107 protein-coding genes (2 of these 107 only partly in view) are annotated in these 115343 nt (G+C 69.2%); 60 read left to right on the top strand and 47 right to left on the bottom strand.

All coding sequences use genetic code 11. The annotated features are described in order from the left end of the window. The 7 genes from sufB to ACL03I_RS10050 all read left to right on the top strand — a co-directional run. Positions 1–15 carry the 3' portion of a Fe-S cluster assembly protein SufB gene (gene sufB, locus ACL03I_RS10080; RefSeq protein WP_355070830.1) on the top strand. It extends 1422 nt beyond the left edge of the window, so the window shows 15 of its 1437 coding nt (coding positions 1423–1437); the start codon falls outside the window, past its left edge; its stop codon occupies positions 13–15. Further along, positions 15–1193 (top strand): Fe-S cluster assembly protein SufD, encoded by a 1179-nt coding sequence (gene sufD / locus ACL03I_RS10075; RefSeq protein WP_412805725.1) that lies wholly within the window; start codon positions 15–17, stop codon positions 1191–1193. Before sufB ends, sufD begins: the two co-directional genes overlap by 1 nt. Positions 1194–1230: 37 nt before the next feature. After that, a complete protein-coding gene (sufC, locus tag ACL03I_RS10070; RefSeq protein ID WP_412805724.1) occupies positions 1231–2007 on the top strand; it encodes a Fe-S cluster assembly ATPase SufC in 777 nt (258 codons plus the stop codon). A 1-nt stretch (position 2008) separates the two neighbouring features. After that, positions 2009–3262: a cysteine desulfurase gene (locus ACL03I_RS10065; RefSeq protein WP_412805723.1), complete on the top strand. Its 1254-nt coding sequence runs from the start codon at positions 2009–2011 to the stop codon at positions 3260–3262. A 3-nt stretch (positions 3263–3265) separates the two neighbouring features. Then, complete coding sequence (gene sufU, locus ACL03I_RS10060; protein ID WP_356961839.1) at positions 3266–3733, top strand: Fe-S cluster assembly sulfur transfer protein SufU; 468 nt, start codon at positions 3266–3268, stop codon at positions 3731–3733. Between the two features lie 82 nt (positions 3734–3815). After that, positions 3816–4154, top strand: coding sequence for a metal-sulfur cluster assembly factor (locus tag ACL03I_RS10055; RefSeq protein ID WP_355071057.1), 339 nt, complete (start codon positions 3816–3818; stop codon positions 4152–4154). Between the two features lie 306 nt (positions 4155–4460). Then, on the top strand, positions 4461–4889 hold the full coding sequence (locus ACL03I_RS10050; protein ID WP_355070838.1) for a DUF4189 domain-containing protein: 429 nt from the start codon (positions 4461–4463) through the stop codon (positions 4887–4889). A gap of 1 nt (position 4890) precedes the next feature. Here ACL03I_RS10050 and ACL03I_RS10045 read toward each other — a convergent pair whose 3' ends face one another. Genes ACL03I_RS10045 through ACL03I_RS10035 form a run of 3 tightly spaced genes read right to left on the bottom strand, consistent with a single transcriptional unit; the run spans position 4891 to position 7450 of the window. Then, entirely contained in the window at positions 4891–5553 is a 663-nt protein-coding gene (locus ACL03I_RS10045; RefSeq protein WP_195042705.1) for a methionine ABC transporter permease, read from the bottom strand. Between the two features lie 11 nt (positions 5554–5564). After that, entirely contained in the window at positions 5565–6581 is a 1017-nt protein-coding gene (locus tag ACL03I_RS10040) for a methionine ABC transporter ATP-binding protein (protein ID WP_364431212.1), read from the bottom strand. After that, positions 6578–7450 carry a MetQ/NlpA family ABC transporter substrate-binding protein gene (locus ACL03I_RS10035; RefSeq protein WP_397281490.1) on the bottom strand — a complete coding sequence of 291 codons (873 nt, stop codon included), beginning with the start codon at positions 7448–7450 and terminating at the stop codon, positions 6578–6580. The genes ACL03I_RS10040 and ACL03I_RS10035 overlap by 4 nt, the downstream gene beginning before the upstream one ends. Before the next feature lie 130 nt (positions 7451–7580). Between ACL03I_RS10035 and ACL03I_RS10030 the strand changes: the two genes are divergently transcribed. The 3 genes from ACL03I_RS10030 (at position 7581) to ACL03I_RS10020 (ending at position 10630) form a co-directional block, all read left to right on the top strand. Beyond that, the gene (locus ACL03I_RS10030; RefSeq protein WP_412805722.1) at positions 7581–8447 is read left to right on the top strand and encodes a MetQ/NlpA family ABC transporter substrate-binding protein; all 867 of its coding nucleotides are present in this window, start codon (positions 7581–7583) and stop codon (positions 8445–8447) included. A 148-nt stretch (positions 8448–8595) separates the two neighbouring features. Next, entirely contained in the window at positions 8596–9927 is a 1332-nt protein-coding gene (locus tag ACL03I_RS10025) for an NAD(P)/FAD-dependent oxidoreductase (protein WP_412805721.1), read from the top strand. 19 nt (positions 9928–9946) lie between these two features. Then, positions 9947–10630, top strand: a complete 684-nt coding sequence (locus tag ACL03I_RS10020) for a hypothetical protein (RefSeq protein WP_355070846.1) — start codon at positions 9947–9949, stop codon at positions 10628–10630. 33 nt (positions 10631–10663) lie between these two features. Here ACL03I_RS10020 and ku read toward each other — a convergent pair whose 3' ends face one another. Both ku and ACL03I_RS10010 read right to left on the bottom strand, forming a co-directional pair. Further along, a complete protein-coding gene (gene ku, locus ACL03I_RS10015; RefSeq protein WP_412805720.1) occupies positions 10664–11647 on the bottom strand; it encodes a non-homologous end joining protein Ku in 984 nt (327 codons plus the stop codon). After that, positions 11644–12756, bottom strand: a complete 1113-nt coding sequence (locus ACL03I_RS10010) for a lycopene cyclase family protein (protein WP_412805719.1) — start codon at positions 12754–12756, stop codon at positions 11644–11646. Before ACL03I_RS10010 ends, ku begins: the two co-directional genes overlap by 4 nt. 457 nt (positions 12757–13213) lie before the next feature. Between ACL03I_RS10010 and ACL03I_RS10005 the strand changes: the two genes are divergently transcribed. Then, on the top strand, positions 13214–15424 hold the full coding sequence (locus ACL03I_RS10005; RefSeq protein WP_412805718.1) for an MMPL family transporter: 2211 nt from the start codon (positions 13214–13216) through the stop codon (positions 15422–15424). 106 nt (positions 15425–15530) lie between these two features. Next, positions 15531–16304, top strand: a complete 774-nt coding sequence (locus ACL03I_RS10000) for a hypothetical protein (protein WP_412805717.1) — start codon at positions 15531–15533, stop codon at positions 16302–16304. Between the two features lie 22 nt (positions 16305–16326). On the opposite strand, the gene ACL03I_RS09995 is transcribed toward ACL03I_RS10000, so the two are convergent. Then, entirely contained in the window at positions 16327–17091 is a 765-nt protein-coding gene (locus ACL03I_RS09995; protein ID WP_412805716.1) for an SDR family oxidoreductase, read from the bottom strand. A 167-nt stretch (positions 17092–17258) separates the two neighbouring features. On the opposite strand from ACL03I_RS09995, the gene ACL03I_RS09990 reads away from it, so the two are divergent. The 3 genes from ACL03I_RS09990 to ACL03I_RS09980 all read left to right on the top strand — a co-directional run bounded on the left by ACL03I_RS09990 (position 17259) and on the right by ACL03I_RS09980 (position 19538). Then, on the top strand, positions 17259–18890 hold the full coding sequence (locus ACL03I_RS09990; RefSeq protein ID WP_355070857.1) for an ABC-F family ATP-binding cassette domain-containing protein: 1632 nt from the start codon (positions 17259–17261) through the stop codon (positions 18888–18890). An 81-nt stretch (positions 18891–18971) separates the two neighbouring features. Next, positions 18972–19202, top strand: a complete 231-nt coding sequence (locus ACL03I_RS09985; protein WP_355070859.1) for a helix-turn-helix domain-containing protein — start codon at positions 18972–18974, stop codon at positions 19200–19202. A 123-nt stretch (positions 19203–19325) separates the two neighbouring features. After that, positions 19326–19538, top strand: a complete 213-nt coding sequence (locus tag ACL03I_RS09980; RefSeq protein WP_412805715.1) for a hypothetical protein — start codon at positions 19326–19328, stop codon at positions 19536–19538. 6 nt (positions 19539–19544) lie between these two features. Here the strand turns inward: ACL03I_RS09980 and ACL03I_RS09975 are convergent, their stop codons facing one another. The 3 genes from ACL03I_RS09975 to ACL03I_RS09965 all read right to left on the bottom strand — a co-directional run bounded on the left by ACL03I_RS09975 (position 19545) and on the right by ACL03I_RS09965 (position 21860). After that, positions 19545–20474, bottom strand: coding sequence for a hypothetical protein (locus ACL03I_RS09975; RefSeq protein ID WP_355070861.1), 930 nt, complete (start codon positions 20472–20474; stop codon positions 19545–19547). 44 nt (positions 20475–20518) lie between these two features. After that, positions 20519–20974 carry a hypothetical protein gene (locus tag ACL03I_RS09970; protein ID WP_355070863.1) on the bottom strand — a complete coding sequence of 152 codons (456 nt, stop codon included), beginning with the start codon at positions 20972–20974 and terminating at the stop codon, positions 20519–20521. Between the two features lie 382 nt (positions 20975–21356). Continuing rightward, the gene (locus ACL03I_RS09965) at positions 21357–21860 is read right to left on the bottom strand and encodes a cupin domain-containing protein (protein WP_412805714.1); all 504 of its coding nucleotides are present in this window, start codon (positions 21858–21860) and stop codon (positions 21357–21359) included. 72 nt (positions 21861–21932) lie between these two features. Here ACL03I_RS09965 and ACL03I_RS09960 point away from each other — a divergent pair, with 72 nt between their 5' ends. After that, complete coding sequence (locus ACL03I_RS09960) at positions 21933–22439, top strand: MarR family winged helix-turn-helix transcriptional regulator (RefSeq protein ID WP_356961859.1); 507 nt, start codon at positions 21933–21935, stop codon at positions 22437–22439. Positions 22440–22599: 160 nt separating this feature from the next. Continuing rightward, complete coding sequence (locus ACL03I_RS09955) at positions 22600–23394, top strand: hypothetical protein (RefSeq protein ID WP_355070869.1); 795 nt, start codon at positions 22600–22602, stop codon at positions 23392–23394. Positions 23395–23400: 6 nt separating this feature from the next. Here ACL03I_RS09955 and ACL03I_RS09950 read toward each other — a convergent pair whose 3' ends face one another. Both ACL03I_RS09950 and ACL03I_RS09945 read right to left on the bottom strand, forming a co-directional pair. Then, positions 23401–23967: a TetR/AcrR family transcriptional regulator gene (locus ACL03I_RS09950; RefSeq protein ID WP_039798681.1), complete on the bottom strand. Its 567-nt coding sequence runs from the start codon at positions 23965–23967 to the stop codon at positions 23401–23403. Between the two features lie 111 nt (positions 23968–24078). Continuing rightward, a complete protein-coding gene (locus tag ACL03I_RS09945; protein ID WP_355070871.1) occupies positions 24079–26898 on the bottom strand; it encodes an aconitate hydratase in 2820 nt (939 codons plus the stop codon). A gap of 286 nt (positions 26899–27184) precedes the next feature. Here ACL03I_RS09945 and ACL03I_RS09940 point away from each other — a divergent pair, with 286 nt between their 5' ends. The 10 genes from ACL03I_RS09940 to ACL03I_RS09895 all read left to right on the top strand — a co-directional run bounded on the left by ACL03I_RS09940 (position 27185) and on the right by ACL03I_RS09895 (position 36863). Further along, complete coding sequence (locus ACL03I_RS09940) at positions 27185–27775, top strand: Rv1476 family membrane protein (protein ID WP_356961861.1); 591 nt, start codon at positions 27185–27187, stop codon at positions 27773–27775. Between the two features lie 462 nt (positions 27776–28237). Next, positions 28238–29656: an NlpC/P60 family protein gene (locus ACL03I_RS09935; protein WP_356961863.1), complete on the top strand. Its 1419-nt coding sequence runs from the start codon at positions 28238–28240 to the stop codon at positions 29654–29656. 134 nt (positions 29657–29790) lie between these two features. Further along, a complete protein-coding gene (locus ACL03I_RS09930; RefSeq protein ID WP_355070877.1) occupies positions 29791–30972 on the top strand; it encodes an AAA family ATPase in 1182 nt (393 codons plus the stop codon). A 26-nt stretch (positions 30973–30998) separates the two neighbouring features. After that, entirely contained in the window at positions 30999–31958 is a 960-nt protein-coding gene (locus ACL03I_RS09925; RefSeq protein ID WP_355070879.1) for a DUF58 domain-containing protein, read from the top strand. After that, a complete protein-coding gene (locus ACL03I_RS09920; RefSeq protein WP_355070881.1) occupies positions 31955–32956 on the top strand; it encodes a VWA domain-containing protein in 1002 nt (333 codons plus the stop codon). The genes ACL03I_RS09925 and ACL03I_RS09920 overlap by 4 nt, the downstream gene beginning before the upstream one ends. Positions 32957–33068: 112 nt before the next feature. Then, positions 33069–33428, top strand: coding sequence for a peptidase inhibitor family I36 protein (locus ACL03I_RS09915; protein WP_355070883.1), 360 nt, complete (start codon positions 33069–33071; stop codon positions 33426–33428). A 225-nt stretch (positions 33429–33653) separates the two neighbouring features. Next, positions 33654–34370: a 3-oxoacyl-ACP reductase FabG1 gene (fabG1, locus tag ACL03I_RS09910; protein ID WP_355070885.1), complete on the top strand. Its 717-nt coding sequence runs from the start codon at positions 33654–33656 to the stop codon at positions 34368–34370. Positions 34371–34450: 80 nt separating this feature from the next. Beyond that, positions 34451–35287: an NADH-dependent enoyl-ACP reductase InhA gene (inhA, locus tag ACL03I_RS09905; protein WP_355070887.1), complete on the top strand. Its 837-nt coding sequence runs from the start codon at positions 34451–34453 to the stop codon at positions 35285–35287. 21 nt (positions 35288–35308) lie between these two features. After that, positions 35309–36370, top strand: coding sequence for a ferrochelatase (locus ACL03I_RS09900; protein ID WP_364431172.1), 1062 nt, complete (start codon positions 35309–35311; stop codon positions 36368–36370). A gap of 70 nt (positions 36371–36440) precedes the next feature. Then, positions 36441–36863: a hypothetical protein gene (locus ACL03I_RS09895; RefSeq protein ID WP_355070891.1), complete on the top strand. Its 423-nt coding sequence runs from the start codon at positions 36441–36443 to the stop codon at positions 36861–36863. Positions 36864–36882: 19 nt separating this feature from the next. Here the strand turns inward: ACL03I_RS09895 and ACL03I_RS09890 are convergent, their stop codons facing one another. From ACL03I_RS09890 to ACL03I_RS09880, 3 genes are all read right to left on the bottom strand, one after another. After that, on the bottom strand, positions 36883–37614 hold the full coding sequence (locus ACL03I_RS09890) for a S1 family peptidase (RefSeq protein WP_356961870.1): 732 nt from the start codon (positions 37612–37614) through the stop codon (positions 36883–36885). A 46-nt stretch (positions 37615–37660) separates the two neighbouring features. Continuing rightward, complete coding sequence (locus tag ACL03I_RS09885) at positions 37661–38476, bottom strand: hypothetical protein (RefSeq protein ID WP_355070895.1); 816 nt, start codon at positions 38474–38476, stop codon at positions 37661–37663. A gap of 157 nt (positions 38477–38633) precedes the next feature. Continuing rightward, on the bottom strand, positions 38634–39458 hold the full coding sequence (locus ACL03I_RS09880) for a DUF3097 domain-containing protein (protein WP_355070896.1): 825 nt from the start codon (positions 39456–39458) through the stop codon (positions 38634–38636). A 130-nt stretch (positions 39459–39588) separates the two neighbouring features. Here ACL03I_RS09880 and ACL03I_RS09875 point away from each other — a divergent pair, with 130 nt between their 5' ends. Both ACL03I_RS09875 and ACL03I_RS09870 read left to right on the top strand, forming a co-directional pair. Further along, a complete protein-coding gene (locus ACL03I_RS09875) occupies positions 39589–40020 on the top strand; it encodes an NfeD family protein (protein ID WP_355070898.1) in 432 nt (143 codons plus the stop codon). Continuing rightward, positions 40020–41285 carry an SPFH domain-containing protein gene (locus ACL03I_RS09870; protein ID WP_355070900.1) on the top strand — a complete coding sequence of 422 codons (1266 nt, stop codon included), beginning with the start codon at positions 40020–40022 and terminating at the stop codon, positions 41283–41285. The genes ACL03I_RS09875 and ACL03I_RS09870 overlap by 1 nt, the downstream gene beginning before the upstream one ends. Positions 41286–41352: 67 nt before the next feature. Here the strand turns inward: ACL03I_RS09870 and ACL03I_RS09865 are convergent, their stop codons facing one another. After that, positions 41353–42195: an SGNH/GDSL hydrolase family protein gene (locus ACL03I_RS09865; protein WP_379251842.1), complete on the bottom strand. Its 843-nt coding sequence runs from the start codon at positions 42193–42195 to the stop codon at positions 41353–41355. Between the two features lie 116 nt (positions 42196–42311). Between ACL03I_RS09865 and ACL03I_RS09860 the strand changes: the two genes are divergently transcribed. Then, on the top strand, positions 42312–42989 hold the full coding sequence (locus ACL03I_RS09860) for an O-methyltransferase (RefSeq protein WP_412805713.1): 678 nt from the start codon (positions 42312–42314) through the stop codon (positions 42987–42989). A gap of 1 nt (position 42990) precedes the next feature. Here the strand turns inward: ACL03I_RS09860 and ACL03I_RS09855 are convergent, their stop codons facing one another. Both ACL03I_RS09855 and ACL03I_RS09850 read right to left on the bottom strand, forming a co-directional pair. After that, positions 42991–43983, bottom strand: coding sequence for a zinc-binding dehydrogenase (locus ACL03I_RS09855; protein WP_412805712.1), 993 nt, complete (start codon positions 43981–43983; stop codon positions 42991–42993). Positions 43984–44029: 46 nt separating this feature from the next. Continuing rightward, positions 44030–44704, bottom strand: a complete 675-nt coding sequence (locus tag ACL03I_RS09850) for a TetR/AcrR family transcriptional regulator (RefSeq protein ID WP_364431151.1) — start codon at positions 44702–44704, stop codon at positions 44030–44032. Between the two features lie 60 nt (positions 44705–44764). Here ACL03I_RS09850 and ACL03I_RS09845 point away from each other — a divergent pair, with 60 nt between their 5' ends. After that, on the top strand, positions 44765–46237 hold the full coding sequence (locus ACL03I_RS09845; RefSeq protein WP_355070910.1) for an MFS transporter: 1473 nt from the start codon (positions 44765–44767) through the stop codon (positions 46235–46237). 15 nt (positions 46238–46252) lie between these two features. On the opposite strand, the gene ACL03I_RS09840 is transcribed toward ACL03I_RS09845, so the two are convergent. After that, complete coding sequence (locus tag ACL03I_RS09840) at positions 46253–46981, bottom strand: hypothetical protein (RefSeq protein ID WP_412805711.1); 729 nt, start codon at positions 46979–46981, stop codon at positions 46253–46255. 181 nt (positions 46982–47162) lie between these two features. On the opposite strand from ACL03I_RS09840, the gene ACL03I_RS09835 reads away from it, so the two are divergent. The 4 genes from ACL03I_RS09835 to ACL03I_RS09820 are packed head-to-tail and all read left to right on the top strand — an operon-like array spanning position 47163 to position 49590. After that, positions 47163–47480: a hypothetical protein gene (locus ACL03I_RS09835; protein ID WP_355070914.1), complete on the top strand. Its 318-nt coding sequence runs from the start codon at positions 47163–47165 to the stop codon at positions 47478–47480. A 9-nt stretch (positions 47481–47489) separates the two neighbouring features. Continuing rightward, positions 47490–48155 carry an urease accessory protein UreF gene (locus tag ACL03I_RS09830; protein WP_364431140.1) on the top strand — a complete coding sequence of 222 codons (666 nt, stop codon included), beginning with the start codon at positions 47490–47492 and terminating at the stop codon, positions 48153–48155. A 25-nt stretch (positions 48156–48180) separates the two neighbouring features. Then, on the top strand, positions 48181–48900 hold the full coding sequence (gene ureG / locus ACL03I_RS09825; protein WP_364431137.1) for an urease accessory protein UreG: 720 nt from the start codon (positions 48181–48183) through the stop codon (positions 48898–48900). A 9-nt stretch (positions 48901–48909) separates the two neighbouring features. Continuing rightward, positions 48910–49590 (top strand): urease accessory protein UreD, encoded by a 681-nt coding sequence (locus ACL03I_RS09820; RefSeq protein ID WP_412805710.1) that lies wholly within the window; start codon positions 48910–48912, stop codon positions 49588–49590. A gap of 119 nt (positions 49591–49709) precedes the next feature. Here ACL03I_RS09820 and ACL03I_RS09815 read toward each other — a convergent pair whose 3' ends face one another. Then, on the bottom strand, positions 49710–50525 hold the full coding sequence (locus ACL03I_RS09815; RefSeq protein ID WP_355070922.1) for a hypothetical protein: 816 nt from the start codon (positions 50523–50525) through the stop codon (positions 49710–49712). Between the two features lie 152 nt (positions 50526–50677). Beyond that, positions 50678–52111, bottom strand: a complete 1434-nt coding sequence (locus tag ACL03I_RS09810; protein ID WP_355070924.1) for an NAD(P)/FAD-dependent oxidoreductase — start codon at positions 52109–52111, stop codon at positions 50678–50680. A 228-nt stretch (positions 52112–52339) separates the two neighbouring features. On the opposite strand from ACL03I_RS09810, the gene ACL03I_RS09805 reads away from it, so the two are divergent. Next, on the top strand, positions 52340–53836 hold the full coding sequence (locus ACL03I_RS09805) for a cytochrome P450 (protein WP_355070926.1): 1497 nt from the start codon (positions 52340–52342) through the stop codon (positions 53834–53836). A gap of 12 nt (positions 53837–53848) precedes the next feature. On the opposite strand, the gene ACL03I_RS09800 is transcribed toward ACL03I_RS09805, so the two are convergent. Then, entirely contained in the window at positions 53849–54694 is an 846-nt protein-coding gene (locus ACL03I_RS09800; protein ID WP_355070927.1) for a serine hydrolase, read from the bottom strand. 164 nt (positions 54695–54858) lie between these two features. Continuing rightward, positions 54859–55056 carry a hypothetical protein gene (locus tag ACL03I_RS09795; RefSeq protein ID WP_355070929.1) on the bottom strand — a complete coding sequence of 66 codons (198 nt, stop codon included), beginning with the start codon at positions 55054–55056 and terminating at the stop codon, positions 54859–54861. Between the two features lie 257 nt (positions 55057–55313). On the opposite strand from ACL03I_RS09795, the gene recC reads away from it, so the two are divergent. The 7 genes from recC (at position 55314) to ACL03I_RS09760 (ending at position 66333) form a co-directional block, all read left to right on the top strand. Further along, entirely contained in the window at positions 55314–58682 is a 3369-nt protein-coding gene (gene recC, locus ACL03I_RS09790) for an exodeoxyribonuclease V subunit gamma (protein ID WP_412805709.1), read from the top strand. Between the two features lie 196 nt (positions 58683–58878). After that, the gene (locus tag ACL03I_RS09785) at positions 58879–62268 is read left to right on the top strand and encodes a UvrD-helicase domain-containing protein (protein WP_412805708.1); all 3390 of its coding nucleotides are present in this window, start codon (positions 58879–58881) and stop codon (positions 62266–62268) included. Further along, a complete protein-coding gene (recD, locus tag ACL03I_RS09780) occupies positions 62265–64154 on the top strand; it encodes an exodeoxyribonuclease V subunit alpha (RefSeq protein WP_356961899.1) in 1890 nt (629 codons plus the stop codon). The genes ACL03I_RS09785 and recD overlap by 4 nt, the downstream gene beginning before the upstream one ends. A gap of 46 nt (positions 64155–64200) precedes the next feature. Further along, positions 64201–64674, top strand: coding sequence for an RNA polymerase sigma factor (locus tag ACL03I_RS09775; RefSeq protein ID WP_412805741.1), 474 nt, complete (start codon positions 64201–64203; stop codon positions 64672–64674). Then, the gene (locus ACL03I_RS09770; RefSeq protein ID WP_412805740.1) at positions 64674–65285 is read left to right on the top strand and encodes a methylated-DNA--[protein]-cysteine S-methyltransferase; all 612 of its coding nucleotides are present in this window, start codon (positions 64674–64676) and stop codon (positions 65283–65285) included. Before ACL03I_RS09775 ends, ACL03I_RS09770 begins: the two co-directional genes overlap by 1 nt. Beyond that, complete coding sequence (locus ACL03I_RS09765) at positions 65282–66079, top strand: 2OG-Fe(II) oxygenase (protein WP_412805707.1); 798 nt, start codon at positions 65282–65284, stop codon at positions 66077–66079. Before ACL03I_RS09770 ends, ACL03I_RS09765 begins: the two co-directional genes overlap by 4 nt. 5 nt (positions 66080–66084) lie before the next feature. Then, positions 66085–66333, top strand: coding sequence for an Ada metal-binding domain-containing protein (locus ACL03I_RS09760; protein WP_355070936.1), 249 nt, complete (start codon positions 66085–66087; stop codon positions 66331–66333). Positions 66334–66439: 106 nt separating this feature from the next. Here ACL03I_RS09760 and ACL03I_RS09755 read toward each other — a convergent pair whose 3' ends face one another. Both ACL03I_RS09755 and ACL03I_RS09750 read right to left on the bottom strand, forming a co-directional pair. Next, positions 66440–67474: a cytochrome d ubiquinol oxidase subunit II gene (locus ACL03I_RS09755; RefSeq protein WP_364431105.1), complete on the bottom strand. Its 1035-nt coding sequence runs from the start codon at positions 67472–67474 to the stop codon at positions 66440–66442. 3 nt (positions 67475–67477) lie between these two features. Then, entirely contained in the window at positions 67478–68896 is a 1419-nt protein-coding gene (locus ACL03I_RS09750; RefSeq protein ID WP_355070939.1) for a cytochrome ubiquinol oxidase subunit I, read from the bottom strand. A 488-nt stretch (positions 68897–69384) separates the two neighbouring features. Between ACL03I_RS09750 and ACL03I_RS09745 the strand changes: the two genes are divergently transcribed. Then, complete coding sequence (locus ACL03I_RS09745; protein ID WP_412805706.1) at positions 69385–69600, top strand: hypothetical protein; 216 nt, start codon at positions 69385–69387, stop codon at positions 69598–69600. Beyond that, the gene (locus ACL03I_RS09740; protein WP_379251825.1) at positions 69572–69943 is read left to right on the top strand and encodes a cold-shock protein; all 372 of its coding nucleotides are present in this window, start codon (positions 69572–69574) and stop codon (positions 69941–69943) included. The genes ACL03I_RS09745 and ACL03I_RS09740 overlap by 29 nt, the downstream gene beginning before the upstream one ends. A gap of 93 nt (positions 69944–70036) precedes the next feature. Here ACL03I_RS09740 and ACL03I_RS09735 read toward each other — a convergent pair whose 3' ends face one another. From ACL03I_RS09735 to ACL03I_RS09720, 4 genes are all read right to left on the bottom strand, one after another. Then, entirely contained in the window at positions 70037–70531 is a 495-nt protein-coding gene (locus ACL03I_RS09735) for a DUF1360 domain-containing protein (RefSeq protein ID WP_412805705.1), read from the bottom strand. Between the two features lie 329 nt (positions 70532–70860). Next, positions 70861–71160, bottom strand: a complete 300-nt coding sequence (locus ACL03I_RS09730) for a hypothetical protein (protein WP_412805704.1) — start codon at positions 71158–71160, stop codon at positions 70861–70863. A 22-nt stretch (positions 71161–71182) separates the two neighbouring features. Further along, complete coding sequence (locus ACL03I_RS09725; RefSeq protein WP_356961911.1) at positions 71183–71602, bottom strand: Hsp20/alpha crystallin family protein; 420 nt, start codon at positions 71600–71602, stop codon at positions 71183–71185. Between the two features lie 379 nt (positions 71603–71981). Beyond that, positions 71982–72608 carry a hypothetical protein gene (locus ACL03I_RS09720; protein ID WP_412805703.1) on the bottom strand — a complete coding sequence of 209 codons (627 nt, stop codon included), beginning with the start codon at positions 72606–72608 and terminating at the stop codon, positions 71982–71984. 292 nt (positions 72609–72900) lie between these two features. Here ACL03I_RS09720 and ACL03I_RS09715 point away from each other — a divergent pair, with 292 nt between their 5' ends. Further along, on the top strand, positions 72901–74004 hold the full coding sequence (locus tag ACL03I_RS09715; RefSeq protein ID WP_356962473.1) for a glutamate--cysteine ligase 2: 1104 nt from the start codon (positions 72901–72903) through the stop codon (positions 74002–74004). 30 nt (positions 74005–74034) lie between these two features. On the opposite strand, the gene ACL03I_RS09710 is transcribed toward ACL03I_RS09715, so the two are convergent. Beyond that, on the bottom strand, positions 74035–75030 hold the full coding sequence (locus ACL03I_RS09710) for an alpha/beta hydrolase (protein ID WP_412805702.1): 996 nt from the start codon (positions 75028–75030) through the stop codon (positions 74035–74037). Positions 75031–75215: 185 nt separating this feature from the next. On the opposite strand from ACL03I_RS09710, the gene ACL03I_RS09705 reads away from it, so the two are divergent. Beyond that, positions 75216–76226, top strand: coding sequence for an alpha/beta hydrolase (locus tag ACL03I_RS09705; protein WP_355070945.1), 1011 nt, complete (start codon positions 75216–75218; stop codon positions 76224–76226). Then, a complete protein-coding gene (locus ACL03I_RS09700) occupies positions 76196–77641 on the top strand; it encodes an MFS transporter (RefSeq protein ID WP_355070947.1) in 1446 nt (481 codons plus the stop codon). The genes ACL03I_RS09705 and ACL03I_RS09700 overlap by 31 nt, the downstream gene beginning before the upstream one ends. Positions 77642–77715: 74 nt before the next feature. On the opposite strand, the gene ACL03I_RS09695 is transcribed toward ACL03I_RS09700, so the two are convergent. Next, positions 77716–79914 carry an MMPL family transporter gene (locus ACL03I_RS09695; protein ID WP_412805701.1) on the bottom strand — a complete coding sequence of 733 codons (2199 nt, stop codon included), beginning with the start codon at positions 79912–79914 and terminating at the stop codon, positions 77716–77718. 265 nt (positions 79915–80179) lie between these two features. On the opposite strand from ACL03I_RS09695, the gene ACL03I_RS09690 reads away from it, so the two are divergent. From ACL03I_RS09690 to ACL03I_RS09680, 3 genes are read left to right on the top strand one after another with little or no spacing between them, the layout of a single operon-like run. Next, positions 80180–86581, top strand: coding sequence for a type I polyketide synthase (locus ACL03I_RS09690; protein ID WP_412805700.1), 6402 nt, complete (start codon positions 80180–80182; stop codon positions 86579–86581). A gap of 28 nt (positions 86582–86609) precedes the next feature. Continuing rightward, positions 86610–88007 (top strand): condensation domain-containing protein, encoded by a 1398-nt coding sequence (locus ACL03I_RS09685; protein WP_355070953.1) that lies wholly within the window; start codon positions 86610–86612, stop codon positions 88005–88007. Between the two features lie 9 nt (positions 88008–88016). Next, positions 88017–88700 (top strand): hypothetical protein, encoded by a 684-nt coding sequence (locus tag ACL03I_RS09680; RefSeq protein WP_412805699.1) that lies wholly within the window; start codon positions 88017–88019, stop codon positions 88698–88700. Positions 88701–88715: 15 nt separating this feature from the next. On the opposite strand, the gene ACL03I_RS09675 is transcribed toward ACL03I_RS09680, so the two are convergent. The 8 genes from ACL03I_RS09675 to folE form a co-directional block, all read right to left on the bottom strand. Beyond that, positions 88716–90824 carry an MMPL family transporter gene (locus ACL03I_RS09675; protein WP_412805698.1) on the bottom strand — a complete coding sequence of 703 codons (2109 nt, stop codon included), beginning with the start codon at positions 90822–90824 and terminating at the stop codon, positions 88716–88718. After that, on the bottom strand, positions 90821–92020 hold the full coding sequence (locus ACL03I_RS09670; protein WP_412805697.1) for a peptide synthetase: 1200 nt from the start codon (positions 92018–92020) through the stop codon (positions 90821–90823). Before ACL03I_RS09670 ends, ACL03I_RS09675 begins: the two co-directional genes overlap by 4 nt. 26 nt (positions 92021–92046) lie before the next feature. Further along, entirely contained in the window at positions 92047–93093 is a 1047-nt protein-coding gene (locus tag ACL03I_RS09665; protein WP_356961925.1) for an NAD-dependent epimerase/dehydratase family protein, read from the bottom strand. After that, positions 93090–93371: a hypothetical protein gene (locus ACL03I_RS09660; protein ID WP_356961926.1), complete on the bottom strand. Its 282-nt coding sequence runs from the start codon at positions 93369–93371 to the stop codon at positions 93090–93092. The genes ACL03I_RS09665 and ACL03I_RS09660 overlap by 4 nt, the downstream gene beginning before the upstream one ends. A gap of 2 nt (positions 93372–93373) precedes the next feature. Continuing rightward, a complete protein-coding gene (locus tag ACL03I_RS09655) occupies positions 93374–95047 on the bottom strand; it encodes a fatty acid CoA ligase family protein (RefSeq protein ID WP_412805696.1) in 1674 nt (557 codons plus the stop codon). Further along, the gene (locus ACL03I_RS09650; RefSeq protein ID WP_412805695.1) at positions 95044–95958 is read right to left on the bottom strand and encodes a hypothetical protein; all 915 of its coding nucleotides are present in this window, start codon (positions 95956–95958) and stop codon (positions 95044–95046) included. The genes ACL03I_RS09655 and ACL03I_RS09650 overlap by 4 nt, the downstream gene beginning before the upstream one ends. Before the next feature lie 8 nt (positions 95959–95966). Then, positions 95967–97019 (bottom strand): 3-oxoacyl-ACP synthase III family protein, encoded by a 1053-nt coding sequence (locus tag ACL03I_RS09645; RefSeq protein WP_412805739.1) that lies wholly within the window; start codon positions 97017–97019, stop codon positions 95967–95969. A gap of 548 nt (positions 97020–97567) precedes the next feature. Next, positions 97568–98164 (bottom strand): GTP cyclohydrolase I FolE, encoded by a 597-nt coding sequence (gene folE, locus ACL03I_RS09640; protein ID WP_355070968.1) that lies wholly within the window; start codon positions 98162–98164, stop codon positions 97568–97570. A 175-nt stretch (positions 98165–98339) separates the two neighbouring features. Here folE and ACL03I_RS09635 point away from each other — a divergent pair, with 175 nt between their 5' ends. Further along, positions 98340–99041: a helix-turn-helix transcriptional regulator gene (locus ACL03I_RS09635; RefSeq protein WP_412805694.1), complete on the top strand. Its 702-nt coding sequence runs from the start codon at positions 98340–98342 to the stop codon at positions 99039–99041. 88 nt (positions 99042–99129) lie between these two features. On the opposite strand, the gene ACL03I_RS09630 is transcribed toward ACL03I_RS09635, so the two are convergent. Further along, on the bottom strand, positions 99130–99792 hold the full coding sequence (locus ACL03I_RS09630; RefSeq protein ID WP_364431047.1) for a TetR/AcrR family transcriptional regulator: 663 nt from the start codon (positions 99790–99792) through the stop codon (positions 99130–99132). Between the two features lie 106 nt (positions 99793–99898). On the opposite strand from ACL03I_RS09630, the gene ACL03I_RS09625 reads away from it, so the two are divergent. The 4 genes from ACL03I_RS09625 to ACL03I_RS09610 are packed head-to-tail and all read left to right on the top strand — an operon-like array spanning position 99899 to position 104263. Continuing rightward, positions 99899–100774 (top strand): metal-dependent hydrolase, encoded by an 876-nt coding sequence (locus ACL03I_RS09625; protein ID WP_412805693.1) that lies wholly within the window; start codon positions 99899–99901, stop codon positions 100772–100774. Continuing rightward, entirely contained in the window at positions 100771–101838 is a 1068-nt protein-coding gene (locus ACL03I_RS09620) for a PDR/VanB family oxidoreductase (protein ID WP_412805692.1), read from the top strand. Before ACL03I_RS09625 ends, ACL03I_RS09620 begins: the two co-directional genes overlap by 4 nt. Positions 101839–101876: 38 nt before the next feature. Then, positions 101877–103349, top strand: a complete 1473-nt coding sequence (locus tag ACL03I_RS09615) for a flavin-containing monooxygenase (protein WP_412805691.1) — start codon at positions 101877–101879, stop codon at positions 103347–103349. Between the two features lie 5 nt (positions 103350–103354). Continuing rightward, complete coding sequence (locus ACL03I_RS09610) at positions 103355–104263, top strand: short-chain dehydrogenase/reductase (RefSeq protein WP_412805690.1); 909 nt, start codon at positions 103355–103357, stop codon at positions 104261–104263. Between the two features lie 13 nt (positions 104264–104276). Here ACL03I_RS09610 and ACL03I_RS09605 read toward each other — a convergent pair whose 3' ends face one another. Next, on the bottom strand, positions 104277–104960 hold the full coding sequence (locus tag ACL03I_RS09605; RefSeq protein ID WP_379251806.1) for a TetR/AcrR family transcriptional regulator: 684 nt from the start codon (positions 104958–104960) through the stop codon (positions 104277–104279). A 144-nt stretch (positions 104961–105104) separates the two neighbouring features. On the opposite strand from ACL03I_RS09605, the gene ACL03I_RS09600 reads away from it, so the two are divergent. Together ACL03I_RS09600 and ACL03I_RS09595 are read left to right on the top strand one after the other, a co-directional pair. Beyond that, positions 105105–106676, top strand: coding sequence for a succinic semialdehyde dehydrogenase (locus ACL03I_RS09600; RefSeq protein ID WP_355077399.1), 1572 nt, complete (start codon positions 105105–105107; stop codon positions 106674–106676). Between the two features lie 33 nt (positions 106677–106709). Beyond that, a complete protein-coding gene (locus tag ACL03I_RS09595; protein ID WP_412805689.1) occupies positions 106710–107540 on the top strand; it encodes an SDR family NAD(P)-dependent oxidoreductase in 831 nt (276 codons plus the stop codon). A 37-nt stretch (positions 107541–107577) separates the two neighbouring features. Here the strand turns inward: ACL03I_RS09595 and ACL03I_RS09590 are convergent, their stop codons facing one another. Together ACL03I_RS09590 and ACL03I_RS09585 are read right to left on the bottom strand one after the other, a co-directional pair. After that, positions 107578–108381 carry a putative protein N(5)-glutamine methyltransferase gene (locus ACL03I_RS09590; protein ID WP_355077403.1) on the bottom strand — a complete coding sequence of 268 codons (804 nt, stop codon included), beginning with the start codon at positions 108379–108381 and terminating at the stop codon, positions 107578–107580. A gap of 96 nt (positions 108382–108477) precedes the next feature. Next, a complete protein-coding gene (locus ACL03I_RS09585; RefSeq protein ID WP_356961944.1) occupies positions 108478–109347 on the bottom strand; it encodes a YdcF family protein in 870 nt (289 codons plus the stop codon). Positions 109348–109808: 461 nt separating this feature from the next. On the opposite strand from ACL03I_RS09585, the gene ACL03I_RS09580 reads away from it, so the two are divergent. Beyond that, a complete protein-coding gene (locus ACL03I_RS09580) occupies positions 109809–110654 on the top strand; it encodes a bifunctional 5,10-methylenetetrahydrofolate dehydrogenase/5,10-methenyltetrahydrofolate cyclohydrolase (protein WP_356961946.1) in 846 nt (281 codons plus the stop codon). Between the two features lie 134 nt (positions 110655–110788). On the opposite strand, the gene ACL03I_RS09575 is transcribed toward ACL03I_RS09580, so the two are convergent. The 4 genes from ACL03I_RS09575 to ACL03I_RS09560 form a co-directional block, all read right to left on the bottom strand. Continuing rightward, positions 110789–111523, bottom strand: a complete 735-nt coding sequence (locus tag ACL03I_RS09575) for a hypothetical protein (RefSeq protein WP_412805688.1) — start codon at positions 111521–111523, stop codon at positions 110789–110791. Positions 111524–111789: 266 nt separating this feature from the next. After that, positions 111790–112437 carry a nucleotidyltransferase domain-containing protein gene (locus ACL03I_RS09570; RefSeq protein WP_412805687.1) on the bottom strand — a complete coding sequence of 216 codons (648 nt, stop codon included), beginning with the start codon at positions 112435–112437 and terminating at the stop codon, positions 111790–111792. A 54-nt stretch (positions 112438–112491) separates the two neighbouring features. After that, complete coding sequence (locus ACL03I_RS09565; RefSeq protein WP_355077411.1) at positions 112492–113244, bottom strand: L,D-transpeptidase; 753 nt, start codon at positions 113242–113244, stop codon at positions 112492–112494. Positions 113245–113431: 187 nt separating this feature from the next. After that, a complete protein-coding gene (locus ACL03I_RS09560; protein WP_412805686.1) occupies positions 113432–113866 on the bottom strand; it encodes a winged helix-turn-helix transcriptional regulator in 435 nt (144 codons plus the stop codon). A gap of 66 nt (positions 113867–113932) precedes the next feature. Here ACL03I_RS09560 and ACL03I_RS09555 point away from each other — a divergent pair, with 66 nt between their 5' ends. Further along, positions 113933–114835, top strand: a complete 903-nt coding sequence (locus ACL03I_RS09555; RefSeq protein WP_355077414.1) for an NADP-dependent oxidoreductase — start codon at positions 113933–113935, stop codon at positions 114833–114835. Positions 114836–114865: 30 nt separating this feature from the next. On the opposite strand, the gene ACL03I_RS09550 is transcribed toward ACL03I_RS09555, so the two are convergent. Continuing rightward, a protein-coding gene (locus tag ACL03I_RS09550; RefSeq protein ID WP_355077416.1) for a cyclodeaminase/cyclohydrolase family protein crosses the window boundary here: on the bottom strand, positions 114866–115343 show its 3' portion. 182 nt of this gene lie beyond the right edge of the window; only the last 478 of its 660 coding nucleotides appear in the window; its start codon lies beyond the right edge, outside the window — the gene reads right to left on this strand; its stop codon occupies positions 114866–114868.

Below are 115343 nucleotides of genomic sequence, written 5' to 3'. Positions count from 1 at the left end.
GGAGCCGTCGGCTGATGGCCGTGGAGAACGTAGCCGAAGCCGCCGAGGCTCGTACCCCTGCGATCAACAAGGGCGAGGTCTTCACGTCGTTCGACGTGAACGCCTTCGAAGTGCCTTCCGCGAAGGACGAGGCGTGGCGGTTCACCCCGCTGCGCCGTCTGCGTGGACTGCAGGACGGCACCGCGGTCGGGGACGGCCGCACGAGCGTCGAGGTCGCGGCGGCCGAGGGCGTCACGGTGGAGACGGTCGAACGCTCCGACGCCCGCCTCGGCGAGGCCGGCGTGCCGTCCGATCGCGTTGCCGCGCAGGCGTACTCGGGCTTCGAGCAGGCCACCGTCGTGACGGTCGGCAAGGAGGTCGAGGTCGCCGAACCGGTGACGGTCACGATCACCGGGCCCGGCGAGGGCAAGACCGCCTACGGGCACCTGCAGATCCGGCTGGAGCACTTCGCCAAGGCCACCGTGGTCATCGACCAGCGCGGCAGCGGAACCTACGCGGAGAACGTGGAATTCGTGCTCGGCGATTCCGCCAAGCTGACCGTGGTGGCCGTGCAGGACTGGGCCGACGACGCGGTGCACGCCACCGCCCACCACGCGAAGCTCGGCCGCGACGCCACGCTGCGGCACACCTCGGTCACCCTGGGCGGTGATCTGGTGCGCCTCACCGGCAACGTCCGCTACGACGGCCCCGGCGGCGACGCCGAACTGCTCGGCCTCTACTTCGCCGACGCGGGCCAGCACTTCGAGCAGCGTCTGCTCGTCGACCACGCCGTGCCGAACTGCAAGTCGAATGTGCTGTACAAGGGCGCGCTGCAAGGCGACCCGCACTCGCCCAAGGGCGACGCCCGCACCGTGTGGGTCGGCGACGTGCTCATCCGCGCCGCCGCCGAGGGCACCGACACCTTCGAGGTGAACCGCAACCTGGTGCTCACCGACGGCGCGCGGGCGGACTCGGTGCCGAACCTGGAGATCGAGACCGGCGAGATCGTCGGCGCCGGACACGCGTCCGCGACCGGCAGGTTCGACGACGAGCAGCTGTTCTACCTGCGCGCCCGCGGCATCCCGGAGGACGCCGCCCGCCGCCTGGTGGTGCGCGGTTTCTTCCACGAGATCATCCAGAAGATCGCGGTGCCCGAGGTCCGGGAGCGGCTGGAGGCGGCCATCGAGGCCGAACTCGCCGCCATCGGCGCCTGATCAACGACCCCATACCTGGCAAAGGAATTCGAATTCGATGACCACCCTGGAAATCAAGGACCTGCATGTCGAGGTCGCGAACCCCGACGAGTCCGGCGAGCCCATCAAGATCCTCAAGGGCGTGCACCTCACGGTGAAGTCCGGTGAGACGCACGCCATCATGGGCCCGAACGGCTCCGGCAAGTCGACGCTGTCCTACGCGATCGCCGGTCACCCGAAGTACACGGTGACCTCCGGCTCGATCACGCTCGACGGCGAGGACGTGCTGGCGATGTCGGTGGACGAGCGCGCCCGTGCGGGCCTGTTCCTCGCCATGCAGTACCCGGTCGAGGTTCCCGGCGTCTCGATGTCGAACTTCCTGCGCACCGCCGCCACCGCCGTGCGCGGCGAGGCCCCCAAGCTGCGGCACTGGGTCAAGGAGGTGAAGGAGTCGATGAGCGAACTGGAGATCGACGCCGCCTTCGCCGAGCGCAGCGTGAACGAGGGCTTCTCCGGCGGCGAGAAGAAGCGCCACGAGATCCTCCAGCTCGGCCTGCTCAAGCCGAAGATCGCGATCCTGGACGAGACCGACTCGGGTCTGGACGTCGACGCGCTGCGCATCGTCTCCGAGGGCGTCAACCGCTACAAAGAGCGCGAGAACGGCGGCATCCTGCTGATCACGCACTACACCCGCATCCTGCGCTACATCCAGCCGGAGTTCGTGCACGTCTTCGTCGGCGGCCGCATCGTCGCCGAGGGCGGCGCCGAGCTCGCCGAGGAACTCGACGCCAACGGCTACGTTCGTTTCACTCAGACCGCCACCGCTGGAGCTTGATATGACCGCTACGGTCCGCACCCTCGACGTCGCCCGTATCCGGGCCGACTTCCCGATCCTGAACCGCACGGTCCGGGACGGGAAACCGTTGGTGTACCTGGACTCCGGCGCGACCGCGCAGCGGCCGATCGAGGTGCTCGAAGCCGAACGCGACTTCCTGATCACCAGCAACTCGGCGGTGCACCGCGGTGCGCACCAGCTGGCCGAGGAGGCGACCGACGCCTACGAGGGCGCGCGGGCCGACATCGCGCGGTTCGTCGGGGTGGACGCGGGCGAGATCGTGTTCACCAAGAACGCCACCGAGTCGCTGAATTTGGTGACCTATGCCTTCGCCGACGACCGGTTCCCGCACCACGTGGGCCCTGGCGACGAGATCGTGATCACCGAGCTGGAACACCACGCGAATCTGGTGCCCTGGCAGGAGCTGGCCCGCCGCACCGGTGCCACGCTGAAGTGGTACGGCGTGACCGACGAAGGCCGGATCGACCTGGATTCGCTGGAACTGTCGCCCGCCACCAAGGTGGTCGCGTTCACCCACCAGTCCAACGTCACCGGCGCGGTCGCTCCGGTCGAGGAGCTGGTCCGCCGGGCGAAGGCGGTGGGCGCGCTGGTCGTGCTCGACGCCTGCCAGTCGGTGCCGCACATGCCGGTCGACTTCCGCGTGCTCGGTGTGGATTTCGCCGCGTTCTCCGGGCACAAGATGCTCGGCCCCTCCGGTGTCGGCGTGCTCTTCGCTCGCCGCTCGCTGCTGGAGGAGATGCCGCCGTTCATCACCGGCGGGTCCATGATCGAGACGGTCTTCATGGACCACAGCACCTACGCGCCGCCGCCGCAGCGCTTCGAGGCGGGCGTGCCGATGACCTCCCAGGTGGTCGGATTGGGCGCGGCCGTGCGGTATCTGGAAGAGATCGGCATGGACGCCGTCGCCGCGCACGAGCACACGCTGGTCGGCGCGGCGCTGGACGGGCTGGCCGGGATCGACGGCGTGCGGATCATCGGGCCTGCCGAGAACATCGATCGTGGCGGCGCGGTGTCGTTCGTGGTGGACGGCATCCACGCCCACGACGTGGGGCAGATCCTGGACGACGAGGGCGTGGCCATCCGGGTGGGCCATCACTGCGCGTGGCCGCTGCACCGGCGTTTCGGCGTCGCCGCGACCGCACGCGCCTCGTTCGCGGTCTACAACACGCTCGCCGAGGTGGACGCGCTGGTCGCCGCGGTGCGGAAGGCCCAGAGCTTCTTCGGGGTTGCATAGATCATGCGCATGGAGCAGATGTACCAGGAAGTGATCCTGGATCACTACAAGCACCCGCACCATCGGGGGCTGCGCGAGCCGTTCGGGGCCGAGGTGCACCACGTGAACCCGACCTGCGGCGACGAGGTGACCCTGCGCGTGCAGCTCGACGACAACGGCGACGTCACCGACGTCTCCTACGACGGCCAGGGTTGCTCGATCAGCCAGGCGGCCACCTCGATCCTCGCCGATCAGGTGATCGGGCTTCCGGTGCAGCAGGCGCTGAAGGTGGTCGACTCCTACAGTGAGATGATCTCCAGCCGCGGCACCATCGAGGGCGACGAGGACGTGATCGGCGACGGCGTCGCCTTGGCAGGCGTCTCGAAATACCCAGCGCGGGTGAAGTGCGCGTTGCTCGGGTGGATGGCGTTCAAGGACGCCGTCCTCAGGATCGGCCCCGAGCAGCCCGCGCCGGCCGCGGAAGAGAACTGAACCGTCCGATGGAAAACGGGGAAGCGTCATGAGTGACACACCGGCCACCGAGCAGACCGAACAGGCCGCGCCGGCCGCCGATTTGCCCGAGCTGTCCGCCGAGGACATCAAGCTGCTCGAGGACATCGAAGAGGCGATGCGTGACGTCGTCGACCCGGAACTCGGCATCAACGTCGTCGACCTCGGCTTGGTCTACGGATTGCGCGTCGAGGAGGACAGCACCGCGGTCCTGGATATGACGCTGACTTCGGCGGCCTGCCCGCTGACCGACGTCATCGAGGACCAGTCCCGCAACGCGCTGGTGCGCAGCGGCCTGGTGGAGGACTTGAAGATCAACTGGGTCTGGATGCCGCCGTGGGGTCCGGACAAGATCACCGAGGACGGCCGCGAACAGTTGCGCGCCCTCGGCTTCACGGTGTAATTCGCCGCAACTGACGCAGCCGCCGGTAGCGCCTGAACAAGGCGCCCGGCGGCTGAGTCGTATCCGCCGCATGCGCCTTCCCGGCGGAGCGCTCGGGGACGATCATCGACGCGTTCCGACCTGAGCGCGCACGGCCGAATCGACCGGCGCTCCGCTCTCGGCGAAGACGGACGCTCGAAAAAGGGGTTCGTCGCGCGGGTCGATCCGGCGCACCCGCCGATGGTGGGAAGTGCCCATTTCGACAAAAGCCCACGGGCCGAATGAAGATTTGAGCTTCGAGTCGTTCGGAACGGGGAGGATCCTCACATGTCGGTGCCGCACAAGGCTGCCCTCGGGCTCGCGGCGGTCTCCGCCGCCACCTGCGCCGTGGTCGGCGCTCCCGCGGGTGCGGCGCATGCGGCGACCTACTATGGCGCGCTGGCGCTTTCGCCCAGCACCGGCGCGGTCACATCGGCGGTGGACTATGCGAGCGCGGCCGCCGCCGATGCCGCGGCACGCGCCCAATGCGGTGTCACCGATTGCCAGACGGTCGTGCAGTTCTGGAACGCCTGCGGGTCTGTCGTGCGCGGCGCCGACGGCAAGCACGGATGGGCGTGGGGACCCACCCGCGCCGAAGCCGAACGCCGGGCCATCGATGTCCTCGGTCCCAGTGCCCCGCCGTTCCCGAGTCTCGGCAGCGCGATTCCCCGGCCCGCGAGCGTGCGCTTGACGGCGTGCACCTCGACCGCCGGGTAGCTCAGCGGCGCAGGACTTTCCGCGCCAGCCAGTTGCCGAAGAACTGGATGCCCTGTACGCCCGCGATGATGATCAGCGTCGCGACGAGCGTGACCTGCCAGTCGAAGCGCTGATAGCCGTAGACGAGGGCGAAATCGCCGAGACCGCCGCCGCCGACGGTGCCCGCCATCGCGGACATGTCCACGATGGCGATCACCACGAAGGTGTAGCCCAGGATGAGCGGCCCGAGCGCCTCGGGGATCAGCAGCGTCAGGATGATGCGCAGCGGTCCCGCGCCCACCGCGCGCGCCGCCTCGATCACGCCGGGATCGACCGTCACCAGGTTCTGTTCCACGATGCGCGCGATGCCGAACGACGCCGCGACGATCATGACGAAGGCCGCCGCCTCGGTGCCGATCGTGGTACCCACCACCTCCAGCGTCACCGGGCCGAGCGCGGCGAGCAGGATGATGAACGGGATCGGGCGCACCACGTTGACGAGCACGTTGAGCAGCAGGTTGATCGGCGCGTTCGCCAGCAAACCGCCCTTGCGGGTGGTGTAGAGCGCGGTGCCGAGCAGCAACCCGATGAAGCCGCCGACCACGAAAGTGAGCGCCACCAGATAGAGCGTGGTGCCGATCGCTTCGTTCAGCACCGGCCGGAGTTTGTCCCAATCGGTATGCATGGCAACTCCTTTCAGGCCGACCGGCGCTCGAGTTCGGCGACCACCTTGTCGACGGCGTCGTCGGGGCCGTGCAGCGCCAGGGTGAGACTGCCGAAGGTCTTCTCCTGCAGGCTGCTCACCCCGCCGTAGACCACCTCGAACCTGACCTCGGCGTGCGCCGCGGCGGCCAGCGCCGCGCCGATGCCGCGCTCGTCGTCCACGTCGACGGTGACCAAACGGCCCCCATGGCGACCGGCGAGGCGGCGCAGTTCCTTCTCGGAGGGGCGGTTGTGCAGGACGGTCTCGACGAAGGAGCGGGTGGGGGCCGCCTGCGGCGTGGCGAACACCTCGAAGGTGTCGGCGAGTTCCACGATGCGTCCTTCGGCGAGCACCGCGACCCGGTCGGCCACCGCGCGGATGACGTCCATCTCGTGGGTGATGACCACGATGGTGACGCCCAGTTCGCGATTGATCTTGCGCAGCAGCCGCAGCACCTCACCGGTCGTCTCCGGGTCCAGTGCCGAGGTGGACTCGTCGGCCAGCAGCAAGGACGGCGACGTGGCCAGCGCTCTGGCGATGCCCACCCGCTGCTTCTGGCCGCCCGACAGCTGATCAGGGTAACTGCGCGCCTTGTCGGACAAGCCGACGAACTCCAGCAGTTCGGCTACCCGCGCCTTGCGTTCGGCGCGCTTCCAGCCCGCCACCTTCAGCGGATATTCGACGTTTCCCGCGGCCGTGCGGGAGCGGAAGAGATTGAATTGCTGGAACACCATTCCGATGTCGCGCCGCAGCCGCCGCACTTGGCGCTCCGGCACGCCGGTGATGGGTGTGCCGGAGATCTCGACCGTGCCGCTCGTCGGCTTCTCCAGCGCGTTGATCAGCCGCACCAGCGTGCTCTTGCCCGCGCCGGAATACCCGATCACGCCGAAGATCTCGCCTTGCTCGATGCGCAGGTCGATGTTGTCGAGCGCTACATTGCGCTGCGCGCCCTTGCCGAAAACCTTGGTGACCGAACGGAACTCGACGGCGGGAACGGCCGTGTCGCTCACTTGCCGTCGCGGATGGTCTGCTGCACCCGCTGCAGGATCTGCTCGAGTTCCTGGCCGCTGCGCCGCACCTCGACGGCGGTGCCCTTGGTCACCTCGTCGTGCGCCTTCTGCACCTCCGGGTCGTGCCACAGCTCGGCGAGCTGCAGATAGACCGGATTGTTCTTGTCCTCGGCGCGGGTGACCAGCGCGTTGATGTACGGCTCCGCGGCGGGATTCTTCGGGTCGTCCTTGTACAGCGCCGAATGCGGATCGATGCCGGAACGTTCCAGGAAGGTGTTGTTGATGATCGATCCGTCGACCGAGGCCAGCGACAGCGCGGTCTGCGCGGCGTCGACGGGGGTGACGCGCACTTTGGACGCGCCCTTGTCGATGTCGGCAGGGGTCGGCGCCTTGGTGTCGGACGACAGTTTCACCAGCCCGGCGGCTTGCAGCACGAACAGCGCCCGTGCCTGATTGGTGGGGTCGTTCGGGATCGCGATCTCCGCGCCCTGCGGAATGTCGGCCGGCGACTTGTGCTTCTTCGAGTAGAGGCCCAGCGGCACGATGTAGGTGGAACCGATCGGCGTCAGGGTGTCGTTGTTCGCGACGTTGTAGGCGCCCAGGAATTGCAGATGCTGGAAGAGATTGATGTCGATCTGTTTCTGCGACAGCGCGAGATTCGGTTGCTTGTAGTCGGAGAAGTTGGTGATCCGCAGCGTGATGCCCTTGTCTTTGGCGCGCTGCTCGAAGACGTCCCAGGAGTGATCCTTGTCGGTGGTGCCGATGCGCACTACCTTGTCCGAGGAAGCGTCGTCACCGCCGCAGCCGGTCAGGGTCAAGGCCGCGGTCGCTACCAGGACCGGGATCGCCAGTACCCGATGGAATTTCACTCGTGCTCCCGATTGCTCGTCGCGATATGACCCGGTAATCCAAGCGACGGGGCGCAGCGGGCGACAACGGTTTCGATTGTGGTGAGCGAAACCCTCCGCATGAACTGAACGAGCGTCTAATTTGCTGATAATGCGCTCGCGTCTCCGGCTGTTGCTGATCCCGCTCGTGTCCGTATTGGCCGTCGCCGCGGTCGGCTGCGGTGGTGAAGACCGATCCGACGCGGTCCACATCGGGGTCAACGATCTGTCGCTGCCGCACTGGGAGGTCTACCGCAAGAAGGCGGCGGAGCAGGGCATCACGGTGGAGTTCACCAATTTCACCGACTACAACCAGCCGAATCCGGCCCTGGCGCAGGGGCGCATCGATCTGAACAAGTTCCAGCACGTGCGGTACCTGGCCAATTACAACGTCCGCAACAACGACACGCTGGTGCCGATCGGCGCGACCGAGATCTTCCCGCTGACGCTGTACTCGCGCAAGCACAAGTCGGTGGCCGACATTCCGAAGGGCGGCGAGATCACCCTGAGCAATAACCCGGCCAACCAGGTGCGGCCCCTGCTCGGCCTCGCCGCGGCCGGGCTCATCGTGCTGAAGGGCGGCGCGAGCTGGGACTCCAAAATCGAGGACGTCGACCCGGTCGCCTCCCGGGTGAAGCTCACGCCCATCGATCCGACCCTGACCGCCCAGTCGCTCGGCAGCGTGGACGCCGCGTTCGTCGACGACACCTTCGCCCGCCCCGCCGGACTGACATCCAACGAGGTGATCTACACCGACGACCCCGAACGTCCGGAACTGAAGCAGTACATCAACGTCTTCGCCGCCCGCGCCGCCGACAAGGACAACCCGACGCTGCTGAAACTCGCGCAGCTCTATCACGACCCAGAGGTCGAGGCCGCGGTCCGTGCGGAAACCGGGTACCAGGGCATCTTCAAAACCAACAGCGCGGCCGATCTCCAGGCGACGCTCGCCGAACTGGAAGCTCGGTTCCGGAGGTAGGGAACCTGCCCCGCGCCCGCTCGGCCTGCCGAACCACGAATCGGTCCTGCCGATGGGCCGGTCGGCGGAGCCACGGGCGACCGGTAGCGCGGTTTCGGATGTGCCTGAGCGGGAATCGCGTCGGGGAGCTGACACCGAGGAGGTCTCCGTGCCGGATGGGAACACTGCGAGCCCGCAGCGGGTCGTGATCGTCGGGAGCGGGTTCGCGGGGTTCACCTGCGCCCAGAAGCTCTGCCGCATCGTGGCCAAGGCGAACCACGACATCGAAATCGTGCTCGTCACGCCCAACGACTACATGCTCTATACGCCGCTGCTGCCGGACGTGGCCGGTGGCCTGATCGACCCTCGGTTCGTCGCCATCTCACTGGCGGATTCGCTGCCGCGGGTCCGGTTGGTGGTGGCGAACGCCAGGTCGGTCGATCTGCGGAACAAGACGCTCACGGTGGAAGACGAGCATCATCCGCCGCGGCAGCTGTCGTGGGATCGGCTGGTGCTCACGCCCGGGTCGGTCACCCGCCTGTTCGACATACCGGGTCTGGCCGAGCACGCGCGCGGGCTCAAGACCGTCGCCGAAGCGCTGTACCTGCGCGAGCAGCTGCTGCGCCAGCTCGAACTCGCCGACGACGAGGAGGACCCCGAGGTGCGGCGGGCGCGCCGCACGGTGGTGGTCGTGGGGGCGTCCTACGCGGGCACCGAGCTCGTGGCGCAGTTGCGCGCCCTCGCCGACGCCTACGCCGCGCGCCGTGGGTTCGACCCCGCCGAAGTGCGTTTCCTTCTGCTCGACACGGCGCCGAGGGTGATGCCCGAGGTCGGCGAGCGGCTCAGTGACAAGGTGCTGAAGGTGCTGCGCAAACGCGGCATCGAGATCCGGCTGGAGACCTCGCTGACGAAACTCGACGAGAACTCGGTCGTGCTCACCGACGGCACGGTGGTGCCCACCCGCACGGTGGCCTGGGTGACGGGTGTGACCGGCGCACCGGTGCTCGGCACGCTCGGCCTGCCGCTGGAGAAGGGCCGCTTGGTCGTCGACGCGACACTGAACGTGCCCGGCCACCCGGACGTCTTCGCGGGCGGCGACGCGGCGGCGGTGCCCGACCTCACCAAGCCGGGCCGGATCACTCCGCCCACCGCGCAGCACGCCACGCGACAGGGCAAGACGCTGGCCAGGAACGTCGCGGCGAGCCTGGGCATCGGCACGGCCGCCGACTACAAGCACCGCGACCTGGGTCTGGTCGTCGACCTCGGGCCGCGCTTCGCGGTCGCCAACCCGATGGGCATCCGCCTGTCCGGCCTGCCCGCCAAGGCGGTGACCCGCGCTTACCACACGTTCGCCGTGCCGCGAGCGGTCAACCGCTGGGCGATCACGGTCTCCTACCTGACCATCGCGGTCACACCCCGCCCCCTCGCCCTGCTGGGGCTGGTCAGTCACGAGGAAGCCAGCTTCGGCGCCAGCGAGGGGATTTCCGCGAAATCAGGGTGAGCTTCGTGACAGCGCGGAGGTGACCGGCCGCTTCCGTGCCGAACCCGTGCGGTGGGGCGGCGGCAGCGGAGATGATTCGGTGGTGGACGAGATGACGTATCGGCGATCGCGCGTCGGGCTGCACGCGGTCGCGGAGTTGCTGATCGCCGGGCCGCAGTACCGAGAATTCGGCACCATTCGGTTGGCAGTCGTGCACCGGGGTTTCGCCGGTGTGCGTTGGCCGGTTTCGGTGGTCGGGGAGGAACTGGTGTGGCCGGAAGGGCGGGTGCGGCTGAAGGGGACGTATCGGGAGGTCGCCGAGGCCGCGGGTTTCGAACCCGGGCCGCCGGAAGGGGTGTATGCGGACACCACCGGCGTGGATACCGATTCGGCGATCGAAGTGGATCCCTCGGCGGCGGGGCTGATCGAGGACTGGTTCGCGCTGGGGGACAAGGCGTTGCGGTGCCTGGCGTCCGGCGTGACACCGGTGCTGTGGCCGGAGCATTTCGATCTGTCGAGCACGGTCGACGAGGTGAACTACGGGGTTTCGCCGGGAGACGACGCTCATCCCGGGCCCTACGCCTACATCGGGCCGTGGACCCCGCGGACCGGCGACTTCTGGAACGCGCCGTTCGGCGCGCTCCGGCCCCGCACCGCGGTGAACACGGTCGCGGCCCTGCTGGAGTTCTTCGAAGAGGGCAGGCAGCGCGCGGCACAAGACTGATTCGGCGGTGGTGGCGGCCCCGCCGTAGGAAGATCAGGCGCCCTTGCGAGCCGGAGCCTTTTTGGCCGCCTTCTTCGCAGGCGTCTTCTTCGCCGCGCTCTTGGACGCGCCGCTCTTGGACGCCGTGCTCTTGGCTGCCGTGCTCTTGGCGCCGCCGCTCTTGCCTTCGGCGCTCTTGGCCGCGGCCTTCTTCGCGGTCTTCTTCGGCTCGGCCCCGTCGCCGCCCGCCGTCCTGCGCCCGCTGGCCTCCAGGCTGCGCTGCAACGCGGCGACCAGATCGACCACCTCGGCGTCCATCCCGCTCGGCGCGAGCTCCGGCTGTTCGGGCACCTTGCCGGTTCCGCTGGCGATCGCCTCGTCGAGCAGGCGTTTGAGCTCGATCTGGTACTCGTCGGTGAACTGCTCCGGATCGAAGTCGTCGGACATGGCCTCGACGAGCGTCTCGGCCATCTTGATCTCCTGCGGCCTGGGCTCGGCGACACCGTCGAGGGATTCGAACTCCACGGAGCGGACCTCGTCGGGCCACAGCAGCGTCTGGACCACCAGAATGCCCTCCCGTACACGCAGCGCGGCAAGCCGGGTCTTCTGCCGCAACGTGAAGTACACCAGGGCGGTGCGTTCGATCTGCTCCAGCGTCCTGGCCAGCAGGACGTAGGCCTTCGGCGTGCTGGAGTCCGGTTCCAGGTAGTAGCTCTTCTCGAACAGGATCGGATCGATCTGGTCCGACGGCACGAACTGCAGCACCGGTATCTCGTGCTTCTCCGCTACCGGCAATTTCGCGAAGTCCTCGTCGCTGAGCACCACCTTGTCGCCGTCCGGCGACTCGTAGGCCTTGTCGATCTCGGTGTACTGGACGGATTGGCCGCACACGCTGCAGACGCGGTCGTATTTGATCCGGCCTCCATCCTTGGCGTGCACCTGATGGAACCGGATGTCGTGGTCCTCGGTGGCGGTGTACACCTTCACCGGAACGTTCACCAGCCCGAATGCGATCGAGCCCTTCCAGATCGATCTCATACCCCCATCATGGCCGAAGCCCACCGACCGCGCGAGGGAACCGGAACTCCGAGTGTCGCGGTCGCGACACGCCGACGCAGCCGTCCCGGGAGCGCGGCGAACAGTGCGCTCATCGCCGCGACCGTGCCGGCGAGGTCGGTGCGGCCGGACAGATACGCGCGTTGCGCGTCCGGGGGAAGCGCGAAGAACGTGTCGAAGAACAGCGGGAGATCATCGGGCGGCAACGCCAGCAGCGCGCGCAGCCCGGCGCCGCGCAACCGGTGGACGACGCGCGCCGCGGCCGGCCATACGTCCCGGCCCGCGGCCACCGCGTCGGCAGCGGACAGCGCGGCGCCGACGCTGTACCCGGTCGCCGGATGCAGGAACCCGCCCGCGGCCCCGAACCTCCTCGACCCGGGACGGCCTCCTTGCACCGGAAAACGGACGTGCTCCACGGGTTCGTCACCGGTGAGCGGGACGTCTCTGGCGCGGAGGCGCTCCCACAAGCGTGTGCGCAGTTGCGCACCGGTCAAGGCCGGGCGGCCGGCCAGGCAAGTTTCCTCGAGCAGCACCCGCTCGTCGTCCAGCGGAACGGCGTAGAGGAACGAACGCGGCGCCTCGGGGGCGGCGCCGTTGTCCGGACGCCAGTCCATGAACAGCGGTTCGAGCCCGGCGCAGCGCCGGGCGTCCACGATGACGCCGTAGGCCGTCTGCTCGGCCCGGGCGGGCGAGCGGGCGAGTCCGCGCGCGTCGACCACCCGGCCGCCGGTGATCGTCGCGCCGGAGGCCAAGGTCACGCGCTCGGGGCCGACATCGATCGCGCGCTCGGAGACCACGCTCGCGTCGGCCAGGTGCAGCGACCTTTGCAGCCGGGCGGTATCGAGCACCACGTACGGGCGGTCCAATCGGTGAGCGCGCGTTCCCCAGGCCATCGGCCGGGGTACCGTCGCCGCGACGACCCGAGGCGACAGCCAATCAGGCAGTTCGTCGGCCCACACCGCGTAGGTGGCCGTCCACCGGCGCTCCGGCGCGGGATCGACCACGGTGACCGTGAGTCCGCGCTCCACTGCCCGGTGCGCGAGGGCGCGTCCGGCCGGGCCGAGCCCGCAGACGACCACGTCCGGCTTCATGCCGGGCTCGTCCGGATCCGCTGGAGCGTGTTGCGATGCATGGGTTCGAGCCTCTCATCTGCTCGCTGGAGCGTCGCGCAGCCACGGCGTCGAACACGTTCCGGCGCGGAGGTCCGGACTCGCGAAGTGAACGTTTCGCGAAAGCTGTCGCGGATTCCGGATCGCCCGCCCCGCGTGCGGAAATGCGTCCGGCCTGGCTCGGTTGCCTTCCCATGCCGGAGCGTGCAGGCAGGTGGCCGGACCGGGCGCACTGACGGAATGTGTTCGGGCTCACCGCAGTTTGTCCCGCGTTGCTAGGATGCCGGGGCGCTGGCGTACGCATCCGGCTCCGGTGCCGAGTGTCAGGTGTCGGCGCACCGGCGTGCCGCGGATGGCACGCCGGGCAGGTTGCCGACCGGCGACCGCTGGAGTCCGAGCGCGAAAGCGGCACGACCGGAACGAGTTAGGGGTAGACGGAGTGTTCGAGCTGACCAGGCGGCGCAGCCGGTGGATCCTGGCCGTGTTCGTGGTGCTCGCACTGGCGATGGGCACGCTGAGCGCGACGCTGTTCGACAAAGTGCAGGGCGGCGGGTACATCGACCCCGACAGCGAATCGAGCCGGGCGACCGCGGTGCTGCGCGACACCTTCGGCGAGGCCACCCCGAATTTCGTGCTGCTGGTGCAGACTCGCCGGTCGGTGGACGACGACGCCGCGGCCACCGCTGCGACGAATCTGGTCACCGAGCTGAAGTCGGAGTCCGGCGTCGCGGGCGTCACGTCGTACTGGACCGACAAATCGCCCACGCTGCGCAGCACCGACGGAACCAAGGGCTTGATCGTGGCCAGCATCCTCGGTGAGGAGGCCGACGTCGACAAGCGGGTGGGCGATCTCGCCGACCGATTCGGCGGCACCCACGGCCCGCTCGAGGTGCGCGTCGGCGGCTACGCCATGCTGCTGCACGAGACGGTGCAGCAGAGCGAGAAAGACGTCGTGCTGGGCGAATCCATCGCATTCCCGGTCACGCTGATCGCCCTGCTGCTGGTGTTCGGCGGCTTGGTCGCGGCCAGCCTGCCGCTGGTGATCGCGATGATCACGGTGATGATCACCATGGGCGCGCTGTGGCTGATCGCGAGCGTCACCGATCTGGCGGCCACCGCGACCAACGTCGCCACCCTGCTCGGCCTCGGCTTGGCGATCGACTACAGCCTGCTGATCATCAGCCGCTACCGCGACGAACTGGTCGCCGGTCAGCAGCCCGCCGCCGCGGTGGCCGCCACCATGCGCTCGGCGGGCCGGACCGTCGCGTTCTCGGCCGTCACCGTCGCCGTCGCGCTGTCGGGCCTGCTGTTCTTCCCGCTGCTGGCCGTGCGGTCGATGGGCTACGCGGGCCTGGCCGTGGCGGTGATCGCCGCGACGGTGTCGCTGACCGTGCTGCCCGCGATCCTGTTCCTGCTCGGCACCAAGATCGACAACGGTCAGTTGTGGTGGTTCCTGCGCGCGGCCCGTCCCGCACCCGGCGAGGGCGCCTGGCACCGCTTGGCGCGGTTCGTGATGATGCGGCCGGTGCCCATCGGCCTCGGGGTCACCGCCCTGCTGCTCGTGCTGGGCGCGCCGTTCCTCGGAGTGAATCTCGGCTTCCCCGACGAACGGTCGCTGCCGGAGTCGATGAACAACCGCCAGGTCACCGAGACCATCCAGCGCGACTTCGCCGCCACCGAGCAGAACGGGCTGTTCGTAGTGCTGCCCGAAAGCGCTTACAGCGCCGCAGGCTTGGACGCCTACGCTCGTGAGCTGTCGGAGATCGAGGACGTCCGCCGGGTCGACACCGTCACCGGCAGTTACAGCCACGGCGGTCTGCTCGTCGCGCCAACCGCGGCCGCCGACCGCTTCCGCGCCGAGAACGCCGCCTATCTGACGGTGGTCCCGGACACCACCGATCCCACGGTGCTGGATCGGATCGCCGCCGACGTGCGCGCGACGCCCGCCGCCTCGCCGGTGCTGGTCGGCGGCGTGGCGGCGGCCAACACGGACGCGATCGGCTCGGTCGTCTCGGCGCTGCCGTACGCGCTGGCCTTCGTCGTGCTGATCATGGTGGTGGTCCTGTTCCTGCTCACCGGAAGCGCCGTGCTGCCGCTGCTGGCCGTCGTGCTCAGCTTCCTGAGCCTCACCGCGACCTTCGGCGCGCTGGTCTGGATCTTCCAGGACGGGCACCTGTCCGGGTTGCTCGGCTTCACCGTCACCGGCGACCTCCCGCCGACCGTCCCGGTGATGCTGTTCGGCGTCGCGTTCGGTCTCGCCATGGACTACCAGGTGTTCCTGTTGGCCCGCATCCGCGAGGAGTACCTGCGCACCAGGTCCAACGCGCTGGCCGTCACGTCCGGGCTGGAGCGGATCGGCCGGATCGTCACGGCCGCCGCCGTCCTGATCTCACTGGTCTTCCTCGGCTTCCTCGCCTCGGACATCACCTTCATGAAGGCATTCGGCATCGGGCTTCCACTCGCCGTGCTGGTGGACGCGACGCTGGTGCGCGGCTTCCTGTTGCCCGCGGCGATGGAGTTGCTCGGCCACTGGAACTGGTACGCGCCCGGCCCGCTGCGCCGACTGCACGAGCGGTTCGGAATGGAGGAGGCTCCTGCCGCTCCGGCGACCGCGGGGCGCGAGGACTGGCTCCAGCCCGTTCGGCTCTGATTTCGGGGCGATCGGGGCAGGCTCGATCGGGTAGGGTCGCTCGGGCGGCTCGGGGAGGCCCACGCGGGGTGGGACGGCTGCCGGGAGATGTGGGAGGGCGACCGCGATGACCTATCCGTCCGGGGAACCGGAGGACGCGCGGTACGCGCCGGACTGGGGAAGCATGTCCCCGCCGAGCGCGTACCCGATGCCGGTGTGGGAAGCGCCGCCCCTGCCGCCGCCGCCCGAGTCCCGAACGGGCGTGATCGTCGCGCTGGTGATCGGCGTCGTCGCCGTGCTGGTCGCGGTCGGCATCGGAGTGGCGCCGGCGCCGCGCGAGGAAGGGCACCCGCAAGCCGCGGTCGCCTCCGCCGAAGCGACCACCCGCGCGGGCGGCGGTACCAGCACGCGGCCGGCGAGCCCGTCGTCGCGCGGTGCGCGCCCTTCGGCGGGCCGGTTGAGTTACACGGAGTTCGCGAAGGACTGGGACTTCCGGTTCGATCGCGTCGAACTGCACGCCGAGTGGGTCGACGGCCGCGACCACGCCGACTGCCACCCCATCGAGGCGGCGGGCAAACTCACCGGTCTGGGCTGCGTCTACGCGGCGGAGCTGGTGTACCGCGCCGAGGGCGGCGCGCTGATGCTCACGCAGTTCGTGCTCGGCATGGCCGACGAGGGCCGGGCCGCCGCGGCGAAGGGCCGGTTCACCGACGCCGACCTCGCGCTGCGTCCGGGCAGTTACCTGAAGGGCTACGCCACCGGCAAGTGGAAGGACGGCAGCGAGAAGGAATTCGTGGTGGTGACGCTGGCGACGGCCACCGGCGCGGTCGACGCCACGGCCGTCGAGAAGTACCTGCGCTACCGGCACGCCGACACCATCGGCGCATTGGCGTTCCGCTAGCGCGGGCGGCTCCCGTTCGCGATCAGATTCCGCCCGTGGAGAGCAGCCCGCCGTCCACCCGGACCGTCTCGCCGGTGATCCACGCCGCCTCGTCGGAGACCAGGAATCCGATCAAGCGCGCCACGTCCTCCGGACTGCCCAGCCGCTTCATCGGGTACACGCTCGCGGCGCGCTCCTCGTCGGTCGAGTACAGCGCGTCGGCGAACTTCGTCTTGATCACGCCCGGCGCGACCGCGTTCACCCGGATTTTCGGCCCCAGCTGCCAGGCGAGCTCACCGGTGAGATGGATCAGCGCGGACTTGGACGCGCCGTAGGCGGCGATCACGCCGGTCGAGCGGATGCCCGCGACGCTGGCCACGTTGACCACGGCGCCGCCGTGGTCGCGCATCCACGCCTTGTACGCCTCCTGGATGTAGCCCAGGGCCGCGACCACGTTCACGTCGAAGATCTTGCGCACGGCATCGAGGTCGGCGTCCATCAGGGAGCCGAAGACCGGGTTGATGCCGGTGTTGTTGATCAGGACGTCCAGCGAACCGAACTCCGTGACCGCGCGCTCGACCGCGGCGGATCGATCCTCGGCGACGCCCGAGTTGCCCGCCAGAGCGACGACCTGACCCTGGTGCCCCAGTTCGCGCAGCTCCGCGGCGGCTTCCTCCAGTGGATCCTTCTTCCGCGCGGTGATCAGCACGTTCGCGCCGCGGGCGAGCAACTCCGCCGCGACCGCCTTGCCGATGCCACGGCTGGCCCCCGTGACCAGAGCGCTCTTGCCCAATAGATCGGTATTCATGGCATCGCACGGTAGCGCAGGCCACCGCGGGGGCCGTTATCGCCGTCACATGCGGGGTGCTGGTATGCGGGCGCACCCTGCGCCCCGGGTAAAATCGGTGGTTCTTGTGCGCGTCGGGTCGCACAATCGAGCACGCGTCCAGCACCACGATCCGCTAGGAGAAGTTTGTGATCACCGCGACCGACCTGGAGGTCCGGGCCGGAGTCCGCACCCTGCTGTCCGCTCCCGGACCGGCGCTTCGGGTGCAGGCGGGCGACCGGATCGGGTTGGTCGGGCGCAACGGCGCGGGGAAGACCACCACGCTGCGCATCCTGGCAGGCGAGGGGGAGCCGTACGCGGGCAAGATCCTGCGCTCCAGCGATATCGGTTATCTGCCGCAGGATCCGCGCGAAGGCAACCTCGACGTGCTGGCCCGCGACCGGGTGCTGTCGGCGCGCGGCCTGGACACGCTGATCCGGGAGATGGAGAAGCAACAGGCGCTGATGGCCGAGGTCGCCGACGACAAAGAGCGGGAGAAGGCGGTCCGCAAGTACGGCCGGCTCGAGGAACGCTTCTCGGCGCTGGGCGGTTACGTCGCCGAGAGCGAGGCGGCGCGCATCTGCAACAGCCTGGGTCTGCCCGACCGCGTGCTCGGTCAGCCGCTGCGCACCTTGTCCGGCGGACAGCGGCGCCGAATCGAATTGGCGCGCATCCTGTTCGCCGCCTCCGACGGCAGCGGCGGGCGGTCGGACACCATCTTGCTGCTGGACGAGCCGACCAACCATCTCGACGCCGACTCGATCACCTGGCTGCGTGGTTTCCTGCAGAACCACGACGGCGGCCTGATCGTCATCAGTCACGACGTGGACCTGCTCGCCGACGTGGTGAACAAGGTGTGGTTCCTGGACGCGGTGCGCGGCGAGGCCGACGTCTACAACATGGGCTGGAAGAAGTACCTGGACGCGCGCGCCACCGACGAGCAGCGCAGGCGGCGGGAACGCGCGAACGCCGAGAAGAAGGCGAGCGCGCTGCGCGCCCAGGCGGCCAAGCTCGGCGCCAAGGCCACGAAAGCGACTGCGGCACAGAACATGGCCAAGCGCGCCGATCGCCTGCTGGCCGAACTCGACGACGTGCGCGTCGCCGACAAGGTCGCCAGGATCAAGTTCCCCGAGCCCGCCGCCTGCGGCAAGACGCCGCTGATGGCGGAGAACCTGACCAAGGTCTACGGCTCGCTGGAGATCTTCACCGGCGTCGACCTCGCGATCGACCGCGGTAGCAGGGTGGTGGTGCTGGGGCTCAACGGCGCGGGAAAGACGACGCTGCTGCGCCTGCTCGCCGGAGTCGAGCAGCCGACGGCGGGTGGTCTGGTGCCGGGGCACGGTCTGAAGGTCGGTTACTTCGCCCAGGAGCACGACACCCTGGACGACAACGCCACCGTGTGGGAGAACATCCGCCACGCCGCGCCGGACGCCGGTGAGCAGGAGCTGCGCGGCCTGCTCGGCGCGTTCATGTTCTCCGGCCCGCAGCTCGACCAGCCCGCGGGCACGCTCTCGGGCGGTGAGAAGACCCGTCTCGCGCTGGCCGGACTGGTCTCCTCGGCGGCGAACGTGTTGCTGCTGGACGAGCCGACGAACAATCTCGACCCGGTGTCGCGGGAACAGGTTCTCGACGCCTTGCGCACCTATGCGGGCGCGGTGGTGCTCGTGACCCACGACCCGGGTGCAGCGGAGGCATTGTCTCCGGAACGTGTGATCCTGCTCCCGGACGGGACAGAAGACCATTGGTCGGCCGAATATCTGGAACTTATTCAGCTCGCGTGAGATTCATCACAGGTACCCGTTGATCACGGCCTGCTGAGTGCTTAGCCTGGAAAGACGCTGCTCGGCGACTCGGAGGAAGCCATGAGCGACAGGCCACAGAGCAAGGCCACATTGGGTAAGGGCACACGCGTCACCGGCAAGTCACGCGATCGCCTACAAACCCAGTTGAAGAAACAGTACGAGGCCGGTGCGAGCATCCGGTCACTGGCGCGGTCCACCGGCCGCTCCTACGGTTTCATCCACAACGTCCTCGTGGAGTCGCATGTGCAGCTCCGCAGCCGGGGTGGAGCCAATCGCCGCAAGAGCCCATAGCGCCGCAACGGCGTGCTTTGCCGCCGGACGGCTACGCGGCCGCCACGAGCGGAGCCCCCAACCGGATCGACGTCGACGCCCCCGAACTGGATGTCTACCTCGCCGAGCTGCACGGCGGCGTCGATGCCAGGTCCTCGGGCGCATGTCGGCGATCGAGTGGAGCCGCAATGCAATTCAGCGGCGCTCGCGCCGTTGGTCGTCGCGCGGGACCCGTCCAGCGACGGGCTTCGGCTGCTGTTGTCGTCCGGTGGAGCGCCGCTGCGCGGCGAATGCGGGGCCGCCGTTGCCGCATACCGTGGCGTTTCCGGTCTCGATATCGTGCCGCCGGACCTGTGACCGGGTTCAGTAGCCCTCCACCATGCCGTCACCGTCCACCAGCAGGTTGGCCAAGCTGCGAAAGATCGGCAGCCCGGTCTTGATCTCCAGGTAGGCGAACTGGCCCTGCGGGTTGACCTCCAGGAAGTAGTACTCGCCATCACGGCCGAGCCGAATGTCGAGCACGCCGAAGGACAATCCGAGTGCGCCCATCAGCGTGGCCAGTGACTTGCTCACCGAGGCGGGCAGGTGATCGTGCGCGAAATCGACCGACGTGTCCAAGCGGGAGTCGACCTTGCCGACGCCCGCTTGGGAGTCGATGCGCACGGTCCATTCGACCCCGTCCACCCACACCACGCGCAGATCGCAGCTGGCGTCGACGTAGTCCTGGAAGGTGGTCGGCGCCGAACGGATCGCGGCCAGCCTGCCGAAATCGTCCCTGGAGATGATCCTGGTCTCGGCGAACTCCGCCCGGCTGGTGCCGGTGCGCTTGTAAACGACCGGACCGGGCCGGGATTCGACGAAGCTGCGCGCCTCGTCCGGATCGTTGGTGATCAACGTCTCCGGCACCGCGAACCCGGCCCGCAGCGCCGTCTCCAGCTGGACGATCTTGCGTGCCGCGGTGCGGTCGGCGCCGGGGTCGTTGACCCAGTGAGCGGGGATGGACCAGAGCAGCCCTTGAATGAATCCGTCGCACTCGGCCTGGCGAAACTCGTTGTCCGAGGCGCGGACACCCGCGGGCACCCGCGCGGGATGCGGTCGCCGCCACCACACCGACCGCACGTCGTCGAGGCCGATCAGGTGCGACAGCGAGCGTGTGGTGCCGAGTCGGTCCAGCCGGAAGCTGCCGGACTCCTGGGGGAAATCGCGCAGGTCGAGGTGGATCGGGCCGAGCCCGTGGTGTTCTCGCAGCGTCGCCGCCATCGCGGTGGCGTGTAGATCATCGGATTCGGACACGATCAGGACCGAACCGCGCCGGCGTGCGGCCATCCGCCTGCCGCTCAGTCGAGGCTGTCGCAGTTGATGCCGTCGTCGCTGCCGTTCATCGACTTGGTCTGGCAGTAGGTGAACGTCGCACCGCTCGCACCCGGGCAGTCGACGAGTTGCAGCCGGTCGGCCCAGGTTTCGGTGAGCCGGCGCAACTGCTCGTCGCCGAGCGCCTCCGACGGTGACTCCGGGATGGTCATCGGCCGATCGACCAGGTCGATCCGCAGCCTGCGGGTGAAATCGGCGGTGGCGCCAGCGCGAATGTCCACCAGCACCGGGCGCCCGTCCTGATCGGCGTGGGGCGCCGCGGAATCGACCACGCGCAGGACATCGGACCGACTGAAGGTCCACGTTCCCTCGGCGACGCGCACGCTGATCTGCCGGTCCGATTCCGCGACCAGCAGACCCTGGAGCGGAGGAACGCGGTCACCCCTCGGCGTCGTCCCGGGAAGGTGGATTGCGTCGGTCATAGCCGTTTCTCCGATCTGCTCGCGATTTGCCACGACCCCCAAGCGTGTGAGCGATCATATCGCGATGAGCGGCGTTATCGGCTCGGATCGCGAGATTTCCCGGCCTATGGCAAACCGAATTCCGATTCATAACGCCCGAGTACCGAAAGTTTTCCGGTAGCCTGGAAATGCTGAGATAGCAATCGAGAAGCTAATCTCCCGTGAGGCGCGGATGCTGCTCATAGCCCGATATTGGCGGCTGTGCATCTGTACTCTCGTCCTGCTGGGCGCAGGTGGCCCGCGACGACGGTTGCTGTGCGGCATCGTATTTCCTCCCGCGTCGCGCCGTGCTCGACTCGCTCCGAATTGATTGTCCGCGGGCGGATCCGGAAGGGCGCCGACTTCACTTCCGGTTCGCGTTGCGCTCCGCCCACCAAGCGGGGGCGTCGACGAAGTGGTTGTCGAACTCGTCCTGAGCGGCGGCGAGATCGGTCATCGGGGATTCGCCCGCGGCGATTCGTTCCAGCAGCCGGAAGTACTCGAAGCGCTGCACGCCGGGCGTGAGCGCGATGAGGATCCGTGCCGTACTGTCCGGTGCGGCGCCGAAGGCGTGCGGCATGAATTCCGGGACCACGATCGAACCACCCGCGCCGACGGTGACGATGCGGTCACCGGCGAGCAGTTGCAGTTCGCCGTCCGCGACATAGAACAGTTCGTCGGAAAGCGTGTGATAGTGCGGCGCCGCGCCGTCCGCTCCACGGTCCATGTCGACCTCGAGTGTGCTCAGCCCGCCGCCCGCCTCCTCGGCGTCGATCAGCAGGCGCATGGTGACAGACGTGGTACGCAGAGTCTCCGCATCCTGCGGCTGACGGATCGCGACGTCCTTGCGTGGCGCGGGAATGGCCATCGGAGCCTCCAGATTAGTTCGGTGATTGATAATTCGCTACCGAACTATATCGTGCCGAATAAGATCCTGTCCATGACCGAGCGGAAAACGGACGCCGTGGACGCGATCGTGGCGCAGTGGCAGCGGGAACGACCCGACCTGGATCTCGAGGCGATGGCCGTGGCCGGACGTCTGGGCAGGCTGTTGGTGGTGGCGCAGCGTGAGATCGAGGCGGTATTCGGCAAGCACGGCCTGCAACGCGGCGAATTCGACGTACTCGCCGCGCTCCGTCGTTCGGGCGCGCCGTTCGAACTCAGCCCGTCGGTGCTCGCCGACACGCTGATGTTGTCCAGGGCGGGCATGACCGGACGGCTGGACCGGCTGGAGTCGGCGGGACTGGTGCGGCGCGTCGCGGACGTGCGGGACCGCAGGGCGGTGCGCGTCGGCCTCACCGAGGCAGGACGGGAATTGGTCGACACCGTGGTCACCGAGCACACCGCGAACGAGACGCGGATGCTGTCCGTGCTCACCGCGGGGGAACGACGGGAACTGGACCGGCTCGCGCGAATCCTGCTCAGCAGCATGGAACCGGACGCGTAGCCGCGGTAGCTCACGCACCCTTCGATCCGCCGAATCGCGCTCTACTTGGGCGAACTCGTGCCGCGATGAGGTAGCCCGATACTCGTGCCGAGTGGGCGTCCCTGCTCTACCTTGAGATTCCGTACCGAAGGGGTCGGTGCGGTGGGGCAAGGAGGCCACGATGATCGACATCATCACTCTCCGCGGCACCGGGGAGCCGCGCAACTCCGACGGAACGCCCGCGGGCATGCTGCACGACGTCGTGAAACTACTCGACACCGGGAAGTTCAGCTGCTTCGAACCGGATTGGCCCGCTTCCGTCGGCCCCGTGCCGGAGGTCTGGGGTCCTTCGCTGGAGACGTCGGTACGGCTCGGCATCGCCGCCGGCGTGCGGGCGATCCAGGACTCGCCGAACGTCTGCGGCCTGCTGAGTTATTCGCTCGGCGGCATCTGCGCCAGCCGGATCCTGGAGGGCGTGCGGTCCGGGAAGTACAAGAACACCGACGGAACGCCGCTGGAGATCGCCTTCGTGGTGAACATCGCCAACCCGCTGCGCCGAGCCGGGCAGTCGGTCGGAAACCTCTGCCCGGCGAATACGTTCGGCCTGCATGGGCAGCGCGGCGCGTGGCCCGCGTCGATCGACATCCGCGAGTACGCGAATCCCGGCGACATCATCACCGCGTCGCCAGCGGATTCGCCGTTGCGCGTCATCGACGTGGGTATCTCGCCGTTCTCGTTCGTGGAGGGCGCTCGGATCGGCAACGTCGCGCCGCTGATCTTCGCCGAACTGCTCGAAGTCCTGCTGCGCGACCCGATCGCGAACCTCGAGCGCTACACGACGGCCGTACGCGGCGTCATCGGCTATCTGACCCCGTGGCCCGACGGTCAGCACGTGCTCTATTCCGGACGGAACATGCCGGGGACGAACGTGCTGTGGACCACGCACGCCGCGGAGTACCTCAACGCGGCGTACTAGCCGCTCTCACTGCTTGCGTCGGACCGACGCCTCGACCAGATCCAATACGGCGGAAAGGTTCTCGTTGGTGTGGCCGGAGGCGATCCGGGCGATCAAACCGTCGAGGACGAGGTCGAGGTAGCCGAGCAGCACGTCGGTGGGCACGTCGTCGCGCAGCGCGCCCGCGGCCTTACGACGTTCCAGGCGGGCCAAGGTGGCGGCGGTGAGTTCGGCCGAACGCTGGGTCCAGCCCGCCCGGAATTCGGGATCGGTGCGCAGCCTGCGGGCGATCTCCAAACGCGTTCCGAGCCAGTTGAACTGCTCGGGGTGGGCGAGCATGTCGCGCATCACCTGCACGATGCCCTGATTGGCCGCGACATCGGCCATGCGTTCGGCGTCTTCCTGGGCGAGGGCGAGGAACAGCGCGTCCTTGTCCCGGAAGTGGTGGAAAATGGCTCCCCTGGACAGCCCGATCTCTTCCTCGAGGCGGCGCACGGTGGCGCCGTCGTAGCCGTACTCGGCGAAGCAGCGGCGTGCTCCGTCGAGGATCTGGCTGCGCCGGGCGGCGAGGTGATCGTCACTGACCTTGGGCACGGAATCCTCCAGCGGGGAAACACGGACCCCCGCGTCGGCGGTAGACCGACGCGGGGGTTGTCCGACACGAGACTTCAGTGGCGCGAACACGCGCCAGCGAAGGTGGCGCGATCAGGCACGGATCATGTTGCGCAGCACGTACTGCAGGATCCCGCCGTTGCGGTAGTAGTCGGCCTCGCCGGGGGTGTCGATGCGGACCACCGCGTCGAAGGTGATCTTGTCACCGTTCTCCTTGGTGGCCGTGACCTTCAGGGTCTTCGGGGTGGCACCCTCGTTGAGCTGGGTGATGCCCTCGATGTCGAAGGTCTCGGTGCCGTCCAGCTTCAGCGACGCGGCCGACTCGCCCGCCGGGAACTGCAGCGGGATGACACCCATGCCGATGAGGTTGGAGCGGTGGATGCGCTCGAACGACTCGGTGATGACGGCCTTCACACCCAGCAGGCTGGTGCCCTTGGCGGCCCAGTCGCGGGAGGAGCCCGAACCGTATTCCTTGCCGCCGAGCACGACCAGCGGGACGCCCGCGGCCTGGTAGTTCTGCGAGGCGTCGTAGATGAACGCCTGCGGGCCACCCTCCTGGGTGAAGTCGCGGGTGTAGCCACCCGAGACGTCGTCGAGGAGCTGGTTGCGCAGCCGGATGTTGGCGAAGGTGCCGCGGATCATCACCTCGTGGTTGCCGCGCCGCGAGCCGTAGGAGTTGTAGTCCTTGCGCTCGACGCCGTTGGCCTCCAGGTACTGCGCGGCCGGGGTGCCGGGCTTGATGTTGCCCGCCGGGGAGATGTGGTCGGTGGTGACCGAGTCGCCGAGCAGCGCGAGCACCCGGGCGCCCTTGATGTCGGTGACCGGCTCCGGGGTCTGCGGCATGCCTTCGAAGTACGGGGGCTTGCGCACGTAGGTCGACTCGGCGTCCCACTCGAAGGTCTTGCCCTCCGGGGTGGGCAGGCTGCGCCAGCGCTCGTCACCCCGGAACACGTCCTTGTAGTCCTCGAGGAACATGTCGCGGCTGATGACCCGGTCGATGGTGTCCTGGATCTCCTGCGGCGAAGGCCAGATGTCCTTCAGGAAGACGTCGTTGCCCTCGGTGTCCTTGCCCAGCGGGTCGTTCTCGAAGTCGAAGTCCATGGTTCCCGCGAGCGCGTAGGCGATGACCAGCGGCGGGGAGGCCAGGTAGTTCATCTTCACGTCGGGGGAGATGCGGCCTTCGAAGTTACGGTTGCCCGACAGCACCGCGGTGACGGTGAGGTCGTTGTCGTTGACCGCCTTGGAGATCTCCTCCGGCAGCGGGCCGGTGTTGCCGATGCAGGTGGCGCAACCGAACGCGACCAGGTTGAAGCCCAGCTTGTCCAGGTACGGCCACAGGCCCGCCTTCTCGTAGTAGCCGTTGACCACCTGCGAACCCGGAGCCATGGACGTCTTCACCCACGGCTTGCGGGCCAAGCCCTTCTCCACCGCGTTGCGGGCCAGCAGGGCCGCGCCGAGCATGACCGACGGGTTGGAGGTGTTGGTGCAGGAGGTGATCGAGGCGACCACGACGGCGCCGTGGTCGAGCACGAAGTCGCCGTACTCCTCGCTGCGCACCGTCACCGGCTTGGACGGACGGCCCTCGGCGCCGTTGGCGGCCGACACCAGCGACTCGGCGCCGTCGTCGGCGAAGGACAGCACGGCCGGGTCGCTCGCGGGGAAGGACTCCTCGACGGCCTCGTCCAGCTTGCTGTGCGGGGTGTCGGCGGCGGGGCCGCTCTCCGCGTCGTTGGTGTAGTTGTGGATGTCCTTGCGGAACGCGATCTTGGACTCCGACAGCAGGATCCGGTCCTGCGGGCGCTTCGGGCCCGCGATGGACGGCACCACGGTGCTCAGATCCAGTTCGAGGTATTCGGAGTAGGCGGGCTCGGAGTCGGCATCGTGCCAGAGGCCCTGCTCCTTGGCGTACGCCTCGACCAGCGCGACCTGCTCGTCGGAGCGGCCGGTCAGGCGCAGGTAGTCGACGGTCACGTCGTCGATCGGGAAAATCGCGGCGGTGGAACCGAATTCGGGGCTCATGTTGCCCAGGGTGGCGCGGTTGGCCAGCGGCACCTCGGCCACGCCCTTGCCGTAGAACTCGACGAACTTGCCGACCACGCCGTGCTTGCGCAGCATGTCGGTGACGGTGAGCACGACGTCGGTGGCGGTCACGCCCGGCTGGATCTCACCGGTCAGCTTGAAGCCGACGACGCGCGGGATCAGCATCGAGACGGGCTGGCCGAGCATGGCCGCCTCGGCCTCGATGCCGCCGACGCCCCAACCGAGGACGCCGAGGCCGTTGACCATGGTGGTGTGCGAGTCGGTGCCGACACAGGTGTCGGGGTAGGCCTGGCCGTTGCGGACCATGACGACGCGGGCCAGGTGCTCGATGTTGACCTGGTGCACGATGCCGGTGCTCGGCGGGACGACCTTGAAGTCGTCGAACGCGGTCTGGCCCCAGCGCAGGAACTGGTAGCGCTCGCCGTTGCGCTGGTATTCGATGTCGACGTTGCGCTCGAAGGCGTCGGCGCGGCCGAAGACGTCGATGATGACGGAGTGGTCGATGACCATCTCGGCGGGGGCGAGGGGGTTCACCTTGTCCGGGTCGCCGCCCAGGGTGGCCACGGCCTCGCGCATGGTGGCCAGGTCCACGATGCACGGCACGCCGGTGAAGTCCTGCATGATGACGCGGGCGGGCGTGAACTGGATCTCGGTGTTCGGCTGCGCCGTGGGATCCCAGCTCGCGATGGCGCGGATGTGATCGGCGGTGATGTTGGCGCCGTCCTCGGTGCGGAGGAGATTCTCCGCGAGGACCTTCAGTGCGTACGGGAGTTTCTCGGTGCCGGGCACGGCGGAGAGGCGGAAGATCTCGTAGGAGTTGCTTCCCACCTCGAGGGTGCCCTTGGCGCCGAAAGTATCGATACTTGTCGTCACGTCAGCTCCACTCGTCTGTGCGGGTGGCCACCGGCGGGGCTGTGCCGGCGGCCGAGTCTTCGGAGGTGCTCCGGCGCCGCTCCGGCGCTGGTTCCTCGCGCCTACGACCTTAACAGTACGCTTGTCCTGTGAAACACCAGGGGGCGGTTCGGCGTGCCGCGCGCGCGAGATGCGACACTCCGTCGCGTACTGTGCTTTCGAGCCAGCAAGGGGGATCTTGCTCGCCCTGCAGTGTTGGATGCCCGTCGCTTCGGTTGCCGATGCGGCTCGACAGACCGGATGGAAGATGACCGCCCCGCACAACTCGGTTTTCACCCCTATGGCCGCCGAATTGCCGCCGAATGTCACCGCCGACACCGTGCGCTCGCTCAACGCCGATCTGGCCGACGATCACGTCGCGACACTGACCGGTAAGGACAAGAAGGAACTGGCCGCCATCGCCGCGGAGGCGCGATCGCAAGGAATCCCGCTGAGCATCGTGGTCGTACCCGGCAATCCAGGACACGACTCGAGCCTACGGGACTTGGCCACCGAGGTGGGTAAGACGCAGCACGGCACCGTGGTCGTTCTCAGCGACGACTGGGTGGGCACCTACAGCGACACGATCAGCCGTGTGCGGCTGGAGTGGGCCGAGGACGCCGCCAAGGGCACGCAGGGTAAGAGCGGAGAAGCCGCGAGCATCTTCACCGCCCGCTTGGAGACGCCGGAGTCGATGTCCTGGACCGCCATCACCTGCGCACTGCTGGGTGGAACGGTGGCGGTCATCGCCGGACTGTACTGGGTCAAGGTCCGGCGGGCGGCGGCCGACGGTCCGGAGCGTGTGGCGAGCGCCCGGCGGACACCGGACGGCGAGTCGTCCGACGCGCGCGCCATCTGAGGTCGCGGCGCTTTTCTGCGAAGCCGGCTGCGGCCGATTCGACATTCTGGTGGTGACCCGCGCCTGGTAACGGCGCGGTTGTCCATCGCCACTCGGCCGCAGGCGCGGTACCTCTGCGCGTCGCAGGCGTGCGTCGCTGACACCGCCTTCGCTCGATGCGAAGCCGAGCTGTGTCCGATATGGGGCGAAATCGGGCCGTCAGCATCCCTGTAGCTAATTTTCCGAACGGTTGGTCTGTTGTGTTCGGAAAAAGCGTGGCTCGCAGTACAGCAAATTTCTAGCAATGAAGAAGATGTGGGCGGCAACAAGGTCGATGCCGTTTTGTCGGTGACGTAAGTGTCGTACGGTTCGAATGGTCCCTGATGGGGAATAAGTGTTCCCAGAGGCCATCTGTCGACCACAGTGCATCCTGGTTCGCCTGATGCCCTCGAGGATTGCCGGAATCCGGTCCTTGGAGGTGTGATGCGCAACAACGGCGGGCTCACCAACCGGCGCCGACTATCGGTCGCTGTGGGGTTGCTGATTGCGGTCGTTGTAGTGGTCACGACTGGACCTGTCGCTGCTGTGCCACCTCCTCCGCCAAATCCCAGCGACGGCGAAATCGCCCAGGCGGGCGCGCAGGTGGATGCCGGTGTCGCCGAGGTCGGCACCCTGATCAACCAGGTCGCCGTGGTCGATCAGCAACTGGGGCAACTCGACGACGCCGTCGCGCAGCGCCGGGAGGACGTCAACCGAGCGCTGGTGGACCTGCAGACCGCGCGCGACGCCGCCGACGCGGCCGCCGTCGTGGTGGTGGACACCCAGCTCGACCTCGCCGATGCCGCGGCCAAGGTGGGCCAGGCGCGACGCAACTTCGATCAGTTCGCCACCCAGGCCTATACCAATCCGGGCTCCGGCTCGATGGTCACCTACCTCGCCGCGGCCACCCCCGCGGTCGCACTGGACCGGGCCCAGCTCCTCGAGCTGGTCTCCAAGAATCGTCAGCAGGTGCTGGACGGCCTGCGGCGCGCGCAGATCGATCAAGGCAACAAGAACTCCACCGCGCGGCGGGCGAAATCGGACGCCGACACGGCCGCCGCCGTCGCCGCCGCGCGCAGGGCCGACGCCGAGAACGCGGTCGCCGCGGCGAAGGCCGAACTCGACCGGCAGACCGCCCAGCGCGACGACCTGCTGCGGCGGCGCCAGGACGCGCAGGGCAGGCTGGATCAAGCGCGGCAGAACGTGGCCGGCCTGCAGGACCAGCGTGACGCGTACCTGGCCTGGGACGCCATGCGCAAGGTGGAGGAAGCGGCGGTGCGTGCCGCCGCGGCGGCGGCCGCCGCGCGCGCGGCCGCCGACCAGGCCGCTCGCGATCGCGCCGCCGAACTCGGCACCGGAAAACGCCCGCACACTCAGCTGGAGGACGCGCCGCCACCGCGGCGGAGCGCGCCACGACCGAAGTCGCCACCGGTCGAAGGCTCCGCGGCGATCGAGATCGTGGTCGATCGCGCCATGTCACAACTCGGCGTCACCTACGCCTGGGGAGGCGGCGACGAGGACGGGCCGACCCGCGGCATCCGGGACGGCGGCGTCGCCGACAGTTACGGGGACTTCGAGAAGGTCGGCTTCGATTGCTCGGGGTTGATGGTCTACGCGTTCGCGGGCGTGGGGGTCTCACTGCCGCACTACAGCGGCTACCAATACAACGCGGGCACCCGAGTGCCGGTCGGCGATCGCGAGCGCGGCGACATGCTGTTCTGGGGGCCGAACGGCAGCCAGCACGTGGCGCTGTATCTCGGCGACGGGAAGATGGTGGAGGCGCCGGAATCCGGCGACGTGGTGAAGGTGTCCCCGGTCCGCGAGGGCGGCATCATGCCGTTCGCGGTGCGCGTCGTCTCCTGATATCGGACATTCCGGGTGCCCCGCCCGGCCGGAGGACCGCGGAAATTCCCATTCTGTCGGGTCCGGTTGCGGCACAGGCGGTGATTACCTGGAATAGTTGTGGCAGCACGCACAGGACCAAGGCGAAAGCGGGGATGTTGGTGACTTCGACGGACGGTGTGAGCGGAGCGAACTCGGCGAAGGATGCGCCGGTCTCGACGCCCAGCACCCTCGAGCGTGACGTCCAGACCCTGGAGAAGGCGATCTACGAGGTCAAGCGGGTGATCGTGGGCCAGGATCGCCTGGTCGAACGACTGCTCGTGGGCGTGCTCGCACGTGGTCACGTTCTGCTCGAAGGTGTTCCCGGCATCGCGAAGACCCTCGCCGTGGAGACCTTCGCCAGGGTGGTCGGCGGCTCGTTCGCCCGCGTGCAGTTCACGCCCGACCTGGTGCCCACCGACCTCATCGGTACTCGCATCTACCGGCAGGGCCGCGAAGAGTTCGACACCGAACTCGGCCCGGTCGTCGCCAACTTCGTGCTCGCCGACGAGATCAACCGCGCGCCCGCCAAGGTGCAGTCGGCGCTGCTCGAGGTGATGGCCGAGCGGCACGTGTCGATCGGCGGCAAGACCTACCCGATGCCCGACCCGTTCCTGGTCATGGCGACGCAGAACCCGATCGAGAGCGAGGGCGTGTACCCGCTGCCCGAAGCGCAGCGCGACCGCTTCTTGTTCAAGGTCGTCGTCGACTACCCCTCCGTGGAGGAGGAGCGCGAGATCATCTATCGGATGGGCGTCACCCCGCCGGAGGCGAGCCGGATCCTGGAGCCGGAGGACTTGATCCGTCTGCAGAAGGTCGCGGCCAACACCTTCGTGCACCACGCCCTGGTCGACTACGTGGTCCGGGTGATCGCGGCGACCCGCAAACCGGCCGATTTCGGCATGCAGGACGTGGCCAGCTGGATCTCCTACGGCGCGTCGCCGCGCGCCAGCCTCGGCATCATCGCCGCGGCCCGCGCCGTCGCGCTCATCCGGGGCCGCGATTACGTGGTGCCGCAGGACGTCGTCGAGGTGATCCCGGACGTGTTGCGCCATCGCCTGGTGCTGTCCTACGACGCGCTCGCCGACGAGATCAGCCCGGAGGACGTCATCAAGCGCGTTCTGCAGACCGTCGGCCTGCCACAGGTCGCCCCGCAGGCCGTCGCGCCCGGCGTGCCCGCCGCGCCGCCGCAGGGCGCCCCGCAGCAGGTTCCCCAGCCGCCGTCGCCGCAGCAGGCCGTGCCCCAGCCGCCCAACGGGCAGCAGTCGCAGCCCGCGGGCACCGTTCCGCCGAAGTGACCTCGGCATCGGATCGGGTCGCGCCAGTGCCGACGTCGCCGTCCCACGCACCGCCGTCCTTCCACGCGGGGGAGTTGACCGACCCCAGGCTCACGGTCGCGCTCAAGACCCTCGAACTCACCGTGCGCCGCAGGCTCGACGGCGTGCTGCACGGCGATCACCTCGGTCTCATCCCCGGTCCCGGCTCCGAGCCGGGTGAGGCGCGCGCCTACCAACCGGGCGACGACGTGCGCCAGATGGATTGGTCGGTCACCGCCCGCACCACTCATCCGCACGTGCGGCAGATGATCGCCGACCGGGAGCTGGAGACCTGGATGGTGGTCGATCTGTCGGCCAGCCTCGACTTCGGCACCGCCGCCTGCCAGAAGCGTGATCTCGCCATCGCCGCCGCGGCCGCCATCACCCATCTGACCAGTGGCGGCGGCAACCGGATCGGTGCGGTCGTCGCCACCGGCGAACGGTTGACCCGCATCCCGGCGCGCGGCGGGCGCGTCCACGCCCAGTCGCTGTTGCGCGGCATCGCGACCACACCGCACGCGCGCGACGGCGTGCGCGGCGACCTGCGCGGCGGCATCGAATCGCTGCGCCGTCCGCAGCGCAAACGTGGACTCGCGGTGATCATCAGCGATTTCCTGGGTGACATCGATTGGCAGCGCTCGCTGCGCGCGATCTCGGCCAGGCACGATCTGCTCGCGGTCGAGGTGCTCGACCCGCGCGACCTCTCCCTGCCCGACATGGGCGACGTCGTACTGCACGACCCGGAGACCGGACGCACCCGCGAGTTCAGCGTGACTTCCACGCTGCGCGCCGATTTCGCGGCTGCCGCGCAGCGCCACCGGCAGCAGGTCGAACAGGCCCTGCGCAGCTGTGGCGCTCCGGTGCTCACCTTGCGAACCGATCGGGACTGGATCGCCGACGTGGTCCGGTTCGTGTCCACCCGGCGCCACAGCTTCGGCGCCCCGACCGGGCGGGTGCCACGCCAGTGAGTATTTCGCATTTCACCGCACAGATCTGGCTGGGATTCCTCGTCGTCATCGCGCTGATCGCGCTCGGCTACGTCCTGGTGCAGCGCAACCGGCGCAAGCACATGTTGAAGTTCACCAACATGGCGCTGCTGGAGAAGGTCGCTCCGTCGCGGCCGAGCGCGTTCCGGCATGTGGCCGTCGCGCTGCTGCTGGTCGGCCTGGTGTTCCTCACCGTCGCCGCGGCCGGACCGACCGCGGTCAAGAAGGTGCCGCGCAACCGCGCGACCGTCATGCTGGTGATGGACGTGTCGCTGTCGATGGAGGCGACCGACGTCGCCCCGAGCCGCATCCAGGTCGCCAAGAAGGCGGGCAAGGAGTTCGTCGACGGACTGCCCGAGGGCGTGAACATCGGCTTCGTCACCTTCGCGGGCACCGCTTCGGTGATGGTCTCGCCCACGACGAACCACGAATCGGTCAAAGCCGCGATCGACAATGTGCGGCTGGCCGAGCGCACCGCTACCGGTGAAGGCATTCTCACCGCGCTGCAGGCGATCGAGACGCTCGCCACGGTGCTCGGTGGCGCCCAGGAGCCACCGCCTGCCAGGATCGTGCTGATGTCGGACGGTAAGCAGACCGTTCCGGATTTCAAGGACGTCGACAACCCCCGGCACGAGTACGTCGCCGCCCGGCTCGCCAAGAGCAAGAACGTCCCCATCTCGACCATTTCCTTCGGCACTCGCTGGGGCGTCGTCGAGATCCCCCGGGAGGACGGCAGCAAAGACCAGGTACGCGTCGAGGTGGACGACGACGCCATGCGCGAGATAGCGCGACTGTCCAGCGGCGAGTTCTACACCGCGTCGTCCTTGCAGGAGTTGACCAAGGTATACGACACCTTGGAGCAACAGATCGGGTACGAGCTGACCAGAGGCGACGCCAGTCGTCCGTGGCTGCTGCTCGGACTGGTGGTCGTCGCGGCGGGAGTGGTCATCGGTCTGGTGTATCGCCAGCGTTTGCCTTAGCGCTGCGAACAGCAAGGCGCGCAGGCGATTACACGGGCCATAGCCGGGAAAGTGTGTTACCGTGCCCAGGACGGGCGGTAAGGGAGTGCCGCCCTCCATTTGGGGAGGAATCATGCGAATTTCTGCAATCGTCACCGCAATCGCGTTCGCCGCGCTGGCCTTTGTCGTGGCTCCGCTTCCGGAAGCTTCAGCGGCAGGCTGTCCAACCGGCAGTCTGTGTCAGTACTCCGGTGTCGGCTTTTCCGGTACGGCGAAGGTGGTCACGCTCAACACCAAGAACTTCCGGAACTACTGCGGACCCGCGGGAGATCCGAGCACCAGATCGGTGATCAACAACACGAACGTCGAGTTGCTGTTCAGCTCCGGTTCCAACTGTGGCGGCGGACAACCGTACCGTTACGTGGGGCCGGGTAAGCAGGTGGAGGATCTGGGGTTCGACGCGCTGTCTGTGACTTGGTGCCCCAGCTGCTGAGCAGCGCCTCTCGCGTCGCTCGCCGAAGGTGAGTGAAAGGCGGCGCATCGATCGAATGCCGACCGGCCGGTGGTGTCCTGCACACCACCGGCCGGTCCGCGTGATCGGGCTTCGTTTCGCGCTGTCATTGTGGCGTTTCACGAACGCGGCCGGGCTCGGATGGCGGTCGGACGAACGTGGCGGCCCGGTCGTTGCCTGCCGATTCGACCAGGTAGGTTGAACCCCATGTCGAACATCACATCCCGGTCGGTCCTGGTGACCGGCGGAAACCGCGGCATCGGACTCGCGGTCGCGCAGCGTCTGCTTGCCGACGGTCACAAGGTGGCCGTCACGCATCGTGGCTCGGGGGTGCCGGACGGCCTGTTCGGTGTGAAATGCGATGTGACCGACAGCGAATCGGTGGACGGCGCCTTCGCCGAGGTGGAGGCGCACCAGGGTCCGGTCGAGGTGCTGGTGGCCAACGCGGGCATCACCGACGACACGCTGCTCATGCGGATGAACGAGGAGCAGTTCACCCGGGTGCTCGACGCCAATCTGACCGGTGCGTTCCGGTGCGCCAAGCGCGCGAACCGCGCCATGCTGCGCGCGCGCTGGGGCCGGATGATCTTCCTCGGCTCGGTGGTCGGCATGAGCGGCCAAGCCGGTCAGATCAACTACGCCTCCTCCAAGGCCGGTGTGATCGGTCTGGCCCGCTCGATCACCCGCGAGCTCGGCTCGCGCTCGATCACCGCGAATGTCGTCGCCCCGGGTTTCATCGAGACCGACATGACCGCCGACCTGCCCGAGGACATGCGCGACATGGCCAAGAAGTTCATCCCCTTGCAGCGGCTCGGCCAGCCGGAGGACATCGCGGCCGTGGTCAGCTTCCTGGCTTCCGAGGACTCCGCCTACGTCTCCGGCGCCGTCATCCCGGTCGATGGCGGCATGGGCATGGGCCACTGACCACACCGAACGCGTAGCGCGGCCGGTCCAGGCCGCCCGCAGCCAACCCCACATTCGAATTTCAGGAGAACCGAGAACTCATGGGCGGACTGCTCGAAGGCAAGACCATCCTGGTCACGGGCATCATCACCGACTCGTCGATCGCGTTCCACGCGGCGGCCGTCGCGCAGGAGCAGGGCGCGAAGGTGCTCATCACCGGCATCCCGGAGCGGCTGCGGCTGATCGACCGGATCGCCAAACGCCTGCCCCAGGAGGTACCGCCGGCCATCGGGCTCGACGTGACCAGCGAAGAGGATCTCGCAGGCCTGGCCGACAAGCTGCGGGAACTGGCTCCGCAGGGGATCGACGGGGTGCTGCACTCGATCGCGTTCGCGCCACGCACCCTCATGGGGCCGGAGGCTCGGCCGTTCCTCGACGGCCCGGGCCCGGATGCCGCCAAGGCGTTCGAGATCTCGGCGTGGAGCTACGCGTCGCTGTCGCGCGCGGTGTTGCCGGTGATGAACGAGGGCGGCTCGATCGTCGGCATGGACTTCGATCCGCGCACCGCGATGCCGTTCTACAACTGGATGGGCGTGGCGAAGGCCGCGCTGGAGTCGGTGAACCGGTATGTCGCCCGCGAGGTGGGCGCGGCGAAGAAGATCCGGTCCAACCTCATCGCCGCGGGGCCGATCAAGACGCTGGCCGCCAAGGCGATCGCGGGCACCGCGACCGACGACGCCGCCAAGCTCAATCAGCTCAACGTCTACTGGGACGGCGCCTCGCCGATCGGCTGGGACGTCGACGACCCCACGGTGGTGGCGAAGTCGATCGTGGCGCTGCTGTCGGACTGGCTGCCTGGCACCACCGGTTCGATCATCTACGTCGACGGCGGAGCCAGCCACAACACCTGGTTCCCGGAGAACATGGCGATCAACTGAGCCGATCGGATGGGAGACACCGTGGTTCGAACCGCCGACGCGCTGCTGCTGCTGTCCTTCGGCGGTCCGGAGCGTCCCGAGGACGTGATGCCGTTCCTGGAGAACGTCACCCGGGGCAGGGGAGTGCCGCGTGAGCGCCTGGAAGCGGTCGCCGAGCACTATCTGCACTTCGGCGGTGTCTCGCCGATCAACGCGCTCAATCGCGACATCATCACGGCGGTCGAGGCCGAACTGGCCGCCGCGGGTATCGAGCTGCCGGTGTACTTCGGTAACCGGAACTGGCATCCCATGGTGGAGGACACCGTCGGGCGGATGGCCGCCGACGGTGTCGGCGCCGCACTGGTCTTCCCGACTTCGGCGTGGGGCGGCTACTCCGGATGCCTGCAGTACCACGAGGACATCGCCCGGGCGCGTGCGGCTTTCGGTGCGGGCGCGCCGGAACTGCTGAAGCTGCGTCAGTACTTCGATCACCCGCTGTTGATCGAGACGTTCGCCGATGCCATTCGCGCGGCGCGCGATCGGCTCCCGGCCGGGCAGCGCGCCGCGGCAAGGCTGGTGTTCACCGCGCATTCCATTCCGGTGTCGGCCGATGCCGCCGCGGGTCCGCCTGCCGACGGCGGTCGGCTGTACAGTCGTCAGGTCGCCGACGCGGCCCGATTGTGCGCCGCGGCAACCGGTTTCACCGATTACGACCTCGTCTGGCAGTCGCGTTCGGGTCCGCCGCAGGTGCCGTGGCTGGAACCGGACATCGTCGACCACCTGGACGATCTCGCGGCCAAGGGGGTCGAGGCCGTGGTCGTCTGTCCGGTGGGCTTCGTCTCCGACCATCTCGAAGTCATCTGGGATCTGGACAACGAGGCCGCGCGGAAAGCCGCCGAACTCGGTATGGGCTTCGCGCGGGCCGCGACGCCGGGAAGCGATCCGCGTTTCGCGAAGCTGGTCGTCGAACTGGTGTCCGAGCAGTTGCGCGGAGCCGAACCCCGGCGGCTCGGCGCGGTGCCCGGCTACGGCTGCACGCGCGACGGCGCGCCGTGCGCCGTCGGCTGCTGTGCGGTCACGCGCCGTCCCACTGCTGGGAATTGAGGAGGAGCGGTCGCGGATAGCATCGCCTGCGACCGATCGCCGAATCCGACTTTCTGGGGGGTACCTCTAGATGACCTATGCCGACATGCTGACCAATGCCGCCGTGCTCGATCCGCACGCCTGGTCCGACACGAACGTATGGACCGTGGCGCTCGACGTCACCGAGGCCAGGCGCCGTGGTCGCAGCGGTGGCGGCGGTGGTTTCTCGATCGGAGGTCTGCTGCTGTGCATCGGGGTCGTCGCCGTGGTCATCGGGCTCGTGATCTGGCTGAGCAAGCGGAACAAGTCGAATCAATCGAACCAGCCCCAGCAATATCCGCAGCAGCAGTACCCCCAGCAGTATCTTCCGCAGCAGAATTTGCAGGGACAACCTCAGTATCCGGCGCCGCAGTACCAACAGCCCTATCCGCCGCAGGGGCAACAGCAGTATCAGCAATATCCGCCGCAGCACCAGTACCCGCCGCAGCAGCCGCCGTACCCGCCGCAGCAGTGAAACTCGCCGCGCCTGTGACTCAGAAGCCCGGGCTGGTCAGGCGGGTGTAGACAGTGGGGAAGCCAGGGCGGGCCGCGCCTACGCCCCAGGATGTGAGACCGGCAAGTCGCCCGTCGACGAGAATCGGGCCGCCGCTGTCGTACTGGGCGGTGTCCGCGGTGGGAGTGCCCGCGCAGAGCATGGTGTACGGATCGAAGGCCGGACCATAGGCGGTGGCGCACTCACCATCGGCGGCCAGTGGGACGTTCGCCGCGCGCAACCGGGTGTTGGTCTCGTCGGTTTCGGAGGTCGCGCCCCAGCCCAGGATGGTCGCGTTGCCCGAAGTGGGCGGGGCGACGGTGATCGTCGGACCGGGCTGCGGCTCGTCCAGGGTGAGGATCGCCACGTCGTTGCGATACGCGGTCGTCATGTCCAGAACGGTTGCCAGGAAACCCGGATGCATGCGAATGTTCTTGACATGCACGGTTTTTCCGTCGCTTCCGCGAAGGTCGTCACGGCCGAAGGTGACGGTGAGCGTTTGGGTCAGCGTCTGTGCCAGGGCCACGCAGTGCGCCGTCGTGATCACCTGGTCCGGTGCGACGAGCGCGCCGCCGCAGAACTGCCCGGAGGCGCGGGTGAGTAACAACGGCGTGCCGATGGCCGCCAGCCACGGATACTCCGATGTCGTCGCGTCGGCGCCGCCCACGATCGCCGAGGCCGGGGCGTGCAGGGTGAGACCGAACAGAACAGTCGCGATGGTGACGGCGGCCATGCGGCAACGATGGGAAAAACGCATCTCACACCGCCCCGGCATAATGTCAGCGGCTTCCGCGCGCGGAGGCGTGCACGGCGACCAGGCGCGCGGCGCGGATCGCGTCCCACAGCGGCCGCAGCAGCGATTCCTGCGCACCGATCGCGCTGGCGGAGGTGGGCGCGGAAGCGGGCTCCCGCTGCGCCACCGTGAGGATGGCCGCGACATGATCGGCGGTGTCGAGAATGCGCCTGGCGCGCAATGAAATCGACTCGGGATAGTCGTGCCGCGAATAGTCGGCCAGTTCGGCTTCGATGAGCTCGCGGGGATCGGAGTCTGGCGCGCCCAGCGATGTGGTGTGCAGCTTCATCAGCGCGTCGGCGGCATCGCGAACCGCTTCGCGCATCGCGTATTCGGCTTCGCCGAGGGACATGTCGGGGCCGGGCGCCGAGGGGATGGGCGCACTGTAGACGGTCCATTGCAGCGTGTCGTCCTCGGCCCAGCGCGGGATGAGGCCGGTGCCCTCGGTGCCGGGTACGCCGATCAGCATGCCCTCGCCCGCCTCGATCGCGTCGGCGGCGAACGCCGTGCCCGCGGGGACGCCGCGGATGTCTCCTGGGACCGGGAGCACCAACCGCAGTTGCGCGCCGGGTTGCGCCATCGTCTCGCGAATCACCTTGAGCAGTGCCATGACTCCGCTCCCCGGCAGGTTGCCGTGGGCGGACCAGGGTAGGTCGGTGCGGCCGCCGGTGAGCGGATCACCAGCCGCGATGGTGTGCTTCGGCGCCCACGCGTGCAAGGCGGCCAAAACGTCGTCGGGCGCACTGCAGCCGGCCAGCCAGGAGCTCGCCCACACCGTCAGCGTCGCACTTGGAGAGCACATAATTATCGAGCATAAAGGGTGGGCGCTACCGGTGGGCATCCATACGCAAGGGCATTGGTGAGCAGCACGGAAACCGCGGGCGCCGCGCTGCCCGCGCCGAGCGAGTCCGTGCGGATACCGTCCGGCATCGGAGCGGGGCGCTCATCCTCCGCCGTCGCTAGTCCGGCTCGGTGACGAAATCTATGAGTCGCTCGACCGCGCCGATGAGTGGCGTCTCCAGGTCGCGGAAGGAGGACACCGCCTCGTACACCTTCCGCCAGCCGTCCTGCGGGGAGCCCCAGCGCAGGCGTCGGCAGACGCCGGTCTTCCAGTCCTCGTCGCGCGGCACCCGCGGCCACTCCGCGATGCCGAGGGTGGCCGGGCGCACGGCTTGCCAGACGTCGACGAACGGGTGCCCGGTCACCAGGACATGTGGCCCGAGCCCGGTGGTCAGCTGGGTCTCCTTCGATCCGGTCACCAGGTGGTCGACCAGCACGCCGACCCGCCTGCCCGGGCCCGGCCGGAAGTCCGCCAGCCGAGCGGCAAGATTGTCCAAGCCTTCCAACTGCTCGACGACGACGCCCTCGACGCGCAGATCGTGGCCCCACACCCGCTCGACCAGCGCGGCGTCGTGCACGCCCTCCACCCAGATCCGGCTGCCACGGGCGACCCGGGCGCGCAGGCCCTCCACCCTGGTGGAGCCGGAGGCCGAGCGGTTCGGCGTCTGCGGCGCGGCGGCCCGCGGCCGCACCAGCGTCACCGGCTCGCCGTCGATGAGGAACGCCGCCTCGCGCAGCGCGAACAGGCGCACCGTGCCGCGAGCGTCCTCCAGCTTCACGAACTCGCCGTCGTAGCTGCGATCGAATCCGACCACCGCGCCGCAGAATCCGGTGGCGGCATCCTCGACCACCAGGTCGCGTTCCGCGGTGACCGTCGGCACCGCCCTTTTCTTCGATCGAGGATGCCCGGAGAAGATGTCGCCATACCTGTCACGCCCGCTCACCTGCCTGAAGCTAGCACCGCCGCTGTGGCTTTCGGCGGACCAGGGGCACCGCGCGTCCACGCGTGGAATTCATCGGGAGTACTCGTCGATGATGCGCCCGAGATCATGATCCGCGCACTACAGTGGTCGTGTGGCCGCAATTTTTTGGCTGGTCGCGGGCATTCTGCTCGCGGCGGCGGAGATGCTCACCGGCGACCTCACCTTGCTGATGCTCGGTGTCGCCGCGCTGGGCACCGCGGGTGTCAGCGCGGCGGCGGATACCTCCGTCGTGGCCGACGCCGTCGTCTTCGCGGTGATCTCGGCGGTGCTGCTGCTCGGTGTGCGCCCGATCATCCGGCGTCGCTACGGAACTCCTCCGCCCACGCCGACGAACGTGGACGCCCTGCCGGGCAAGACCGCTCTGGTGCTCGAGCAGGTGGCGGCGCACTCCGGCCAGGTGAAACTGAACGGCGAGGTGTGGACCGCGCGGCCGATGGACACGACCGAAGTCTATGAACCGGGTACGACCGTTTATGTCATGAAGATCGACGGCGCGACCGCCGTCGTCTGGAAGGGGCCTTGATGGCTGTACTGATCGTTGCCGCCGTCCTCATCTTGCTGGTCGTGGTGGTGGTCTTCAAGTCGATCGCGCTGGTGCCGCAGGCCGAGGCCGCGGTGATCGAGCGGCTGGGGCGGTATTCGCGGACGGTTTCCGGCCAACTCACCTTCCTCGTGCCGTTCGCCGACCGCGTCCGCGCCAAGGTGGATCTGCGGGAGCGGGTGGTGTCGTTCCCGCCGCAGCCGGTGATCACCGAGGACAACCTCACCCTGCACATCGACACGGTGGTCTATTTCCAGGTGACCAGCCCGCAGGCGGCGGTGTACGAGATCAGCAACTACATCGCCGCTGTCGAGCAGTTGACCGTCACCACACTGCGTAACGTCGTCGGCGGCATGACGCTCGAACAGACTCTCACCTCACGCGACTCGATCAACGGCCAGCTGCGCGGCGTGCTGGACGAGGCGACCGGGCGCTGGGGACTGCGCGTCGCGCGGGTCGAGCTGAAGAGCATCGATCCGCCGCCGTCGATTCAGGAGTCGATGGAGAAGCAGATGAAGGCCGATCGCGAGAAGCGCGCCATGATCCTCACCGCGGAGGGACAGCGCGAATCGCAGATCAAGACGGCCGAGGGCTCGAAGCAGGCGCAGATCCTGTCCGCCGAGGGCGCCAAGCAGTCGGCGATCCTGTCGGCCGAAGGCGAACGGCAGAGCCGTATCCTGCGGGCACAAGGTGAGCGCGCCGCCTCCTACCTGCAGGCGCAAGGCCAGGCCAAGGCCATCGAAAAGGTCTTCGCCGCCATCAAATCCGGCAAGCCGACGCCGGAATTGCTTGCCTACCAGTACATGCAGACGCTGCCCATGGTCGCGCGCGGTGACGCCAACAAGGTGTGGCTGGTGCCGAGCGATTTCGGCAAGGCGCTGGAGGGGTTCGCGAAGAGCTTCGGCACGCAGGGCGAGGACGGTGTGTTCCGGTACGAGCCGCCCGCCTCCGACGGCGCGGAAGCAAAGCCCGAGGACGACTCCGATGTCGCGGACTGGTTCGACACCGCGCCCGACCCGACCATCGAGCGCGCCGTGCGCGCCGCCGAGGCGACGGCGCGGACCCCGGTCGAGGGGCTGACCCCGACACCGCCCCCGCCGGCGTTCGAACCTTCGCCGCACCAGCCGGTCATCCCTCCGCATGAGGCTTTCCCGGCTCAGCAGCAGCCGCCGCAGCAACCTCCGGCCCAGCGCCCGGACGACCCGCACGGCCGTCCTTGGCAGCCGCCGGAGAACTTCACGAAATAACCTCGCGCCGGCGCCGCCCCGGACTCCGCCCGAGTTCGGGGCGGTCGCGTCGGCGCGGCCGAATCACTCAGCCGGGCAGCCCGGCGGCGCGGATCGCCGGGACGACGACATCGGCGATGCCGCGCATGCCCTGCGGGTTGAGGTGGTAGGGCAGCAGCGTCTCGGTGGCGAGGACGGGCTCCATCCAGCGGACGCCGACGGGCGCGCACGCGTCGCGGCCCTCCGATGCGGCGCTGGTGTCCACGTAGATCGCGCCGTGCGCGGTGGCGACGCGGGACACCACGGAATTGAGATGATCGAAGGCGGCTTGGATGGGCGCGGCGTCGGACGGGCGGAGACCGACCAGCGCCGGGCAGCCGCCGTCGCGCACGTAGCGCGGCCAGCCGTCGACGACGATCAGCGCGTGCGGCGCCCGGGCCGAGATCTGTTGCAATGCGGCCGCGTAAGGCGCCGCGATCGCATCGATGTCGACGTCCCAGTCCGGACCGGCGCAGGTACCGGCCCCGGAGAGGCCGTAGACGTGGCAGGCGACGATGTGTTCGGCCATCAACGCGTCGTTGGCGCCGATGTGCACGGTGACCAACCTGGTGGCGGGGCCGAGCGGATCGAACTGGGGCGGAATGCCCGGCTGCTGCGGGGCGGTGAGGTCCGCGATGAGGGCGGAGTTGCAGGTGCGGTCGTCGATCCGCAGGCCCAGGTCCCGGGCGACCAGTTGCGGTGTGTTCGCGGTCGAGCGAAGGCATCGGAACGGGGCCGAGATGTCGAAGTTCCGCACGCCCGTGGTGGCCGCCCCGGAATCGCCCACGGCGACGTATTCGGCCCCGCCGATGGGATCGGCCGCGGCGGGGGAGGTGGCGCCCAGGGCGATCAGACAGGCGGTGACCGCTGTGGCCCGCGCAAGATTCGTCATGTCGTTTCTGTCCGTCCATTCGTCGGCGCGCTCACGAAACATGTACGTCTCTCCGTGCCGAACGCTACTCGCCGGAGGCGTGCCCGCGGGTGGAATCGGGTGGCAGACTGCGAGGTATGACGACATCTGGATGGGCCGATGTGGACAGCTACCTGGTGGAGACACTGGTGGCGGATCCCGATTCCGACGCGGCGCTGGAGGCGAACAAGGCGGCCGGCCTGCCCGCGATCGACGTGTCACCGCCGCAGGGGAAGTTTCTCCATCTGCTGGCCAGGACGGTCGGCGCGCGACGCGTGCTGGAGATCGGCACGCTCGGCGGATACAGCACGATCTGGCTGGCCCGCGCGGTCGGCCCCAAGGGGCGGGTGGTCACGCTCGAGTTCGCCGCCCGGCACGCCGAGGTGGCGCGGGCGAATCTGGACCGTGCGGGCGTCGGCGACCGAGTGGAGATCCGGGTCGGCGCCGCGCTGGACAGCCTGCCCGTGCTCACGCAGGAGGATCCGGAACCGTTCGACTTGGTCTTCATCGACGCCGACAAGGTGAACAACGCGAATTACGTACTGTGGGCGCTGCGGCTGACCCGGCCGGGCTCGGTGATCATCGTCGACAACGTCGTGCGCGGCGGCACGATCGCCGACGAGCGGTCCGTGGACCCGAACGCGCAGGCCAGTCGCGAACTCGTCGAATTGCTCACCGCCGAACCGAGCCTGGACGCGACCGTGGTGCAGACCGTCGGTGCGAAGGGCTGGGACGGCTTCGCCTATGCCGTGGTGAACGGCGACAACGTGGAGTGAGTCAGGGCTCCAGCACCACTTTGCCGGTCGTCCCGCGCGTTTCCAGCGCGCGGTGCGCGACGGCCGCGTCGGCGAGCGCGAAGCGCTGGATGCCGGGTCGCAGCCGTCCGGCGATCGCCTCGGCCATGGCGAGGTTCTCCAGGACGCGCAGATCGCCGCCCGCGCGCGCCAGCATCGGCGGACCGATCACCGTCTCGGAGGTAATACCCCGTTCGGTCAGTTCTGCGGCGGAGAGCCGGACCGGCCCTTCGTCGTTCGATGTGCCGGACCAGCCATAGACGAGATGTTGCCCGCCCGGTGCGAGCAGATCGATTCCGGCGCGGGCGACCGCGCCGCCCACCGAGTCGAACAGCACGTGCGCCCCGTGGTCGCCGATTCGAGCGCGGACCCGGTCCGGCCAATCCGGCAACAGATAGTCGACCGCCAGGTCGGCGCCATTGTGTCGCACCTGATCGACCTTCGCGGGGCCACCGGCCAACCCGATCACCGTGGCTCCGGCATTCTTCGCGAATTGCACCAGCAGCGTGCCGATGCCGCCCGCCGCGGCCGTCACCAGGACGACACTGCCGGGCTTCAACTCGGTGAACTGCAGGATGCCCATGGTCGTTCGCCCGGTGCCGATCATCGCCACCGCCTCCGCCGCATCGAGGTTCGCCGGAATCTCGTGCAGCCGGGCCGCGTCCGTCACGGCGAATTCGGCGTAACCGCCGGGCACCGGGCCGAGATGGGCCACCACCTGCGCGCCCAGCAGGCCCGCATCCACATCGGCGCCCACGCGGTCCACGGTGCCCGCGACTTCGCGCCCGGGGATGGTCGGCAACTGCGGCAAGGGAAACGGCCCGGGCTCGCCCTTGCGCAGGGCGGTATCGACCAGGTGCACACCGGCCGCCGCCACCGCGATGCGGACTTCGCCGGGGCCAGGCACCGGATCGGGAACGATTTCGTAGCGCAGGTTCTCGGCCGGACCGAAAGCGTGGAGGCGGATGGCGTGCACGGTGGCTCCTGTTCGTTGGCGTCGCCGGTCAGCCTCCAGCATCAAGTTAGGTTGAGGTCAACCGGTCGCGCCGGGCCGCCCTGGCCTGGAAGCCGTCGCAGAGCGCGTCGAGCCCGTCGTAGAGCAGCTCCTCCTGGGTCAGATCGCGTACACCGCTGCCTGCGAGATCGGCCAACGCGGAGGGGACCGGTCCCTCTGCTGTGCCGTGCAGCAGCGTCCGCAGCCCGTTGTCGCCCGCGGGATCCATGCCTTTGCGCGCCATCAGCTCGGCGCTGATCTCGGGCAGCGTCGCGCCGGAGATGTAGTTCCAGACGGTGAAGGACATGCCAGTCGCCTCGCGGGTGGACACGCCGAGTTCCAGGAACCCGTCGACCAACCAGGCCAGGCAGGCCAAGCTCTGCGGCCCGAAGCTGTAGCGCGGAGTGGCGAAGGTGAGCAGCACCCACGGATGTTGCCGGTACAGGGCCCAGTCGACCTCGGCGGCGATGCGGACCCGGTCGCGCCAGGTCCACCGCTGTCCCTCGGGGGAGGGGTACGGGTTGCGCCTGGCCACTTCGTCGGTCATCAGCGCGAGCAGTTCGTCTTTGTTCGCGACGTGGCGATACAGCGACATGGCTCCCACCCCGAGCCGATCGGCGATGCGCCGCATGGACAGCGCGTCCAAGCCTTCGGTGTCGGCGAGCTCGATCGCGGTGTCGATGATGGCGGCGCGGTGCAGCATGCGTACACTGTACCCGGAATCATGCGTACGACGTACGCGTCATGGAGAGGATGTTCGGTGATGACAGACGTGCAGCCGGTCCGGACCGAGCCGGCCACGACGGGCTCGCGGCGGGCCTGGCTGGGCTTGGCGGTCCTGCTGCTGCCGGTGCTGCTGGTTTCGATGGACATCTCGGTGCTGTTCCTCGCGCTGCCGACACTGACCCTCGATCTGGATCCGTCCGCGGACCAGCAACTGTGGATTCTGGACATCTACGGCTTCCTGATCGCGGGCCTGCTGATCACCATGGGCAATCTCGGCGACCGGATCGGGCGGCGCAACATCTTGCTGACCGGCGCCGTGGTCTTCGGCATCGCGTCGGTGATCGCGGCGTTCGCGCCCAGCGCGGGCGTGCTGATCGCCGCGCGGGCGCTGATGGGCATCGGCGGCGCGACGTTGCTGCCGTCCAGCCTGGCGCTGATCTCGAGCCTGTTCCCGGACGCGCGGGAGCGAGCGGCCGCGATCGGCGTCTGGACGGCGTTCTTCGCGGGCGGCTCTGCTGTCGGACCGATCATCGGTGGCGTGCTGCTGCACCAGTTCTGGTGGGGTTCGGTGTTCCTCATCAACATCCCGGTGCTGCTGGTCCTGCTCGCGTTCGGCCCGTTCGTGCTGCCGGAGCATCGGGCGGGAGTGCGGGGACCGCTGGATCTCCCGAGTGTCGTCCTGTCGATCGGCGGCATCCTGCCGGTGGTGTACGGGATCAAACACGCCGCCACCAAGGGCATCGATGCGCAAGCGATCGTCGTCGCGCTGGTCGGCGCGGTGATCCTGACCGTTTTCGTGCGCAGGCAGCGACAGCTGCGTGAGCCCCTGCTCGATCTGCGGCTGTTCGCCAGGCCCCAGTTCTCGGTGGCGATCGGCGCCAGCCTGACCGGCATGATGTCGCTGGCCGGCCTCAGCTATCTGACCAGCGTCTATCTGCAATCGGTGACCGGGCGCACGCCGCTGGCGGCGGCGCTGCTCGGCATCCCCATGGCGATCGCGGTCTTCGTCTGCTCGGTGGGCGGCGCCCGGGTCGGGCATCGCTTCGGCGCCCGCGCGACCTTCGTGTTCGCCTTGCTCGCCTCCGCGGCGGGCAACCTGATGCTGCTCGGTGTCGGCGCGCACGACGGACTCGGCTGGTACCTCGCCGGTTCCACGATCGCCGGAATCGGCTACGGTCTGGCCTTCACGCTGGTGTCGGAGGTCTCGGTGTCCTCGGTGCCGCCGGAGCGGGCCGGGTCGGCGGTAGGTATCTCGGAAACCAGCTTCGAACTCGGCAACGCGCTGGGTCTCGCGCTGCTCGGTTCGCTCGCGGCGCTCATCTTCCGGTCCGGGGGCGACTACGCGGCGACGCTCGGCGAGACCATCCAGCAGGCCGGCGGGAACGCGGCGCTGATCGAGGCGGCGCGCGGATCCTTCGTCGACGGCATGCACGTCGCGGTGGCCGTCGGCGCGACGGTGCTCACGGCGATGGCGCTGATCGCCCGCTTCGCCGCTCCACGTTCGCGCTGAGTTGTGCGGCCGGGATCAGTGGCCGAAGACGGAAGTCATGATCTCGGCCGCCCAGCGGTTCATCGGCCGGACGATCGTGCCGTGCACCCAGCGGACCGGGCGCACCACCACAGCGAGCCAGACGACGGCGAAGGCGGCGAACACCGGGCGCAGCACGTAGCGGTACAGCGCGCGGCACGGCAGCACCACGAGCACACCCACGATGAGCGTGGCCACACGCCACCCGTAGCGCGCGGTCACGCGCACCGCTTTCCAGAGCGGGTGCAGCACCCAACGCCACAATCGCGACAGGGGCCAGACGATCAGCCACTTGACGGTCTGGTGGCAGACCCAGGCGATGGCATACGCGATCGGATACACGACCCAGCGCAGCAACCAGGCCCCAGCGGGACGAATCACTTTGCGCCACAGGAAGACCTCCACCGCACGCCGCAGTGGTCGCAACAGGTGTTCCAGCAGGAGCGACAGCAGCGGCGTGAGCACCGAGCCCCACAGCAGATGCTGCACCACCCAGCCCCACAGGAAATCCTTCACGACGATCCACGCGGGCCGCAGCACCCAGTGCCGGATCAGCTCGGCCGCCGGGACCAGCAGATGTCGCGCGATGTACCCGAGCGCCGCCGCCGAGGCGCGGCACAGAAGCAGAACGCCCTCCCACAGCAGACGGATCGGAACCAGCACCACGATCGCGATCGCGCGCGCGATCCACTGTGCGGCAGATACTCGCGTGTCCGGCGTCGACACCTCGCCCCCTCGGTAGATGCACCGGGCGTAGCCCTGGTGAAGAATTCTGTGCGCCCGCAACATTCGAACACATGATCGCCGCCAGGTGCGTGAGTAGAAATGCTCGAGTCGCGCACCGGCGCGCCTCCCGCGAGTCGAATACCGCTCGTGAGTGGTCACGCCCACGACGAGCCGGTGCGTCATGAGGGAGGAATTCATCGCCGCCGCTCGCGCCAGGGCGCACGGACTCGCCGCACCGCGCGCGACGCTGGCCACCCAGTCCACCATCGCGATCGGCGGGCACTGCTGGCTCAGCTCGGCACACTGGACGATGACCCTAGGCGACGCGCCCACCCTCGACCTCTACAGCGATTTCCCGGTCCTGCGTGCCGAGGGTGAGCTGAGCATCGCCGCCTACCTCGCCCGCCAAGACCTGCCGCGGCTCGTGCGGGACATGTCCGGCGCGGACCGGAACCTCCGCGAAACGACCGGGACATCCATCCGACACGCCGGGACATAGGATCGACGGATGCGCGAACCCGCTGCGATCGGTCCGGCCGCGTCCGGTCTCACGATGGTGCTCGCGCTCGCCGACTCACGGTTGCCGATCGGCGGCCACGTGCACTCCGGCGGTGTGGAAGAAGCCGTCGCGTCCGGCTTGGTTCGCGACGTCGTGACGGTCGAGCTGTATCTGCGCCGCCGCATCCGGACCTCGGGGCTGGTCACCGCGTCGCTGGCCGCGGCGGTCTGCGCGGGCGAACTGGATCCGGCGCGGGCCGAAGCGGAAGCCGACGCGCGCACGCCCGCACCCGCGGCGCGGGCCGCGTCCCGTGCCCAGGGCCGCGGTCTGTTGCGCCTGGCGAAACAGCTGTGGCCCCGGCACGATTGGTCGCCGCTCGCCACGACACCGCATCTGTCCACGGTCTTCGGAATGGTCGGCGCGGCCGCCGCGGTGCCGCCCCGGGAGATCGCCGGTGTGGTCGTCTACACGACCCTCACCGGCGCCGCCACCGCGGCCCAGCGTCTGCTGGCCCTGGACCCCGCCGCGATCGCCGCGTGCACGGTCCGGCTGGCCGACCTGTGCGATCGCGTCGCCGCCGAGGCCGTGACCGGTCTCGCCGCGATGTCGGACCCGCTGCAGGACGTGCTCGCCGAGCGGCATCGGCAGCGGGACATGCCCCTGTTCGCGAGTTGACGCCCCGGAAGAAGGAGACCGCCCCATGCCCCCGCATCTGATCGACGGTGAGCCGCACGACCACGGGCACGAGCGGCCGAAACGGGCCCGCACGCCCGGGGAGGCGCTGCGCATCGGCATCGGCGGCCCGGTCGGTTCGGGCAAGACCGCACTGGTGGCCGCGCTGTGCAGGCAGTTGCGCGACGAGCTGTCGCTGGCGGTACTGACCAACGACATCTACACCACCGAGGACGCCGACTTCCTGCGCAGGCACGCGGTCCTGCCGGACGAGCGGATCACCGCCGTGCAGACCGGCGGCTGCCCGCACACCGCCATTCGCGACGACATCACCGCCAATCTCGACGCGATCGACGATCTGGTCGCCGCCAATCCGCCGCTGGACCTCATCCTGGTGGAATCCGGCGGCGACAATCTGACCGCGACGTTCTCCTCCGGCCTGATCGACGTGCAGATCTTCGTGGTGGACGTGGCGGGTGGCGACAAAGTGCCGCGCAAAGGCGGTCCCGGCGTGACGTTCTCGGATCTGCTCGTGGTCAACAAGACCGATCTGGCGCCGTTGGTCGGCGCGGACCTCGGTGTGATGGAGCGTGATGCGGCGCGGGTGCGCGCGGACCGGCCGACAGTGCTCGTCTCGCTCACCGAGGATCCCGCGGCGACGCCGGTGCTGGCCTGGGTACGCGAGCAATTGCGCGCGGTCGCCGAGCAGGACCGGGCGGGCGCCGGCGAATCCGCCGCCGCGCACTGAGTGTCGCCGGTGCGCACGCAGCTACGCCTCGTCGCTCGCCCAGGGACGCTTCCGGAGATTCATGCCAGCGGCGGGTTGTCGGCCCGCCGCACCGGACCGCGTGCGGTCCATCTGATCGGCACCGCCGCCACGCCGCTGGGCGGCGACGAACTCGACATCGTGATCGTGGTCGCGCCGGGTGCCGAACTGGTGGTCCGCTCGGTCGCGGCGACACTGGCACTGCCGGGCGCGGCGACGCCGCAATCGTGCGGACGCTGGCAGCTCGAGGTCGGTAGTGGGGGAGTATTGGATTTCGATCCCGAGCCGATGATCGTCGCGGGCGGTGCGCGGCACCACACCGTCACCACGATCCGGCTGGATTCCGGCGCCCGGCTGCGAATGCGCGAACGCGTCCAGATCGGCCGCGCGGGCGAGGACGGCGGCATATGGCGCGGTGACCTGATCGCCGATGTCGACGACACGCCTCTGCTGCGCCACCGGCTGGCGCTGGGCGCGGACACAGCGGCCGATGACGCGCTGTCCGCGCCTCGCGCCCTGGAGAGCGAACTCGTCTATCCGGGCGAATGTGCCGCGGCGACAACGGGTTTGACGCAGACTCGGCTGCCGCTGGCGGCGGGTGGCAGTTTGTTCACCCGCACCGGGGCGCTGTTGGGCGTCTCCGGGGTGGAGCATGCCGAGCCGCGGCGCTGATCAATCGTTTCGTTCGACACAGGTGTAATCCGGCCGAGAGCTGGAGATAGAAAGGGTGGGAGCCCGACAGCGTCGTCGGGTTCCCACCTTCCGGCTCGCTCCTCGGAAGCCCCATCCGATCAGCCGTTGGCAGTCTCCGGGGCCGTGTCTCCGGCCTCCGGAGCTGTGTCGGTGGCTTCCGAAGCCGGGGCGGTGTTCTCCGGGGCCGGATCGACCGCCTCCGGCGCGCCCTGCGCCCGGGGAGGTGCGCTCAGCGCGTGCACCGCACCGAGTCCCGCGCCGATCCCCGCACCGATGGCAGCCAACGGGGCGGCCATCAGGGCCGCGCCGTAAGCGGCCCCGATCGGGCCCGCGGCGAGACCGATCGGCGCGAACGGCAGACCGATGGCCAGGGCGAGACCTCCGCCGACGGCCGCTCCGAACAGCGCGAACGGACTCGCGAACGCGGCGCCCGCCGCGGCGCCGATGGCGGCGGCGCCCACGGTCTGGCCCGCCACCCGATCGGACCTCGTGCGTTCCATCCCGATCGAGTCGAGGTACGTCGCGATATTCGCCTCGGCCATCGCGGCGCCGTCGTTGAGCTGGATCGCCTGCTCCCGGTAGAGCCAATCCGGTGCGTCGACCTGCACGTCTCCGAAGCGGAGCTTGTGCGGCGGCGGCGCGATCGGCGGCACCGGCGCGACGGGAACGGGGCCGTGCAGCCCTTCCAGCGGGGCCAGATACTTCGGATTCGGCAACGGACGCGCCCACTGCAACGAACTCAGCGTGTCGTCCGGAATCCGCACACCTTCGTACGGGCGCACGTTCGGCGCCTCGGCCGCGGGCCACTGGGCCGGCTGATCGGTGGGATCCGTCCGGGTCACCGGAACCCGATCGGGTGCCGCGTTCGCGGTGCCGGTTCCCACCAGCGCGAGAACGAGAGGAACCGTTCCCACGGCGACGAGAGGACCCAACTTCGCCCGGTGCGGTTTGGGTGCTCGGTGCTTGCCTGTGCCCATAGATCACCTTTCATCCGAAGGAGACGTCGACGCCCCACATTCGGATCTGCCGGTGACCTGGATTGGTCGAACGCGCTATTACGGCGGGATCAGCCGGCTTTCGCGTCGGTATGCGCCTTGTCCACCGCGACCCGGCTGTTGGTGGAAGCGCCGAGAGCGGCGGCCAGTTGTTCGGCGTCCTCGTCGTCGCCGTTGCTGATCGCCTCCAAGGCCAATCGTGCGAACACCCACTGCTCGGTGGCCGCCATCTGTCCGCGGCTGCGGCCGAGGAAGGTGACGAACCACTGGATGACGGTGATGATCCGGCTGCGGTAGCCGACCAGGTAGTACAGGTGCAGCGCCAGCCAGGCCAGCCACGCGATGAACCCGCCGAACTCCAGCTTCCCCACCTGGCAGACGGCGCTGAATCGCGAGATCGTGGCCATGCTGCCCTTGTTGAAGTACTTGAACGGCTTGCGCTCCTGCGGCGTCTGGCCTTTCAGCCCCGCGGTGATCTGCCGGGCGGCGTAGGTCGCGCCCTGGATCGCGCCCTGCGCCTGCCCCGGCACGTTCGGCACCGACATCAGATCGCCGACCACGAAGACGTTCGGGTGGCCCTTGACGGTGAGGTCCGGCTCGACCACGACCCGGCCCGCGCGGTCGACCTCCGTGCCGTCGGACTGGTCGGCGATCAGCTTGCCCAGCGGGCTGGCCTGCACGCCCGCCGACCACACCTTGCACGCCGACTCGATGCGGCGGATCGTGCCGTCGGAGTCCTTCACCGTGACGCCGAACGCGTCGACATCGATCACCATGGCGTTGAGCTGGATCTCCACGCCCATCTTCTCCAGGCGCCGCTCGGCCTTGCCGCCCAGCTTCGGGCCCATCGGGCCGAGCACCGCGCCCGCGCCCTCGATCAGCACCACCCGCGCGTCGCGCGGATCGATGTTGTGGAAGGTGCCCTCCAGCGTGCGGTCGGACAGCTCGGCGATCTGTCCGGCCAGCTCGACGCCGGTCGGGCCCGCGCCGACGATGACGAAGGTCAGCAGCCGGTCGCGCTCCTCCTGGGTGGTCGCGAGCTCGGCCTGCTCGAAGGCGCCGAGGATCCGGCCACGTAGCTCGAGCGCGTCATCGATCGTCTTCATGCCCGGCGCGTAGGTGGCGAACCGGTCGTTGCCGAAGTAGGACTGCTGCGCGCCGGTCGCGACGATCAGGCTGTCGAAGGGGGTGACGGTGTCCTGGTCGAGCAGGCGCGAGGTGACCGTCTTGGCGGTCAGGTCGATGTCGGTGACCTCGCCGAGCAGCACCTGCGCGTTCTTCTGCTTGCGCAGCACCAGCCGCGTGGCGGGCGCGATCTCGCCGACCGAGAGGATGCCGGTGGCGACCTGGTAGAGCAGCGGCTGGAACAGGTGGGTCGAGGTCTTCGAGATCAGCGTGATGTCGACGTCGGCGCGCTTGAGGTGCTTGGTGCCGAACAGGCCGCCGAAGCCCGAGCCGATCACCACCACCCGGTGCCGGCCGTTCTCGACAGTCTGAGTGCTCATCGTCCTGCTCCTCGATGGACCTGGGGGTCGTCCCCGGCGGGGGTTCCTGACAGCTAAACCGTAGCCGTCGAGTCGGGCACCGTCACGACGAGATGTCCGTTCCTGGCGTGTTGCGGTGCGATATCTCACTGCCGCCGGGCCGGGGCGGGGAGGATCGTCGCGACCGAACCGGCCGAGCGGGCGAGGTCGAGAGCCTACGATGGTAACTGTCGCTCAGGGAGGATTGCCATGGTCGCCGGTGACCGTGCGATCGGCCGGAAGCCCAGCGTGCGGGCCGATTCGGAGAACATCGCGCTGATCGAGGTACCGCACGGCCATCTGATCGATCGGGCGCTGGGATTGTTGCCGGAACGGCGCCAAGTGCTGGCCACCCCGCCGCGGGGCAGCGACACCGTCGCGGTGCGCGGCGATGCCGGGCTGCCCTACCTGGGCCGGGCGTTGCACTACATGCGCTGGGGCCCGGCCGAGATGATGGAGCGTTACCGCAGGTACGGACCCGTCTCGCTGAACACATCGCTCGGTGTCGACCGGGTGCTGGTCGCGGGACCGGACGCACTCGACGAAGTACTCGGCCACCGGCGCCGTGACTTCGGCCAGGGCTGGGACTACTTCATCGGCCCGTTCTTCCGGCGCGGCTTGCTGCTGCTGGAATTCGACGAGCACAAATTCCACCGCAAGATCATGCAGCAGGCGTTCACCAGGGACCGGCTGGAAGCGCACCTGGCGGCGCTGACGCCGGTGGCGCGGGAGTACATCGCACGCTGGGTGCCGGTAGGGCGCGACGCCGAACGCACGGTGCGGCTGTATCCGGCGATCAAGGAGCTGACCCTCGAGATCGCCGGCGAGACGTTCATGGCAGTCGATGTCGGCCCGCGGCGCGGCCAGCTCATCGACGCGTTCGTCGACTGCACGCACGCGGGGCTGGCGATCATCCGGCATTCGGTGCCGGGCGGCAACTGGCGGGCCGGGCTGCGCGGTAGGAGAGTGCTCGAGGACTACTTCACCGCGATGCTGCCGGAGAAGCGCCGCGTCGAGACGGCGGACTTCTTCTCCGGGTTGTGCCACGCGCGCAGCGAGGACGGCGGCGTCTTCGGTGACGCCGACGTGGTGAACCACATGATCTTCCTGATCATGGCGGCGCACGACACCACGACGACGACCGCCACCGCCGTCGCGTACTACCTGGGCAAGCACCCGGAGTGGCAGCAGCGGGTGCGCGCCGAGGTGCTCGACATGGACGCGCGCCTCGGCGACGGGCCGCCCGCCATCGCGGACCTGGAGGCGCTGCACGATCTGGATCTGGTGGTCCGGGAAAGCCTACGGCTGATGCCGCCGGTTCCTGGACTGTCGCGCCGCGCCGTGCGTGACACCGAGATCGCAGGCCACTACATTCCGGCCGGCGCCCCGGTGGACCTCGCCTACCAGGTGAATCACTTGCTGCCCGAACTGTGGACCCACCCCGAACGCTTCGATCCGGAGCGATTCGGCGAACAGCGGCGCGAGGACAAGTCGCACCGCCTCGCGTGGATGCCGTTCGGAGCGGGCGCGCACAAGTGCATCGGGATGCACTTCGGCACGTTCGAGGTGAAGACGGTGACCGCCGCCCTGGTGCGTGCATACGAGTGGCGGATCCCCGAGAAATACCGCATGCCCTGGGGATTCACCACGATTCCCTTCCCCAGGGACGGTGCGCCGATGACGTTGCGCAGGCGCGCGGCCGCCTGAGCGGCCGGACGGTCAGCGGCCCGCGAGCAGGATCTCCGCGAGCTTGGTGTCGGTCTCGGCGCCTTCGGTGTAGCCGCCCGCGTCACCCAGCGAACTCATGATGGCCAGGGTGTAGCGCTCGCCCGGTCCCGCGAAGCCGACCGAGTTGACCACCCAGCCGCCCTGTTCGGCCGACCAGCCGTTCTTCAGTCCGGGACGCATGCTCGCGCCCGCGCCCCACACACCCCAGTGCTGGTTGGAGTCCACCGCGCGCATCCGGTCGACGAGGTAGTTGCGGTCGTCGGGGTGCATGCGGTTGAGGACGTTGTCCATGAGGCGGTCGAGGTCGGCGGCGGTGCACTTCTGGAACGACCAGTCCGGGAACAGCGCGGTATTGGTCGGCTGGGGAACCAGCGAGGTCATCCCGTTGGCGCGGAAGGCGTTGTTGAACGCCATCCGGTCGATGCCCGAGTACTTGGTCCAGAGCAGGTCGGCGGCGCCGTCGTTCGAGGTCGCGAGCATGCCCTCCATCAGACCGCGGTCCTCGGGGGTCAGGTTGATGGCGCCGACCCGCGCCCGGTTGAGCAGGTCCGCGGCGATCGCGAGCTTGATCGTGGAAGCCGTCCAGACCGCGTTCTCGGCGTTGGCGTTGGCGTAGACCCCGCCGGACACCCGGTCGCGCAGGACGTAGCCGGTGACACCGGGACGGTTGTTGAGGTAGGCGTCGGCCTTCGCGATGCGGCTGCTCAGATCGCAGTCGAAGCCGGGCAGGCAGCCCTGCGTGTGCGCGAGCGGCACCGCGCCCGCGGTCGGGAGCGCGGCGGGCAGGCTCGGAGCGATGATCGCCGCTGCGGCGAGGACACAGGCGGAAGCGGCCACGCGGGGAACGGTTCGGGTGGCGGGGGACGGATAACGCACGAGGGATGACGATCGCACATCGCGGGTCCGGACGCACGTCTTGAGCTCGGATCCAGGGTGTGCTAGCGCCCGTTCCGGCTGCTTGCGCCGCAGTGGAATTCGATCGTCACCGCCGGCCGGGCACGTCAGCGGAAGGCGGCGCGCAGTTCCTCGACGGTGCGTCCGTTGAGCCGGTAGCAGTGCTCGAAGGCCTCGGTGTGCCGGTCCCTCGGCCAGGAATGCAGGACTACGGTGCGACCGTAGTGGCGCGAGTTGATCAGGTCCCAGCGGTCACCGATCCGGCGGACCGTGAATCCGCCTTTCGGAAGCAGGGGAATCACCATCGCATCCATAGAACGCGAACCAGCCTTTCGGTGCAGCTCTCTCGTTCCGCCCCGGTGCAAGCTCTCCTCCCCGGTGCAGCACTGTCGCACATCGCCGCGGCGGCGCCCGCGTGACACGTCGGAGTAATCCGTTCTGGTGTGGTCTATTTCACTGGACTCCGGATGGGGCGGTGCGATTGCACGTCGGTCGCTGGGCGTATAAACGTGCACGAAGTCCGAGGCCGGGCAGCCGGACACCACCGATCGAGAGGGCGCAGATGCCGCTGCACATCCACCGTGCCGAGCGCGCCGACGTCCTCGCCCGTGCGCTCGCCGGGGTGCTGGCGTCGCCGCAGGAAGACCCGTTCGCGGCCGAGGTGGTCGCGGTGCCGGCGAAAGGCGTGGAGCGCTGGCTGACGCAGACGCTCTCGGGAGTGCTCGGCGCGGGCGGAGCGGCCGACGGTGTGTGCGCCAACATCGCCTTCCCCTCGCCTTCCGCGCTGGTCGCGGAGGCGCTGGCCGCGGCGAGCGGGGTGGCGCAGGCGGAGGATCCGTGGGCGCAGGAGCGGGCGGTGTGGACGCTGCTGCGGGTGATCGACGCCTCGCTGTCCGAGCCCTGGTGCGCGGTGCCCGCCAGGCATCTCGGCGCAGGAGACGCCACGGGCGGCGAGCACCGCGCCGGACGGCGTTACGCGACCGCGGCCCAGGTCGCCGCGCTGTTCGACAGTTACGCCGCTCAGCGTCCAGCGCTGATCACCGAGTGGGCGGCGGGCCTCGACACCGATGGCGCGGGCGCTCCGGTACCCGACGACCTGCTCTGGCAGCCGATGCTCTGGCGCGGGCTGCGCGCCGAGATCGGGGCGCCGAGCCCGGCCGAGCGGCTCGACGCCGCCTGTGCCCGGTTGCGTGCGCGTCCGGATCTGGTCGCGCTGCCGCCGCGATTGTCGCTGTTCGGCGTGACCCGGTTGGCCGGCGACCAGTTGGCCGTGCTGTCGGCGCTGGCCGCCGGCCGCGACGTGCACCTGTGGCTCGTGCATCCGAGTCCGGTCCTCTGGTCGACCCTGAGCGAGCTGCCCCCTGCCCGCACGCGCGCCGAGGACCGCAGCGCCACGGCGGTCACCCATCCGCTGCTGGCGGGACTGGGGCGCGACGTCCGGGAGTTGCAGCAGCGGTTGGCCGCGTCCGCCGTCACCGGAACCGACACCTATCATCCGATCAGCGAACTCGATGACGTTGCGGCACAGCATGATTCGTCCATGACATTGCTGCGTGCGCTACAACGGGGTATCCGGGACGACCAGTGGCCACCGGCGGCGGGGCAGGTCGGCGCCGACGGCACCGTGCAGGTGCACGCTTGTCACGGCCCCGCACGGCAGGTGGAGGTCCTGCGGGAAAGCCTGCTCGGGCTGTTCGCGGCCGACGAGACGCTGGAGCCGCGTGATGTGCTGATCATGTGCCCGGAGGTGGAGGCGTACGCGCCGCTGGTGCGCGCGGCATTCGGGCAGCGCGCGCCGGGATCGCCGGAGACGCAGAGCGATTCGGAGCATCCGGCGCACCGCTTGCGGGTGCGCCTGGCCGACCGGGGACGCGGGGTGACCAATCCGCTGCTCGCGGTCATCGCAGTGCTGCTGGAGCTGGCCGACGGCCGGGTGACGGTGACCCAGGTGCTCGATCTCGCCGCCGCCGAAACAGTCAGGCGCCGTTGCGGGTTCGATGACGACGACATCGAGCGATTGCGCGAGTGGGCGGCCGAGTCCGGGGCGAGGTGGGGCATCGGGCAGCGTCAGCGCCAAGCGTTCGGGCTCGCCGATTTCGCGCAGAACACGCTGAACAGCGCGGTGGACCGGATCCTGCTCGGGGTCACCGCTGGCGAGACCTCCGACGATTGGCTCGATCTCGCGCTGCCCTTGGACGACGTGGACAGCAACGACGTCGATCTGGCCGGACGCTTCGCGGAGTTCGTCGACCGGCTCGCGGTGTGCCTGCGCGACCTGCGCGGCCCCCGTCCCGCGCACGAATGGGCGGCCGCGCTCGGCCGCGCGCTGGATCTGCTGACCGACGTGCCGGACGCGCAGGCCTGGGTGCGTACCGAGGCCAGGCAGGAACTCGCCGCCGCCACCGACCACGCGCGCGAGGTATCGTTGCGGCTGGCCGACGTCGGTGTGCTGCTGCGTTCGCGGCTGGCGGCGCGCCCCACGCGGGCCAACTTCCGCACCGGCGAGCTGACCGTCTGCACGATGGTGCCGATGCGGTCGGTGCCGCACCGGGTGGTGGCGCTGCTCGGCCTGGACGACGAGATGTTCCCGCGCGCGAGCGCCGCGGACGGAGACGACGTGCTGGCCCGCGAACCACTGCTGGGCGAACGCGATCCGCGCAGCGAGGACCGGCAGCTGCTGCTGGACGCCGTGCTCGCGGCGCGGGACACGCTGCTGGTGTTCCACACCGGCGCCGACCCGGTCAGCGGGGCGCACCGGCCGCCCGCCGTTCCGGTCGCCGAGCTGTTGGACGCGCTGCGGGCCCACGTCGGCGCCGCGGCGATGCGCTCGGTGGTGACGCGGCATCCGCTGCAATCCTTCGATCGCCGGAATTTCCGGGCCGAGCAGCCGTTCAGTTTCGACACGGTGGCCCTGGCCGGCGCGCACGCGGCCGATGGACCCGCGCTGCCGCGTCCGGGGTTCTTGGCCGCGCCGCTGCCCGCCGCGCAAACGGCCGATGTCGCGCTGGCCGATCTGATCTCGTTCGTGGAGCACCCGGTGCGCGCTTTCCTGTGGCAGCGGCTCGGTCTGCGGGTTCCCGAGCACGACGAGGACATCGCCGACCGGCTGCCCATCGAGCTGGACGGCCTGGCCAAGTGGGAGCTGGGCGAACGCCTGCTCGCGGCCCGCCTGACCGGCGCGGATCCGGCCGGGCTGCGGGCGGCGGAGTGGCGGCGCGGCACGCTGCCGCCGTTCGGATTCGGCGCCGCCGTGCTCGACGAGGTGGAGCACACCGTGGACCGGTTGGTGCGCGCCGCGCAAGCGGACTACGCGGGCCCGGCGCGCGCGGTGGACATCGCGGTCGACCTGGGCAACGGGCGGCGGCTCACCGGCACCGTGCCCGAGGTGCGCGGCGACACCCTGGTCCGCACCACCTTCTCCCGGCTGGCCCCCAAACACCGGATCGGAGCGTGGGTTTCGCTGCTGGCGCTGACCGTCACCGAGGACCGGTCCTGGCGGGCGGTGAGCACCGGCCGCGGCCAATTCGGCCGTCCGACCTGGCGCTGCGAGCTCACCGCACCCGACGCGCCCGCGGCCGGGGAGATCCTGCGCAGCCTCGTCGCGCTGCGCGACGAGGGCCTGACCGAACCGCTGCCCGTCGCGCCCGCCGCCACCGCGGTATACGCCGAACGTCGTTTCCGCGGCGCGAGCACCGACGACGCGATCGCGGCGGCGGAGCGCGAATTCAACGGCGGCCCCAACGGTCCGGGGCCCTTCGGCGATCACACCGACCGCCACCTTCGCTACGTCTGGGGCCCGGCGCCCCGGCTCGAGGACCTCATGGCCGCGCCCGCCGCGGCGGGCGAACCCGGCGAGAGCACCCGCTTCGGCGCGCTGGCCCGGCGGATGTGGGCCCCGTTGCTGGCCGCGGAAAGCCAGGGCCAGCCGTGACCGATCGCGAACCGACGCGGCACGTGACACCGGAATACGCCGCCGCGGCGCGTGTCGGTCGCCGGTGGGCGGCCGGGGGCGCGGCAGAATATCAGCTCGGACAGTCGTTTCGGGTCCGTGTGGCGTGGCCGGTCACCAGGACGAGCGCGACGTCCGCCGAGTGTGTGACCACCGGCCGCGCAAGAGGGAGGCGCGCATGACCGTGCAGGAAACCTCCTTCCCGGCAAACGCTTTCGACGCGGCCGCGTTCGAACCGTACGGACCGCTGCCAACCGGCACGACCGTGCTGGAGGCCAGCGCGGGCACCGGCAAGACCCACGCCATCGTCGGTCTCGCCGTGCGCTATGTCGCCGAGGCGGGTGTCGAGGTGTCCCAGCTGCTGCTGGTGACCTTCAGCCGCGCGGCGACCCAGGAGCTGCGGGAACGCACCCGCGACCGATTCGTCGCCGTCGCCGCGGGATTGACCGACCCGGTCGCGGCCAGGGCGCACGCCGACGAACTGGTCCGGCACCTCGCGCAGGCCGGCGAAGACGAGGTGCGGTCGCGGCGGCGACGGTTGCTGACCGCCCTGTCGGATTTCGACGCGGGCACCATCGCCACCACGCACAGCTTCTGCCAGCGCATGCTCGACGAACTCGGCCTCGCGGGTGAACACGACCCGGGCACCAGGCTGGTGGAGACCGTCGACGATCTCGTCGGCACCGTCGTCGACGATCTGTATCTCAACCGCTACGCGCGCGGGCAACCGCCGTTCTCGGTGAAGGAGGCCCGCACGCTCGCGCTGGCCGCCGTGCGGGACCGGCATGCGGCGCTCGAGCCCGACGGCGAGACCGGCGAGCGGGTGGCGTTCGCCCGCGCCGTACGCGCGGAGACCGAGCGCCGCAAGCGGCTGGCCGGGCTGCGCGACTTCGACGACCTGCTGGTACTGCTGCACGACGTGCTCGCCGACCCGGAGCACGGCCCGCGCGCGTGCCGTCGCATCCGGGCGCGCTACCGCGTCGCCCTGGTCGACGAATTCCAGGACACCGACCCGCTGCAATGGGACATCTTGCGCAGATCGTTCCACGGGCATGCCACGTTGGTGCTGGTCGGTGATCCCAAACAGGCGATCTACGCCTTCCGCGGCGCGGAGGTGCTCAGCTACCTGGACGCGGTGGCGCACGCCGACGTCCGCAAAGAACTCACCACGAACTGGCGCAGCGACGCCGGACTGCTCGTCGCGCTGGATCACCTGCACGGCGCGGCGGCCCTGGGGCACGAGGAGATCCGCGTCTATCCGGTCGCCCCGACCAGACCATGGTCCCGGTTGTCCGGACCTTCCGAACTCACCACGCCGCTGCGGGTCCGGTGCCTACCGCGCACCGGCGCGGGACCGCTGAACAAATCCGGCTTCCCGGCCGTCGGGCGCATGCGGGCCAAGGTCGCCGACGATCTCGCCACCGATATCGTGCGCCTGCTCGAATCCGGTGTACAGCTGGATGGGAAAGCGGAAACGATACTGTCCGAAGCCGATTCGATCGCGGCGGTCGACACGGCGCGCAGGCCGATCGGACCGGGCGACATCGCGGTACTGGTGCGGACCCGCTCGCAGATCGATGTGGTGCGTGCGGCGCTGGACCGCGTCGGCGTCGCCTCCGTGCTCGCGGGCGGTATCAGCGTCTTCGCGACCGACAGCGCCACCGACTGGCTGTGGGTGCTGCGGGCGCTGGAACAGCCGCATCGCGGCGACCGGGTGCGGCTGGCCGCGTGCACACCGCTGTTCGGTGTGACCGCGGCCGAGATCGACAGCGAGGGAGCCGATCTGGTCGGCCGGGTGAGCGCTCAGCTGCGTGAGGCGGCGCGGCTGTTCACCCGCGCGGGATTCGCGGCCGTGTTCGAGAAGATCGCCGCCGAAACCCGCCTGGCGCCGCGGCTGCTCGCCGTGGAGAACGGGGAGCGGCAGCTCACCGACCTGCGGCACCTCGCGCAATTGCTCGACCAAGTCGCGCTCACCGAGGGACTGGGGCTGACCGCGCTGACCCGGTGGCTGGCCGACCGCGTGCGCGATCCCGCCTCCGGCGCCGTCGCCGACCGCAGCCGCAGGCTCGACCGGGACGCCGCCGCCGTCCAGATAGCCACCGTGCACGCGAGCAAGGGACTCGAATTCCCGGTGGTGTACCTGCCGTTCGCCTGGGACAGCGCGAAGAACCCCTATCCGGCGACGTTGCTGTTCCACGCCGACGACGGTGCGCGCGTGCTGGATGTCGGCGGCGCGGACGCTCCCGGATACGCCGAACGCAAGGCGCGCAGCGAAGCCGAGGAGGCGGGTGAGGAACTCCGGCTGCTGTACGTCGCGCTCACCCGCGCCATGTGCCAGATCGTCGCGTGGTGGGCGCCCGCGATCACCACCGCGGCGTCGCCGTTGCACCGCATGGTCTTCGGCCGCGCCGATCGTGGCGCGGCCGTCGCCGCCCGAGCCGCGGTACCCGCGGACACCGTTGCCGCGCAAATGCTTACGACGTGGGCGCAGGACGCGGGCGCGGCGATCTCGGTGACGGCGGTGGCCGGGACCGACGGCGTCGCGATCCGGCGAGCGCGCACCGGGCCCGCGCCCGGCGCACTGGCCGCGGCCCGCTTCGACCGGGCGCTGGACCAGCAGTGGCGGCGCACTTCGTACTCGGCGCTGACCGCCTCCGCGCACGGCCCGGCGGCGCCCGAACCCGACAGCGAACCGGAGGGCGCGCCGGGGCCGGGCGACGAGCCCGCTGGCGCCTCCCTCATCGGCGCGGCGGAGCCGGAACCGTCGGGCGCGGCGTCGCTGATGAACGCGCTGCCCTACGGCGCGGAGTTCGGCACCTTGGTGCACGGCGTCCTGGAGCGGATCGACACCGGTGGTCCGGATCTGGCGGCCGAGGTGCGCGATCGGTGCCGCGAGGCGGTGGGCGAACTGATGGCCGAAGTGGATACCGAAGTGCTCGCGACGGCGCTGCTGGCGGTGTTGCGTACTCCGCTCGAGGGTGGCTGCCTGGCCGGCATCGCCCCTGGCGACCGTCTCAGCGAACTCGAGTTCGAATTGCCACTGGCGGGCGGGGACCGCGTCGGCGCCACCGCGGCGACCCTGCGGCGCGTCGCCGAGTTGCTGCGTGAGCACCTTTCGGTCGACGACGACTTGTTCCCCTACGCCGAACAGCTAGCGGCGCTCGAAGACATACCGCTGCGTGGTTACCTGACCGGCAGCATCGACGCCGTGCTCCGCGTCGCGGGCGACGCGCACCCTCGATTCGTCGTCGTCGACTACAAGACCAACCGGCTCGGCACGGGTGATCTCACCGTCGCGCACTACACCCGCGACCGCATGGCCGCGGAGATGCTGCGTTCCCACTATCCGCTGCAAGCGCTGCTGTACTCGGTCGCGTTGCATCGATATCTGCGCTGGCGGTTGCCCGGCTACGACCCGGCCCGGCATCTCGGCGGAGTCCGATACCTGTTCGTGCGCGGCATGATCGGACCGGAGACGCCTGCGGGCTGTGGCGTCTTCGACTGGCATCCGCCCGCCGATCTGGTAGTGGCGCTGTCGGCGCTGCTGGCAGGGGAGGCGGGGCGGTGACCTCGATCCAGGTGGCGCAGCGCGGAACCGGTCTGCTGCGCACGTTCAACGAGGCCGGTGTGCTCTCGGCCGCCGACGTGCACGTAGCGCTGCGGTTGGGCCGGCTGGGCCGGGAATCGTCGGAGCCGGTGCTGTTCGCCGCGGCGCTGGCCGTGCGGGCGGTGCGCTCCGGCTCGGTGTGCCTGGAACTGCACCGGATGCGGGAGATCGGCGTCGACGCCGACGAGAACTGGGACGCGGGCATCGATCCGGCGACGCTGCCGTGGCCGGACATCCCGGCCGTGGTCGCCGCGCTGCGGGTGAGTCCGCTGGTGCGCGGTGGACCGGCGGGTCCGTTGCGGCCGCTGCGACTTGTCGAATCCCAGGGGCCGGGCGATTCCGGTCCGCTGCTCTATCTCGATCGGTACTACCGGCAGGAGCAGACGATCCGGCGGGTGCTCACCGAGCGTTCCGCACACCATCCGGTGGTCGCTCCCGGCATCGTGCGCCGCGAACTGGACCGGTTGTTCGACGCGTCGGCGGGCACGGCGCCGGATCGCCAGCGCCTGGCCGCCGCGCTCGCCGCGACACATTGGACCACCGTGGTCGCGGGCGGGCCCGGCACCGGCAAGACCCACACCATCGCGCGGATCATCGCCTTGCTGTCCGCGCACCGCGAGACCGAGCCGAAGTTGCCCGCGCTGCGCATCGCGCTGGCCGCTCCCACCGGGAAAGCGGCGGCTCGCCTCCAGGAAGCCGTTCGCGAGCAAGCGATTTCGCTCGGATTGCCCGAACTCACCGCCGCCACCTTGCACCGGCTGCTCGGCTGGCAGCGCGGCCGCAGTACCCGGTTCAAGTACCACGAATTCAACCGGCTGCCCTACGACGTGATCGTGGTCGACGAGACCTCGATGGTCTCCTTGACCATGATGAGCAGGCTGCTGGCCGCGCTGCGCCCGGACACCCGCCTGGTCCTGGTGGGCGACCCCGACCAGCTCGCCTCGGTCGACGCGGGCGCGGTGCTCGCCGACCTGGTCGCCGGACCCGTCGCGGCCACCCCGAATCCCGTGCTCGACGAGATCCTCGGTCCGGAGGCGACCGGCGAGCACGCCGAGGCCCTGACCGCGCTGGAGCGCACCCGCCTGCGCGGCGGCATCGTCCGGCTGACCCGGGGCCGCAGGTTCGGCGGACGGATCGCCGACCTGGCCGTCGCGGTGCGGGCGGGGGACGCGGACGCCGCGCTCGAGCTGTTGCGCGCGGGCGGCGACGAATTGTCGCTCAGCGCGCCCGACGAGCTGACCGCGGTCCGCGCCGACGTGGTGCGGGCCGCGACGACGGTCACCGCCGCCGCCCTGGACGGCGACGCGACGGGCGCGCTGCACGCGCTGGAAACGCATCGCCTGCTGTGCGCGCACCGGCAGGGGCCGTTCGGCGTGGAGCGCTGGGACCGGATGGGCGCGGAGTGGGCCGCCGCCGCAGGGGCGGGCCCCGATTCGCAGCAGGCGCCGTGGTATCCCGGACAACCGCTGCTGGTCACCGCGAACGATCACGAGGCGCGGATCTACAACGGCGACACCGGCGTCGTCGTGCGGATGCCCGACGGCTCGCTGCGCGCGGCGCTGCAACGCGGCAGCGAACCGTACCTGGTGCATCCCACGCAGTTCCCCGCGGTCGTCACCGTCTTCGCCATGACCATCCACCGCAGCCAGGGCAGCCAGTACGACACCGTCTCCGTCGTCCTGCCCGAGCCCGAATCCACCTTGCTGACCAGGGAATTGCTGTACACCGCGATCACCAGGGCACGCCGCCACGTCCGGATCATCGGCACCGAGGAGTCCATCCGCGCTGGCATCGCGCGGCGGGTGCTGCGCGCCAGCGGGCTGTCGCGCCGGGAAGGGCCCCGATGACGGGATCTCACATTCGCGGCGCCCGCGGCGTCTACCTGGTGTGAGCCTGCCCCCGTTCGAGGAAATAGTGGCCGAATACGGCCCGATGGTGTTGCGCGTCTGCCGGGCGGTGCTCGGCCCGTCCGACGCGGCCGACGCCTGGTCGGAAACGTTTCTCTCCGCGTTGCGGGCGTTTCCCGGCCTTTCCCCGGACAAGAACATCGAGGCATGGCTGGTCACCATCGCGCATCGCCGCGCGATCGACGTCGGCCGGGCGCTGACGCGCGCTCCCGTCCCGGCCGAGACGTTGCCGGAACGTCCCGCCACCGCCCCCGGACCCGCCGACTACGACCCCGACCTGTGGGCCGCCCTGCGGGCGCTGCCGACCAAGCAGCGCCAAGCGGTCGCCTACCACTATCTGGCCGGGCTTCCCCACGCGGAGATCGCCGCATTGCTCGGCAATTCTCCGGATGCCGCCCGCCGCGCCGCCGCGGACGGCCTGAAGACCCTGCGCAAGCTCTACCCGAAGGACGGATCATGATGGCCACCCTCGATCACGGTGACGGGTTGTCGCGCGCGCTGACCCCGGACGCCGACCTGCTCGCCACGCTGCACGCGCGACTGACCGCCGAGGCCGACGCGGCCGGCCTGCTCGATGTCGCCTACCGCCTGCTGGAGACCCCGGTGGGGACGTTGCTGCTGGCCGCGACGCCCGCCGGACTGGTCCGCGTCGCCTACCCGACCGAAGACCACGACGCGGTACTCGCCACACTGGCCGCGCGGATCAGTCCGCGGATCCTCGCCGCGCCCGCCCGCTTGGACGTGGCGGCCCGGCAGATCGAGGAATACTTCGCGGGCCACCGGACGCGTTTCGACCTGCCGCTGGATCTGCGGCTGGCCGCCGGGTTCCGCCGCCAGGTTATCGAGCACCTGCCCGCCATCGGCTACGGACAGCGCGCGAGTTACGGCGCGGTGGCGGCGGCCGTCGGGAACCCGCGCGCGGTGCGCGCCGTCGGCTCCGCCTGCGCGCGCAACCCGCTGCCGGTGGTGATCCCGTGCCACCGGGTGGTACGCGGGGACGGGTCCATCGGACAGTACGTCGGCGGCGTCATCGCCAAGCACGCGCTGTTGGATCTGGAGGCGGCGGCATGAGCGAGCCGAGCACCGGAACCGTTGGGGACGGTCACCGCGCGGAGCATCGTGCCGGGCCCGCTCCCGTCCCGGGGCGGGCCGAAGCCGCCGCCCTGGCGGATCGCGTCGACGCCCAGCCCTGGCGGACGCTGCTCGCGGAAATCGACGCGCACGGCTGCGCGGCGACCGGGCCGATTCTCACTCCGCAGGAGTGCGCCGAATTCACCGCCATGTGGGACGACCTGACCCGGTTCCGATCCACCGTCGACATGGCGCGCTATCGATTCGGCGAAGGCACTTACCGCTATTTCGCGCATCCGGTGCCCGATCCGATCATGGAACTGCGGGCGGCCTTCTACCGAAAACTGTTGCCGCTGGCACGTTCCTGGGCCGATCGCCTCGGCGACGCGGCTCCGTGGCCGGAGGAGTTCGGTGATTGGCTCGACATCTGTCACGCCGCGGGGCAGACCAAGCCGACTCCTATCCTGCTGCGCTACCACGCCGGTGACTGGAACGCCTTGCATCGCGACCTGTACGGCGAGCTGGTCTTCCCGCTGCAGATCGTCATCGGATTGGACCGATCCGGGATCGACCACACCGGCGGGGAATTCCTGCTCGTGGAGCAACGCCCGCGCGCTCAGTCCAAAGCGACCGTGTCGGTGCTCGAACAGGGGCACGCGTTGGTTTTCACCACCCGCGATCGGCCGACGCCATCCAGTCGCGGCTGGTCCCGCGCCCCGATCCGCCACGGTGTCAGCCGCGTGCGCAGCGGTGTGCGGCACACTCTCGGTCTCGTGCTGCACGACGCGGAATAGCCATCGTGTACACCTTGCTCGACGGCGACGGCCGACCGTATCGGAGCATCGTCCCCGGGCGATACGGCGGCCACCGTCGCAGCCGCATCTACGGCCGTCTGGACTGCCCTTCGGCGCTCCGTGCGCTCGCCAGGGGCGCCTACCGCACGCATCGCGTCTTCTTCGCGACCGAATCCGACGCGATCTCCGCTGGCTACCGGCCTTGTGCGGTCTGCGTGCCCGGGCGGTACGCCGCGTGGAAGAAAACGCGCTGATCGCGGATCGCGCCAGAGCCCGCAGCGCCGATTCGAACAGGGGCCGGCTGCTGTGCGGGTCCTGCCGCCGGCAACCCCAGGATCTGGTGCCGCTGGGGCGGAGTAGCTACGCCTGTTCCGGTGCGCCGGTACGCGCGGGCTCGTCGCGGACCCACGCGTCGGTCTGGGTGAGCCAGAACAGATAGGCCAGGGCGGGCAGGACCGTGACGGCAGCGACGGCGACGACGGCGAGCAGCCCCACCAGGGTTGCTCGTGCACCGGCGGCATCCGCGATGAGCATCTGATCGACGAGGATCCATGGCGTCTGCGCGACGGCCCACCCGATGACGATCGCGGCGACGGCTACCGTCGCGGGAACGCGCGCCCACCCGAATCGGCGGCGGTACACCAAGGTCAGGGTGAGCACCCCCGCGGCCGCCGAGACCGCGATGAGCGGAAGGGCGCGCCCCAGGAGTCCGGCACCGAGGGTAGGTGCGTCGTGACGGATCGGCGCGATCGCCGCGATCGCGACCGCCCCGGTCACGCCACCGACGATCAGTGTGCGCAGGCGCAGGTATCCGGCGAGGGCGTCGTCGCCCGAGCGCGCGGCGTCGGCGGTGAGGAAGACGCCGGCCAGGAATGCGGACGTCCCGACCGCCAGAACACCGCCGAGAATCGAGGTCGGATTCAGCCACGACCGCAACCGGTCGCCGTACCCGTCGACGGGCACCCGGCCGGAGGCGATCGCGCCGACCGCGGTGCCGAAGAAGAACGGCGTGATGAGCGACGCGCCCGCGAACAAGGCGCCGAACAAGCGCGCCTGGCGCAGCGTCGCGGAGTACTTGCGGAACGCGAAATTCGCCCCGCGCAGCACTATTCCGAGTAGCGCCAGGCTCATCGGGATGAACAGGGTGGTCATGACGGCGGCGAACACCGCGGGGTAGGCGGTCCAGAGAAACACCAGAATATAGATCAGCCACACGTGGTTGGCTTCCCAGACCGGTCCGATGCTGTGGTCGATGAGCACTCGCAAGCGGCTGCCGCGCCGGGGTCCGCCCGCGGTCAGGTCCCAGAATCCGGAGCCGAAATCCGCGCCGCCGAACAGCGCGTAGAGCACCACCCCGGTGAACATCGCGGTCGCGACGACGTCCGAGAGATCCATCGGTCACGGCTTTCCGACGCTGCGGGCGCGCTGCGCCTGGTCGACCGGCGACGCGCCCGGTCCGTAGGGGGCGGTGATGGTCGCGGTGCCGGTGCGCCAGCGCCGCGCCATGGAACGCAGGACGACGATCGCGCCCACCGTCATCCCGGCATACACCAGCAACACGCTGACATAGGTCCACCACAAGCCGGTGCTCGTGCTGGCGGCGTCGGTGGTGCGAAGGACCCGCCAGACCGTCCACGGCTGACGGCCCACTTCGGTCGCGATCCAGCCGCATTCCAGCGCCAGGATCGCCAACGGTCCGGCGGCCACCGCCGCTCCCAGGAACCAACGTTCGGCCAACGGGTCGTGGCGCCGCCAGCGCAGCAGCCAGAACACGATCACCATGAGCGCGAGCAGGGTGCCGATGGCGACCATGGTCTGAAAGGCGAGGTGGGTGACGTTGACCGGCGGCCGATCCGCCACCGGCACCGAGTCCAATCCGGGTACCGGGGCGGTCAGCGAGTTGCGGGCGATAACGGAACCCAGCCGGGGGATCGCGAGCGCTCCCCGCACCTCTCCATCGACGAGAACGCCGCCCAATCGCAGCGGGGCCGGCCCTTCGGTGGTGGCGGCCAGTTCGAACGCGGCCAGCTTCGACGGTTGCGTATCGTGCACCCGCATCCCCAGCACGTGCCCGAGGAGTGGTTGAGCGAGCGCGGCGACGGTCGCGAAGACGAACGGGACCGTGAACCCGAGCCGGTGATGAGGGTCGCGACGTCCACGCAGCAGACCGGCGGCATAGACGCCGGACACGAGGAATCCGACGACCATGAAGGCTCCGACCCACATGTGCGCGAACTGCAGGTACACCCCGCCGTTGAACATCGCACGCCACGGATTCACCTCGGTCACCTCACCGTCGGCGAGCCGGAATCCGGTCGGGTTGTTCATCCACGCGTTGACGCTGACCACACAGAAGGTGCCGACCACCCCGGCGGCCCCCATCGGCACGAGCATGGCAAGGTGGCGGCGCGGCGGCATGCGACCCCACCCGTAGAGGTAGATGCCCAGGAAGATCGCTTCGATGAAGAACGAAAGCCCTTCGAAGGCGAACGGCAAGCCCAGCACGTCGCCGAAGCGGCCCATCAGCCCCGGCCACAAGAGCCCCATTTCGAAACTGAGCACCGTTCCCGAGACCGCGCCGATGGCGAACAAGATCGCCGACACCGTCGCCCACCGCTTCGCCAAGCCCAGCGCCACGGCGTCGTGGTGAACGATGCCACGGCGATGCACGACGTAGATCATGGCGGGAAAGGCGACGCCGAAACAGGCCAGCACGATGTGCCAGCCCAGTGAGAACGCCATCTGCTGGCGTGCGGGCAGCAGGCCGGGCGGCCCTTCGCCCGACGCCTGGTAGAGCGCGACGAGCGTGCTCGACACGATGCGGGCCCCTTTCCCTCGGTCTCGACAGCCGCACGCCTGCGCCACGCGCGCTCGGCTCTCAGCCGGGGTATCCCCTTCGCGCTGTATCAAGCCGGTGAAGGCGTGGCCGGCCGATGACCGCGTGCGCTGCCCCTCGGGCTGACGCAGAGGGGAAGAGGCAGGGGTTGGGACTTGCGCGGATATCACAGGAGTGATAGAAGAAATCTGTGTTGACTGACAGAGATAATGCTCTCTGTCACCGAGAGATAAGACTGAGTGGAGGTGACGGCCATGCTGGTCTCGGCGCGCGATCCACCCCGGCAGGAACGTTGCGCTATCACCCCATTCCAGGGGTTGCACGAGATCGTGAAAGCGAGGTGATTGCTGTATCTCGAGAAAACGACGATTGTCGATCTCTCGTTCTCGACTCTTCCTCACGGGTGGGCTCGGCGGGCTCCGAGCCCACCTCGCTCCCGAAACCGGAATTCACCTCGGAGGAGTGACGAATGACCACGATCCCGCTCTACGGTGACGGTGACTTGGCCGACCAGCAGACCCCCGTGCACGTCGACGACCGTGATATCGGACTGGACACCGGCGGGTTGCACCCGCTGACCGAGCGCATCCGTGCCGCGTTCGACACCGCCGATATCAGCGACCGCATCGATCAAGCCTGGACCACACCTACCGCCGATGACGACTACGATTGCCTCGCCTACTGACAGCAACGTCCATCCCGACCCGCACACCGGCGCCGCGGAACTGCCGCGCTGGCAGCACGGATGTGTGGCCTGGTTCAACAAGGAAAAAGGTTTCGGGTTCTTGACCCCGGACAATGGCGGTGAGGCGGTGTTCGTCCGATACACCGCCATCTGCGCCCCCGGCTACAAGACACTCACCGCTGGGCAACCGGTCGTGTTCACGGCCGCCGACACCGATCGCGGACCCGAAGCCACCCAGGTGCTGACCTACACCCGCACCCACACCACCCCCGCGCCGCACGACCTGCCGCGACCGCATCGATCCAGCCGCCGATGCCGATTGCGGCTACGGCCGGGGCGATAGCCACAAACCTTGTGGCTGCAACGGGCCCGCCCGCACCGAAGATTTCGACGGTGCGGGCGGCCCGTGTAACCGGATCGGTGCGACACCGCTTCGTCAGCCCAGCAGCGCCGGGTGTTCGCCCTCGGCGATCTGCTGAGCGGTGGCATATGCGAGGTGCAGGAAATCGGCGCCTGCCAAGGCGGCCGCGGCGTCGGTCAGCACGCGCGTCATCCGCGGCGCGAAAACGTATCCGATGGTCAAACCGGTGATCGCCCATACGTCGAAACAGAACGGGCAGCTGAGCAACTCACCGATGCTGCGCCCGATGCCGTCGGTCGCCTTCGGCTCCTCGGCCACCTCTCCGGGCCCACCGTCAGCTGCGGCCGGTCGCGTGAACGCTGCGCGTACCGGAGCCGTCACCGCGGCCTTCGTCCCCAAGCGGGACAGCTTGTGCGTGGCGAACGCGGTGACCACCAGATCACGGATGGTCATATCGCGCGGAAGCTTGCGACCTGTCGCGTTTCCGAGCAGTGCGACCGCCGCCACTACAGTCGCGTAGGCAACCATCGTCGCGGCATAGCCACCCACGTGACGAGAGTTGTCGGTCACCGCGGGAATTCCGCGGGCATATCGTGAACGATCAGAAGCGCGCGTCGCATCACAGCCTCCTCTTGGCACCCTGATGAATCTCTTCCGGCCTACCCTGGCCGCGGCCCGGCAAACCGCCGGGGGAGTCGGGGGAGGGGTCTGCGGTCCCTCCCCCGATCAGGAGAAGAGTGACGTGACTACGAGAGGTTGTTCCTGCGGCGAGCTGTCATCCCTGCGTGCCACATGGTGTGGCGGTGCGCGTGGAGCAGATGCTCGCTGGTGCTCGCAGGCGCCTGGTACAGGGGGCGACCGCCTCGCCGCGGAACCGGTTTCTCAGTGGAATGCTGGCATCACCTCCTTCTTCCGAATTCCGTCACTGTGCGGTGGCGGTTGTGCGGAGGACCGCGTTCGGTGGCAGGCCCCGCTTCGGGGTGCCACCCGTGCGTCCCGAGCGTGTCCCGGCCGGGACGGGGGCTCGAGGCGCGCCGCGGTCCCGGCGCCGGGATGGACGGGTGCGCCCGCCCGCGTAACCGGGCCCCTGCCTCGCACAGGATCGCGTCCACCTCGGCGAACAATCGTTCGAGGTCGGGATCCAGCAGCCAGGCGTCGCACTCGTCGAGTGACCGCGGACGTACAGCCGAATCGGGCATGACGACGTCTCCCGTCCCGGGTTCAGGCGTCGATCGCCTTGTGCCCGTTGCCCCGAGCGACCTCGATCTTGCGCGGCTCGGGCCGGTCTGCCAGCGGGATCGTCAGACGGAGCACGCCATCGGCGTAGTCGGCGCGGACCTGGTCGACGTCGAGGTCGTCGCCGAGGAGCAGTTGGCGGCTGAACTCGCCGCGAGGCCGCTCGGTGGCCACCATCTCGCGACCGGCGTCGAGTTCCGGCCTGCGCGCGCGAACGGTTACGACGTCGCGCTCGACGTTCAGGTCGAGAGAATCCCGATCGATGCCGGGCGCGTCGATCTCGACGACAAACTGGTCGCCCTCACGCCAGGCGTCCATGGGCAGGACCGCCGGGTGGGCCGCTGTGCCGAACACCTGCTGCGTCCAACGTTCCAAATCGCGGAACGGGTCAGTGCGCATCAGCATGGTCGTCACCTCCAACTCACTCTATTCTGCATAGAACGAATCAGATAAGTTGTGCCATTGGACACAGATTTCTTATAGCACTGATTTGAGTGTCGCGCAAGTACCCAGTCGAGAAACCCGGCAGATAGCCAGTTCCCGCCCGTTGTCGCACATCCGCAGGCGCGGCTCTGCGCCATTCCCGTCGGCGTGTCCGGCGTGTGGGGCCCGGAGCCGAAGCCGCCACCGTCCACCCCATGTCGGCCGAACGCGTGGCCGGCGCAACGCACGATGTGATGCGGCGCTGCGACGGTCCTGCCTTGCGGACCTGGGGCCGACGGCCGGCGAAGAATGTGTCGCCCTCGCCCCGCCGGTCCGAGTCGATGTACCGCCCTGATGCGGATCAGCTCGCGGCTCGGTCCGGGAAGCGGAGTACGAGACCCGCGTCCCAGGCGCGGTCGATGATGTCGGCGATATCGATGTCGCGTATGCCGCCGAACGCGGGGCCGGCGAACAGTTCGTCGATGTAGCGCAGGATGTGCTCGGCCACCGTGGATTCGACCCGGCCGACGCCTCCGGCGAGTCGGGATGTGAGGTCGCGAGCGCGCATCCTGATGGTGAGGTCTTCGGCGTGGACCTCGTCGGTCCGGAGGAAGAGTCCGCAGGGTTCGCGGGGAATCAACGCGAGCCGGATCAGTACGCGGGCCGCGCCGATGTATCGCAGCGTTCGACCGGGCAGGCGGACGCGCAGGCGCAGCAGGATAGGCACCGCGATCGTCATATCCCAGGGTCCGCAGTCGCATCGCACGGCGTGTACGGGTCCGGCTTCGGCGATCGCGGTGGCGCGCACGAGTCCGTTCAAAGCTACCGGCACCGGCCCGATCTCGATGCGCTCACCCACGATCCGCGCGACGACGTCGGCGATTCGTTCCGGAGTTGCCGCGGCACGTAACACCCTGTCGGCGAAGTCCCTGCGCGACAGAACGTTTGCCGGCGCGCTGCCGGGTGCCGTGTCGTGATGTTCGGCCATGTCGCTACCTCCGTCGTGCGCGGTGACCGGAAGACGGGTGGATACACCGCAGGTACGTGGCATCTACCCCGTCGGCGCGATCTCAATCGAGCGAGCCGCCGCACCGGCTACGGCGGCTGACCAGCCGGTGCCCGATCGTTTGGGCATGTGCGAAGGGGGTACGGTCCGAACACATTTGCTCGCTCCGCCGACACACAGGTAGGCAAGTGGCCTGGGCGGATCACATCGGCGCGAGACGGGCCGCTACCACCGAGGAATACCGGCCGAAGTATCGAAGGGCGTGATCACGACCATGGACGACCATGTACCGACTGTCGGTGTCGAAGAGGAATTCCTGCTGACCGACCCCGAAACCGGCGCCCCCGCACCGGCCAACATCCGAGTTGCCGAAGCGGCGAAGAAGGCGGACATCGATCTGCAGTTGGAGCTGACCAGCTGTCAGGTGGAAACCAGTAGCGGGGTGCATTCCGATATCGGCGACCTGCTCACGGAATTGCGCACACTGCGTAGGACCGTCGCCGAATGCGCGGCCGCCAATGACGCTCGGCTCCTCGCTGTCGCGGTGCCCCCGACCGTGCCCGAAGGGTTCCCGGTCACCGATACACCTCGATATCGGCGGATCGCCGACAGCTTCGGCATGATCGCCCATGAACAAGGGCTGTCCGGATGCCATGTGCATGTCGGTGTGCCCGATCGCGAGACCGCGATACTGGTCGGCAATCACGTGCGTCCATGGTTGCCGGTCTTCCTCGCGTTGACCGCCAATTCGGCGATCTACCGTGGCAGCGAGACGGGATACGCGAGTTGGCGCAGCATTCTGTGGCGGCGCTGGCCCAGTGCGGGACCGCCACCGTACTTCGCCTCCGTCGAGGACTACGACGCGATCGTCGCGACAATGCTCGCCAGCGGCAGCATTCTCGACAACAAGATGGTGTACTGGGACATCCGGCCCTCGGAATCGTTCCCTACCGTCGAAGTGCGGGTCAGCGACGTACCCGCCACCGTGGAGGAAGCCGCGCTGCTCGCCGCCTTGATCAGGGCCACCGTCACCATGGGGGTGCGGGCGATCGAACAGGGTGAACCCGCCCCGCCCGTCCCTGCCGAAGTACTTCGCGCCGCCTACTGGAACGCCGCGCAGTCGGGTCTGGACGGCGACGGACTCGATCCCGTCGAAGGGCGAGTGGTTCCACACCGAGATTTGCTGGACGAACTCGTCGCGCACATCGAGCCCGCGCTGCGGGACTTCGGTGACCAAACCTTCGTCACCGAAGCGATCGCCGACCTCGGCAAGCGTGGCAACGGCGCCCGACGCCAGCTCGAAGCGCTGCGTAAGCGTCATGAGATCGGCGACGTGGTCGATGAACTGGCACACGCGACCCTGGAAGGGTGCGCCTGACGACGCTGATCGCGGATCGCCCCAGAGCCGCTAGCGCAGAACGGATTCGAACAAGGGCCAGCTGTTGTGCAGGTCGTGCTGCCAGTAGCCCCAGGAATGGGTGCCGCTGGGCCGCAGATCGAAGGTGGCGGGGACGCCGAGTTCTGCGAAGCGGTCGCGCAGTGACCTGGTGCAGCGGTCGGAGATGGCTTCGAGCATGCCGCCGATGGCCAACTGGTCCGCCATCTTCGCGGGGTTGCCGTCGATTCCCGTGCTGTGCGGTTGGTCCAGCGGGCCCGCCTGCCCGTTTCCGGCGGCCACGTAGATCGTCGTGCCGCGCAGCCGATCCGCGTGCACGTAAGGATCGTTGGCCGCCCAGGCCGGATCGCCCGGCGGTCCCCACATGTTCGCCACCGTGCCGCCTTCCGCGGTGACGATCGTGGCCACCATGGCCTGTCCGGCGGGGTCGCTGGTGCGCACGCAGCCGCTGTAGGAACCGATCGCCTTGTACAAACCCGGTGCGGCCATGGCCAACTGGAACACCGAGGTGCCCGTCATCGAGACTCCGGCGATGGCGTTGGCGCCGGTGCCGCCGAAGGTGGCGTCGATGATCGGGGGAAGCTCGCGGGTGAGGAACGTGGTCCAGCGCGGCCGGCCGAGAACCGGGTCGTCGGCGCGCCAGTCGGTGAAGTAGCTGCCCGCGCCGCCGACCGGCACCACCACGGTCACCTGCCGGTCGGCGAAGAATCGGTCGACGTCGGTCCGGTCGGTCCAGCCGTCGCCCGCGGTGCCGCCGTCGATGCCGTTGAGCAGATACAGCACCGGAGCCGGACGGGACGGGTCCGGGCGTGGCAGCACGATGACCGATACCGATGCGCCCATCGCGGGGGAGAAGACGGTCAGCTCGACGGCTCGCCCGTGTGCGGGTCGCATCGCGGGTGGCTCGGCGACCGCCGGGCTTCCGGAGCAGATCAACATCAGCAGTGCGAAGAGCATTGCGCGCCGGACTGTTCCGCGTGAGTCGCGGCACAGTCGAGGGAACGCCATGCGCTCGACGCTAGGTTCCGCCGCACCGGGATCGCAATGGTCGCGCGCCCGGTTTGGGAAATACGGCAAAGAGTCGACGAATCGAATTGGTAGGAAACACAGGATCACTCGAAAATCCGGCGGGTGGGCCGCCCGATGTTATTGACTGCGAATTCGAGCCCTCCTACCCGGGGCCAGGAGTCGACATGCCCGGATATTCGCATCGAACAGGCGCGGTACTCGCCGCGGTCCTCATTTTCACCTGCGTGATGATCGGCGCACAGCCGGTGGTCCGCGCCGATCCATCGCGACCCGTCGCGGCGGACGGCTCGCGAATAGCGGAAACCCGGGTCGAATCCGACCGGCAATCCGAACTCGAGGTGTACTCGGCGGCGATGAACAGCGCTACGCGAATTCGGGTGCTGCGCGCGGCCGATCCGGACACACCGGCGCCGACCTTCTATCTCCTCAACGGCGCCAACGGCGGTTCGGAGGGGAATTGGCTCGACGGCACCGATCTCGTCGACTTCTTTCGCGACAAGCAGGTGAACGTCGTGATCCCGTTCGGCGGTGCGGGAAGCTACTTCACCGACTGGCGCAGCGACGACCCGGTCCTCGGCAGGCAGCGCTGGTCGACCTTCCTCACCGAAGAGCTGCCACCGCTCATCGACGCCACCTTCCACGGCACCGGGACGAACGCCATCGCGGGCATCTCGATGGCAGGCACGTCGGTGTTCCAGTTGGCCATGGCCGCACCGGGTTTGTACAAGGCGATCGGTTCCTACAGCGGTTGCGTGCGCACCAGCGACCCCGCGGGGCAGGCGGTGGTTCAGGCGGTGGTCACGCAGCAGCGTGGCACCGTCGTCAACATGTGGGGGCCGCCGACCGATCCCGCATGGCGCGCCAACGATCCGTACCTGCACGCGGACCGGCTGCGCGGCACCGCCATCTACGTTTCCACCGGTACCGGGCTGCCCGGCCCGAAGGACGACTTCGAGGGCGCGCACGGCGACCTCGCGCACCTGCTCTACCAGCTGGTATTCGGGGCACCGTTGGAGGCGGTGGCGAACCTGTGCACGCACCAGTTGCAGGACCGGTTGCGTCAGCTGGGTGTCGCCGCGACCTTCGACTTCCGGCCCAACGGCACCCACTCCTGGGGTTACTGGCATCAGGACCTGCGCAATTCGTGGCCGATGATCGAAGCGGCGATCCGATGACCCGCAAAGAGGCCGCGGTGGCACTCGGATCGTTCGGGGCGTGCCTGATCTCGGTCTTCATGCAGATGATCGATGTGACGATCGTCAACACCGCCCTCCCGGTCGTCACCGCGGAGCTGCGGGCGTCACGGTCCGAGCAGTTGTGGGTGGTGGCCGGGTACTCTCTGGCGTTCGCCTGCGTGCTGCTCACCGCCGCTCGCGTCGGTGCGATCGTCGGCCGCCGCCGGATGTTCCTGTGGTCGGCGGTGGCCTTCACGGTGGCCTCGGTGTGGTGCGGGATGTCCACCACCGCGATGGAACTGGTGCTCGCCCGGATCGTCCAAGGCGTGGCGGGCGCGGGGATGGCGGCGCAGACCATCGCCATCATCACCGCGAGTTTCCGCCGTGAGCATCATCAGTACGCCTTCGCCGCGTACGGCGCGACAGCGGGCTTCGCGGGAATGCTCGGCCCGATCCTGGGCGGCGCGCTGATCACCCTTGATCCGTTCGGGCTCGGCTGGCACGCGATCTTCCTGATGAATCTGCCGTTGGGTGTGGTGGCGATCGCGCTGGCCGCGGGCTACCTGCGATCGGGCCCGGCGAGGGATCGGGAGCCATTGGATCTGCGCGGGGCCGTGGTGGCCACCGCGGCGCTGTTCGGGCTGCTGTTCGCGCTGTCGGACAGTCAACAGGCGGGCTGGCGGGCCCTGCACGGGGTGTACATCGCGGCCGCGGTGGCGCTCGGCGCGGTGTTCGTGGCACACGAGCGCGCGACGCGCCGCCGAGGCGGCCGCGCGCTGGTGCGGCTGGACCTCTTTGCCGACCGGGGATTCGCGATCGGATCGGCACTGGTGGCGATCTTCTTCGGCCTGTTCACCGCGTTCGTGTTCACCGTCTCGATCCTGTTGCAGGACGTGCTGCGGTTCTCCGCGCTGCGTACCGGGATCGCCATGACGCCGTTCGCTCTCGGTGCGGGCGCGGGTGCGCTGCTGTCACCGATCTTGATGCGCCGCTGGGGGACTCGAGCGCTGGCCGGCGGTATCGCCGTTTTCGGCGGCTGCGTCGCGGTGGGAGTGGGATACCTGTACGTAGGAGATGGCGCCGTGAACCTTCCGCTGGTGCTGGGTCCGACGTTTCTCGCGGGCCTCGGCGTCGGGGTCTTCGGCGTGCCGCTGCAACCGCTGATGCTGGCGGAATTGGACGAGCAGGCCATGGGCGAGGCGTCGGGCGTGCTGCCCACCATCGAGCAGATCGGCAATTCGGTCGGACTGGCGGTGCTCAGCGCGCTGTTCTTCCGCGCGCACACGCTGCCGGGCAGCATGATCATGCTCTCGGCCATCGCCGTCGCGGCTCTCGGCCTGGCCGCACTGGCGCTGGCGCTGCCGAACCGCGCGCGTGCGGCCACGAGTCCGTTCAGTTGGTCGATCGCGGGCTGACCGCGACAACTCGGCGAGGCTCGCCCCCGGTGTCGGCCGCGCTCCACGCTGGGGGTGCCCCGGCCGTTCGAGAACTACGGGTGTTCGGCGCCGTGGACGGATTCGGTGTGTGGCTCCTCGGGTTCCGGAGACGTTCGGTGCGGCCCGCCGCGCCGCAGCCAGGACGGAGCCCACCAGCAGGCGTCGCCGAGCAGGCGCATGGTCGCGGGCACCAGCAGCATCCGCAGGATCGTCGCGTCGATGAACAGCGCCGCGACCATGCCGTAGGCGATGTACTGCATCATGACCAGATCCGACAGCGCGAAGGCTCCCGTCACCACCAACAGGATCAGGGCGGCGGCGGTGACGATCCAGCCGGTGCGGGCGATGCCCGTGCGCACCGCCTCGGTGGTCGTCGCGCCCGCGGCCCGCGCCTCCACGATGCGGGCGAGCAGGAATACCTCGTAGTCCGTGGACAGCCCGTAGATCACGGCGACGATCAGCACCAGTACCAGCGCCATGATCGGCTGCGGGGTGAACTCCAGCAGCCGCGCGCCGTGACCCTGAACGAAGATCCAGGTCAGGATGCCGAGCGTGGAGCCGAGCCCGAGCAGATTCAGCAGCGCGGCCTTGAGCGGCAGCACCAGAGAGCCGAAGGCCAGCACCATCAGCACGGTGGTGACCAGGAAGACGAGCGCGATCATCAGCGGCATCCGGCGCAGCAGCGCGTCGACGCTGTCGCGCTGAACCGCGGGCTGCCCGCCGACCAGCACCGTCGTTCCCTTCGGCACCGGCATGGAACGCAGATAGTCGATGGTCGCGTTCGCGTCGTGGGCGTCCCGCAGCACGGTCGAAGTGGTGAAGACGCTCGGATGCGCCGGTCCCTGCACGGCGCGCGGGAACGGCGCGATGAGTCCGGGGGCTCGTCCGGCCTGCGCGACCACCGCGTCGATATCGGCGGTGTTGTGGGTGATCAGCACCAGATCGACCGGATTGATCTGCCGCAGCGGAAAGACTTGATCGAAGTGCTCTTGCGCCGTGCGGGCCGGATGTCGGGGCGGCAGGAAGCGCTCGGAGATGCCACCGAAGGCCACGTCGCGCACCGGGGCGATGAGCAGCACCAGGACGGCCACCACGGGAACCGCCACGGCCAGAGGTCGTTTCATCACCCATCCGGCGACGCGGCCCCACGGATTGTCCGCCTCTCGATCGCCGGCGCGGCGCGCGTGGAACCGGTTGAAACCCAACCAGTCCACGCGGCGGCCCAGCACGGCCAGCATGGCGGGCAGCAACGTGATCGAGATCAGCGCCGCCAGCGCCACCGTCACCATCGCACCGAGCGCGAACGAGCGCAGAAAGCCTTGCGGGAACAGCAGAATGGCGCCCGCGGCGACGACCACGATGGTCGCGGAGAACACCACGGTGCGTCCGGCGGTCGCGACCGTTCGCCGCACGGCCTCGGGCACCTCGCGGCCGTCGGCCAGTTCTTCGCGGAACCGGCTCACGATGAACAGACCGTAGTCGATGGCCAAGCCGAGGCCGACCATCGAGACCACCGGCGAGACGAAGGAGTTCACCTCGACGACGGTGGTCATGGCCCGAATGACCCCCCACGCACCCAGCACGGTCAGTCCGCCGACAATGAGCGGCAGCGCGGCCGCCACGACGCCGCCGAACAGGAAGAACAGCAGCACCGCCACGGCGGGAACGGCGAACAGTTCCATGCGACGCTGATCGTGGGCCATGGTGTCGTTGAGGGCGGCCGCGACGGGTTGCCCGCCCGCGACCTCCATGTCGATGCCAGGTATCCGGAACTGGTCGGCGACTTTTCGGTAGTTGCGCATGATCTCCGTGTCGTCGCTGCCGCGAATGGCGACGGAGGCGAAGGCGTAGTCGCGGGCTTCGGAGCCGAAGATGTCCGGTAGGTGCAGCCCGGTGTCGGTGGGCCAGTAGGTGGCGTTGATCTTGCCGATCCGGTCCGGAAAGCGTTGCGGCAGGCTGTTCAAGTGACCCACGACCGTCGCGGCGAAAGCGGGGTCATCGATCGTCTTGCCTGGCGGGGCGCGATACAACAAGAGCACATCGGCGATGTGGTCGTGGCCGAACGCCTCGTCTTTGAGCCGGACCGCCCGCGCGGATTCCGAAGTCGGATCGTTCCACCCGCTGACGCTGAGGTGCTCGTCCAACCCGAGGCCGTACGCACCGAGCGCGAGCAGTGCGGCGACGGCGAACCCGATGACGGTGAACCGCCGCCGGACGAGCGTATCGGTCCAGTGCGTGAACTCGGCGAACAATGCCGCCTCCTAACCGGTGACATCGTATTTCGGCGAGGCCGGGATCGGTTGAAACCTAGCAATACCAAGGCATTTCACCGGCAGACGATCCGGAATTTCGAGATGCCACAACTCGGTTCGCAAGCGGATTGTGAAGTCTCCCTGAGCCCACGACGGCCGGTGTGGCGGCCGTTACGCTGGGCCGGACGCCAAGTGTGCACAGGCTGATTCGTGAATCGCCGGAAAAAGAATGGCGATCGAACTGGATCCGACCCGGAGGATGTGCATGTCGGATATTGCAATTGTCGGCATCGGCTGCAGGTTTGCGGGGGGCATCGACTCGCCCGAAACCTTTTGGGAATTCGTCCTGGACAAACGGGACGGCGTGGTCGAAATGCCGGCCGATCGCTGGGATTACCGCCGCTACTACGATCCGGAACCGCGTACGCCGGGGCGCAGCTACACCAAGCGCGCGGCGTTCATGACGATCGACCCGTGGGAATTCGACCCGGACTTCTTCGGCATCTCCCCTCGCGAGGCGACCGTGCTCGATCCGCAACAGCGGCTGATGCTCGAGGTGACCTGGGAGGCGCTCGACGACGCCGGGATCGCGCGACGCGCGGCGGGCGGCTCGATCGGCGTCTACGTCGGCGGATTCGTGGTGGACCAGTCGGTGATCGGCGTGGTCGGCCCGGCTCTGTTCCACACCGACATGCACACCCCGGCCAGCGCGTCCTACACCATGCTGTCCAACCGGATCGCCTACGCGCTCAACCTGGTCGGACCCGCGCTCACGGTCGATACCGCGTGCTCGTCGTCGCTGGTCGCGTTTCATCTCGCCTGTCAGGCGCTGGAGAACGGCGACTGCGAGGTGGCGCTCGCGGGCGGCGTCAACGTGATGCTGCAACCGGAGACCTTCGTGCTGATGTGCAAGGGCGGTTTCCTGGCCGCGGACGGCCGCTGCAAGTCCTTCGACGCCTCGGCCGACGGCTACGGGCGGGGCGAGGGCGCGGGCATGGTGGCGCTGAAGAAGCTCGACGACGCGGTCCGCGACGGCGACCGGATCTACGCGGTGGTGAAGGCGACCGGTTCGAATCAGGACGGCCGCACCACCGCGATCACGGTGCCCAGCGCCGAAGCCCAAGAGGCACTGGCGCGTTCGGTGTGCGGCCGCGCTGGCCTCGCGCCGGAGACGATCACCTACGTCGAGGCGCACGGCACCGGCACGCTGGTCGGCGATCCGGTCGAGTTGCGCGCGCTCGGCCGAGTGTTCGGCGCGCCCGCGGGGCGCACGGGCTCACTGGGCGTCGGCTCCGTCAAGGCGACACTCGGGCACACCGAGGCCGCGGCCGGTATCGCGAGCGTGATCAAGGCGGCGCTGGCGATCCGGCATCGCACCATCCCGCCGCAGGGCTGGCTGGACCAACCCAATCCGGACATCCCGTTCGACGAGTTGGGATTGCACGTCCAACTCGAGGCGGAGCCGCTGCCCGCCGACGCCGAGCCGATGACGGTCGCGGTCAACGGTTTCGGCTACGGCGGCACCAACGCCCACACCATCCTGCAGGAGTTCCGGCCGACCGCCGCTGAACCTGTCTCGCCCCCGCGGCACTTCGGCGTCCTGCCGATCTCGGCGCGCAGCACCGGCGCGGCGCGGGCGCTGGCCGGTCGATTCGGCGATCTGATCGCCGCGGGCGCCGACCCGGAACAATTGGCCGAGGCCGCCTGGACGCGCATGGCGCACCATCAGTACCGCACGGGCGTGCTCCTCGACGACACCGCCGACCTCGTCCGCGATCTGCGCTCGTTCGCCGCGGGCGAGGGCCGCGACGCCGCGCGGACGATCGTGGCGCACACGGCCGAACCGGTGTTCGTGTTCTCCGGCATGGGTCCGCAGTGGTGGGGGATGGCACGCGAATCGCTCCGCAGCCGAGGTGTCTTCGCCGACACGGCCGAGGCGGTCGACGCCGAGTTCCGTTCGATCGCGGGCTGGTCGATCATCGAGGAGCTGCTGCGGCCCGAGCAGGAGTCCAGGGTCACCAGCACCGAGGTGGCGCAGCCGGCCAACTTCCTCGTGCAGGTGGCGCTGGCGCGGGAGCTGGCCGAGTACGGCATCCGGCCCGCGGCCGTGGTCGGGCACAGCGTGGGCGAGGTGTCGGCGGCCTACGTGAGCGGCATGCTGTCGCTGCGTGACGCGGTGCTGGTGGCCTACCACCGGGCCCGGTTGCAGGCGACGACCGCCGGATCGGGTGGCATGCTCGCGGTCGGGATGTCGCCCGAGCAGGCTCGCGAACTCGTCGGCGACGACCAGCGGGTGGATGTCGCCGCGATCAACAGTGCGAGTTCGCTGACCTTGTCCGGTGACGTCGACCGCCTCGACGAGATCGCCGAAAAGCTGACCGAAGACGGCATTTTCGCGCGCAGACTTCGCGTCGAGGTGCCGTACCACAGCCGGTTGATGGACCCCATCCTGGATGAACTGCGCGCGGCGCTGGCCGGGCTCACGCCGATGACGCCGACCGTGCCGCTGTACTCCTCGGTCACCGGCGAACAAGTTGTCGGCCCCGACTGGGACGCGGAGTACTGGTGCGCGAATGTGCGGCAGCCCGTCCGGTTCGCGGACGCGGTCGCGAAGCTGATCGGCGCGGACAGCCGGGTCTTCCTGGAGGTCGGCCCGCACCCGGTGCTCTCGGGCAACATCCGCGAAGCGCTGCTCGGCGCGGACGTCAACGGCACGACCGTGCCGACGCTGGATCGCAAGCAGCCGGATTCGGTGAGCATCCGCCGCACCCTCATCGGCCTCTACGGCGCGGGCGTGCTCGACCTGGACGAGCTGTTCCCGGCGCAGGCCACCCCGCACGTGCCGCTGCCGCGCTATCCGTGGCAACGGACCCGGCTGCACGCGGCGCTGCCGCTGTTCGAGCAGGCCCGGTTGGGCACCCCCGGCGCCTACGCCATGCTCGGTGATCCCGACGTCGAGGGCAGGCCGGACTGGCTGCTACAGGTCGGCACCGAGTTGCTGCCGTGGCTGGCCGATCATGTGGTGAACGGCGTCAAGATCATGCCGGGCGCGGCGTACCTGGATGCCGCCCTGAGCGCGACGGCCGCCCGTCTGGGCGTGGAACGCGTCGCGCTGGAACAGGTTCGGTTCGTGGCACCGCTGATCATGGGCGCGCCGGACGTGCCGCTGGTGGCGCTCACCGTCGAGGAGGCCAGCGGCCGGTTCATGATCCGATCGCGCTCGGCGACCGGGACGGCCTGGACGGTGCACGCGTTCGGCCGCACGCTGACCGGCAGCCACAAGCCGACGAAGGTCACGGTGCCCACCCTGGACGTCGGTCTCGACATCGACCTGCGGATGTTCTACAGCGGTCTGGCCGCGGCAGGACTGCAGTACGGACCGGCCTTCCGTCGCGTCACCTCCGTGCGCGTCGGCGCGGACGCGGTGGTGGCCACCGTCGACGGCGCCATCGCCGCGGATTCCGGACATCTCGCCCACCCCGCGGTGGTCGACGCCGCGATGCAGTCGGCGGCCCTGCTGTTCGCCGACGCCAGGATCGACGAGGGCACGCTGGTGCCGGTCGGTGTCGCGGCGGTGCGGCTGGTCGCGCCGCTGCCCGAGCGGATCACCGTGGTCGCGCGGCGCGATCCCCGGGCCCGGCTGCGCGCCGAGGTGGATCTGCTCGACGACGAAGGCAGCCTCGTGATGCGGTTGAGCGGCCTGCAGATCGGTGCGCTCGCGCCGGGCCAGGATCCGCTGCACCGGATGGTCGACTTCTACTACGCCGAGACGCTCGAACCGCGCGATGCCCTCGATCCCGCCGCGCTGCCGCGGGATTCGGTGTCCACGGTGATCGTCGCGCTGGGCGGCGACTGCCGAAGGGCGGGGCAGTTGGCGGCCGCGATCCCGGGCTCCCGGCTCTACGTGGCCGGGGTGGCGAGCCGCGAACTCGCCGCCGATCTGGCCGCGACCCTGGCCGCCGCCAAGGCGGAAGGCGCCGACCGGCTGCACGTCTGCGTGGTCGCGGGTGCCGTCGAGGACGATGTCGCCGATCTGTGGACACTGGAGCGGATCGCGGTCGCTCTCGACGAGTTCGTCCACCCGGAGGCCACCGAACAGGGGCCCCAGAGCGTCTTCGGTGACGGCTGGTGCCATGCCACGCTGGTGACCGAGGGCGCGTTCGCGCTGCCGGACAGCCCGATCCCGCCGAACTCGAATCATGCCGCGCTGGCCGGTGCGCGCCGGGTGCTGCTCAACGAGCAATCGGCGCTGCGCTGGCGGCTGATCGACGTGGAACCCGGCACCGAGATCGGCGAATTGCTCCGAGAACTGGCCGTGCCCGGCGCGTTCTGGAACGACAACCTCGACGAGGTGGTGCTGCGCGCGGGCACGCGCTGGGCGCCGCTGGTGACCAAGCCGCTGCAGGCGCGCCTGGACGCCCTCGACACCGCCGAACCCATGACCGACCCGGAAACCAACTTCGCGCTGGACTTGCCCCGGACCCGCCTGCTGTCGGCGTTGGCGTGGCGGCAGTGCCCGCGGCCACGACCCGGACCGGGACAGGTCGAGGTGCGGATGAAGATCATCGGTCTGAACTATAAGGATCCGCTCAAGGTCATCGGTCTGCTCGGTGAGCGCGAGTTGGCGCCCACCTATTTCGGCACCGTGCCCGGAATGGAGGGCGTCGGCGAGGTGGTGCGGGTCGGCGAGGAGATCACCGACCTCGCGGTGGGCGATCTGGTCGCGGTCGCCGCCAAGGGCATGATGCGGCGCTACGTCGTCGTCGACCGGCAACTGACCATCCCGCTGCCCGCCGACGCCGATCCCGCCTACTGCACCAGCACCATCGCCTTCGGCACGGCCGAGTACGCGCTGCTGGATCTGGCCCGGCTGGAACCGGGGGAGACGGTGCTGATCCACGGCGCCGCGGGCGGCGTCGGCACGGCCGCGATCCAGGTGGCCAAGGATCGTGGGGCACGCATCATCGGCACCGCCGGTACCGACGAGCGCCGCGCCCACGTGCTCGCCCTCGGTGCCGATCACGCGATCGACTCGCGCTCGCTCAACTTCGTCGACGACGTGCTCGAGCTGACCGGCGGCAAGGGCGTCGAGGTGGTGCTCAGCAGCGCGCCGGGTGAGATCCTGCGCCAGAACTTCAACGCCGTCGCGGAATTCGGGCGCATCGTAGAGGTCGGCAAGGCCGACATCTACACCGGCGGCCTGCTGGAGATGTCCAACTTCGACAAGAACCTGGCGTACTTCTCGATGGATCTGGACCGCCTGGTCGCCGTCGACGCGCAGCGGCTGGCTCGTTTGTTGCAGCGGGTCTACGAGAAGGTGCTCGCGGGCACCTACAAACCGTTGCCCTACCGGCTGTTCGAGACCGACGAGGTGGCCAGGGCGTTCGAGGAGACCATCCGCTCGACCGGTCTGTCCCGGATCGCGCTGCGCCTGGATTCACCCACTCCGGCGGTGCGGCCTTACCTACCGGATCTCGAGATCCGCAGCGCGGCGACCTATTTGGTCACCGGCGGATTCGGCGGGTTCGGGATGGCCATCGGGCGCTGGCTGGTGTTGCGCGGGGCGCGGCGGCTGGTACTGCTCGGCCGCGGCGGCGCGAGTACGGAGGAGGCACACCGCCAGCTCGAGGCGTGGCGCACCGTAGGCGTCGAGGTGATCGAGGAGCGGGCCGACGTCACCGACCCGGAGGCGGTCGCCGCGATCGTCGCGCGGTCCCACGGCGCCGAGCACCCGCTGCGCGGAGTGTTCCACGCGGCGGGCGCGGTGGCCGACAATCGCCTGGACGCGATGCGATTCGAGGAATTGGACAAGGTGTATCGCCCGAAGGTGCACGGTGCCCGGGTACTGCATCGAGCCGTGACCGACGCCGGGATCGGGTTGGACATGTTCGTGCTGTGCTCCTCGGGCGGCTCGATGTACGGCATCTACGGGCAGTACAACTACTGCGCGGCCAATGTGGCGGTGGAGTCGCTGGCCGAGGAATGGTCCCGGGCCGGCGAGCGGGCGCTGTGCGTCGGCTGGGGTCACCTGTCGGGCGCGACGGGCGGCATGGCCGCCGACGAGACGGCCCTGAAGTACCTCGATCTGGTCGGCTTCGATCCGATCGACATGGCCGACGCCACCGCCTATCTCGAGCAGACACTGCGCTTGGGCGTGGCCCGCGCGGCGATCATCCCGACCGACTGGGCCAAGCTGACCGGCACCTTCCCGCAGCTGACCCGCACGGGCCGCACCACCGCGCTCGCGCAGGCCTCCGCCAAGGACACCTCCGAGCTGGCTCGGCTGCGCGCGGAGGTGGCCGCGATCGAAGAGGGCAAGCGCGGGGCCTTCGTCGCCCGCAAGATGGCCGAGGAACTCGCCGTCGTCATGGGCGTGCCGGTCGAGTCCATCGACATGACCGTTCCGGTGCCAGAACTCGGGCTGGATTCGCTGATGGCGGTGGAACTCGGCGCGCGGGTCACCAAGACCCTCGGTATCGACCTGATGTCACTGCAGATGGGCCGTTCGTTCAGCCTGGAGCAGGCCGGACCGAAGGTGGCGGAACTGATCCTGGCCGCCGATTCCGGTCAGGCGCAGCCGGTCACGGATCCCATCGCGCCGACCGCTTCGAATGACGCTGCGGCCGAGCGCGTTCCGGCGCTGATGACGGCTGGGGCCAGGCCGTGACCGACCGCCGTCGAAACGAGGTGTCCCCGTGGTCCGTTTCGGGCTGATCGATGAATGGGAGCCGGGGCCGGGCCGGCTGGTCGGCTGGGCGGCGTCGCCGGAGTCGGTGGCGCGCGCCCGCCGGGCGCCGGTGCACCCGGCTCCGCCCTCGCACCAGCAGGAGCAGTATCTGCGGCTCGCCGATCGGCACGCCGACGCGGATTTCCGGTACTCGGGCCTGTGCCTGGTGACCGCGGAGATCCCGACCGGCGGCCTCGACCTGGCCGCGATGACGCGGGCGATCAACGCGTTCCTGTTGCGCCACGACACCTTCCGAACCTGGTTCCGGGTCGACGCCGCCGGTGCGATCGAGCGTCACCTGGTGCCCGCGGAGGACGTCGATTTCGTGCCGGTCGACTACGGCCACGTGGACGAGGCAAGGGCGATCCGCGATCACGTCCAGAAGACGACGCCGGGGCCCTTCGACTGGGACTGCTTCACCTTCGGGGCGATCGAACGCGAGGATTCGACGACGGTCTACCTGGCGGTCGATCATCTGCACACCGACGGATTCGGCCAGTACCTGTCCGGGTTCGACCTCGCGCTGCTGTATCTGCGCGAGGTGTGGGAGGACGTCGGCATGCTGCATCCCGCGGCCAGCTATCTCGACTACTGCACTGCCGAACGGGAGTACACCGGCCGGATGACGCTCGCCTCGCCCGGCGTCCAGAAGTGGCTGGAGCTCATTCGCGGGAACGACGGCGAACTGCCCTCCTTCCCATTGGATCTGGGCAGGCGGACCGATGTGTACAACCGCAGTGCGCACCGCACGGTCACGCTGTTCGACGAGCACACCGCGCTACGGTTCGAGCGGGTCTGCCGTGACAACGGCGCGGAATTCGTCGGCGGCATCTTCGCCGCGGCGGCGCTGGCCGAGCGCGAGCTCATCGACAGCGACTATTACTTCGGCATGACACCGGTCAGCACCCGCGGTTCCGCCGCCGAACGCGCGTCGGTCGGCTGGTATGTGACGTTGCTGCCGGTGGCCTTTCCGATCGCGCCGACCACCACCTTCGCCCGGGCCGCGGCCATCGCGCAGCACGCCTACGAGAACGGCCTGCGCCTGGCTCCCACCTCGTTCCAGCGCGTGGTGGAACTGTTGCCCGCCGACTCCGATCTCGACCTGGAACCGGGCTGGTCCACGCCGATGATCTCCTACGTCGACGCCCGAGAACTGCTCGGCAACGAGGTGTTCGACCTGGCGTCGTGCGGGTTGTACGCCAACCGCGCCGCGTCCGAACAGGTGCTGATCTGGATCAACCGGCTCGCGTCGGAGACCACGCTGAGCGTCATCTACCCGGACACGCCGGTGGCGCACGGTTCCGTCGAGCGCTACGTGGCCACCCTCGAAGCGGTGTTCGCGGCGGCGGCCGAGGACACAGTGTGAGGAGGACATGTGCGCACCGCTTTTCGTGACCCGGGGATACCCGACGGAGAGAAGTCCGTCTACACCGTCAGCGTGACCGATCGGCCGCCGAAGCTCGATCTGATCAGCGTGGTATCGCACGACGGCGACGGTTACCGCTCGATGCTCGAGGTCGGCCTCGGACCCGCGAATTTCGCGATGACCATCGAGCAGCGATTCCAGCGCTCCGGAGATCGGTTGTCGGCCGAGCGCTATCGCGCCGAGACACGTTCGGGCACCACGGTCGTCAGCCGCGAGGAGGCCAACTTCGTCGGCACCACCCATCTTCAGTTCGGCGGCGGGATCGCGCCGTTTCCGGCCAATGTGATGCCGCTCGCCGGCGGCCTGACGCTGCTGCGCGGCCTGGACTTCGCCGAGGGCGCCGAAGAGTGCGTCGACCTGTGGCTCGCCTTCTCGGTGCACATCCCGCTCGGGGCGAAAGTGGAGCAGCGCACCGTCGTCGACGTACCCGCCGGTCGCATCACCAGCTGGCAGGTACGGCTGCGGCCGCGGCTCACGGGGCTGAACACGATGGTGGAAAAGGTGATCGGCGGGTTCCTGCCACCCGCGGTGGCCCACTTCGACGCGGTCGCCCCGCACCGACTGGTCCGGATGAGTTTCCCGACCGGGCCGATGCCGTGGGATCCACGCGGCCTGCTCGAACTGGTCGCTTAGCACCGCTGGATTCCGTCAGGCCGCGGACGTGCGTTCCCGGATGCGGGCGACGGTGGCCGGGATGATGCGGCGGCGCGGTGACCACCAGTTGGCCGGGCCCATCAGCTGGACCAGCGCGGGCACCAAGAGCATGCGCACGAGGGTGGCGTCCACGACGAGTGCGATGATCATGCCCAGACCGAGGAAGCGCATCGGGGTCAGCGGGGAGAGGGTGAACGCCCCGGTGACGATCACCAGCAAGGTTGCCGCGGCGGTGATCACGCGCGCGGTCTTGATGGTGCCCGCGCGCACCGACGCCGCGGTGTCGGCGCCCGCGTCGTGCGCTTCGACCATGCGGGAGAGCAGGAACACCTCGTAGTCGGTGGACAGGCCGAAGACGACCGCGATGATCAGCACGAGCATGCCCGCGGTGATCGGGCCGGTGCTCACGCCGAGTACGCCGGACAGATGCCCGCCGCAAAAGATCCAGGTGAGCACGCCGAAGGTCGCGGCGAGGCTCAGGAAGGCGAGGGCGACGGCTTTGAGCGGCAGGACGACCGAGCGGAACGCGGTCGACAGCAGCACCAACGTCGCGCCGACCATTACGAGGATCATCCACGGCATCCCGGCGACGATGGACCGCACGCTGTCCACGGTGGCCGCGGTGTCGCCGCCGACCCACAGCGCGGTGCCGTCCGGCGGCGTCAGGGCACGGATGCCGCGCACCGAGGCGCTCGCCGCTTCGGTGCGGTCGGTATCGCGCAGGAACGCGTGGAAGACGACGAAATCCTCGGCGCGACCCACCTGGACGACCTGCCGCACACCGTCGACCTTGCCCAGTGCCGCCGCGACGGCATCGACCGCGGCCGCCTGCGGCGGCCCGTTCGTGCCGTGCAGCACGGCGGTGGCTCCGCTGCCCGCCGCGGGAAACTGCGCGGTGAGCTCTTCGATGGTGACGCGCATGGCGTTGTCCGGGGGCAACGCGTGGTGGTCGATGTCGCCCAGCCGCAGCCCGGCCAACGGCGCCGCGAAGACCAGCAGGACGGCGCCGACGACCACGGTCACCAGCCCCGGCCGCCGCAGCACGCGGTCGACCAGGCCGCCCCAGAACCGGTCGGTGCGATCGATCGCGCGCGCGGTGCCGATGCGCGCGCCGAACAGGGCGAGCAGGGCGGGCAGCACGGTGAGCGAGAGTCCGGCGGCCAGGGCGACCGCGGTGATCGCGCCGATGCCGAGCGAGCGCAGCACCGCCTGCGGGAAGACGAACGTACCCGCGAACGCGCAAACCAGCAGCAGTGCCGAGAACGCGATGGTGCGTCCCGCGGTCGAGTAGGTGCGGGTGATCGCGGCGCGCACGTCGTGCCCCTCGGCGACCTCCTCGCGGAATCGGGTGACCAGGAACAGCCCGTAGTCGATGGCCATTCCGAGGCCGAGCAGGGAGGCGATGTTCACCGCGAACGTGCTCACCTCGGTGAGTTCGGCGAGCACGCGGATGGCGCCCAGCGCGCCGAGCACGGTCAGGCCGCCGACCACGACCGGGAAGGACGCGGCGACCAGGCCGCCGAACACCAGCACCAGGATGAGCAGCGTCAGCGGAAGCGAGAGCGCTTCCGCCCGGACCAGATCGTGCTGGGACTGCGCGTTGATCTCCGTGGAGACCGCGCTGTAGCCGGACAGATCGGCCGGAACACCCGGAACGCGAAGCAGCGGTTCGATGTCGGGGTACACGGCGACACGCTGGTTGGCGTCACCGGCGAGATAGACCACGGCGAGCGCGTGCCGTCCGTCCGCCGCGCGCAGGAACTGCTTTCGCGCGAACCCAGCGTTCCAATAGGTTTCGATCGGCCGTTGCAGCACCGCCGGATCGATCCGCGCCAGCGCCTCCTGCACCAAGGGGCCGATGTCGTCGAGCGTCTGTCCCTCCGGAGCGGTGTAGCGCACGACCACGTCGGGATTCTGCGGTCCGAAGTGCTCGCTCACGAGTTGATCCACGTGCGCGGACTCGCTGCCGGGATCGATGAACCCGGCAGCGGTGACCTTGTCCGACGCTCCGATGCCCAGGAGGCCGGACAGCAGCATCACCACGGTCACGACGGCGAGCACCATCCGTGGCCGGGCGAGGACGACCCGGGCGATGGCGGTCATGCCACGGCCGCATCGTGCGGCGCGAGCTCGGCCTCGAGCCGCGCGGTGATCTTGTCCAGCAGCGCCTCCAGCCGGGGCTCGATGCCCGCGCCGTTGCGGCAGGAGACGGTCAGCTCCAGCTTCCCGCGCGATTCGACCATGGCGAACAGCAGCGGCATCGCGCCGCTGTGCTGCGGCAGCAACCGCATGGTGGTCGGTGTCCAGCCGGGCACGGCCATCTCGTCGAGATCGCAGGCGCCCATATAGGAGACGGTGGCCGACACCATGTTCCGGTTCAGCCGTGCCCCCAGCCAGTTGCTCCCGCGCAGCGCCGTGCGAATGACGGCGTCGGGGAACTTCGACAGCTTGCCGTTGTCCAACTCGTTCAGTTCGCGTTTCTCCCGCAGACCGATCCGCATCCGCTCCCTGACCGCCTCCCAGTCTTCGCCTGGCGCCACGTCGAGAAACAGGGGCAGCGCCAGGTTCGCGGTGGACCGCAAGCCGGGATCGTGTCTGCGCAGATCGACCGGAATCATGAAGCGCGACTTCGTCTCCGACTCTTCGGCGAGGATCGCCGCCACGCGCGCGACGATGCCCCTGCCGGTCGCCTCGATCGTGCGGTGGCGCAGCAGCCAGCGCGGGGCCGCCGGATCCTGGCGGCCGCGTCCGGACGGCGCCTGGAATGTGGGCAGCACCAAAGTCGGTCTGCCCGCAGCGCCGACCCGCGCGACCAGTTCGGCGTCCGCGACCGGGTCGGGAGCGCCGAGCGGCCGCTGCCCCCGCAGGGCGCGCAACACGTCGTCCACCCACATGCGCATGCCCATGCCGTCCATCACGCCGTGGAAGGCGCGGAACAGCACGGTGGTCTGCGCACCCGTGAGCAGGAGCACCTCGGTGGTGCGGTCAGGCGTGGGACCGATCGGGCTGTTGAGCACCGCGTCGTGCTCCAGTGCGTCGTAGTTCAGCGACCATCCAGGCACTACGCGCACGGTGGCGGCCAGACCGCTGTCCACCCAGTCGCGGCCGTCGCGGACGAGGCGCGCGCCGGGAGCGGCCGCCGAGGCCACGTCGACGGCGGCCTGCACGGCGGCCGGGTCAAGGCTGCCCTCGCCGTGGACCGCGATGTGCATCACGAACGGCGGAGTCACCTGTCGCGTGGAGAAATAGAGGCGTTCGGTAGGGGTGATCTTCCTGCGGAAGACGAGGGCGTTGCTCATGCTGGTCTCCGGTAACGGGGAAGTGCTCAGCGCAGATCGCGGGTGAGTTCGACCGCTCCGCCCTGGCCTTCCAGCCAGGTGAGGAAGGCGGTCAGCCCGCTGTCGCGGTCCACGACCGGCCGGTAGCCGAAATCGCGCGCGGCGGCGCTGGTGTCGTAGGTGGCGCTGCGGGTGAGCAGAGCGACGGCGTAGCGCGAGAGCGGAGGCGACCAGCGTGTCGCAACGGCGGGGATGCGCCAGATCGTCTCGATGACGCGCACCGCCGCGTCGATGACCTTGGGGTTGGGTTTCCTGGTCGGCGGCTGGTATCCGAGCTGGGCGGCCACCTGGCCGAGAAAACCCCAGACGTCGGTCTTCTCGGCGTCGGCGATGAAATACGCTTTGCCGCCCACCGTGTCCGAGGCGGCTGCTCGAACACAGGCCTCGACGATGTTGTCGACGTGGCACAGCGAGGCGTACACGGTGCGGCCGAACGACAGATCCGGCAACGTTCCCGCGCCGGCCCGCCCGAGCATCCGCACGATGGGACCGGACCGGTCGCCCGCACCCCAGATCGCGCGCGGGCGCAGCGCGCAGGTGCGGAATCCCTCGGTGTCGGCGGCCAGCACCGCCCGCTCGGCCGCGGCTTTGGTCTCCGAGTACAGGTTCAGGTAGCGCCGCGGATACGGCACCGACTCGTCGACGTCGATCTGGTCGCCGCCGTAGTAGTCCATCAGCGCACTCGGGCTGGAGATGAACACGAACCGCGCGGCCCCGCCGCGCCGGGCCGCCTCCAGCAACCGCTCGGTGGCCCGGACGTTCTCGTTCCAGAACTGCTCCCGGGTGCCGCGTTCGTCCACCCGTGCCGCGCTGTGGAACACGATGTCGACGCCGCGGGTGGCTCGCTCGAGCGACGCCGGATCGGTCAGGTCGCCGTAGACCAGCTGGATCTTGTCGAGGTCGGCGCTCAGGTCGGACAGATCGCTGGTGCGGCGCACCAGGATGGATACATGGTGCTCGCCGTCGCGCACCAACCTGCGCACCAGCGCTCCGCCCAGAAAACCGGACGCGCCGGTCACCAGAACTTTGCTCATTGCCTTTTCTCCTTGCCGGGCTGGGTCCGCCACCAGGTCAGGCCGAAGATCTGCGTCAATATCGCCGTACGGAGGCGACCGCTGCCGGATCCTTCGGCGGCGCGCAAGGCCACCGGGATCTGGGCCGCGTGCACGACGACGCTGAGGAACGCGTCGATCCACCAGACGGTGCGCAGGATCCGGCTGTCGGGGGCACGGCCGGTGGTCGCGGCGAGCGCGCCGCCCGCCAGATACAGCCATCCCAGGACGGGAACCGCCCGCAGTGCGGTTGTTTTCATGATCAGGTGTCCGTTCCGAGGCGCTCGGCCGCCCACCCTGTGAGCTCTTCGCGCCCGATCTTGGCGTTGTGCCGGATGTCCACCGGGAACGACGGATGGACAAGGAAGTCGGCGATCGTCCTGGTGAGGTCGAACTGCGCCCCGTGGGCCCGCAGCGCCGGCTCGACGACGGCCGGGTCGGCGCCCGGCTTCACTTCGACGCAGAGCACCGGTCGCTGCGCGCCGCGCCGACCGATCCCGACCAGCGCCGTGCGGGCCACACCCGCGACGGTGTTGAAGATCTGCTCCACCTGGACGGTGAACATCGGTCCCTGCGCCGTGACCACGCGCTGACTCTTGCGGCCGCAGAACCAGATCCGCTCTTGTTCGTCGATCCACGCGAGATCGCCGGTGCGATGCCAGACCCGATCGCCGTCGACGATCTTGCCCAACGCGTTCGCCTGTTCCGGCCAGTAATACCTGGTGCTGACGTTCGGCCCGCTCACCACCAGTTCGCCGATGCCACGAGTGTCCGCCAGGCCGCCCGCGAGTTCTTCGGCCCGCGCCCACGTGGGTATGGGGTCGTCGGTGATGGCGACGACGCGCGCCTGCACCTGGTAGGAGGGCCTGCCGATACAGGTTCCCGCGCCGCGGTGCGCCCGTTCGACCAAGCCGTCCAGCAGTTCCCTGGACTCGATGGTGGACATCGGCAGCGCCTCGGTGGACCCGTATCCCGCCACCACCTTCGCGTCCTCGCCCAGCACCGCGCGCAGTCCGGCGATGCACCAGTCCGGCACCGGCGCGCCACCGGAGTAGATGCTCTCCAGCGACGCGAGCGGAGTCGGGTGGGCACGCAGGTATTCCAGTAGCGGGATGAGTACGGCGGGGGAGGCGAACATGGTACTCACCCCGAACTTCTCGATCGCGTCGGCCACATGCGCCGGATCGGTCGCGCCCACCTTGCTCGGGATGAGCGGCGGCAGCACGCAACGCGAGCCGAGCAGCAGATCCAGCACGCCGACCAGCGGAAGGGTGATCAAGGAGGCTTCCGGCGCCACCTCCCCGCGTGCTACATGCACCTGCTCCACCATCGCGGCCAGGTTGCCGTGTGTCAGCTGCACGGCTTTGGCCGGGCCGGTGCTGCCGGTGGTGAAAGCGATGAGCAGCAAATCGTCCTCGGTGGCCGGGCGGCCCACGGGCATCGAGCCCGCGGGCGTGCGGCCCCAGTCCCGCAGCGACTCGCCGCGCCAGAACCAGCGTCTGCCGACCGTCACCACCGTGTGGACGGTGCGGAAGCCGCGCCGGAACAACACGCGCAGCGCATGCGCCTGCGGGATGCCGATGAACGCCTCGGCGTCCACGGCGCGCAAGCAGCGCAACATCTTTCGCACGCCCATGCCCGGGTCGATCACCACGGCCACCGCGCCGATCTTGAGCAGCCCGAACATGATCGCGTACAGCTCCGGGCTCGGCAGCACCAGCACGATGGTGCGCGTCCCGGTGCCGACACCCGACGCGGCGAGCCGCTGGGCGATCGTGTCCGACCACTCGTCCAGCTCGCGATAGGTCAGGTGCCGGTAGGCCGGCAGGCCATCGGGGCCGGCCCCGTCCGCGTAGCGCACGGCCACCCGGGTGGGGTCGGTGCGGACGACCGCACGAAACCGATCGATGGCCTGCCAGTAGGTTCCCGTTGTCACGCAGGCGCCCCGGCGAAGACGGGCAGCCGGTAGAGCACCGCCGCCGCGGAGGGACCCGCGCCCGCCGCGACGAACAGCAGTTGGCGATGAGCGGCGAGGGTGTCGTCCGCTACCGCTTGGTCGTAGGCCGCGGTGAGCGCGGCCGTGTGCGGGTCGCCGTCGCGCAGATCCGGTGTGCGGACCGAGCTTTCGTCGATGCCGAGCGCGGCGGCCAGCTTCTTCGGGAACTCCGGGCTCGGCGTCGAGGCGATCAGCGCGATCTCGTCGAGCGAGGCGTGGTCGGATTCGGCGAGCGCCAGGCGCGCGGCGTCGACGGCCACCTCCAGCAGGCGGTCCTCGAAGCCGGGCTCGCGTTCCACCGTCATGGCGCCGCGGCCGGTGTTGCCCATGGTCGTCACGTCGACGTAGGCCTCGATCGCGGGCGTGCCCTCGCCGGCGACGGTGTGCACCCTGCCGAAGCCGGTCGGCTCGTCGGTGTGTTCGAGCAGCAGCGCCGCGCCGCAGGTGGCGTACGGGAACCGGTCGTCGCCGACGGAACGCAGCAGGGACGGATGGGTGTCGCCGGAGACGACGAGCACGTGCTCGGCGCTGCCGGTCTCCAGGACCGACGTGGCCACCTGCACCGCGTTGAGCACGCCGATCGCGCCGTTCATCAGATCGAACGAGAACGTCCTCGGGTCGTCCTTGGCGTATTCCAGGCCGATTCCGGCCGCTTTCTGGATCAGCGCCGACACCGCGGGCTCGACGGTGTTGGAATCCCGGAAGATACCCGCGTTGATCAGCAGGCCGACCTGGTCGGGACGGATGCCTGCACGCTCGAGGCACCGCTTGGCCGCGCGGCCGTTGTGCTCCACGATGCTGTTGGTGTCGCCGCCGCGGCTGATCGCGGTGGACTTGATACGCACACTCATGACCGGCCTCAGACCTTCAGTGACGAGATGGTGGTGGACACGAACCCGGTGACGATGCCGGAAGCCGCGGGCACCAGCAGCAACTTCGAGCCCGCGGGGATGCTCTGCTCGCTGAGCTGATCGTGCAGGACGATGAAATGCGAAGTGGTGGAAGTATTTCCGTACTTCTCGATGACCCGCAGGTCCGGCGGCATCGGACTGCCGAACTCGCGCTCGGCGATCGCGTTCATCCACGGAATGGCGGTGGCGCCGAACTGATGGTGGATGACGTAGTCGAACTTCTCGTCGGCGAAGGTCTTGCCCTGCGCCTCGAGGAATTTCCGCTGGGTATTGGTGCCGAGCAGGAAGCGATCCTCGTTGTGCATCCTGCGGTTGTCGGTGTACATCGCGATGCCCTGCGTCTTGCCGCTCGGCATGCCCAGACACAACTGCGCGTATTCCGCGGCGGTCATCATTTCGATGTAGTGGATCATGTCGTTTTCATCGACCGCGCGATCCAGCACGATCGCGCATCCGGAGTCGCCGACGGACAGCGAAGCGAATTGCGGATCGTATTTCTGAGAAATCTCGGCAACTGCGGTCTCGGCGATCGGGGTAATGGCTTCACCACTGACCACGAGGCCGTTGCGAACGGCGCCGGACCGGATCATCCGATCCAGGATGTACGTCCCGGTGAGCATTCCTGCGCAGGCATTGGTGATATCGAATGTGATCGCGTTCTTGGCACCGATAAGGCGGCTGATCGAACCGGCGAAAGACGGCTCCATGTACACCCTGGTCGCGTTCTTGCTCCGCGTGATCGAGGCGGAGATGATGACGTCGATCTCCTCGGGTGCGTACTGTGACCTGGAAAGACAGTCTTCGACAGCTTTCATGGCCAGTGTGAACGAGTCCTCGTGACTTTCCGGCCTGGTATCGCGGAACCGGCGCTCACGGACGCCGGTTATTTTCTCAAGATCGAACGAAGGCGGTTCTTTCAGCCCGGAAAGAAGCTCTTCTGTGGTGACGACTCTGGAAGGCAGATAGGCGCCGATGGATTCGAAACGAGAATGGGGAGACACGAGCGCTCCTGAAATCGTGGGGAAATACGGTTCCGGATCGACTCTGATCGTCGGTGCAGTGAACACTACCCGACAGTAACAACGAATGGCTATATCACCTTCGAGCGCTCCGTCTGAGACGGAAATCACTGGCGAAGGTATGTGTTTCGTGAGGTATCACCAACCGGTGACCGGCTGGCTATGGCGTTCGCAGTATTGCGATGTGAAGAGCCGTTTCGGCTTGTCACGGTGTTTCGCGTCGCGGGCCGTATGCGGCGCACCGGGTGGGCGAATGCGTCGCTTTCGGAATGGCAACCGATCGGCTATTGCCGAATGGCGGCAATGTGTGAGTACTCGGGGAGACGTCTCTCTCGTCGGATGTGAGTGACTTCACTGCGAACCGTGCGTCCGGTGCGGGATCGGAGTGATGCGGCCAGTGCTCCGATACGTGCCGAACATCGCTGTGGCACAGAAGGTTTGCCCACCATTGGACGTGCCGAACGATCCGGGCGACGCCTCAGTGTGGGCGGTCGCTGCTCAGTGGGGGTTGTAGCTCGACGGTGAGATGGTCAGGGCGCGATCCCGGTGAGGGAGAAGAACTCCTGGCGAGAGCGGGCGTCGTCACGCAGTGTGCCGAGCATGGTGGAAGTGACCGTGGTCGTGCCGACCGCCTGCACGCCGCGCAGGGTCATGCAGGTGTGTTCGGCTTCGATGACGACCCCGACCCCTTTGGGGCTCAGATTCGTCGCCAGCCAATCGGCTATCTGTTTGGTCAGTCGTTCCTGCACCTGGGGGCGGCAGGAGAAGTGCTCGACTATGCGGGCGAGCTTGGACAGTCCGAGGATGCGGTCGCCCGGTAGATAACCGACGTGGGCGACCCCGACGAACGGCAGCAGGTGGTGCTCGCATACCGACCGCAACGGGATGCGGCGGGCCAGTACGAGCTCGTCGTAGCCCTCGTCGTTGGGGAAAGTGGTCAGGTCGAACGGGCGGGGAGTGAACAGTTCGGCGTAGGCGCGAGCCATGCGGCCCGGGGTGGCCCTCAGGTGTTCGTCGTCGAGGCCGACGCCGAGCGCGGAGAGGAACTCGCCGGCCGCGCGCTCGGCGGCGGTCAGGTCGACGGTGGTGCCGGAGTCGTGGACGACTCGTAACGCGGAATGGGACATGAACGCTGGCTCCCCATGTCGAGGGCGGCTCGTGGCGCACCGCCGTGGCTGGTCCGAATGCGGTCGGACTGATTACGCCAATTATTATTGGCTAAATTGTCCGAGGTGGTCAAGAGCTGGGCATATATCGCATCACACGTATTTCAACTAGTGTGGTAAGTGCTATCGTGATCCTGTGACCAGCGATGCGGCGATCGGTGCAGTGGCCGCCCTCGATGACGAACTGCGGCGCGGGATGTATCGGTTCATCCGTCGCGCCCGTCGCCCGGTAACCCGGGACGAGGCCGCCGAGCAGGTCGGGATATCCCGCAAGCTGGCCGCGTTCCACCTGGACAAGCTCGTCGACGCCGGGTTGCTGCGGGCCCGCTACGAGCAGGTCGGCGGCGTCCGGCGGGTCGGGCGCACGCCGAAGGTCTACGAGCCCGCCGACACCGAGGTCCAGATCAGCATTCCCGAACGCCGCCACCAGGTGCTCGCGGAGATACTCGCCGACGCCGTCCTCGCCGAGTCGGCCGACGAGACCTCGCGGGAGGCCGCGATGCGGATAGCCCGCGATCGCGGCGCCGAACACGGACAGGCGCTACGGCAACAACTTCGGCCGGGACGCCTCGGCGCCGAACGTGCGCTGACCCTGCTGCAGTCGACGCTCACCGATCAAGGGTTCGAACCCGGCCGGGAAAGCGCGGGATGTCTGCGCCTGCGGAACTGCCCGTTCCATCCACTCGCGGCCAAGGCTCCAGACCTGGTGTGCGGAATCAACCACGCCTACCTGCGTGGCTTTCTGAACGGCCTGGAAGCCGACACGGTGACGGCGACGCTCGCGCCGACAGCGGGCGAATGCTGCGTCGAGCTGCGTTCGACCGGCGGCCGCGTGTGATCGATCACCGGCCCGGAGCGGCCGGTCGGCCACGTTCACGTGGCGCCCATCGAGCCGCATGGTCCGATCGGGCGCTCGGCGTCCGGAGCTAGGCTTCGGTGCTCAGCGAGGAGCGCGCTGTGGCGATCCGTTCGAGCACGTCGGACGTGTGCGCGTCGAAACGCTCTCGGGAGACCGGGATCTCGCCGTCGAGCCACGGGCGATAGAGATAGGCGAGCGCACCGAAGATGGCGCTGGCGTTGAGTTCGTGATCGTGCTCGTCGGGCATCGGCTCGGTGTAGTCGCCCGCGCTGATGACCAACGCGATCGGCGCGGTGAAAAGGCCGATGAGTTCATAGGCGCGCGGCAAGAGCACGGGCGTGGCCTGCGACTCGACGAACATGATCCGCCCGCGGCGGCGGTCCTCCAGCAGATAGTCGGTGAAGACGGCGACCATGTGGCGGAACATCGCGTCGCGTTCGACGGGTGCGTTGGGCAGCTCGTCCAGCAACCGGTCGCGCGCGCCCAGTACCACGGTGTCCAGCACGGTCGTCAGCAGCGCGTCCAGGTTCGGAAAGCTCTCGTAGAAGTAGCGCTCGGTGAGTCCGGCCTGACGGCAGACACCTCGCATGGACGTCTCGGCCGCGCCCACGGTGGCCATCAGTTCCGTGCACGCCTCGATCAGCTGTTCCCGGCGCGCGGCGACGCGATCGGCGGGGGATTGCCCGCGCCAGCGGCGCATGCCCGGAATCGACCCGTCGGCTTCGTCCATGGCCGTCATCCTCTCATAGCGGCCGAATTGACATCATGCGATGTTGACAGCATGTGATGTCACCAATACATTGCGAAGACCACCGATCGATCACGAGGGGTGCGAGATGGGTTCTGCCGTATATGCCGACCAGACACACGCCATCAACGCGCGGGCCGTGGAGTTCGACTTCGCCACGGTGCCGATGCATTACATCCCCGGCGAGGCGATGGCCACCCACATCATCAACGTGATGCACCTGGTGCTGCCCGAAGGCGAGCGCGCGATGGCGCAGGCGCTGGCCGAGGCACTGCCGCTGATCGACGACGAGCGGTTACGCGAGGAAGTCCGCGGCTTCATCGGCCAGGAATCCATGCATGCCAGTTCGCACGAGAAGGCGCGCGAACAGTTGGAGCGGCTCGGCCTGGAGGTCGGCCCGATGGTCGACCGGGTCACCTGGCTGGTCGACCGGATACTCGGCGACCACGGACTGTCCGGCCGGGCCAAGCGGGAGTGGTTGTGCGAGCGGCTGGCGTTGTTCGCGGGCATGGAGCACTACACCGCGGTCATCGGGGAGTGGCTGCTCGCCAACGACAAGCTCGAGGCCAAGGGCATGCACCCGGCGATGCTGGATCTGATCCGCTGGCACGGCGCGGAGGAGGTCGAGCATCGCAGCGTCGTCTACGACGCGTACATGCACGTCGACGGCGGATACGCGCGCAAGGCGCGGCAGGCGCTGCTGGCCAGCGCGGGCTTGCTCGTCTTGTTCGTCATCTCCGGGGGCTACCTGTTCCACAAGGACCCGTCGAAGCACAAAGGCCGATTCTGGCCACTCCAAATGGCCAGCGCCTCGGTGCGCGGTGTGGTGCCGAGCTTCACGACCTTCTTCACCGAGATTCCGCGTTACCTGCGGCCGGGCTTCCACCCGTCGCAGCTCGGCCCGATGGACAACGCGCTGCGTTACCTCGCGCAGTCGCCCGCGGCACGGGCGGCGCGCGGGTGACCGCCGTCGAGCGGTTCCAGCCAGGGCCCGCACTGCGCCTGATCGGCTCGGCGGCCGACGCCTACAAGCGGCTGTTCGTGGAAGGCGACGCCGCGCGACTGCTCTCGCGCCCGGATCCGGTCCGCCGCACCGGCTACGAATTCGAGGTGGTCGTCGACCGGATCGGCCAGGAGGCCGACGGTGTGGTGAGCTTGTGGCTGCGCCACCCCGAGGGCGGCCCGCTGCCCGCGTGGACGCCCGGCGCGCATCTGGATGTCTTCCTGCCCTCCGGTCGCCAGCGGCAGTATTCGCTCACCAACGACCCCGCCGACCGCGGGTTCTACCGCATCGCGGTCCGTTTCATCGCCGACGGCGAGGGCGGCTCCGCGGAGATCCATCGGGATCTGCGGGTGGGTGACCGCCTGGGCGTGCGCGGGCCGCGCAACGCGTTCCCCTTCGTCGCCGCGCCGTGTTATCTGTTCGTCGCGGGCGGCATCGGGATCACGCCGATCCTGCCCATGGTCGCCGCGGCCGAGCATGCCGGGGTGCCGTGGCGGTTGATGTACCTGGGCCGCTCCAGGACGCGCATGCCGTTCCTGTACGACTTGGCCCGCTACACCGGCGGTGACGTGGTGGTGCGGCCGGACGACGAGTTCGGCGTACCCGACGCGCGGATGATCTTCGAGCAGACGCCGCCCGGCGCCGCGGTCTACGTCTGCGGGCCGCCGCCGCTGGCCGAGGCCGCGCGCGGGGTGCTCGCGCTGCACGATCCCTCGGCCTCGCTGCACACCGAGCGGTTCTCGCCGCTGCCCGTGCGGGACGGGAAGCCGTTCCGGATCAGGTTGCGTCGCAGCGGGTTCGACGTGGAGGTCGCCGCCGACGAGTCCGCGCTCAGCGCGATCCGCCGCGTGCTGCCCGGCGTGGCCTACTCCTGCGGGCAGGGTTTCTGTGGCACCTGCAAGACCCGGGTGCTCGCGGGCGCGGTGGAACACCGGGACCGGTCGCTGCTCGAGTCCGAGCGCGCCGAGGCGATGCTGACCTGCGTCTCCCGCGCGCACGGCGGCGAACTCGAACTGGATCTGTGAGCTCGGCGGGCAACGACGCCCGCGGGTGGGAGGAGGACATGGCAGTGGCTGCGCATCCGGAGCACGTCCCGATCGCGGTGATCGGAGCCGGGATAGCCGGAATCGGTCTGGCGGTCGCGCTGCGCGAGGCGGGTATCGAGGATTTCGTGCTGCTCGAGCGCGCCGACGATCTCGGTGGCACCTGGTGGGCGAACACCTATCCGGGCTGTGCCTGCGACGTGCCTTCGCATCTGTATTCGTACTCCTTCGCGCCCAATCCGAATTGGTCGCGCACCTACGGGACGCAGCCGGAGATCCTCGCCTACCTCCGCTCGGTCGCGACGCGCCACGACGTGGTGCGCCACATGCGGTTCGGCGTCGAACTGCTCGAGGCGCGCTGGGACGAAGCAGGCACGCGGTGGCGGCTGCGCACCGATCGCGGCGATCTGACCGCGGACGTACTGGTCTCCGCCGTCGGGCCGTTCAGCGAGGCGCGGATCCCGCGGCTGCCGGGCGCGGAGACCTTCGAAGGGGCGCAATTCCATTCGCTGCACTGGGACCACGAGCACGATCTCACCGGCGAGCGCGTCGCGGTGATCGGCACGGGCGCGTCGGCCGTCCAATTCATCCCCGAGATCCAACCGCTGGTGGGCGAGTTGACCGTGTTCCAGCGTTCGGCGCCGTGGATCGTGTCGCGGTTGGATCGCCGCACGCTGCCCGCCGAACGCGCGCTGCTGCGCCGGGTGCCCGCGCTCGGCCGCGCGCTGCGCGGCCTGTACTACACCGGCATCGAAGCGTTCGGTCTGGTCGGCTTCGTGGACAAGCGATTCCGCCATCCGTACGAGGCGCTCGGCAGACTCCAGCTGCTGCGTCAGGTGCGCGATCCCGAGCTGCGCCGCAAACTCACCCCTGACTATGTGATCGGATGCAAACGTGCGATCTTCTCAGACGCCTACTATCCGGCGCTGACCCAACCGAACGTCGAGGTGGTGACCGAGGGCATCCGAGAGATCCGCGCCGGGTCGATCGTCACCGCCGACGGCGCGGAGCACCCTGTGGACACGATCATCTGGGGTACCGGATTCGGTGTTCCCCCCGCCGTTTTCGATCGGGTGCACGGAATCGGCGGGCGCTCCATCGGTGAGCGGTACCGGGAGCGGCCGAGCAGTTACCTCGGCACGACCATGGCCGGGTTCCCGAACTTCTTCTGCACGCTGGGTCCGTTCGGGGCGGCGGGCAATCAGTCCGCCATCTATATGATCGAGGCGCAGGTGCGCTATATCGTCGATGCCGTGACCACCATGCGTGCGCAGAACATCCAGCGGATCGATGTGCGCGAGGAGGTGCAGCGTGCCTTCCTCGACGAGGTGACCGAGCGCAGTCGCGACACCGCTTGGCTGACCGGCGGTTGCCGCAGCTACTACCAGACCGCCGACGGCGGCAACGCGGGGCTGTACCCGAACTGGAGCTTCGAGTATCGCAGGCGCACAAGTCGTTTCGATCACGAGTCCTACCGGCTGCGGGCGGGGTGAGCGCCGTGGTCGTCGACCTGCTGCGTCAGCTTCTCTCCCCGCCCGCCGAGCACCTGAATGTCCGCGACCGGGTGGTGGTGATCACCGGCGCGGGCACCGGCATCGGCCGGGCACTGGCCGAAAAGCTCTACGCCTTGGGCGCTTCGGTGGCGCTGATCGACATCGACGAGGCCACCGCCGCGGCCGTCGGGCGCTCGATGGGGGAGCGGGCGCTGGTCGTGCGCGCGGACGTCTCCGATCGAATCGGGATGCGCGAAGCCATCTCCCGAGTGCGCGAGCGGTTCGGACGGATCGATGTCGTGGTGGCCAACGCGGGCGTGGTGCCCGAGCCCGCGACCATCCGGACGATGAATCCCGGCGACTTCGATCGGGTCATCGGCATCAACGTGACCGGCGTGTTCAACACTGTGCATCCGGCGCTGGACGACATCGTCGCCGCGAAAGGGCACGTGGTGGTGGTCTCCTCCGCCGCGGCGTTCGCGCCGGGCATGGCCGGTTCGCCCTACATGGTCAGCAAGGCCGCCGTCGAGCAGTTCGGGCGGGCGCTGCGGGTGGAGCTGGCCGCGGTCGGCGCGACCGCGGGCGTGGCGTACTTCGGCATCGTCGACACCGCGATGACCCACGGCGCCCTCGATGAAGACGATCTGGGCGCCGATCTGGGCGCGTTGCTGCCGTGGCCGCTCAACCTGCGCATCACCGTGCGCGACGCGGCGGAATCCATCGCCGACGGCATCGCCCGTCGCGCCGCGCGCACCATCGCGCCGCCACAGTGGGAGCCCTACGCGTTGTTCCGCGGGGCGATCAACGTGGTGCTGGACAGCAGGCTGGCCCGGGACCCGCGCGTGCACGACCTGATCCACCGGGTCGAGCAGCGCGTCCTCGACAGCCGCCCCGTCACCCCGGTTCCGCGCTGACGCGCGGGCCGGGCTATGGCTCGGCGGGGAAGATCGTGGGCAGCGTCAGCGCGTATTCCACATCGGCTCGCGTGCCGAGCGTCGTGAGCAGCACCCGGATCATGGTCAGGCGTGCCGCCGCGACGGTGTCCGCGTCCGGCTCGGCGCCGGGTGCGGTACCGGCGGAGATCCGGTAGACGACGTACTCGCACAGGTGCAGCGCGGCGTCCAGGTCCAGCGGGCTCGGCACCGGACGGCCCAGCCCGGCGAACGTCTCGCGTACCAGCGCGCGGATGTCGTCGAGCGCGCGCTCCCGGTATACCGACACCGGCGAGCCCGGATCGTGCAGCTCGGCGAACAGCGGCCGCAGCATGGGGCCGTGCCCGCGCGCCCAGTCCAGGTAGGCGTCGATCAATCGGATGCCCAGCTCGACCGGCTCGTCGGTGCCCGTCAGCGCCGTGCGGATGCCGCCGACCAACCCGTCGTTGGAACTGTCGAGCACCGCGAGCAGGGGTTCGTTCGCGTTGGCGAAGTAGCGGTAGAAGGTCGGCCGTGCCAACCCGGCCTGCTCGATGATCTGCGCGACGCTCAGCCCGCGGGAACCGGTGCGGGTGAACACTTCCGCCGTCGCCAGCACGATCCGGGCGCGCACCTCTTCGGCCTGTTCCGGAGTCTGCGGCGGTCTGCCGCGCCGCGCGGCCGTCGACTCAGCGGGCATGGTGCCACCTCACAAAGCGGCCTCCGGGATACCTGTGCGCCACGACGAACAGCTTGACACGAGCAGTGACATAGACATTAATCTAACACCACTGTTCATTTAATAGGGCGCGCACGCGGCCCACCGTCCTCGAGAGGGCCGAACATGACCACCGCCTCCCACCCGGTCACCGCCGACGCGCTGCCCTCCGCGCTGGTGCGGCCGTTGCTCGCGCACGCCGTCGCGGGCGGCGCCCCCGCGGTCGAAGTATTCGCGCCCGCGACCGGCGCGAAGATCATCGACCTGCCGCAGTCCTCCACCGCCGATATCGAGACCGCGTTCGCCACCGCCCGCGAAGCGCAGCGCCAGTGGGCGCGGCGTCCGGTGCGGGAAAGGGTCGCGGTGCTGCGCCGGTTCCACGACATCGTGCTGGCCGAGCAGGACACCATCCTGGACATCGTGCAGACCGAGACCGGCAAGGCACGGGCGCACGCGTTCGACGAGGTCGGCGACGTGGCCGTGAACGCCAGGTACTACGCCTCGGTAGCCGGCCGGCTGCTGGCCACCCGCAAGCCGCGCGGAGTGCTTCCCGTGCTCACCCAGGTCGACGTGCTGCACCGGCCCAAGGGCGTGGTGGCGGTGATCTCGCCGTGGAACTACCCGCTGGCCCTGGCGGTCTCCGACGCGCTGCCCGCTCTCGTCGCGGGCAACGCGGTGGTGGCGCGCCCGGACAACCAGACCGCGCTGACCGCGTTGTGGGCCATCGATGCCGCCGTGCGCGCCGGACTGCCGCGTGGGCTCTGGCAGGCGGTGCTCGGCCGCGGTTCGGTGATCGGCGGCGACGTGATCGCCCGCGCCGACTACGTCGACTACACCGGCTCCAGCGCCACCGGGCGCACCATCGCCCAGCAGGCGGGCGAGCGGCTGATCGGCTACTCCCTCGAACTGGGTGGCAAGAACCCGCTGCTGGTGCTCGCCGACGCGGACGTCTCCCGTGCCGCCAAGATCGCCATCCGCGCCTGCTTCGCCTCGGCCGGGCAGCTGTGCGAGTCGATGGAACGGATCTACGTACACGACAGCGTCTATGACCGCTTCGTCGCCGAATTCGTCGGGCACGTCGAGGCCATCGAACTCGGCGGCGGGCTGAACTACGACAGCGACATGGGTTCGCTGACCTTCCAGCGTCAGCTGGACACGGTGCTGGCGCACGTGAACGACGCGGTGGCCAAGGGCGCCACGGTGCTGGCGGGCGGTCGCGCGCGCCCGGACCTCGGCCCGTACTTCTACGAGCCCACGGTGCTGGCGGGCGTGCGGCCGGGCATGACGGTGCATCGCGAGGAGACCTTCGGCCCCGTGGTCTCGATCTACCGTGTGAGCAGCGACGACGATGCCGTTGCGCAGGCCAATGACACCGCCTACGGCCTCAACGCCAGCGTGTGGACCAAGGACACCGCCCGCGGCCGTGCGGTGGCGGCGCGGATCAACGCGGGCTCGGTGAACGTCAACGAGGGCTTCATCGCCGCGTGGGGCAGCGCCGACGCGCCATCGGGTGGGCTCGGCATCTCCGGCACGGGGCGCAGGCACGGTCCCGAAGGCCTGCTCAAGTACATCGACACCCAGACCATCGCGGTGCAGCGGGTGCTGCCCATCGCGCCGCTGCCCGGCATGTCCGAAGCGCTCTGGGCCAAGACCATGACGCTGTACTTCGGCGTCATGAAATCGCTTCGGCAGAAGTAACTCGCAGGACTCACGGATCAGGAAGCGGTACGGATGAAACTGGACACGGTGGCGGGCAAGAGGGTCCTGGTCACGGGGGCCGCGATGGGCCTCGGCAAGCTGTTCGCCGAGCGTGCGGTGCGCGAAGGCGCCGCGGCGGTGGTGCTGTGGGACATCAACGAGGCCGCGCTGAAGGAGACCGCCGCCGAGCTGACCGGCCGCGGCAGCGCCGTGCATCATCACGTGGTCGACGTGGCCTCGGCCGAGTCGATCACCGAGGCGGCGGCAAGCGTGCGCGAGCAGGTCGGCGGCATCGACATCCTGGTCAACAACGCGGGCATCGTGCGCGGCAACAGCTACTTCTGGGAAACCGACAACCGCGCCGACATCGACAAGACGATGGCGATCAACTCGCTCGGACCGATGTACGTCACGCTCGAATTCCTGCCCGCGATGGTCGCCGGATCCACCGAGGCGCGAGTGCTGACCGTCGCTTCCTCGGCGGGCCTGGTGTCCAACCCGCGCATGAGCGTCTACGCCGCGTCCAAGTGGGCGGCGCTGGGCTGGTCGGACTCCGTGCGCATCGAGCTGGAACAGGCCGGCCACGACCACGTGAAGATCACCACGGTCTGCCCGACCTACATCAACACCGGAATGTTCGAGGGCGCCAAGGGATTCCTGTTCACGCCGATCCTGGACCAGCAGAAGGTGGTCGATACCTCGTGGCGGGAGATGAAGAACGGCGCCCCGCTGCTCGTACTGCCGTGGACCTCACGCTTGAACAAGGCGCTCTCCGGCCTGCTGCCGATCAAGCTGCGCGACCTGTTCCTCGACACGGTCGGCGTCTACCACTCGATGGACCAGTTCACCGGCCGCAAGAAGTAGCGCGGCGTCCGGGTCGGAGCCGGGCGGTGCGCCCTCGTCACCGGGGGCGGGTGCCGATGACCACGGTCGCGTAGTGCTCGTCCGACTCCGCGACGCGCCCGGCGAGGCCGTGCTCGGCCAGCACGTCGAGCGCGATCGGCGCTTGGTCCTCGCTGGACTCCACGAGCAGGTGTCCGCCCGGGGCCAGCCACTCGGCAGCATCGGCCGCGACCCGGCGGAAGACATCCAATCCGTCCGGGCCGCCGTCGAGGGCGGTGCGCGGCTCGTGATCGCGTGCCTCCGGCGGCATCCGCGCGATCATCTCCGAGGGGACGTAGGGGGTGTTGCAGAGCAGGACGTCGACGCAGCCGCGCAATTCCTCCGGCAAGGGCTCGAAGAGGTCCCCTTCGTAGACCGGGGCGCCGAGCGGGGTGAGGTTGCGGCGGGCGCACGCGACCGCGACCGGATCGATGTCGGCGGCGGCCAGCGTGATCGCGCGGCCCGCGTCGGCGGCGGCCCGCGCCGCAGCGAGGCCGAGGGCGCCTGAGCCACAGCACAGATCGACCACCACCGGATGGCCGGTGCGGTCGCGGATCAACTCGACCGCGAGATCGACGAGGAACGCGGTGCGCTGCCGTGGCACGAAGACGCCGGGCGACACCGCGACCCGCAGTCCGTGGAACTCCGCCCAGCCGAGCAGGTGCTCGAGCGGACTGCCGGTGACGCGCCGGGCGACCAGCGATTCGAGGGGCACACCGGTCTCTGCGGCGGCGGCCGTGAGCAACCGCGCCTCGTCCTCGGCGAACACGCAGCCCGCCGCCCGGAGCCGAGCCACCACGTCGGTACTTCCCGCTGACGTCACCGGGCCATCCTGCCGCGCGCACGCGTGACGCCGCCAACGGATTTCCCCGGGCGATCGGGACCGGCGTTTCGGACGCGGGTCCCGATCGGCCCGGAGTCAGCGTGCCGTGTCGAGCTGGAAGGTGCGGGTGGCGTCGAGGTAGATGCCGCGCTGGCCCGCTCGGCCCGGCGGCGGCAGCTGCGAGACCAGCTGTTCGAGCGAGGTCGTCGCGCCGACGACCCTGGTGCCCGCGACGATGAAATCCGCCACGGCGCGGCGGATGTGATTGGGCGAGGTGACCACGATCGCGCTCGTCGCGCCCACGTCCCGCAGCAGCCTCGTGCTGAACAGGGCGTTCTGCACGGTCGAGCCCGCGCGGCTCTCCACGTGGACGCGCGTGGGCGGCACGCCGTGGGTGACCAGCCAGTCGCGCATGGCCTCGGCCTCGGTGATGCCGTTCTGCGGATTGCCGCCGGTGACGACGATCGGCGACAACGGCGCGGCGATCGACTGCAACCAGGCCGCGGTGAGTCGGTTCACCAGTTCGGGACGCAGCGCCCCGTCCGGGAGCAGGCCGTAGCCGAGCACGACGATGCCGGTCTGCGGCCCCGCCAGCGCGGGCAGCGGGTTCGGCAGGGTGCCCACGGCGGCGCGGATGGCGCCGAGCACGTTGTCGGTGCCCTGTGCCAAGCCCGGATCGACCGCGTGCAGCCGGGCCATGGCGTCCACCAGCGCGGGCAGGTCACCGGCGTAGTCCGACCAGATCGCCTGCAGGGCCAGTGCTTCGGCGTCGGCGGGGTCGGCGCCGATCAGATTGCGCAGGTCGGCGCGGCCCGCGTTGTCGTCGCCGTTGGCGAAGTGCCGCTGGGCGGAGTTGTAGAGGGCGTCCGTTTCCGGCGCGGCGTGCGCGGGGACACCGGCGAGCCCGGTGAGCGAGAACGCGGCGAACGACGCCGCGACGAGAGATTTCCAATGCCTCGAGATCATCACTACAGTCGTCACCTTTCCGCTGCGGAACGGGTTGGCACGTGCTAGCAGTTAGCTGGGGCAAGCAGGAATTACCATACGGCCGAAGTTCCCGGCGATCCGGCAATTGGCGAACGGGTCATGCGCCGTCGTCACGGCTATGTGTGCTCGGCGGAACGACAGGTCGCGAAATCCGCTGTCGGCGATTTTCGATGCCGAGTCGGCACGTTTCGATCTTCGCTCGGTACCAAGAGGACGTTCAGTTCGGCGCAAGGCGGGCTGCCATGGCAATGCTCGTCCGTGTCGCTCCGCTCGACCCTGGCGGCCCGATGGTGGACGAGTGCCTTCCGGCGTGTCGAACGGTCTTCGTTCGGTTCGCCGAGCGTCCGCCCGCGGTTCGGCGTTCGATTGCCTTCCATTAGCTCAACTCGACGTGGGCGCGGGAGGGATTCGTCAGGCCGCGCCCGTTAGGCTGTGTCAACGTGGATACCGTTTCGCTGTCCGGCAAGGAACTCGCCGCCGCCATCAACGCCGACACCAAGGCCCGCGCCGCCGCGCGCACCGAAGGCGGCGCCGCTCCGCGTCTTGCTCTGGTCGTTGCGAACGACGACCCCGCGAGCGCCTGGTATGTGAACTCACTTCGCAAAGCGGCCGAGCGACTCGGAATCGCTTGCGACACGGTCGATCTGGGTGCAGCGGCCGGTGCGGCGGAGATCCGTGCCGAGCTCGCCGCGCGCGGTGCGGATCCGGCGACCGACGCGATCATGCTGCAGACCCCCCTCCCGAAGGGCGTCACCCTCGACGACGTGAGTTCCGCGATCGTCGCGTCCAAGGACGTCGACGGCGTCAGCCCGTTGTCGCTCGGCCTGCTGGCGGCCGGGCTGGACGGCTTCGTCCCCGCCACCTCCGAGGCCGTGGTCGAACTGCTCGAGCACCACCAGATCCCGCTGGCAGGCCGCCACGTCGCGGTCGTCGGCCGGTCGAACGTCGTCGGGAAGCCGCTCGCTCAGCTGCTGCTGGCGAAGGACGCGACCGTCACGGTGTGCCATTCCCGCACCGCCGACCTCGCCGCCGTCACCGCCGCCGCCGACATCGTCGTCGCCGCGGCGGGCCGCATCGGCCTGATCTCCGGCAAGCACGTCCGGGAGGGCGCGGTGGTCATCGACGTCGGCACCAACGAGGCCCCCGACGGCAAGATCGTCGGCGATGTCGACGCGGACTCGGTACGCGGCAAGGCCGCCGGGCTCAGTCCCGTCCCCGGTGGCGTGGGCCCGGTCACCACAGCCCTCCTCATGCGCCACGTGGTCACCGCCGCCGAATCCGACTGACCGGGCGCTCTCGCGCCTGCGGAGAGCTGCCTAATGGGTGCGGTCGGACGTAGTCCGTCCTCAGCTCGCGCATGGCCGGAGCGAAGGCGGAGGTACGCAGCTCGCGCATGGCCGGAGCGAAGGCGGAGGTACGCCTAACCGCGGGCGATGGCGCTGATGAGAGTGCGCTCGCCGTCCTTGGTGGTGGTGACGATCTGCGGATTGTAGGTCACCGGTTGCTGTCCTGGGCGGTGCTCGGTGATCACCACGATGTACTGGCCCGCGAAGGCGCCGGGACTGATCGCGACACAGTGGGTGGTGCCCGTCGGAATGCTGTCGATGCCGCGCTGGATCGCGTCGGCTGCTTGTACGGCGGCGTCCGCGGTGGTGGTGGCGCGGACCTGCTCGCCGGACCGGTCCACGTAATAGGCGTGCTGAAAAGCGAAGATCACCGCGGGACCGGAGTCGAATCCGCCGACGCCGTTGCCCTGGATCCGGTTGCCAACCCGCTCGGCGGGGCACTGCGCGGTCGGTGCGGCGGGCGTGGTGGCCTGCGCGGACGGAACCGGTGCGGCGGCCTGCCGATCGGGGCCGCCGGTCCCGACCAGCACATAGGCCACGAGGGCCAGCGCGGCGATACCGAGTATGCCGAGCAGTGGCACCACCCATCGCCGTGAACGCGGCGCGGGCGAGCGGTCGATCAGCCCGGCGAATTGGTCCTCGTACAGCTCCGGTTCGGGTTCCGGCGGCTGCGCGGGTTCGGACGGCGGCACGGGCGGCCGATCCACCCACGCGGCCCACTCGCCGCGGTAGTCCTCGCCGGACGGCGCATGTACCGGCCGCTCGGCGCTGTAGGGATGCCCCCGGTCGTATCCGGGTCGTGCGCTCATCTCCGGTCGATCCATCGCCCCACCCTTCATCAGGTCCCCGTCAGATTAACCGCATCGTCCCGAGCCGGGAACGCCCTGCCGCGTTCACAATTGAGCCGTCCCGCCCCTCGGAGGGTACCGCCCGGTACGTCGATCCGGCGCACGTGTGCCGCGCCGTCCCCGCCCGGCTCGCTGATTCGCGCCGACCGCCACCGAGTCGCACGACGCCGTTTCGCGGCGCCGAGAGTGCGAGCGCCGTTGCCCGAGAGACATTTCGGGAAGCGGTACTACCGCAGTAGATCCAGCCATTCGTGCTCGGGATAGTGGTCGGTCACGTAGGTCCGCACCACCGCGCGCTGTGCGGCGCTCAGCTCCGGCCAGGTCCGCTCGAGATCCACGCGGTCTTTCGGCCTGCGCTGCTTGGCCTTGAAGATCAGCACCAGCTCCGGGTTGAGGTATCGGATGCCGTCGTCGGCGATCCAGGTCACCTCGTCGAGCGGTGCGACCATGGAGCGATCGCGCCGGTTGACCCATGCCCCGTCCTGTCCCGGACTCAGCAGAAGGTCGATCAGCCACGGGGATCGAGCGTTCGCGCGCAGCCACACCTGATCGGCGCTCTCGGCTACGTCAGGGCAGCGCTCGTCGACGGGGCGGATGCCGTCCGGGCCCGCCGACCAGATGTGCAGGCGGCCGCGCGCGGCGGTGCGCAGGGCGGGCAGATCGGCACGGAACATCGCCACGTCCACGTCGCTGTGCCGCCGCCGGGTGCCGGTACAGGCGTCGATCGCCCAGCCTCCCGCGATCCACCAGGGAGCGTCGATGTCGCCGAGTATCTCGCCGACATCGCCCGGCGTGACGAATGCCCACGGGCCCCAAAGATCTTGGAAATCGGCTTCTTTCGTGTCACGAGGCGGCGGGATCGGAAACTCGCGCAACGGTGGCCCTCCCTCGGGTACGTCTTCCGAACGCTACTCGGAGGAGGGCGCCGTTCACCAATGCGTGACGACCGGGTCGCCGACGCCGATCGTGTGATAGACCCATTCGGCGTCGTCGGGAGCGAGGTTGATGCAGCCGTGGCTGACGTTCGAGTAACCTTGCTGGTCCACCGACCACGGAGCCGAGTGGATGAAAACACCGCCCCACGTGAGCCGTTCGGCGAACTCGCCGTTGATGATGTAGCCCTCCGGCGAACTCAGCGGAATGCCGATGGTGCGGGAGTCGAACACGACGGACCGGAATTTCTCCAGAACCGGCCATGTGCCGGTGGGCGTTTCGTATCCGGGCTTGCCCATCGACGCGGGCATCGTCCGGACGACGGTGCCGCCGACGGTGAGCGTGAACGTGTGCGCCGACATATTCGCTTCGCCGAAAACGCCTGCGTTGGTGGTGAATTCCGTGCGCACGCCGCCGACCGAGACGAGGATGTTCGAACCCGCGGGCAGGAACCCGGTGGGCGTCCACGTCACTTCGCGATCGTCGGTCCACGCGAATGTGCCCGGCAGTGGCCGGGTCGTTCTGATGTCGATGGATTGTTCCGTCTGCGCGCGATTCGCGACAGGTGCGGCGAAACGAACGGTCACGGGCTGGGCCACGCCCACCACCTGGCCGTTCGAGGGTCCGATCGCCGCCACCGCGGGCGTCGACGGCTTTCCGATCATCGTCGCTGTCGCCGCGCCCGACCCGAACGCGGCCAGTGCCACGATCACGGTCGCGAGGAACAGGTACCGAATGGCGCTCCTCATGGCGTCCACCCCTTCGAGCTGGTGTGGTAGGCAAGAGACAGTCTAAGCCCCCATGATCAACTCGGCCACGGATAGAACTTGGTCCGTGGTCCAGTTGTGATCGGGGACACGCCCACCACTGAGCGCTTACCCCGCGCGGTCGCGTCGAAACGGGCACACGTACCGGTACCGGGGCCTCCGTCGAGGGTCAGCGCGCGCCGCCGACGGGCAGCGGTTCCGGCGCGGCCGCCGCTCGCGCGTCGAAATCCGCTCGGGCGGTGAGTATTCGGTCCTGGTGCTCGACGGCCCAGATGCCCATGGCATGCGTGATCGCGCCGATGCTCGCGCCGAGTTCGGTGAGCGAGTACTCCACGCGGGGCGGCACCGTGGGGTAGACCGCGCGGTGCACCAGCCCCTCGCGCTCCAGGGCGCGCAGCGTGCGGGTGAGCATCTTCTGGGTGATGCCGTCCAGGCGGCGGCGCAGCTCGTTGAAGCGGATCGGCCCGCCGTGGCCCCGCAGCACGCCGAGCACGAGCATCACCCACTTGTCGGCGAGCACGGTCAGCACTTCTCGTGCGGGGCAGTGGTGCAAGTAGTTGTCGACCAGGCTGCCTGCCGCGGGCCGGTCACGGGCAGTATCCATTGGGTACCTCGGTATCAAAAAGGTGCCTTCTTTCCGAAAGGTACCACGGGTGGCCAGAATCGGTGCATGCTCGCAATCACGCAATACGCGTTCGGTGGCCCGGAAGTGCTCCAAGTGGTCGAGGTGGATCGGCCGCGGCCAGGTCCGGGGGAGGTGCTGGTGCGGGTCGCCGCGACCAGCGTCAACGCCGCCGACTGGAAGGTGCGCGCCGGACTGGTCGGGAGGCTCGGCGATCCACCGCTGACGCTGGGGCTCGACGTGTCGGGTGTCGTGGCCGAACTCGGACCCGGTGTGGACCGGTTCGCGGTCGGTGATCCGGTGTACGGCATGGTCTTCGGCGGCGCGAACGCGGAATACGTTGTGGCGCAAGCGCACGCCCTGGCGCCGAAGCCGAGGAACCTCGACCTGGTGCACGCAGCGGCACTGCCGACGGCGGCGCTGACCGCGTGGCAGGCGCTGGCCGCGCTCGGAGCGGGACAACGCCTGCTGGTGCACGCCGCCGCGGGAGGCGTCGGGCATCTGGCGGTGCAGATAGCCCGGCACCGGGGCGCCTACGTGATCGGCACCGCACGCGCGGTCAACCACGAATACCTGCGCGGACTCGGCGCCGACGAGGTGATCGACTACACTGCGGTCGATTTCGGCGCCGCGGTGCGCGACGTCGACGTCGTGCTCGACCTGGTCGGTGGAGCGTACGGTTCTCGCTCGGTCCCGGTGCTCCGGCCCGACGGCAGATTGATCGACACGCAGGGTTCGGATGCGGAAGCCGATCCGCGTTACGAGCGGTTCTATGTCGAACCGTCCGGGGTATCGCTGCGCGAGATCACCACGATGGTCGAGCGCGGTCATCTGCGCGCGACCATCGACCAAGTGCTACCGCTCGCGGATGCCGCGAAGGCGCACGAACTCAGCGAGTCCGGACGGGTGCGCGGCAAGATCGTGCTGGTCGCTTGGAACCCGCCCGCCTGACGGGGCCGGGCCGCGGCCCGCGCGAGCGAGTCAGCGGCGAACGGCGTGCACGACGTCGGCGTGCAGGGCGTCCGCCCGCGCGGTGAGCTCGTCGATCCGCACCAGGACCGCGGCGAACCGGTCGCCCTCGGCGGCGGGCAGCGACGCCACGTTGATCTCGATGTTGAGCTGCGAGGAGGTCGCGGCGGCGCGGCAGGCGTCGGCGGCCGCGCCGATGTCGGTGACGACGTTCGGATTCCCGATCGGGAACAGCTCCGCCGCCAGCGACAGCACCTCGTCCGCCTCGTCGACGACGGCGGCGGGCACGCGGGCGGCCTCGATCAGCGCGTCGTTGATCGCCGCGGTGCGGGCGGCGAGATCCTCCGGGGTGTCCTTGGGCAGCTTGTAGGCGGCGCCGACAGCCGTGAACGCGGCGGCGTCGGCGTCGGCCAGCGCGAGAGCGCGCTCGCGGGCCGCGTCGGCGGCCTCGATGATCCGATCGACCACCGGCCGGTTCTCGGCGTCCTTG

This window comes from Nocardia sichangensis (genome assembly GCF_047200615.1).
Lineage (GTDB): Bacteria > Actinomycetota > Actinomycetes > Mycobacteriales > Mycobacteriaceae > Nocardia > Nocardia sichangensis.
This window is presented reverse-complemented; position numbering and strand designations above follow the sequence as displayed.

Excerpts from the sequence above, each read along its gene's own strand:
- sufD (WP_412805725.1), top strand. The coding sequence starts at position 15 with ATGGCCGTGGAGAACGTAGCCGAAGCCGCCGAGGCTCGTACCCCTGCG.
- recC (WP_412805709.1), top strand. The coding sequence starts at position 55,314 with ATGCCGCTGCACATCCACCGTGCCGAGCGCGCCGACGTCCTCGCCCGT.
- ACL03I_RS09585 (WP_356961944.1), bottom strand. The coding sequence starts at position 109,347 with ATGATCTCGAGGCATTGGAAATCTCTCGTCGCGGCGTCGTTCGCCGCG.
- ACL03I_RS09795 (WP_355070929.1), bottom strand. The coding sequence starts at position 55,056 with ATGGTGATTCCCCTGCTTCCGAAAGGCGGATTCACGGTCCGCCGGATC.
- ACL03I_RS09600 (WP_355077399.1), top strand. The coding sequence starts at position 105,105 with ATGACCACCGCCTCCCACCCGGTCACCGCCGACGCGCTGCCCTCCGCG.
- ACL03I_RS09605 (WP_379251806.1), bottom strand. The coding sequence starts at position 104,960 with ATGCCCGCTGAGTCGACGGCCGCGCGGCGCGGCAGACCGCCGCAGACT.
- sufU (WP_356961839.1), top strand. The coding sequence starts at position 3,266 with ATGCGCATGGAGCAGATGTACCAGGAAGTGATCCTGGATCACTACAAG.
- ACL03I_RS09595 (WP_412805689.1), top strand. The coding sequence starts at position 106,710 with ATGAAACTGGACACGGTGGCGGGCAAGAGGGTCCTGGTCACGGGGGCC.
- ACL03I_RS09865 (WP_379251842.1), bottom strand. The coding sequence starts at position 42,195 with ATGACGAATCTTGCGCGGGCCACAGCGGTCACCGCCTGTCTGATCGCC.
- ACL03I_RS10010 (WP_412805719.1), bottom strand. The coding sequence starts at position 12,756 with ATGAAGCCGGACGTGGTCGTCTGCGGGCTCGGCCCGGCCGGACGCGCC.
- ACL03I_RS10030 (WP_412805722.1), top strand. The coding sequence starts at position 7,581 with ATGCGCTCGCGTCTCCGGCTGTTGCTGATCCCGCTCGTGTCCGTATTG.
- ACL03I_RS09805 (WP_355070926.1), top strand. The coding sequence starts at position 52,340 with ATGGTCGCCGGTGACCGTGCGATCGGCCGGAAGCCCAGCGTGCGGGCC.
- ACL03I_RS09835 (WP_355070914.1), top strand. The coding sequence starts at position 47,163 with ATGAGGGAGGAATTCATCGCCGCCGCTCGCGCCAGGGCGCACGGACTC.
- ACL03I_RS09850 (WP_364431151.1), bottom strand. The coding sequence starts at position 44,704 with ATGCTGCACCGCGCCGCCATCATCGACACCGCGATCGAGCTCGCCGAC.
- ACL03I_RS10065 (WP_412805723.1), top strand. The coding sequence starts at position 2,009 with ATGACCGCTACGGTCCGCACCCTCGACGTCGCCCGTATCCGGGCCGAC.
- ACL03I_RS09710 (WP_412805702.1), bottom strand. The coding sequence starts at position 75,030 with ATGGCGTTCCCTCGACTGTGCCGCGACTCACGCGGAACAGTCCGGCGC.
- ACL03I_RS09965 (WP_412805714.1), bottom strand. The coding sequence starts at position 21,860 with ATGGCCATTCCCGCGCCACGCAAGGACGTCGCGATCCGTCAGCCGCAG.
- ACL03I_RS09995 (WP_412805716.1), bottom strand. The coding sequence starts at position 17,091 with ATGAATACCGATCTATTGGGCAAGAGCGCTCTGGTCACGGGGGCCAGC.
- ACL03I_RS09970 (WP_355070863.1), bottom strand. The coding sequence starts at position 20,974 with ATGACCGACGCAATCCACCTTCCCGGGACGACGCCGAGGGGTGACCGC.
- inhA (WP_355070887.1), top strand. The coding sequence starts at position 34,451 with ATGGGCGGACTGCTCGAAGGCAAGACCATCCTGGTCACGGGCATCATC.
- ACL03I_RS09660 (WP_356961926.1), bottom strand. The coding sequence starts at position 93,371 with ATGAAAACAACCGCACTGCGGGCGGTTCCCGTCCTGGGATGGCTGTAT.
- sufC (WP_412805724.1), top strand. The coding sequence starts at position 1,231 with ATGACCACCCTGGAAATCAAGGACCTGCATGTCGAGGTCGCGAACCCC.
- ACL03I_RS09845 (WP_355070910.1), top strand. The coding sequence starts at position 44,765 with ATGACAGACGTGCAGCCGGTCCGGACCGAGCCGGCCACGACGGGCTCG.
- ACL03I_RS09890 (WP_356961870.1), bottom strand. The coding sequence starts at position 37,614 with ATGGCCGCCGTCACCATCGCGACTGTTCTGTTCGGTCTCACCCTGCAC.
- ACL03I_RS09830 (WP_364431140.1), top strand. The coding sequence starts at position 47,490 with ATGCGCGAACCCGCTGCGATCGGTCCGGCCGCGTCCGGTCTCACGATG.
- ACL03I_RS09960 (WP_356961859.1), top strand. The coding sequence starts at position 21,933 with ATGACCGAGCGGAAAACGGACGCCGTGGACGCGATCGTGGCGCAGTGG.
- ACL03I_RS09575 (WP_412805688.1), bottom strand. The coding sequence starts at position 111,523 with ATGAGCGCACGACCCGGATACGACCGGGGGCATCCCTACAGCGCCGAG.
- ACL03I_RS09745 (WP_412805706.1), top strand. The coding sequence starts at position 69,385 with ATGACCACGATCCCGCTCTACGGTGACGGTGACTTGGCCGACCAGCAG.
- ACL03I_RS09940 (WP_356961861.1), top strand. The coding sequence starts at position 27,185 with ATGACCGCCCCGCACAACTCGGTTTTCACCCCTATGGCCGCCGAATTG.
- ACL03I_RS09930 (WP_355070877.1), top strand. The coding sequence starts at position 29,791 with ATGTTGGTGACTTCGACGGACGGTGTGAGCGGAGCGAACTCGGCGAAG.
- fabG1 (WP_355070885.1), top strand. The coding sequence starts at position 33,654 with ATGTCGAACATCACATCCCGGTCGGTCCTGGTGACCGGCGGAAACCGC.
- ACL03I_RS09675 (WP_412805698.1), bottom strand. The coding sequence starts at position 90,824 with ATGACCGCCATCGCCCGGGTCGTCCTCGCCCGGCCACGGATGGTGCTC.
- ACL03I_RS09555 (WP_355077414.1), top strand. The coding sequence starts at position 113,933 with ATGCTCGCAATCACGCAATACGCGTTCGGTGGCCCGGAAGTGCTCCAA.
- ACL03I_RS09765 (WP_412805707.1), top strand. The coding sequence starts at position 65,282 with ATGAGCGAGCCGAGCACCGGAACCGTTGGGGACGGTCACCGCGCGGAG.
- ACL03I_RS09630 (WP_364431047.1), bottom strand. The coding sequence starts at position 99,792 with ATGGACGAAGCCGACGGGTCGATTCCGGGCATGCGCCGCTGGCGCGGG.
- ACL03I_RS09785 (WP_412805708.1), top strand. The coding sequence starts at position 58,879 with ATGACCGTGCAGGAAACCTCCTTCCCGGCAAACGCTTTCGACGCGGCC.
- ACL03I_RS09935 (WP_356961863.1), top strand. The coding sequence starts at position 28,238 with ATGCGCAACAACGGCGGGCTCACCAACCGGCGCCGACTATCGGTCGCT.
- ACL03I_RS10050 (WP_355070838.1), top strand. The coding sequence starts at position 4,461 with ATGTCGGTGCCGCACAAGGCTGCCCTCGGGCTCGCGGCGGTCTCCGCC.
- ACL03I_RS09720 (WP_412805703.1), bottom strand. The coding sequence starts at position 72,608 with ATGGCCGAACATCACGACACGGCACCCGGCAGCGCGCCGGCAAACGTT.
- ureG (WP_364431137.1), top strand. The coding sequence starts at position 48,181 with ATGCCCCCGCATCTGATCGACGGTGAGCCGCACGACCACGGGCACGAG.
- ACL03I_RS09860 (WP_412805713.1), top strand. The coding sequence starts at position 42,312 with ATGACGACATCTGGATGGGCCGATGTGGACAGCTACCTGGTGGAGACA.
- ACL03I_RS09740 (WP_379251825.1), top strand. The coding sequence starts at position 69,572 with ATGACGACTACGATTGCCTCGCCTACTGACAGCAACGTCCATCCCGAC.
- ACL03I_RS09690 (WP_412805700.1), top strand. The coding sequence starts at position 80,180 with ATGTCGGATATTGCAATTGTCGGCATCGGCTGCAGGTTTGCGGGGGGC.
- ACL03I_RS09755 (WP_364431105.1), bottom strand. The coding sequence starts at position 67,474 with ATGGATCTCTCGGACGTCGTCGCGACCGCGATGTTCACCGGGGTGGTG.
- ACL03I_RS09770 (WP_412805740.1), top strand. The coding sequence starts at position 64,674 with ATGGCCACCCTCGATCACGGTGACGGGTTGTCGCGCGCGCTGACCCCG.
- folE (WP_355070968.1), bottom strand. The coding sequence starts at position 98,164 with ATGTCCCATTCCGCGTTACGAGTCGTCCACGACTCCGGCACCACCGTC.
- ACL03I_RS09725 (WP_356961911.1), bottom strand. The coding sequence starts at position 71,602 with ATGCTGATGCGCACTGACCCGTTCCGCGATTTGGAACGTTGGACGCAG.
- ACL03I_RS09715 (WP_356962473.1), top strand. The coding sequence starts at position 72,901 with ATGGACGACCATGTACCGACTGTCGGTGTCGAAGAGGAATTCCTGCTG.
- ACL03I_RS09870 (WP_355070900.1), top strand. The coding sequence starts at position 40,020 with ATGGCTGTACTGATCGTTGCCGCCGTCCTCATCTTGCTGGTCGTGGTG.
- ACL03I_RS09565 (WP_355077411.1), bottom strand. The coding sequence starts at position 113,244 with ATGAGGAGCGCCATTCGGTACCTGTTCCTCGCGACCGTGATCGTGGCA.
- ACL03I_RS09670 (WP_412805697.1), bottom strand. The coding sequence starts at position 92,020 with ATGAGCAACGCCCTCGTCTTCCGCAGGAAGATCACCCCTACCGAACGC.
- ACL03I_RS09955 (WP_355070869.1), top strand. The coding sequence starts at position 22,600 with ATGATCGACATCATCACTCTCCGCGGCACCGGGGAGCCGCGCAACTCC.
- ACL03I_RS09665 (WP_356961925.1), bottom strand. The coding sequence starts at position 93,093 with ATGAGCAAAGTTCTGGTGACCGGCGCGTCCGGTTTTCTGGGCGGAGCG.
- ACL03I_RS09650 (WP_412805695.1), bottom strand. The coding sequence starts at position 95,958 with ATGAGTGTGCGTATCAAGTCCACCGCGATCAGCCGCGGCGGCGACACC.
- ACL03I_RS09730 (WP_412805704.1), bottom strand. The coding sequence starts at position 71,160 with ATGCCCGATTCGGCTGTACGTCCGCGGTCACTCGACGAGTGCGACGCC.
- ACL03I_RS09810 (WP_355070924.1), bottom strand. The coding sequence starts at position 52,111 with ATGAGCACTCAGACTGTCGAGAACGGCCGGCACCGGGTGGTGGTGATC.
- ACL03I_RS10045 (WP_195042705.1), bottom strand. The coding sequence starts at position 5,553 with ATGCATACCGATTGGGACAAACTCCGGCCGGTGCTGAACGAAGCGATC.
- ACL03I_RS09560 (WP_412805686.1), bottom strand. The coding sequence starts at position 113,866 with ATGGATACTGCCCGTGACCGGCCCGCGGCAGGCAGCCTGGTCGACAAC.
- ACL03I_RS10000 (WP_412805717.1), top strand. The coding sequence starts at position 15,531 with ATGACCTATCCGTCCGGGGAACCGGAGGACGCGCGGTACGCGCCGGAC.
- ACL03I_RS09615 (WP_412805691.1), top strand. The coding sequence starts at position 101,877 with ATGGCAGTGGCTGCGCATCCGGAGCACGTCCCGATCGCGGTGATCGGA.
- ACL03I_RS09985 (WP_355070859.1), top strand. The coding sequence starts at position 18,972 with ATGAGCGACAGGCCACAGAGCAAGGCCACATTGGGTAAGGGCACACGC.
- ACL03I_RS09885 (WP_355070895.1), bottom strand. The coding sequence starts at position 38,476 with ATGTGCTCTCCAAGTGCGACGCTGACGGTGTGGGCGAGCTCCTGGCTG.
- ACL03I_RS09980 (WP_412805715.1), top strand. The coding sequence starts at position 19,326 with ATGCCAGGTCCTCGGGCGCATGTCGGCGATCGAGTGGAGCCGCAATGC.
- ACL03I_RS09915 (WP_355070883.1), top strand. The coding sequence starts at position 33,069 with ATGCGAATTTCTGCAATCGTCACCGCAATCGCGTTCGCCGCGCTGGCC.
- ACL03I_RS09705 (WP_355070945.1), top strand. The coding sequence starts at position 75,216 with ATGCCCGGATATTCGCATCGAACAGGCGCGGTACTCGCCGCGGTCCTC.
- ACL03I_RS09895 (WP_355070891.1), top strand. The coding sequence starts at position 36,441 with ATGACCTATGCCGACATGCTGACCAATGCCGCCGTGCTCGATCCGCAC.
- ACL03I_RS09625 (WP_412805693.1), top strand. The coding sequence starts at position 99,899 with ATGGGTTCTGCCGTATATGCCGACCAGACACACGCCATCAACGCGCGG.
- ku (WP_412805720.1), bottom strand. The coding sequence starts at position 11,647 with ATGAGATCGATCTGGAAGGGCTCGATCGCATTCGGGCTGGTGAACGTT.